The following is a 115,343-nucleotide window of genomic DNA, read 5'->3' on the forward strand; positions in this document are numbered from 1 at the left end:
AGTCTGGATTGGATAAGCGCTGAAAGCATCTAAGTGCGAAGCCAGCCGCAAGATGAGAACTCCATAGAGGGTCGTCATAGACGATGACGTTGATAGGATGCAGGTGTAAAGACAGCGATGTCAAAGCTGAGCATTACTAATTGCCCGAACACTTTCTTTAGAAAGTTCATAGTTTCAACTGTATGTTGAGTCTGAATATAGCAGGAATGTTAGATTTATCATTTCTCATGAGTCATTATTCATGTTTTGCTTGTGTGCAAATACGTCATAACCCATTATCAGGTGGTTATTGCGGTGGGGTTCCACCTCTTCCCATTCCGAACAGAGAAGTTAAGCCCACTTGCGCCGATGGTACTGCAATGCAATGCGGGAGAGTAGGTCGCCGCCTCCTTTCAATGAAGAGCCTCAGATTTCGAAAGATTTCTGAGGCTTTTTTGTTTATCTTCCCGCGGATCTTTTTCTTCTCCGCTGGTTTTTTCTTCTCGCTGAATATTAGTTTGTCACGCAGATTTCGCAGATGACGCAGATTTTTTCTCATTGATTATTTTAGTCCCACAGATTTCACAGATTTACACAGATTTTTTTTCATTGATTATTTTGTCCCACAGATTTCACGGATTTCCACAGATCTTCTTTGGCTCACTCTTTTTTCTTCTTTTCCTTTTACTTTATAATAAAAAACATTTTCTCTCGTTATTTATTTGAGTTTCAATAAGTATATAAATGATTTGGACAGATAGAATTAGACAAGTTAAGATTTTACTGGTTTCTGCAGCAATCATTATTGCTGCAGCATCTCTTGCCATCTCTCATTTTCTGGTGACTGATTTGGAGAATGAGGAAAAAAATCGTATGGCTGTTTGGGCAGAGGCTATGAGGACTCTTAATAATGCTGATGAAAAAACGGATCTTAATCTTGTACTGAAGGTTATTAATGAAAATAATACAATTCCTGTTGTCGTTCTCGACTCACAAGGAAATGCACAGGTTTTCCGTAATGTCACACTCAGTGGTGCTGATTTTAATGACAGCCTAAAGAATGCGGCTCTATTGGGTAAAAACTTTCTTCGTAAAGGAAGACACATCAAAATCATGCTCAACCAGAATAATAATGATTATATTCAGGTTTGTTATGATGAGTCTCTTATGTTGAAAAGGTTAGCTGCTTATCCTTTGGTTCAGTTGGGTATTGTTCTTATCTTTGTCGTTGTAGCCATCTTTGCTCTTCTTTCTTCTAAAAAAGCAGAACAGAATAAAGTTTGGGTAGGTTTGTCAAAAGAAACTGCTCATCAATTAGGAACTCCGATTTCCAGTCTGATGGCTTGGATAGAAATCTTGAAAGAAACTTATCCAGATGATGACTTAATTCCTGAGATGAATAAGGATGTGAAGCGGCTTCAATTGATAGCAGACCGTTTCTCTAAGATCGGTTCTCTTCCAGAACCGGTTCCTTCCAGCTTGAATGAGGTGCTTGATCATGTTATTGACTATATGGATCGCCGTACTTCCAAATCTATAAAGATGGTAAAAGAGTTTCCTCGGCATGATGTTATTGTCAAGATCAATGCTTCTCTATTCGAATGGGTCATTGAAAATTTGTCCAAAAATGCAGTTGATGCCATGGGAGGAAAAGTAGGCAGGATTACACTTCGTGTGGAAGAAACTGATAAATGTGCAGTTATTGAGGTGAGTGATACGGGAAAGGGTATCAAGCGCAAAGATCTTAATAATGTGTTTAGACCAGGTTTCACTACAAAAGAAAGAGGCTGGGGACTTGGATTGTCTTTACCAAACGCATAGTTGAAGAATACCATAACGGTAAGATATGGGTGAAAAGTTCGGAAGTAGGAAAAGGTACTACTTTCAGGATAGAATTACCTCTTCGATAAGCGAATTTAAATGGTTGGTTTCTATTAAATATATTGAAATAACTGCTTAATATGCTATATTTTAGAGTTTTTTTCACTAAAAATTATTTTATCTCAAAAATAATTTGTAACTTTGCACCCCGAAACAATATACTAATATTGTAATATGTGTAATATAGAGTCTTTTAAAATTGATCTGAAAGCGTTGCCTCAGGGAGCTTCTATCCTTGAGTTTAAACTTGATGATTCATATTTTAAGGCAATTGATGCCCCTGATATTCAGAGTGGAGAATTGTCAAGTAGTCTGTCCATTAGCCGTACAGACGATTTCTTCGAACTCAATTTTCATACAGAAGGCATTGTACACATTCCTTGCGATATCTGTCTGGATGATATGGAGCAATCCATTGAGACTGATGACCGATTACTCGTAAGATTCGGAGAAGACTACTCAGAAGAAGATGACCTCGTGATTGTGGCCGAGAACGAAGGAATACTCGATGTCGCGTGGTTTATCTATGAATTTATAGCCCTCAATATTCCTATCAAGCATGTGCATGCACCTGGAAAATGCAACCCTGCTATGATTGAAATGCTTCAAGAGCATTCTGCCGCCCGAAGCGGTGAGGAAGAAGAGGAAACTGTAGATCCGCGCTGGGCAGCCCTCTTAAAATTGAAAAAGTAAAATTAAAATTTAAACATTTAAAAAATTATGGCACATCCTAAAAGAAGACAGTCAAAGACACGTACACTTAAGAGAAGAACTCATGATAAGGCAGTAGCTCCTACATTGGCAGTTTGCCCTAACTGTGGTGCATATTATGTTTACCATACTGTTTGCCCAACTTGCGGTTACTACAGAGGCAAGGTTGCAATTGTAAAGGAAGCAGCTGAATAATGGGTAAAATTAATGCTGTAATTACTGGTGTAGGTGGATACGTGCCTGACTATATCCTTAACAATGAGGAGTTGTCTCGCATGGTGGACACAACAGATGAGTGGATTACAACTCGTGTTGGAATCAAAGAGCGCCGTATTCTTACTGAAGAAGGTCTCGGAACCAGTTACTTGGCCCGCAAGGCTGCCAAGCAGTTGATTCAGAAGACTGGTGTTGATCCTGATACAATTGATGCACTCATTGTGACAACAACTACACCAGATTATAAGTTCCCATCTACAGCATCTATTGTCTTGGGCAAGCTTGGATTGAAAAATGCTTTTGCATTTGATTTTTCTGCAGCTTGCTGCGGATTCTTGTATTCACTTGATGTTGCTGCCAGCATGATTCAAAGTGGACGCTTTAAGAAGATTATTGTTATCGGTGCTGATAAAATGTCTTCTTTGGTAGATTATACAGACCGTGCAACATGCGTACTCTTCGGTGACGGAGCAGGCGCAGTTCTTGTCGAGGCAACAGAGGAAGAAAATGTAGGTGTTCAGAACTCATACCTGCGTACTGATGGTAAAGGCTTGCCTTTCCTTCATATGAAGGCTGGTGGTTCTGTTTGTCCTCCATCTCGCTTTACAGTAGATCATCGCATGCATTACCTCTATCAGGAGGGTCGTACAGTTTTCCGCTATGCGGTAACTGATATGAGCAACGATGTGATGAAAATCATGGAGATGAACAACTTGACAGCAGACGATGTAAACTGGGTAATTCCTCACGAGGCAAACCTCCGTATTATCGAGGCGGTTACCAAGCGTGCTGGTATTCCTTTGGACAAGGTTGTTGTCAACATCGATCATTATGGTAATACAAGTGCAGCTACAATTCCTTTGGCATTGTGGGATGCTGAAAGTAAACTCAAGAAGGGTGATAATATCATCTTTACTGCTTTTGGTGCTGGATTTGTACATGGTGCATCCTTCTATAAGTGGGCTTATGATGGCTCTGCTTACGGAAAATAATAAAATAATAAAATCCACAAATAAAAAAGACGCATCTTTCTTATTTCTCATAAGAGATGCGTCTTTTTAGCTTAAATCAAGTTTGCTTATGCATAAGGCAGGTTTCGTCAATATAGTAGGTAATCCTAATGTTGGTAAGAGTACACTGATGAATCAATTGGTGGGCGAACGTATCAGTATCGCTACTTTTAAGGCTCAAACTACTCGTCATCGTATCATGGGTATTGTTAATACCGATGATATGCAGATTGTGTTTTCTGATACTCCTGGTGTCTTGAAGCCAAATTACAAGATGCAGGAGATGATGCTTGCATTCTCGGAGAGTGCATTGGCTGATGCTGATGTTCTTCTTTATGTTACCGACGTCGTGGAAAATCCTGAAAAAAATCTGGATTTTCTGGAAAAGGTACGAAAGATGACTATTCCTGTCTTGCTGTTGATTAACAAAATTGATGAGAGCGACCAAACTAAATTAGGGGATATTGTTGAGAAATGGCACTCTTTGTTGCCTGATGCTGAAATCTTACCTATTTCTGCTAAGAATAAGTTTGGTGTAGATATGCTTTTGAAGCGTATCAAAGAACTGTTGCCTGAGTCGCCTGCTTTTTTTGACAAGGATCAGTTGACAGATAAACCTGCTCGTTTCTTTGTTTCAGAGATTATCCGTGAAAAGATTCTTCTTTATTATGATAAGGAAATTCCATATTCTGTAGAGGTAAGAGTGGAGCGCTTTAAGGAAGATGAACATAAGATTCATATCAACGCTGTGATTTACGTAGAGCGTGATTCCCAGAAGGGTATTATCATTGGTCATCAAGGTATTGCGTTGAAGAAGGTAAACACGGAATCGCGCAAGGCTTTGGAAAAATTCTTCGACAAGAAAATTTTCCTGGAAACTTTCGTCAAAGTTGATAAGGATTGGCGTAGTTCTCAAAAAGAATTGGATGCTTTCGGATATAATCCGGAGTAATCTTTATAAAACATAACTCCCTGAATGTAATCGAGGGAGTTACTCTCGCTGATTGGCGAGGGCCGGAGCATGGTCAGCTTCGGCAAATTTTTAACTTGGATGCAGAGACCACATCCTTGAAGCCTCCTAAAGGAAGGAGGAAAAATGACTTTTATGGCAAATTTAGTAGCAATTGTAGGTCGCCCAAATGTGGGTAAATCTACTTTATTCAATCGTTTGACTCAATCTCGTCGTGCCATTGTTAGCGATACGGCTGGTACTACTCGTGACCGCCAATATGGTAAGTGCAGTTGGAATGGTAGAGAATTTTCTGTAGTGGACACTGGAGGTTGGGTCGTTAAATCAGATGATATTTTTGAAGATGCTATCCGTAAACAGGTTCTGGTAGCTACAGAGGAGGCTGATCTGGTTCTCTTCCTGGTGGATGTAAATACTGGTTTGACGGACTGGGATGAGGATGTTGCGCTTATTCTCCGTCGTGCAAAATTACCTGTAATCCTCGTAGCCAACAAAGTAGACAATAGTGCTGAATATTATCAGGCAGCTGAGTTCTATAAGTTAGGATTGGGTGATCCTCAGTGTATTAGTGCAGCTACAGGTGGTGGAACAGGTGACTTGCTGGATATGATTTTGGATAAACTCCAGGATAATCCGGAGGAAAGTATTGATGAAGATATTCCACGTTTTGCTGTAGTTGGTCGTCCTAATGCAGGTAAGAGCAGTATTATCAATGCATTTATTGGTGAGGATCGTAATATCGTGACTGAAATCGCAGGTACGACCCGTGATAGTATCTATACTAGATACGATAAGTTTGGCTTTGATTTCTATCTGGTAGATACTGCTGGTATTCGTCGTAAGAACAAGGTAAGCGAGGATCTGGAGTTCTATTCTGTCATGCGTTCTATCCGTGCAATAGAAAATAGTGATGTGTGTATCTTGATGCTTGATGCTACCCGTGGTATTGAGACTCAGGATATGAATATATTCCAGTTGATCCAGAAGAATAATAAGAGTCTGGTTGTTGTTGTGAATAAATGGGACTTGGTTGAGGAAAAGAATCAAAAGGTTATTGATACCTTCGAGAATGCTATCCGCAAGCGTATGGCTCCATTCGTTGACTTCCCAATCATCTTTGCTTCTGCCTTGACTAAGCAGCGTATTTTCAGAGTTTTGGAAACTGCTAAGCAGGTTTATCAGAACCGTAAGGTTCACATCGGAACTTCTAAACTGAATGAGGTGATGCTTCCTATCATTGAGGCTTTTCCTCCTCAGAGTGTTAAGGGTAAGTACATTAAGATCAAATATTGTACACAGTTGCCTAACACTACGATTCCGTCGTTTGTGTTCTATGCCAACTTGCCACAGTATGTGAAGGAGAATTATCGTAGATTCTTGGAGAACAAGATTCGCGAGAACTGGTCTTTGCATGGCTGTCCAATTAATGTTTTTATCCGTCAAAAGTAATTGGAGATAAGATGAAGAAATTCTTGTTTTTCATGATATTGAGCATAGGATTGGTATTTGCTTCGTGTAAGAAGGAAACTCCTGATCCTGGTTATTTTGCCGGGATTGCAGCCAAGGGTTATTATGACTTGCTCTTAGAGGGGAAATATAATGATTTTGTGGCTGGATACAATCAGCCGAATCGTATTCCTAAAGGTTATCATGAGCAATTGTTGCTGAATGCCCGGATGTTTATGGAGCAGCAGCAAGAAGAACATAAGGGACTGGCAGGTATTCATGTTCTGCATGCCAAGGCTGATACTGCTCGCCATGTGGCTGATGTTTTCTTACAGATGGTGTATGGTGACAGTACTAAAGAACAGGTTGTTGTGCCCATGGTACTGGTTCATGGTGATTGGAAAATGAGATGAAAATAAAAAAGCTATCAGCTCTTTGCTGGTAGCTTTTTTATTTTCTGTATTATTATGGTTTTGCTTCTTTCATTTCAACTTCCTTTACCTTGCGGAAGAGGTCTGAAGCAAATACAAGGTCGTTCAGTTTTTCGTTTGTGGATGAAATGACTTCATTCTTGTTACCTTGCCATTCTTTTTTCCCTTGGTAGATAAAACAGATATTTTCACCGATACCCATTACAGAGTTCATATCGTGGGTATTAATGATAGTTGTCATGTTGTAATCCTTAGTGATGCCTGAGAGTAATTCGTCTATGACCAATGATGTTTTTGGGTCAAGACCAGAGTTTGGCTCGTCACAGAACAAATACTTTGGATTCATGACAATAGCGCGTGCGATGGCAACACGCTTCTGCATACCTCCAGAAATCTCACCTGGAAATTTGTGTTGTGCATCAATCAGGTTTACGCGGTCAAGACATTCCTGTGCTCTTTTAACTCTTTCCTTGTAATTCATGTTGGAAAACATGTCGAGAGGAAACATCACGTTTTCTAAAACCGGCAGGGAATCGAAGAGAGCTGCACTTTGAAAAATCATACCCATTTCTCGGCGCATGAATACCTTTTCTTTCTTGGACATCTGTACGAAATTGCGCCCGTCATAGAGCACTTCACCACTTGTTGGTTCTAACAATCCAACAAGATTTTTCATCAACACAGTCTTACCTGAGCCGCTTTGGCCAATAATCAAATTGGTTTTGCCGGTCTCAAATACCATATTTATATTGTTGAGAACAGTCTTGTCACCGAAAGACTTTGTTAAGTTTTTAACTTCAATCATAATCTTATAGAATAATTTGAGGTATTTGAGTTGTTATGAAAGCACTTGTGTAAGGAATACATCAGAAAAGAGTATTAAAACACTTGAGCTGACTACAGCATCTGTGGAAGCTTTACCCACTTCTACAGAACCGCCTTCCACCGTATAACCGAAAAATGATGATACACTGGCGATGATGTATGCAAAAAACAAACTCTTGATGATACTCATCCATACAAACCATTGATTGAATGAATGCTGGAGTCCCAATGTCAGGTCATCTGGAGGCAAAATATGTCCGATGTAAGCAGTACCATAAGCACCAATAATGCCCATGCCTGAACTGAAAATTACCAGAAAAGGCATGATAGTAACCAAACCTAAGATTTTAGGTAAGATCAAGTAACAGGCAGAATTTATACCCATGATATCCAGAGCATCTATCTGTTGGGTAACTCTCATGGTTCCCAGCTCTGATGCAATATTGGAACCTACCTTTCCGGCAAGAATCAGACACATGATACTGGAAGAAAACTCCAAGAGCATGATTTCACGTGTGGTGTAACCCGATACCCATCTTGGCATCCAAGGACTTTGGATGTTTAATTTCATCTGGATACAGATCACTGCTCCAATGAAGAATGATATGAGCAGTACGATGCCAATGGAGTTGACACCCAATTGTGACATTTCTTTCACATATTGTTTCAGAAACATGCGTAATCGCTCAGGACGTGAAAAAGAACGCCCCATTAAGATAAGATATTTACCGAAGGTGGTAAGCCATTTCGTTATTAACATGCTAATAAATCTCTGTTTAATGGTGCAAAAGTAACCAAAATCCTCTAAAAAACTACTATATAATGAATAGTTTTTTGATTTTATAAGTGATATTTGCTTGTTTTTTAGTATTTTTGCACCAAAAATGCGGAGAATGAATAGTTCTTCACTCTAAAAATGCAAATTATGGACGAAATAATTAATACTCAACAGCAGTCGGATTGTGGCGAAAAACTGGTTCTCAGAACAGAGGGTTTGGTGAAGCGTTATGGTAAAAGAACTGTTGCCAATGGTGTTACCATCAATGTGAAGCAGGGAGAAATTGTAGGTTTGCTTGGACCAAATGGTGCAGGTAAGACTACCTCTTTCTATATGACTACTGGTTTGGTTGTACCTAATGAAGGTCATGTCTATCTGGGTGATCAGGATATTACCAATTATCCTGTGTATAAACGTGCCCGTGCTGGTATCGGTTATTTGCCTCAGGAGGCAAGTGTCTTTCGGAAGATGAGTGTCGAGGACAATATCTTGTCTGTACTGGAAATGACGGGTAAACCACGCAGCTATCAGTTGGAAAAGTTGGAAAGTCTGATTAATGAATTCCGTCTCAATAAGGTTCGTAAAAACAAGGGTGACCAGTTGTCTGGTGGTGAGCGTCGACGTACCGAGATTGCCCGTTGTCTGGCCATTGATCCGAAGTTCATTATGTTGGATGAGCCTTTTGCCGGTGTCGATCCTATTGCTGTGGAAGATATTCAGCACATTGTCTGGCGTCTGAAATATCGCAATATTGGAATTCTGATTACCGACCATAATGTGCAGGAGACGCTGACTATTACCGACCGTGCCTATCTTTTGTTTGAAGGAAAAATCCTGTTTCAGGGTAAACCGGAGGATTTGGCAACCAACAAGGTGGTTCGTGAGAAGTATTTAAGTAATAGTTTTGTGCTTCGTAAGAAAGACTTTCAGCTCATTGATGAGCAGAAAAGAGCCAAAGAAGCAGAGGAAGATGGTTAAAAAAACAAATTTTTCTCTTATATATTAGGTATATTCACGAATTATGCGTAATTTTGCAAGCCAATCGTGTTGACGAACTATTAAAATATTAAGAAGAAAATAATTAATAATATAAAAACAAAACATCAAGATGAAAATTTCATTTGAAAATCCTGACAAGATTAATGGTCTTTTGACCCTCGTTGTCGAAGAGGAGGATTACAAGAATGATGTCGAGAAGACATTGAAGGACTATCGTAAAAAAGCTAACGTTCCTGGTTTCCGTCCAGGTCAGGCTCCTATGGGCATGATTAAGCGTCAGTTTGGTGCATCTGTAAAAATGGAGGCTATCAACAAGCTCGTAGGCCAGCAGATTTACAAGTATGTACAGGACAATAATATCCAGATGCTCGGTGAGCCTCTCCCATCAGAGAAGCAGGAGCCAGTTGATATTGAGAAGGATGGTCCTTATACATTCATGTTTGACATCGCTGTTGCTCCAGAGTTCAAGGTTGCTCTTTCTGGTCGTGATAAGGTAGATTACTACAATATCACTGTTGATGATAAGATTCTTGATCAGCAGGTAGAAATGTACGCTTCTCGTTCTGGTAGCTATGAGAAGGCTGAGGTTTATCAGGAGAATGATATGCTGAAGGGTGACTTGCGTGAGTTGGACGAGAATGGTAATACCAAGGAAGGTGGCATTACTGTAGAGGCTGCCGTTATGATGCCAAGCTACATTAAGGTAGAAGAGCAGAAGAACCTTTTCAATGAGGCAAAGGTAGGTGATATCATCACATTCAATCCTAAGAAGGCTTATCCAGATAACGATACAGAGGTAGCTCAGCTCTTGAAGATTGAGCGTGATTCTGTGAAGGATTTGGAGTCTGAGTTCAGCTATCAGATTACAGAAATCCAGCGTTTCAAGAAGCATGAGGTAAACGAGGAGCTCTTCAAGTTGGCTCTTGGTGAGGATACAGATGTGAAGGACGAGGCTGCTTTCCGTGCTAAGATTGCTGAGGGCTTGCAGGCACAGTTGGTAGGTGACTCTGACTATAAGTTCCTCCTTGATGTTCGTGCTCATTGCGAGAAGAAGGTTGGCAAGTTGGAATTCCCAGATGCATTGTTGAAGCGTATCATGTTGGCTAACAATAAGGATAAGGGCGAGGACTTCGTAGAGAAGAACTACGAGGAGAGCCTTAAGGAGTTGACTTGGCATTTGATCAAGGAGCAGCTTATCAAGGCTCAGGATATCAAGATTAATGACGAAGATGTCAAGGAGACAGCAAAGGAAGCAGCTCGTGCACAGTTCGCTCAGTATGGTATGGCCAACATTCCTGAGGAGTATGTTGAGAACTATGCAAATGAGATTATCAAGAAGGGTAACTCTACTGAGGCATTGGTAGATCGTGCTATCGACCGTAAGTTGGCTACAACATTGAAGACTGTTGTTAAGTTGAACGAAAAGGAGATTTCTGTTGAGGATTTCAACAAGATGATGCAAGAATAATATTTTTTTAGAAAAAATATCAGATTTATTTCGAGGTTATCGACTTTTTTTATTATCTTTGTTCCACGGAACGAGATATGGAGGTCGATAACCTCGATTTTCGTATATAAATTTGAATAATAATTGATGTAATATGAATGATTTTAGAAAATATGCAACCAAGCATCTTGGTATAAATGGAATGGTGCTTGATGACGTCATCAAGTCGCAGGCTAAGTATTTGAACCCTTATATTCTGGAGGAGCGCCAGCTCAATGTGACTCAGATGGATGTTTTCTCTCGACTGATGATGGATCGTATCATCTTCTTGGGTACTGAGATTGATGACTATACTGCAAATACACTTCAGGCACAGTTGCTTTATTTGGATTCTGTAGATAGCGGCAAGGATATTTCTATTTATATTAATAGTCCTGGTGGCAGCGTGACTGCAGGTTTGGGTATTTATGACACCATGCAGTTTATTTCTTCAGATGTGGCTACTATCTGTACAGGTATGGCTGCTTCTATGGGCGCAGTTCTTCTTGTTGCAGGTCAGGAGGGTAAGCGTGCCGCTTTGCCTCATAGCCGCGTGATGATTCATCAGCCACTTGGCGGTGTTCAGGGTCAGGCTTCTGATATCGAGATTGAAGCAAAGGAAATTCAAAAATTCAAGAAAGAATTATATACGATTATTTCTAACCATTCTCATACTCCATATGAGAAAGTATGGGCAGACAGTGATAGAAATTACTGGATGACAGCAGAAGAGGCAAAGGAATATGGTATGATTGATTCTATTTTGGTGAGAAAATAATATATATATAATAAGGTATGCCGAAGAAAGTATGTAGCTTCTGTGGACGTAATGAAACTGAGGTGAAACTGCTGATTACAGGTATCAGTGGTTTTATCTGTGAGGATTGTGCGCGTCAGGCCTGGGATATAGTCCAGTCAACAGGAGTTTTAAAGGATGATAAAAATAGTTCTTTTGAACTTAAAGATGTTCCAAAGCCTATTGAAATCAAGAAGTATCTTGATGAGTATATAATAGGTCAGGATGAAGCTAAGCGCTATTTGTCAGTTTCCGTTTATAACCATTATAAGCGTTTGCAGCAGCAGAAGACTGATGATGGTGTGGAAATCGAAAAGAGTAATATTATTATGGTAGGAAGCACAGGTACAGGTAAGACGCTGCTTGCCCGAACCATAGCCAAGTTGCTGGATGTTCCTTTTACCATCGTAGATGCCACTGTATTTACAGAAGCTGGCTACGTTGGTGAGGATGTAGAGAGCATCTTGAGCCGATTGCTCCAAGTAGCCGATTATGATGTAGCTGCCGCTGAAAGGGGTATTGTCTTTATTGATGAGATAGATAAGATTGCACGTAAGAGCGATAATCCTTCTATTACCCGTGATGTAAGTGGTGAGGGTGTACAGCAGGGCTTGCTGAAACTTTTGGAAGGAACAATGGTCAACGTTCCGCCAAAGGGAGGAAGAAAGCACCCTGATCAGGATTATATCCATGTCGATACAAGAAATATCCTCTTTATCTGTGGTGGTGCTTTTGATGGCATAGAGCAGAAGATAGCCCAGCGCCTCAATACACATGTCGTTGGTTATAATTCAGTTCAGAATGTCAGAAACATCGATAAGTCTGATTTGATGAAATATATTCTGCCACAAGACTTGAAGTCTTTTGGTCTGATACCTGAAATCATTGGTCGTTTGCCAGTTCTTACCTATCTGAATCCATTGGACAGAGCGGCTTTGCGTAAGATTTTGGTAGAGCCAAAGAATTCTATTGTGAAGCAGTATATCAAGCTGATGGAGATGGATGGTATTGAATTGTCTTTCGATGAGGATGCATTGGATTGTATAGTTGATAAGGCTGTAGAATACAAATTGGGTGCACGTGGACTCCGTTCTATTGTAGAGGCAATTATGATGGATGCCATGTTTGAAATCCCATCCAAGAAAGTTAAGAAGTTTAAGGTGACTTTGGAATATGCAAAGTCGCAATTAGATAAGGCTCATTTGCAAAAATTGGAGTCAGCATAAAAGTTCAATGGGGTAATTCCCATTGGACTTATACCATAGAACATAAAAAAAGATTTTTAATTGATAAGTTGAATATGGCAGAACAGGTTAATCTTACAGGTCAGCTTAAGCGCTATTTCGGTTTTGATAAGTTTAAAGGCGAGCAGGAAGCTATCATCAGAAATCTGATGAGTGGCCATGATACATTTGTGCTTATGCCTACTGGAGGTGGAAAGAGTTTGTGTTATCAGTTGCCTTCTCTCATCATGGAGGGAACGGCCATTGTCATTTCTCCATTGATAGCATTGATGAAAAATCAGGTAGATGTCATCAATGGTCTCAGTGAAGATGATGGTGTGGCACATTATTTGAACTCTTCCCTCAACAAATCGGCAATAGAAAAGGTGAAGGAAGATATCCTGTCTGGAAAGACCAAACTCCTCTATGTGGCTCCTGAGTCTTTGACAAAAGAGGATAATGTGGATTTCTTGAAGACCGTCAAGATTTCCTTCTATGCAGTTGATGAAGCTCATTGTATTTCTGAATGGGGACATGATTTCCGTCCAGAATATAGGCGAATCCGTCCGATTATCAATGAGATTGGTAATGCGCCTGTCATTGCCCTTACTGCCACTGCTACAGATAAAGTGCGAACTGATATCAAGAAAAGTCTGGGTATTGCGGATGCCAAGGAATTTAAAAGTTCCTTTAATCGCGCCAACTTATATTATGAGGTACGCCCCAAGCTAAAGGATATTGATAGACAGATTATTATGTTCATCCGTCAGCATCCTGGCAAGAGCGGTATCATTTATTGCTTGTCTCGCAAGAAAGTGGAGGAATTGGCTGAGATATTAAAAGCCAACGAGATAAAGGCTGCTCCATATCATGCTGGTCTTGATTCTGCTACTCGTTCTCAGACTCAGGATGATTTCCTGATGGAGAAAATCGATGTAATAGTGGCCACCATTGCCTTTGGTATGGGTATTGACAAGCCGGATGTGCGTTTTGTAATCCATTACGATATTCCAAAGAGTCTGGAAGGATATTATCAGGAGACGGGGCGTGCTGGACGAGATGGTGGTGAAGGTATATGTATTGCCTTTTATGCCCGAAAAGACTTGAGAAAACTGGAGAAGTTTATGGAAAACAAACCTGTGGCTGAGCAAGACATAGGCAGACAATTACTGCAGGAAACTGCTGCTTATGCAGAGTCTTCAGTTTGCCGTCGCAAGATGCTTCTTCATTATTTCGGTGAGGAATATTCTGAGGAAAATTGCCATAACTGTGACAACTGTCTGCATCCTACAACGAAGATCGAGGCGAAGGATGCTCTCTTGGTGGTGCTTCAGGCCGTAGCTGCGGTCAAGGAGAATTTCCGTCAGGAGTATATTATCGACTTTGTGAAAGGTAGAGGTACGGATGACATTGTGTCTCATAAGCACAATGATCTGGAAGAATTCGGCGCAGGTGAAGATATGGATAATAAATTGTGGAATCCAGTTATTCGTCAGGCCTTGCTTTGTGGCTATCTCAAGAAAGACGTTGAGAATTATGGACTTCTTAAACTGACTGCTGCAGGTAAGAGATTTATCAAGAATCCTGAGTCATTCATGATAGTGGAAGACAGAGAGTTTAAGGATGATTACGAAGCAGAAACCAGTAGTGAAGGTAGTTGTGGAGCTTTGGATCCGCAATTATATTCTATGTTGAAGGATTTGCGCAAGAACTTTGCCAAGAAGCACAAACTGCCTCCTTATGTCATCTTCCAGGATGTTTCTTTGGAGCAAATGGCAACTATGTATCCTATTAATATGCAGGAACTTCAGAATGTACAAGGCGTCGGTGCAGGTAAGGCAAAACGCTTTGGTAAGGAATTCTGTGAGTTGATCAAAAAATATTGTGCGGATAATGAGATAGAGCGGCCAGAAGAACTCCGTGTGCGTACTGTTGCCAAGAAGTCTATGCTGAAAGTATCTATCATCCAGAGCATCGATCGCCAGATTGATTTGGATGACTTGGCAGAGGCAAAAGGCTTGGAGTTCGAGGAACTTCTTGACGAGATAGATGCCATTGTCTATAGCGGAACCAAGTTGAATATCGATTATTTCATAGAAGAAGTCGTAGATGATGATCACGTAGATGATATTTATGACTACTTTATGGAAAGCGAGACAGATGACTTGAATACTGCTGTAGAAGAGCTTGGAGAAGATTATTCTGAGGATGAAATTAGACTCGTCAGAATCAAGTTCTTGTCGGAACAAGCCAACTAATCACGTTAAATAGCTTTAATAAGGTAAGAAAATCGTAAAAAGTGCGTCTTATCTGAAATATTATTGCTAAATTTGCACGCAATAAATTTTTAAAAGGTTACAATATGTCATCATTTGTTGCAGATAAAATTGTAATGGACGGTCTCACTTACGACGACGTCCTTCTTATTCCTGCTTATTCAGAGGTACTGCCTAAAGAGGTAGAGTTGAAAACCAAATTTTCTCGTAACATCGAGTTGAATGTCCCATTCGTCACAGCTGCGATGGACACTGTTACTGAGGCTTCAATGGCGATTGCTATCGCCCGTGAAGGTGGTATCGGTGTGATTCACAAGAACATGACTATCGAGGAACAGGCTCGTCAGGTCGCTATCGTTAAGCGTGCTGAGAATGGTATGATTTATGACCCTGTCACTATCCGTCGTGGCAGTACAGTGAAGGACGCTCTTGATATGATGCATGATTATCATATCGGTGGTATTCCTGTAGTTGATGACGAGAATCACTTGGTTGGTATTGTTACAAACCGTGACCTTCGTTTCGAGCGTCATTTGGACAAGAAGATTGATGAGGTCATGACAAGTGAAAATCTTGTAACTACACATCTTCAGACAGACTTGATTGCAGCTGCCCAGATTCTTCAGGAAAATAAAATTGAGAAGTTGCCAGTAGTTGACAACGCTAATCATCTTGTTGGTTTGATTACCTATAAGGATATCACCAAGGCTAAGGATAAACCGATGGCTTGCAAGGATGAGAAGGGTCGTCTCCGTGTGGCTGCAGGTGTTGGTGTCACTGTAGATACTTTAGATCGTGCCAAGGCTTTGGTTGAAGCAGGTGCTGATGCTATCGTTATTGATACTGCCCATGGTCATTCTAAGGGTGTAGTTGAGAAGTTGCATCAGGTTAAGGCTGCTTTCCCTAACGTAGATGTTGTCGTTGGTAATGTTGCAACAGGTGCTGCTGCTAAGTATCTGGTTGAAAATGGTGCTGATGGCGTGAAAGTAGGTATTGGCCCAGGTTCTATCTGTACTACTCGTGTGGTTGCCGGTGTAGGTGTTCCTCAGTTGAGCGCTATCTATGATGTATATTCAGCATTGCAGGGCACTGGTGTTCCATTGATTGCTGATGGTGGTCTCCGCTATTCTGGTGATGTCGTTAAGGCATTGGCTGCCGGTGGTAGCTGCGTAATGATTGGTTCACTTGTTGCAGGTACAGAGGAAAGTCCTGGTGATACTATTATCTTCAATGGCCGTAAGTTCAAGAGCTATCGCGGTATGGGTTCTTTGGAAGCAATGGAGCAGAAGAATGGTTCTAAGGACCGTTATTTCCAGGGTGATACAAAGGATGCGAAGAAACTTGTACCAGAAGGAATCGCAGGTCGTGTTCCTTACAAAGGAACCGTTCAGGAAGTTATCTACCAGTTGATTGGTGGCTTGCGTTCAGGTATGGGCTATTGTGGTGCTGCCACTATCGGAAATCTTCACAATGCGAAGTTTACCCGTATTACTAATGCTGGTGTATTGGAGAGCCATCCACATGATATCACAATCACAAGTGAGGCTCCAAACTATAGTCGTCCAGAATAATTAATTTGATATGAAATTTTATGCGCTGATTTCTGCTATGCTTCTCTCGGGGAGCATAGCTTTTGCTCAAAATGATCCTACAGTTATGACGATTAACGGCAAGCCTGTTACTCGTTCTGAATTTGAGTACTCTTATAATAAGAACAATTCTAATGGCGTCATTGACAAGAAAACCGTAAAGGAGTATGTGGATTTGTTTGTCAACTACAAGTTGAAGGTTTTGGCGGCATTGGATGCAAAGGTTGATACCTTGTCTTCTTTTAAGAAGGAATTTGAAACTTATAGAGATCAACAGGTGAGACCTTCTTTTATTACATCAGATGATGTGGAGAAAGAGGCGCGTAAGATTTATAAAGAAACTCAAGAGCGTATAGATGGAGCAGGTGGTATGGTTAAGCCTGCTCACATCTTGATTTTACTTAACCAGAAAGCTACTCCTGCAGAACAGAATGCAGCTAAGGCAAAGGCTGATTCTATTTATAAGGTCTTGAGTCGCGGTGCAGATTTTGCAGAGATGGCTAAGAAATATTCTGATGACAAGGGAACTGCCCAGAAAGGTGGCGAGTTGCCTTGGATTACCAGAGGACAGACAGTCAAGGCTTTCGAGGATGCTGCTTATTCCATGAAGGTGGGCAAGTTGCACGCTCCTGTATTGTCTGAGTTTGGCTACCATATCATTAAATTGAATGGTAAACAGAATTTCTTTCCTTATGACTCCTTGAAGAATGATATTTATCGTTTTATTGATGCAAGGGGTATTAGAGAAAAAATTATTGATGAGAAATTAGATTCTTTAGTTAAAAACGAGCAATCTTCTTCTGCCAAGGAAACTTTATTGGAGAAGAAGGCTGAAGAGTTGTCTGCTAAGGATTCTGACTTGAAATATCTGATACAGGAATATCACGACGGTCTCTTGTTGTATGAGATCAGCAATCGTCTTGTATGGGATAAAGCGGCAAAAGATGAACAAGGATTGGCTTCCTATTTTGCCAAGAATAAGAAGAAATATAAGTGGGAACAGCCTCGCTTTAAGGGGATCGCCTATCATGTGAAGAATGAAGCCGATATCAAGGCGGTTAAAAAGAGTGTAAAGGGCAAGCCTTTTGTAGAATGGGCTGAAATCCTGCGTAATACTTTCAATAAGGATTCGGTGATCCGTATCCGTGTTGAAAAGGGTATATTTAAGCAAGGTGATCATGCATTGGTAGATAAGATGGTTTTCCATAAGGATACTACGGTGCAGGCAGTCAAGGATTATCCTTTCGATGCTACTTTCGGAAAAGTTCTGAAAAAGGGTCCAGAGGATTATACTGACGTGAAGGCTTTGGTTGTTGCCGACTATCAGGACCAGTTGGAGAAAGATTGGGTGGCAACATTAAGAAAAAAATATCCTGTATTTGTGGACGAGAAAGTCCTGGATACAGTCAATAAACATTAAAAAGGAAAATTCATGAATCTTGAAAATAAAATAGGTCTGGCATTTGTTGCTTTGTTGTTCTTGGTTGGTATTTCTGCTAATGCCAACAAAGCATTGCGTGGCTTTGCTGCGCAGGATGCAGACTCTTCTCAAGTGGATTCAACTCCTGGTGACAGTCAGGTGATTAATGAAGCCAGTATTGTAGATGAGGTGATATGGGTAGTAGGTGACGAACCTATATTGAAGTCTGAGGTTGAGGCTACCCGTTTGCAGAGTGAGGCTGAAGGAATCAAGTATGCAGGCGATCCGGATTGTTCTATCCCAGAGCAGATAGCCCTGCAGAAGTTGTTCTTGCACCAGGCGGCTATCGATAGTATTGAGGTATCGGAGTCGGAGGTTATGAATGGCATTGATGAGCAAATCAATTACTGGGTTTCGCTTGCGGGTTCTCGTGAGAAGTTGGAGGAATATAGAAAGCAGAGCATCTCACAGATGCGCCAATCCATGCATGATGATTTCAAGAATCGTCAGCTGATACAGAAGATGAAGGAAGAATTGGTCAAGGATATCAAGGTTTCTCCAGCACAGGTGAGACAGTATTTCAAGAATCTTCCTGCCGACAGCATACCTTTTGTGCCAACAGAAGTGGAGGTGGAAATATTGACCAACCAGCCTAAGATTTCCATGGAGGAAATCACTCGTGTCAAGAACGAGCTGCGTGATTTTACCGATCGTGTCAATAAGGGTGAAACTTCTTTCGCCACCTTGGCGCGTCTTTATTCAGAAGACCCGGGTTCTGCACGTATGGGTGGTGAAATGGATTATGTAGGTCGTGGTATGTTGGATCCTGCATTCGCCAATGTAGCGTTCAACTTGACTGACCCTAAGAAGATTTCCAAAATCGTAGAGTCTGAGTTCGGTTATCATATCATCCAGTTGATAGATAAGCGAGGTGATAAAATCAAGGTTCGCCACATTCTTCTGAAGCCAAATGTATCTCAGGAGGCCATTGATAAGTCTTTGTCAAGATTGGATTCGATAGCTACTGACATCAGAAACAAGAAGTTCACATTCGAGGATGCAGCAACGGTCATTTCTGATGATAAGGATACCCGTTCCAACAAGGGTTTGATGGCCAATACTACCCAGGGCGGAACTCGTACATCCCGATTCCAGTTGAAGGACCTTCCTACAGAGGTGGCTCGTGCTATTGACACGATGAAGGTAGGAGAAATCTCTGCACCTTTCACCATGATCAATTCCAGAGGAAAGACAACTTGTGCTATCGTTAAACTTCTCAATAAAGTGGAAGGACATCGTGCTACCATTACAGAGGATTTCCAGGTGATGAAGGATGTTGTCTTGGCTAAAGAACGTGAGAAAACTTTGCATGATTGGGTGGTTGATAAAATCAAGCGTACTTATGTGCGTATGAACGATCGCTACAAAAATTGTAAATTTGAATATCAAGGCTGGGTTAAATGATAAGTAAGAACTTTCTCAATAATAATAACAGGCATAGAATCAAGCTTCTGCTGATTCTATGCCTATTTGGGTTTTGTTTGGTGCAAGCCATGCAGAGTCCTAAGAAAAGAGCTCATCGTCCACATGGCGACCGTGTTTACCTTCTTCATGCGGATGAGCTGAAGTATGATATGTTTGGTAATAATCCTGATGCGCAGATTGTCAAAGGCAAGGTTTCGTTTCTTCATCAGGGAGCGCATCTTACTTGCGACAGTGCCTATTTTTATCAAAACACCAATTCGGTGAAGGCATTCGGACATGTGCATTTCCGTCAGGGTGATACTTTGTCCTTGGTTTGTGACAGGGCAGAATATGACGGTTTGATGCAGATGATGAGAGCCCGCAAAAATGTGGTTTTGCACCATCGCAGACAAGTCCTCCGTACCGACAGTTTGGATTATGACCGTTTGTATGAAATGGCCAACTTCTTCGAAGGTGGAACGCTGATTGATGGCAAGGACCGTCTTGTTTCAGATTGGGGTGAATATCATACCAAAACACGTGAAGCTAAGTTTGTCTTCAATGTGAAACTCCGTAGTGGCAAGGATCTCGTGACTACAGATACCTTATATTATGATGTGAGGAAATCAACTGCCCACATGGTAGGTCCTTCCCGAATTGTCTCCGGCTCCAGCGTGGTCAAAACTGCTGATGGATATTATAATACCAAGACAGATCGTGCCCGGTTGTATGGCCGCTCCACTTTAGTGGATAAGGACAAGACCATTACGGGTGATAGTCTTTACTATGTGAAAGACGGAAACAGTCAGGGCTTCGGTAATGTGATTTACAATGATAAGAGAAACCGCAATACCCTTCACTGCAACTATTTGCGTTATAATGAAAAGACAGGATATGGTTTTGCCACCCGCAATCCGGTAGCCATTGATTATTCACAGAAGGATACTTTGTGGGTGCATTCAGATACCATGAAGATTTATACCTTCCATATCAATACCGATTCTGTTTATCGCAAGGTGCATGCTTACAGCAAAGTGCGAGCTTACCGACAGGATGTCCAGGCAGTTTGCGATTCCATGGTATTTAATTCCCAGGACTCATGTATGACGATGTATAAAGACCCGATTGTATGGAATCTGAATCGTCAACTTCTTGGCGAGGTCATCAAGGTTTACATGAATGACTCCACGGTGCGCATGGCTCATGTCATCGGACAAGCCCTCTCTGTAGATGAAATGCCAGACAGTGTGCATTTCAATCAGGTAACTTCCAAGGAGATGAAGGCCTACTTCGAAAAAGGACAGGCGCGGATGGGCGAGTCTATAGGAAATGTGCAGACCATCTATTTCCTTACCAATGATAAGGATAGTTCACTGGTCGGCATGAACTATATGGAGACCGATACGATGAGAATGTACTTGTCTCCAGAAAGACAGTTGCAGAAGATATGGGCCAATAAGTCCGTAGGTACCTTCTATCCGATAACCCAGGTGCCGCCAGCCAAGTTGAAACTCCCTAATTTCGCTTGGTTTGACGATATCCGTCCAAAGGATAAAAATGATATTTTTGTATGGAGAGGAAAGAGGAAAGACCAGCAGTTGAAGGTGATCAAGCGCCATGCTGCGCCTTTACAGATGCTTTCCGAAAACAAAGGCGGGACGGCTCCAGGAGATTGAGCCGTCTCGATGATTCTGAAAAAGTAATATTATAAAAGATGAGCGATATCATTCAATTATTGCCTGATTCTGTCGCCAATCAAATTGCGGCGGGAGAAGTCATCCAGCGTCCTGCTTCAGTGATTAAGGAGCTGGTGGAAAACGCAGTTGATGCGGGTGCTAAAAAAATAGATGTAGCCGTTGTTGATGCCGGACGAACCAGTATTCAGGTGATCGATGATGGAAAGGGCATGTCGGAAACGGATGCCCGATTGGCTTTTGAGCGCCATGCCACTTCCAAGATTCGCCAGGCAGAAGACCTGTTTAATCTGCATACCAATGGATTCCGTGGTGAGGCCTTGGCTTCTATTGCAGCAGTAGCTCAGGTGGTTCTGAAATCTCGCCAGGAAAGCGATGAGGTCGGAACCCAGTTGTCCATCTCTGGCTCACGTTTTGAGGGACAGGAAGCTTGTTCTTGTTCCGTGGGAAGCATATTCTCAGTGAACAACCTTTTCTATAATGTCCCAGCACGCCGCAAATTTCTGAAGTCCAATTCCACGGAATTAAATAATATCCTGACTGCATTTGAACGCATCGTACTGGTCAATCCGCAGATTGCCTTTACGCTTCACAGCAACAAAACAGAACTGTTTAATCTGAAGGCAGGTAATTTCAGACAGCGTATCATCGATGTATTTGGAAAGCGTATCAATCAGGACCTCTTGCCGGTCAACGTAGAAACCACCATGTGTAAGATTTCTGGTTTTGTGGGAAAGCCAGAAGCTGCACGCAAGAAAGGTGCCCATCAGTTCTTCTTCGTAAACGGACGATATATGAAGCATCCTTATTTCAATAAGGCGGTGATGACTGCTTACGACAGATTGGTTCCACAGGGCGAACAAGTGCCTTATTTTCTGTACTTTGATGTCAATCCCAACGACATCGATGTCAACATCCATCCTACCAAGACAGAAATCAAGTTTGAAAACGAACAGGCTATCTGGCAGATTCTGATGGCAGCCGTCAAGGAATCCATTGGAATGTTCAATGATGTGCCTTCCATCGATTTTGATACAGAAGACAAACCGGATATTCCGGTGTATAATCCGGATATGATACCTTCTGCTTCTGCCCCGAAGATTAGCTTAAATCCGCATTACAATCCATTCAAGTCCTCCCCGTCATCCGGGAAACCTGCTGCAGCAAAGCCGGTGGATGAACAGTGGGAACAGTTGTATGAAGGATTGAATGATCAGGATTCGGTGGAAAGAGAAGCCGATATCTTTGAGTCGGAAAATGAAGCGGAAATCAATACATCCCAAAGTATTTTAGCCGAAAAGTCACCAGCACATTATCAATATAAAGGTAAGTATGTGATGACAGCGGTGAAGTCAGGACTGATGATCATAGACCAGCATCGGGCACATGTGAGAGTGCTTTATGAACGATATCTTGAGCAGATTCAGCAACAGACGAGTCATTCCCAAAAAGTCCTTTTCCCGGAGGTACTTCAATTCCCGGTTTCCGACGAAGTAATCTTGGAAAAACTTTTGCCAGAGATGAGCAAGATGGGATTTGAATTGGATGATCTGGGTGGAGGAAGTTATGCCGTCAATGCAATTCCTACCGGACTGGATGGCGTAAACCCGCTACATCTGGTACAGGATATGGTTTTCTCTGCCAAGGAAAAGGGAGTGAAGGCTCTGGATGAAGTACATCAGTCGTTGGCTCTGACATTGGCACGAAATGCAGCCATTCCGCAGGGACAGGTATTGAGCAATGAAGAGATGGAATCCCTTGTCAATGACCTGTTTGCATGTAGCAATGTCAACTATACTCCGGATGGCAAAAATGTGCTTTGTATTCTCAAACAGCAGGAAATTGAGCATCTTTTAGGCTAAAATGGGGTTTAAAATGGAAAAAAGACAACTTTTTTTAGAAAAAAGTGCATTTTTTTTATGAAAATAGGAAAAAATTAAAAAATAAGTAGTAATTTTGCCTCCAAAATATAAAAGGTGATTTGTTTTAATGAATTATATATTGATTGTTAAATATTAAAGTTATGAAAAAGTTATTAGCTGTACTGGCATTTGCCGGTCTTTCATTAAGTGGATTTGCTCAGGATGCAACTCCTACAGAGAAGTATAGTGTTGCTACAAACTCTTTCTGGAGTAATTGGTTTATTCAGGCTGGTGCTGAGTGGAATGCTTGGTATTCAAGCGAGGAACACGGTCAGAATTTCGCAACAAGCCCTTTCAAGAAGTTCCGTTCTAATCCTGGTGCTTCTGTAGCTATCGGTAAGTGGTTTACTCCTGGTATCGGTTTGCGTACCAAGTTGCAGGGTATCTGGGGTAAGGAAGTTTATGATCCTACAACAGGTGCACAGGGCAAGTTCAATAAGTATTGGCTTTTGAATGAGCACGTCATGTTCAACGTCAGCAACTTGATCTGGGGTTACAATGAGAACCGTGTTTGGAATGTAATTCCATTCGTCGGTGGTGGTATTGGCCGTACAATGACTAACAACTTGTATTCAATGGACCTCAGTGCAGGTGTCCAGTCAACTTGGAAGGTAGCTAAGCACCTCAATGTTTATCTTGAGGCTGGTTGGAACCGTATCGAGAGTGATATCGATGGTGGTATCGAGGACGGACACCGCGGTTGGGATACTCATGATAATAACCTCTATGCAGAGGTAGGTTTGCAGTTCAACCTTGGCAAGTCTAACTGGAAGAAGACTCCAGACGTAGATGCTATCAATGCTCTCCATCAGTCAGAGCTCGATGCACTCAATGCTAAGTTGAACGATGCTAATGCAGAGAACGATCGTTTGAAGCAGAAGCTTGCTGAGCAGAAGCCAGTAGAGACTCCAGAAGCAGTTAAGGAGTTTGTTAACACTCCAGTATCTGTATTCTTCAACATCAACAAGACCAACGTTGCTTCTCAGCAGGATTTGGTTAACGTACAGGCTATTGCTAAGTACGCTAAGCAGAATGGTTCTAAGTTGCTCGTTAATGGTTATGCTGATAACGCAACTGGTACTCCAGAGATCAACCAGAAGCTTTCTGAGGGTCGTGCAGAGGCTGTTGCTGCAGAGCTCGTTAAGATGGGTGTAGAGAAGAGCAACATCACTACTCGTGCTAACGGTGGTTCAGATGAACTTTCTCCAATCTCATTCAACCGTCGTGCTACTGTTCAGATTGCAGACTAATCTATATTAGATATATATCTTAAGGGAGGATGTGTCATAAAAGCGTGGCACATCCTCCTTTTTTTAATGAGAAATGAGAAATTACAAATGAGAAATGAGAAAGGGGGAAAAAGGGGGATTTTTAGGAGGAAATGAAGTTTTTTGAAGAAAAAGAGAAAAAAGTTGCGAAAAAATTTGGTGGAATGAAATAAAGTTCGTACCTTTGCACCCGCTTACGAAACATAAGGGCGTTTAGCTCAGCTGGTTTAGAGCATCTGCCTTACAAGCAGAGGGTCGGCGGTTCGAATCCGTCAACGCCCACTCAAAAATAACTTTACGTAACGTAAGGGCGCTTAGCTCAGCTGGTTTAGAGCATCTGCCTTACAAGCAGAGGGTCGGCGGTTCGAATCCGTCAGCGCCCACTATAGGGGTGGTTCCCTGTGGTTCATTTGAGTTGCAGGGAATATTTTTAGGGCGTTTAGCTCAGCTGGTTTAGAGCATCTGCCTTACAAGCAGAGGGTCGGCGGTTCGAATCCGTCAACGCCCACCAGGAAGGTTTCACAATATTTGTGGAACCTTTTTTGTTTTTTAAGCTAATTTATCATTATTTCTTCTGTCTTCTCAGATTATTTTTCTACCTTTGCAGCCTAATTAGATATATTAATACGTATTAGTTATGAATTTAGATTTGTTGACAGCCATATCACCTATTGATGGCCGTTATAGGGGAAAGACAGAAGCGCTTGCTAATTATTATTCAGAGTTTGCGCTGATTCGTTATCGTGTAAGAGTTGAAATAGAGTATTTCATTACTTTGTGCGAATTGCCATTGCCGCAATTAGCATCCTTTGATCATGCTCTTTTCGAGCGTTTACGTGACATCTACCGTAATTTGGATGAGAACGAAGCACAGCGTGTGAAGGATATTGAGAAAATAACCAATCACGATGTGAAGGCTGTCGAGTATTTTATCAAAGAAGAATTTGATAAGATCGGTGGCTTGGATGCTTATAAGGAGTTTATCCATTTCGGACTTACATCTCAAGATATCAACAATACCAGTGTTCCTCTCTCTGTCAAGGAATCTCTGGAACAGGTGTACTATCCTCAGGTAGAGGAACTCATTGCTCAGTTGCAGACCTATGCTGATGAGTGGAAGGATGTTCCAATGTTGGCAAAGACACACGGACAGCCAGCTTCTCCTACTCGTTTGGGTAAGGAAATCATGGTGTATGTCTATCGTCTCACAGAACAGCTCAATTCTTTGAAAGCCTGCAAGATCACTGCCAAGTTTGGTGGTGCTACTGGCAACTACAATGCCCACCACGTAGCTTATCCAGAGTTCGACTGGAAGGCATTCGGCAACAAGTTTGTCAGCGAAAAGTTGGGCTTGGAGCGTGAACAATATACTACTCAGATTAGCAATTACGACTATCTGGGCGCCATCTTTGATGCCATTCGTCGTATCAACACCATCATCATCGATTTGGATCGTGACTTCTGGATGTATATCTCTATGGAGTACTTCAAGCAGAAGATTAAGGCTGGCGAGGTAGGTTCCAGTGCGATGCCTCATAAGGTAAACCCTATCGACTTCGAGAACAGTGAGGGTAACTTGGGTATTGCCAATGCCATCCTTCAGTTTTTGGCGCAGAAGTTGCCAGTAAGCCGTTTGCAGCGCGACCTGACCGACAGTACCGTTCTTCGCAATATCGGTGTACCTATGGGTCATGGTGTGATTGCCATTCAGAGCACCTTGAAAGGCTTGCGCAAGTTGATCTTGCACGAAGAGAAGTTGCAGGAAGATTTGAACAATACATGGGCAGTAGTAGCTGAGGCTATACAGACTATCTTGCGTCGTGAGGCATATCCACATCCATACGAAGCACTGAAGGCTTTGACACGTACCAATAAGCACATGACAGAGGAAACCATTCATGAATTTATCCAAGGCTTGAACGTTAGTGATAGCGTGAAGGCGGAATTGATGGCGATTACCCCAAGTAACTATACTGGTATCTAAGGAATAGATGTGGCGTAAACTCTTAAAGAAATAATTAATTATAATATTAACAAATAAGATTTACTAACCCAGCCGTGAGGCTATTATTAAGAATTAATGACTATGGATTCAGAAATCGAAAACAAAGCTCAAGGTCAATCTACTGAGAGTGAGGGAACCCGTGAGGGAGGTTATAACCCAGCAGGTGGTTATCAGAGAAATTATCACAGTAACGGACGCCCACAGCGTCCACGTATTAACTCGCAGCGTGCTTATAGCAGCGACAGAGGCAGCAGTAATAGCGAGGGTGGTTTCCGCCCTGAAGGCTTCGGCGCTGGCTTGCAGAGCTCAAATGGTGAACATTCTCAGCAGCGTGGTGGCTATCAGTCACGTGGCGGCTATGGTCGTCCACAGGGTGGTGGCTATAATAACAATCGTGCCGGTGGTTATCAGCCACGTCAGCAGGCAGGTGGTTATCGTCCACGCTACAACAATAATAATAACGATACTGAAGGCGGTTACCAGCCACGTCAGCAGGGCGGTTATCAGGCTCGTCAGCAGGGTGGTTATCAGCCACGTCAGCAGGGCGGTTACCAGCCACGTCAGCAGGGCGGTTATCAGAATCGTCAGCAGGGCGGTGGTTACAACAACAACCGTGGTGGCTACAACAACAACCGTGGTGGTGGCTACAACAACAACCGTGGCGGTGGTTACAACAACAACCGTGGCGGCTACAACAACAACCGTGGTGGCTACAACAACAATCGTGGCGGCGGCTATCGACAGCACACTCCTGGCTATGATCCAAATGCAAAGTATAGCTTGAAGAAGCGTATTGAGTACAAGGAGGAGAACTTCGATCCAACAGAGCCATTGCGTTTGAACAAGTTCCTTGCCAATGCAGGTGTATGCTCTCGCCGTGAGGCTGATGAGTTCATCCAGGCAGGAGTTGTTACAGTCAATGGTGAGGTTGTAACAGAGTTGGGTACCAAGATTCTCCGCACCGATGAGGTGAAGTTCCATGACGCACCAGTATCATTGGAGAAGAAGGTATATGTATTGCTCAACAAGCCAAAGGATTACGTGACAACCAGCGATGATCCACAGCAGCGCAAGACTGTGATGGATCTTGTCAAGGACGTATGCCCAGAGCGTATCTATCCAGTAGGTCGTCTCGACCGCAACACCACAGGTGTCCTCCTTCTCACCAACGATGGTGATTTGGCAAGTAAGTTGACACATCCTAAGTTCCTGAAGAAGAAGGTTTATCATGTACATCTCGACAAGAACATCACTGCTCACGACTTGCAGCAGATTCGTGATGGTATCACTTTGGATGACGGCGAGATCAAGGCAGACGCAGTAGATTATGCAGACGAGCGCGACAAGGCACAGGTGGGCATCGAAATCCACAGTGGCAAGAACCGTATCGTTCGCCGTATCTTCGAGAGCCTCGGTTATCGTGTTACCAAGCTCGACCGTGTACAGTTTGCAGGTTTGACCAAGAAGAACCTTCGTCGCGGTGACTGGCGCTTCCTCACAGAGAAAGAGGTTGACATGCTCCGCATGGGTGCTTTTGAATAAGAAATAATAAAAACAATGGAAAAAGTAAAAAGAACTAAAGTCGTAGATTTGCTCAAGAGCACAGCCTACGATTCAATCGTGAATGTAAAGGGATGGGTGCGTACCCATCGTAGTAGCAAAGCAGTCGATTTTATCGCTCTTAACGATGGTTCTACTATTAATAATATTCAGATAGTAGTCGACCCATCCAAGGTCGATGAGAATCAGCTCCGTCAGATCACTACAGGTGCTTGCATCAGCGTTGTAGGTACTTTGGTAGAGAGTCAGGGTGCCGGTCAGAGCGTAGAGATCCAGTGCGAAAGCATAGAGATTTACGGACTCTGCGGCGGTGATTATCCAATGCAGAAGAAGGGCCAGAGTTTCGAGTATATGCGTCAGTATGCTCATCTCCGTCTCCGTACCAATACCTTTGGTGCAGTGATGCGTATCCGTCACAACATGGCAATGGCTATCCACACCTATTTCCATGAGCATGGATATTTCTATTTCAACACACCGCTTATCACAGCCAGCGACTGCGAGGGAGCCGGTCAGATGTTCCAGGTAACCACCAAGAACCTCTACAATCTGAAGAAGACAGAGGATGGCAAGATAGACTATTCAGATGATTTCTTCGGCAAGCAGACTTCCCTTACCGTGTCAGGTCAGTTGGAAGGCGAGTTGGGAGCCACAGCCTTGGGTGCTATCTACACATTCGGTCCAACCTTCCGTGCAGAGAACAGTAACACCCCTCGCCACTTGGCAGAGTTCTGGATGGTAGAGCCAGAGGTAGCTTTCTTGGATATGGACGGTTTGATGGAGTTGGAGGAAGATTTCATCAAGTATTGTATCCGTTGGGCGTTGGAACATTGCAAGGACGATTTGGCATTCCTGAACAAGATGATCGACAAGGGTCTGATAGCCCGTTTGGAAGGCGTCTTGAATTCCGACTTCGTACATCTCCCATATACCGAGGGAATCCGCATCCTGCAGGAGGCAATTGCCAATGGCAAGAAGTTTGAGTTCCCATGCGAGTGGGGTGATGACTTAGCATCCGAGCACGAGCGCTTCCTGGTAGAGGAGCACTTCAAGCGTCCAGTCATCATGACCAACTATCCAAAGGCTATCAAGGCATTCTATATGAAGATAGACGAGGAGGAGAGCGGTTTCGGAGGCAAGAGCGGTCAGACCGTTCAGGGCACCGATGTCCTGTTCCCACAGATTGGTGAGATCATTGGCGGTTCAGTTCGTGAGGAAAGCTATGACAAGTTGATGGGAGAGATTGAGGCACGCAACATACCAATGAAGGATATGAGTTGGTATCTCGATACCCGCAAGTACGGCTCATGCCCACACGCAGGTTTCGGACTCGGTTTCGAGCGTCTGATACTCTTCGTAACCGGTATGCAGAACATCCGTGACGTGATTCCATTCCCACGTACACCAAAGAACGCAGAGTTCTAAAAAGAATACGATAAAAAGATAGAGAGGGTGTGTCATGAGTCCATGGCGCACCCTTTTTGTATTACATTCTAAGGATTAGCGTTAATGTTGTTAAAAAGAAAGAGAAAAAATGATATAGTTTCAATAGAAATAAGTATATTTGCATATTTGAAAGTGGTTAATAGCTTTCTTGTGAAAGAAGGTTACTTAGGCAACTGAAGTTTTTACAATCTTCAGTGAATTAGTTTCGTAAATTAGTTTTAAAGAAAATTGTAGTTTAAAACCCCCAACTGTGAAGCTGGAGGTTTTTGTTTTATAAAGGGGCATTATAGCCATTTGATTCGTAATGCCTTCAATGATATTGACCAGAAATAACCATGACCAAATGACCACTGTTCTAAAGTGATTATTCCGTTCATGTCATAAAACAATGAAAGCCCCCAGCTATCTCAGCTGAGGGCTTGCTTTTGTAATACACAGCAAAAAAATGCAAAGTGCTAAAAAACATATTTATGATGGATATTTGCTTGAACGCAATATTTTTACTTTATCCCACACAACTCGTTATGCCGAGCGTGGTTGCAAGCGCCGTTAAGACGCTGATGGCGATTTGAAGAATGGTCTTCCATGTGTCTGCTTTCATCTTACTCATTTTGATTCAATTTTAAAGGTTAAACTTAAATTCTTTGTGTGTTTCACATGAGGTTAATATTCCTTCTACAGTTCGTTGTCCTCGCCGCTGCCGTCCTGTCCTGCGTCGCCCTTATTGTCGCCGCTTGGGTTGGAACCAGTGCCTTGGCTGGTGCCGCCGTTCTGTTCGGTGTTACCTCCTGCAGGAGTGCCACCGCTTGGGTTAGAGCCACCGCCATCTGAGCTGTCGCCAGGAGTAGTTGGAGTGTTGATGTCCACGTTGGCTTTGCCCTCCTTGATGGCCTTGATGACTGCAGCCTGAGCGCTACGGCTGGCTACGAGGTTGAATTCTGCATCGGCAATGAGGTTCTTGAACTCAGCGCCAGGCTCCCACTGAACCTTCACATCGGTGATGTTCTGAGCGGTGAACTTGTCGGCATCCTCAGCGCCCTTGGATGAGAGGAGGATGGAGAAATCGCCGAGATCGCCCAGACGGATTTTCTTGCCTTCGAGGAGTTGCTCTCTCATGCAATCCACGGTCATGTAGAGAATGGCAGAGATGTCTGCGCGAGAATAGACGCTGCCGTGGCTGGAGATGTGCTTGGCAAACTTCTCGATGGTCATCACATCAGAATACTGAGATACGGCGAAGGCATTCTTCTTCTCGGTCTTCACCAGGTTGAGGTCGGTCTGGTCGGGGTTCTTACCCTCTCGTTTTGCCTGGTTGATACGTGATTTAGCCTGATTGATAGCAAGGAGGTTACTGTTCACTGAGCGCATGGTAATACTGTAGTTAATCATACTTTGTGTGTTTTGATGGTTGATATTTCAATTCCCCAGAAGCCCCGTTTCTTGCCCTTATTTGGGTCGTTATTGATGTCTGGCGCCTTACATCAATCGAGATTCAAATGTGTCGTCTGTAAAGACCGACTTTCGGTACAAGAGAAGCTTTCTTTCGATTGCTGGTGCAAAGGTACAACAATTTGGAGTTGAAAACAAATTTTTCCGCTACAGATTTTTTAGGGGTGTCTGTAAGTGTCTGACTGATAGTGTTTTATAACGATATTTCGGAAATCAATTGCTGCATTTTGATAGAATTGGAAGAAAATGAAGGAAGCGGCTCAGAAATTTCAGAAAAGCGGTCATTTCCGGTCATGGTCATTTTCGGTCAAAATCATTTTCGGGGCGCTCGGTCATCCTATAATATAATATAAATAAATATTTATATTATATTATAGACCATTTTGACCGATTTCATTTTCATTTTGACCGAAAATGACCATGACCGATTTTGACCGGATTTTGTTTTCTTCATAGCAAGTGTTTAGTGTATAAGATATAGTTAGAAGTACTTGACTATCAGTGCGTTATATGATTATTGAAACCCTCTTTTTCTCTCCAGAAAAATCTTATTCTTATATGCTCCTGTCTCTCAAATTCTAAGAAAATCCATGTTCAATATCCATTTCTTGCCTATCATTTTGTTGTGTTTCTTTACTAAACAGCATTTTGGGTACTTGATTTGTGTATTTCTGCTTCATTTTTTCGCCATTTTCGAGGAGTTTAAATCGCAAAAATAGCCTCAAAAATAACTTTTTCCGTTAAAGAAAGCATTAAATGTGGTATTATATGATAGTTTGCTAATCTTTGCCCGAATAACAAAAATATAGAACATTCCTAAAGATGATAAATCTTATTGGATAATCTATGGTAAGCAAATGATTGTAGTTATAAGCTTCAACATCAAGTACTTATACAATATCTGTTTGGAAAGTAGATTCTTCTATAGATAGTTAAGTTTTTAATTTTTTTATGGACAAATCGTAAATACAGCGATGCTTACAATTAGAGACGAAGCTATTATAATAGGTATAAAGAAATCTCTATTAAAAGCGTATTTTTCAGCTTATTCTTTCACTTATAAGCTCAAAACTGCGTATTTTTTTCACTATAACCCACTTTTTTGAACACTAAAAAATAGTTTTTTAGAGCGAAATCGGTTATTCGCAACTATTCTGAAATGCTTTGCCAGACTTACAATGTAATATTCCAGTCATTTGGTCAAAGTCATTTTCGGTCATTTTCATTTTCAATTTTCTTCCTTTCACGCCACCATCCACGGTCACAACGAGTTTTCCGCTAAAGCCTGTCCTTGCTTCGACGTGAAGAAGGAGCTGGCTCCCTATTTTGAGAAAGGAGTGGAATAATCAAGTAAAAAGCGTATGCTCTCATTACGAGGGGCATACGCTTTTTCTGGTCTATATCCTATGTATTTTCTCTAATTCAATCACTTTTAGGACAATTAATTGCGGTTATATTTTGTTTTTTGACTAAATAAATGTACCTTTGCAGGCAAAAACATAAATTGTAAGTAAATGGGAAAGATTATATTGACGGGAGACCGTCCTACTGGTAAACTCCACTTGGGTCATTATATCGGTTCGCTTCAGCGACGTGTGCAGCTGCAGAATGCTGGCGACTTCGACAAAATGTTTGTGTTCATGGCTGATGTTCAGGCACTGACTGACAACGCTGATAACCCTGAGAAGATTAGACAGAATATCACTGAGGTGGCTCTCGACTACCTTTCTGCTGGTCTTGATCCACAGAAATGTACTCTCTATATCCAGAGTATGATTCCGGAATTGGCTGAGTTGACTACCTACTTGATGAACCTCATCTCTGTATCTCGCGTGCAGAGAAATCCTACCGTGAAGACGGAAATCAAGATGCGTAACTTCGAGGCGAATATCCCATTGGGCTTCTTCTGCTATCCTGTGAGCCAGGCTGCCGATATTACTGCCTTCAAGGCTACTACCGTTCCTGCTGGTGAGGACCAGGAGCCTATGCTGGAGGTGACTCGTGAACTGGTGCGCCGATTCAATCAGATCTATGCGCCTGTATTGGTGGAACCTGAGATCCTGCTCCCTGAAAATGCGGTTTGCCGTCGCCTTCCTGGTACCGATGGTAAGGAGAAGATGAGCAAGAGTTTGGGCAACTGCATCTATCTGAGCGATGATGAGAAGACTGTTTGGAAGAAGGTGAAGAAGATGTCGAATGGTGAGCCTCGCATGAGCATGGAGGAGCCTGGACATTTGGAGGGCAATGCCGTGTTCACCTACATGGAGGCTTTCTCTACTGATGAGGACTTCGCTGAGTTCTGGCCTGAATTCAAATCTCTCGATGAACTGAAGGAGCAGTATGTGAAGGGTGGTATCGGTGATGGTACTTGCAAGAAGTTCTTGAACAGTGTGCTCAACAAGATGCTCGACCCTATCCGTGCCCGCCGTCATGAGTTTGAGCAGGATATTCCTGAGGTGTTCAATATCCTGAAGAAGGGTAGTGAGGATGCGCGTGAATTTGCTGCGCAGACAATGGATGAGGTGCGCAAGGCTATGCGTATCGACTACTTCAGTGATGCTGCCTATATTGAGGAGCAGGCTGCGAAATATAGAATTAAATGAGAAATTACAAATTAGAAATGAGAAATGAAAAGGCAAAAGTTATCGTCAGCTGGTAACTTTTGTCTTTTTTATATTATTATGATATGTTTTTAACGCAAAAAACAAAATAATTTCTTTTCTTATCCTTTGTTCTCGCTTTTTTTTCTTATTTTTGCAAACAGAATAAATAAAAGAAGCAGAGTATAATGAAAATGAGAAAAATGCTCCAATACAGACTTGCAGATTTAGATAGTATGCTGGTATTGCTCTTCGCTTTTTTGCAACCCATCTCGGCTCAAAAAGCTGATGACAATGTGCATATATTGCAATGCAATGATAGATACGTCTTCAAAACAGATGACGCAGGTAAGACGATTGTTGTTAACACTACGGATTATGAGTATGGTGTAACCCAATATTCCGCTATAGTTCAACCATGTGCTTATTACGGAGAGTTTATTCGTTTGGACAAGGCACAGTGTAAGGGGTATGCACAATATAAGTCAGCCATTCCTCGTAATGTCTTTTACGATGATACCAAGATTTGCTACTTTAGCTATCAGATTCCAAAGGTTGGCAAGACTCTGAAGGCTTCTTTTACTAGAACCTATCTCAATCCTATTTATTTCACAACTATTCCTTTGTGTGAAGCTAATTATGTAGAGCATAAGAAGATAGAGGTAATCAAGCCAAAAGCCTTCCAGCAGTTTCGGATAAAAGAATATAATCTTCCTGCTGGTATAGAGAAAAGTACTACATGTAATGCAGAGGGAGATTCCGTTTTTACTTATGTGATTCATTCCTTACCTGCACAGCTGATAGAACCTAATTCTCCATCTTGGGGATATAGTGTTCCTCATCTCTTGGTGTTGGGAGCATTCCAAAGTCTGCAAGATATGTTTGTCTGGTCTCATCAGTTGGCTAATGTGGATTGCTCTATTCCTAATCAAGAAGAAATACTAAGAGAGATACAGAAAGGGGCAAAAAACGATTATGACAAGATAGCCAATACTTATGCCTGGGTACAGCAGAATATCAGATATTTGGCTTTTGAGGCAGGCATTTCTGCCCATCAACCGGCAACACCTGCTGAAACTATTCGTAAGCGTTATGGTGATTGCAAGGCTATGGCTCTTTTGCTCAAAACCTTGCTCAAGGCTCAAGGCTTTGATGCTCGTCAAACGGATATAGGGACATGGGATGTACCTTATTCTTTGCAGGAAAATCCTTCTATTGCATCTATTGATCATGCGATATGTACGGTTTTCTATCAGGGAAAGCCATATTATCTGGATGCTACGAATCCATATATTCCTTTAGGCTATGTGCCAGACAATATACAAGGAAGGATGGCTTTGGTAGAAGACGCAGATAGCTTTCGTATGAATAAGTTACCTGAGCTGGCTGCTGATTCTTGCTTTTCTTCTATAACATATCAGGCAACCTTAGAATCTGGGGATGATGGAAACTACGATATAAAGGGAAAATTGTACTCTAAATGGAAGGGCGATATGAAGTCTTGGATATTAGTGGGGAATGACGCTACGGCACAAGATGAAAAAGAGAAGGCCTTGGTGGCAGCGATGGGGATTGATGAACGATTGGATAAGATTGGGGATATAGTGATGACGGGAAATCGTCCTCAGGATGAGTCTTTGAATATCACTGCTTTTTTTATGAAAAAGGGAGCTGGGCAACTGGTTGACGGTAGTGTTTATTTAGATGTCAATCTCGATGAGAGCCTTTTTCTGACTCCAGTGGATACAACCAAACGGGTTTCCGATTACATGATAAGTATGAAAGTCAAAAATGTGCGTAAGGTCAGTCTCTCTATACCAAAAGGTATGCGTGTGCAGGAACTCCCTGCTCCTTTTGCGTCGCATTCCCATTGGGCTGACTTGTCTTGTACGTTTTCCAAACAAGGCAATCGTGTCGTCATGAAAAAGGAATATGTTATCAAGAACAGGCGAGTAGCCTTGAAGGATATTCCGGCATGGAACAAAATGGTTTCCGAATGGAATGATGCCTGCAATCAGCAAGTAGTTATATTAACAAAATAAGTAATTGATATTTTAAAAGGTTGAGATTATGAAGAATGTAAGAATGGCGGGAGTTGCTTTCTTCTTATTGATGATGCAACTCGTATGTTTGTCGGTTAAGGCCGACAACAAGGCTGATTATCTCAAGTTGGCGCAAAAAGTACGCCAGGAAGTATGGGACAATACGCCTGTTGATTTCAAGAAACGTGCTGTGCCCGAGAAATTCAAGAAGAAATCGGCGGTGATTCTATCTTATTACAAGGAACTGAGTACCGATTACTATCGCAAGGCTACGACAGAGTTGTTTATCAGTGGAAGACTGACACGCCAGATAGATTGCGAGGATATGGAGCGTATGCTGATACAAATCAACGACAAGAAAGCCCTGAAGGACTATTCAGAATTCTCTTTTCTTACAAAATCGAAGAAATGGCTGGGCGGATATCATCATACGACCAATACCATCTTGGGAATTCGTGTGTTGAAGAAAGACGGCACGGTGCAGGTGGTGGATTTCGACGATTACGTAGATGTGAAGGAAGGTAAGAAAGGCAAGGAACTCAGTCAGAAGATTGCGGTGCCAGGTTTGGAGATTGGCGACTGTATTGATGTCTTTTCGTTAGACCAGATAGACACTCAGGAACAGCAGTTGGATCCGTTTGTATTTTTCTTGCGCCAAAGTGAGCCAGTGCTCTATAGCCGTATTCATTGTGTGTTAGATCAGAGTCTTGCCACAGTTTATCGTTCCATGAATGGTGCTCCCGAGTTTAAGCAGACAACGGATAAGGACAAGAATGCCGTGCTCGACCTGACTATGGACCAGCCTGTGGATGCAGAACCTTCCGTATGGTACAATGCAACCGTTCAGTCGCCTTACATCATGATGTTTATTACTCCTACCAAGACCAAGACGGTCATCGTAGAGAAGGCCATGCGCCAGAAGGGTGTTCGTGCCAATCCGGATGTGGCACCTATTCTGCAGGATGACTGGAAACTGATGAAATCTTATGTGTCTAAGGGGGGATATTCTCCTGCAGGTCTTCCTAGTACGTATAAGAGCGTCTTCAAGTCTGCCAAAAAAGAGGGGATGTCTGCCGAGGAGAAAGCTGACCGTATTTATTCTTTTGAGTATGTTAGTAGTGGATCTTCTCAGAGGGCTTTTAATACAGTGGCTAATTATTTGCGTAAATTGGGCGTGGAAATAGAAATGGGCATTACCACTCCGTTTGGTGCATTGCCTGTTGATAAACTGATTAATTATAATTCTACATCTTGGTTCTTCCGTCTCAAGGGAACTAACTTGTATTATTTCCCTGGTACTTATCCTAAGGTTGCTTCCGAGATACCTTATATATATCAAGGAAGAAAGGCGTATATGCAAGATTCCGAGGAACAAATAACGATACCTGTGAGTCAAGCTGAAGACAATAAGTCGGTGAATGATATGGTGGTTAAACTTGATGGTACTAAACTTGATATCAGTAGGAAGGTAACTTATTCGGGTGAACAGAAAATGTACGGTCAGTCTTTGGTGAGTCCTGATAACACGCTTTTTGGTTCAAGCCAACTTGAAGCTTATTGGCGATATTTGAAATACGACGACAAAGATCCGTACTCTTGTTATACTAAGAAGGAATCTGCTGAATTAAAAGGAGCTTTCAATGAATATCAGAAAAATGCCATAGATCCGTTTAAGGCTGAAATCAGTAGTTATCACGATGGTGATCCTGTGCAAGTCGGTGGCTATGGAGTAGATTGCGTGGGAATCCGTCGAGATAGTTCTAACTTTGTTTATCATGTAGATTATGTGATGGATGGAATGGTGAAACGCGCTGGAAATAACTATTTGTTGTCGGTAGGTAAGTTAATAGGAAGTTCGATGAAAATAGAAGGCAAGGATCGAGAGCGTATCGATGATGTTTGGCGCAAGATGGCGTTTGTTGATGAATGGAATATAGAGATTCCGTTGCCGAAAGGATATAAGGTCTCTGCTGAAGCATTAAAGAAGATTGAGACTTCGGTGGCTAATGAGTGTGGAGAATTCACGGTTAAGGCTACCGCTGGAAATGAAAGTGTAAAAGTGTATGTGCGCAAATGTTTTGCTCATAGAGTGGAACCTGTCTCAAACTGGAGCAAACTGTTGGCTTTGGTTGACGCTTGTAGCGCTTTCGCTGATAAGCAGATGGTAATAGCGAAATGAATGTAAGTTTATTGAGTATATTTTTAAATTCTGAAAGAGGTGGTTACAGCTTGAAGGTCATATACCAGTAAAACTAAATGAGGTTTAAAAATTGAAAAAGGTGAATAAACGAATATTGCAATTAGCGGTACCGTCGATAATATCCAATATCACGGTGCCGCTTTTGGGTTTGGTAGATGTCGCCATCGTCGGACATATCGGCGATGCGGCTTATATCGGTGCCATTGCCGTGGGATCGATGCTCTTCAATGTCATCTACTGGCTGTTCGGCTTTCTGCGGATGGGAACCAGCGGAATGACTTCGCAGGCTTTGGGCAGGAGAGACTTGGCGGAAGTGATGAGGCTCTTGGTGCGCTCCTTAGGCATCGGTGTGGGGATAGGTCTGCTCTTCTTCGTGCTCCAGAAATGGCTCATAGGGGGTGGTCTCTGGGCAATGTCGCCAGAGGCTGATGTCGTGGAACTTGCCCGCAGATACTGCTATGTCTGCATCTGGGGTGCTCCTGCCGTATTGGGTCTGTATGGGTTTACGGGATGGTATATCGGTATGCAGAACACCCGTATTCCGATGATGGTTTCGCTGACGCAGAATGTAGTGAATATCATCGCTTCTCTGCTGCTGGTCTTCGTGGGCAAGATGACGGTGGAGGGCGTGGCGCTCGGTACGGTCATCGCCCAATGGTGGGGTTTCCTCATGGCGTGTCTGCTTTTCCGTCTTCATTATCGCCGGTTGGGCAAGTATGATTTCCGACAACATCTCTTAGCTGCGGAACCGCTCAAACGGTTTTTCTCGCTCAACAGGGACATCTTTCTCCGCACGGTGTGTCTGGTGGCTGTCAACCTCTTCTTCACGGCGGCTGGTTCCAGGGAGAGTACCTTGGTATTGGCGGTGAACACCCTGCTGATGACGCTCTTCACCATCTTTTCCTACTTCATGGATGGTTTTGCCTACGCTGCTGAAGCCCTGAGTGGCAAGTATTACGGGGCTAAGAACATGGTGGCCTTTCGGGAAGTGGTGCGCAGGACGATGGGCTTCGGGTTAGCGGTGGCTGCGGGGTTCACCTTATTATATATGATAGGAGGAGAAAACTTCCTTGCGCTCCTGACGGATGATGAGCGGGTGATAACGGCTGCGGGTGATTACTTCTGGTGGGCGGTTCTGATTCCCTTAGCTGGAATGGCGGCCTTTGTCTTCGATGGCATCTTCGTGGGCATCACTCAGTCGAAGTCGATGCTCTGTTCTACTGCCATCGCTTCGGCTTCCTTCTTTGCCCTGTTTTTCATCCTGCATCCGCTGATGGGCAATCATGCCCTGTGGCTGGCTTTCATCATTTATCTCGTTTTGCGTGGCATCGTACTGTATATAATCTACCAAAATAAAATGTAGAAATATCGGATATTATTCTTGAAAAATTGCACACTAAAAAGTAGTGTGCGCATTTTTTAAGAAAATCAACATTAATATAGTTTAAATCTTCCGCTTTTATTCTTTTTCTTAGCTGAAATTTAGTACTTTCGCAGCGTAAAACTTTAAAAATAAATAGAGTAAATGAAAGCAGAAGATTATTATCAACAAGGTAACGCCTGGCGCAAGCAAGGCGACTTTAGGCGTGCCATCGACTGTTATCTGGAGGCCATTGCGCTCGATCCGGAGAGTCCTGCCGTGGCTGCCAAGGAGATGCTGGATGATATCATGAGCTTCTATTGCAAGGACTACTACAATCCATAATAACCGACATGTGGACAACGGCAGTTTTGGTTTACTCCAAGCGTAAAGATAATTAGAACGAAAAGAATATGAGTAAGATTAAAGGGGCTATTGTAGTCGATACAGGGCGCTGCAAGGGATGTGCGCTCTGTGTAGTGGCTTGTCCTCAACATGTCATTGCATTAGCCGAGAAAAAAGTGAATGTGCATGGTTATCGCTATGTGGAAGCGGCTGTGCCGGATGCATGCGTGGGCTGTACTTCGTGCGCCATCGTATGCCCTGATGGATGTATTACCGTGTATCGTAAGAAGGAGAATGAATAATGGCTGAACAACAGAAACGTGAAATAACTTTGATGAAGGGTAATGAGGCGATTGCTCATGCCTGCATCAGATGTGGTGTGGATGGTTTCTTTGGCTATCCGATTACTCCACAGAGTGAGATTATAGAGACTTTGGCTTTGCTCAAACCTTGGGAGACTTCTGGTATGGTGGTGCTCCAGGCTGAGAGTGAGGTGGCTGCCATCAATATGGTTTATGGCGGTGCGGGTGCCGGTAAGCGTGTGCTTACTACTTCGTCGAGTCCGGGTGTGGCTTTGATGCAGGAGGGCATTTCCTATATGGCGGGTGCCGAGATTCCAGGTGTCATCGTCAACGTGCAGCGTGGCGGTCCTGGACTGGGTACTATCCAGCCTTCGCAGGGTGACTATTTCCAGGCTACTCGTGGTGGTGGTAATGGTGACTATAATGTAATTGTATTGGCTCCGGCTTCTGTACAGGAGATGGCTGACTTCGTGGACTTGGCTTTCACCTTGGCTTTCAAATACCGTAATCCGGCGATGATACTGAGTGATGGTGTCATCGGTCAGATGATGGAGAAGGTGGTGCTTCCTCCTATGAAACCTCGTCGCACTGAACAGGAGATTGCAGAGGAATGTCCTTGGGCTACCATCGGTCGTAAGAAGGACAGAAAGCCGAATATCATGACTTCCCTGGAACTGAAACCGGAAGTGATGGAGGAGCGTAATCTGATGATGCAGGAGAAATACAGGAAAATCCGTGAGACGGAGGTGCGCTACGAGATGCAGTGCTGTGAGGATGCCGACTATGTGATCGTGGCCTTCGGCAGTGCTGCCCGTATTGCGGAGAAGAGTATCGAGAGTGCCCGTGAACAGGGTATCAAGGTGGGACTTTTCCGTCCGATCACGCTCTGGCCTTTCCCTACTCAGGAAATCCATCAGTTGTCTGAGAGCAAGAAGGGCATCCTCGTGGCAGAAATCAATGCCGGACAGATGGTAGAGGATGTGCGTCTGGCTGTGAATGGTTTGGTGCCTGTAGCGCATTTCGGTCGTTTGGGTGGTATTGTGCCTGAACCAGAGGAAATCGTGGAGGCGCTCAAGCGATTAATTACTGAAAATATATAAATTATACATTATGAATGATATAATTTCACCAGAAAACTTAGTATATAAGAAACCGACACTGATGAACGATGTTCCGATGCATTATTGCCCGGGCTGTTCGCATGGTGTGGTGCATAAGCTTGTCGCCGAAGTGATAGAGGAGATGGGTATGGAGGATAAGACGGTGGGCGTTTGTCCTGTGGGCTGCGCCGTCTTCGCTTATCGTTATTTGGACATTGACTGGCAGGAAGCGGCTCATGGTCGTGCGCCTGCAGTGGCTACGGGTATCAAGCGTTTGTGGCCAGATCGTCTGGTATTTACTTACCAGGGTGATGGTGACTTGGCTTGTATCGGTACTTGTGAGACGATTCATGCCTTAAACCGTGGTGAGCATATTGCCATTATCTTCATCAATAATGCCATTTATGGTATGACGGGCGGTCAGATGGCTCCTACTACTCTGCTGGGTCAGAAGACGGCTACCTGTCCTTACGGTCGCCAGCCTGATCTTCATGGTTATCCGCTCAATATCACCGAACTTGCCAGTCATCTGACGGGTACTTGCTATGTGACCCGACAGAGCGTGGAAACTGTAGCGAGCATCAGAAAGGCTAAGAAAGCTATCCGCAAGGCCTTTGAGGCAAGTATGCAGGGCAAGGGTTCCAGTCTGGTGGAAATTGTTTCTACCTGCAACAGTGGTTGGAAACTATCTCCTGTGGAAGCTAATAAGTGGATGGAAGAGAATATGTTCAAGGAGTATCCTAAGGGAGACTTGAAGGATACGACGGGGATATAAATGAGAAATGAGAAATTAGAAATGAAGACAGAAATCATTATATCTGGGTTTGGTGGTCAGGGTGTTCTCTCTATGGGAAAAATCCTGGCTTATTCTGGACTGATGGAGGATAAAGAGGTGACTTGGATGCCTGCATACGGTCCGGAACAGCGTGGCGGTACGGCGAATGTGACGGTGATCGTGAGTGATGACCGTATCTCTTCGCCTATCTTGAGCCATTATGATGTGGCTATCGTACTGAATCAGCCTTCGCTCGATAAGTTTGAATCGAAGGTTAAGCCGGGCGGTGTGCTGATCTATGATGGGTATGGTATCATGAATCCTCCGCAGCGTAAGGACATCACCGTGTATCGTATTGATGCGATGGACAAGGCGGCTGAGATGAAAAACGCAAAGGTGTTTAATATGATTGTGCTGGGTGGTCTGCTGAAGGTTTGTCCTGTGGTGAGCACTGACGGTCTGAACAAGGCACTCTTCAAGTCGTTGCCTGAGCGCCATCATGGTTTGATTCCTCTCAATATGAAAGCGGTGGAAGAGGGCATGAAAATCATAGAAAAGATGTAAGTGTGATATAAGTCCTGTTCGTGCAAGGCGAGAACAGGCTTAAGGGTCTAAAAAAAAGTCCCACAGATTTCACAGATATCCACAGATTTATTTCTCTTCAAAAGATCTGTGTTAATTTGTGAAATCTGTGGGACTTTAATATTTCATCGGTCTATGAAAGACCTATGTAAAGTCCGTGAGATCTGTGGGGCTATATATTTTACTTATTTTCTGCATCAATAGCCTTGATCTTATTTTTTACCAGTTCGAGTTCATCCTTGAGCTTCTGCACCTTGCGGTTCATTTCCTCTACGAGACTGTTGCCCTTCTTGCTGGCAGCATTGAGGAAGCCGAGGTTGTTCTCATAGGTGGTGATATCGCTGCGCAACTGGTCGTAGCGGCGCAAGAGTCGTCCACGCTCATTGTCCAAGGCATCAGAACCCTTCTCAGCCACATTCTTCAGATTGTTCTTGAAATTGTCGAGACGGCGCTTGGCGTTGCTGATGTGCAAGTCCTTATAGATCTTGTCGAGCACTTCGTGATACTCCTTGTAGATATTGTCCTTTTCCTTGAAAGGCACATGACCGATGGAGTTATATTCCTCTGTCAGCTTCTGCAGTGCCTGCTGCACGTTCTCTACAGGGTTTTCGAGCAAGTCCTTCAGCTTAGCCACTACTTCGCGCTTCTTCGCCAAGTTGCTGTGCTCCGTGTTTCTGGTGCCCGCATTAGCCTTGTTGCGAGCCTCGAAGAATTTGTTGCAAGCATCGAGGAAGTCCTTCCAGAGCAGTTCACCCTGTTTGCGAGGCACAACGCCCACGGTCTTCCATTCTTTCTGCAGTGCGATAATCTTGTCGCCCGTCTTCTTCCAGTCTGTGCTATCAGCAAGTTCCTGTGCCTTCTTGACGAGTTCCTGCTTCTTTTCCAAATTGCTGGAATATTGCGATTTCAGTTCCTTGAAGAACGCAGCCTTCTTGCTGAAGAACACGTCATTGATGGTGCGGAAGCGTTCAAAGATCTTCACGTTCATCTTTTGAGGAGCAAAACCGATTTCACGCCATTCCTGTTGCATAGCGATCACCTCCTTGGTAGTCGTTTCCCACTGGGCTGCAGTCTTGATGGCATCCAGGTCAATCGCCTCCAACTTTTCGCAGAGCGCAGTCTTCAGTTCGAGGTTCTTCTCCTCCTTAGAGCGGATTTCCTCAAAGTACTGCTGGTGCTTCTTGTTGATCACGGTGCTTGCCGCCTTGAAACGGCTCCAGATCTGCTCGCGCAATTCCTTGGCAACAGGACCGATTTCGCGGTACTGCTGGTGCAAGTCCTGCAACTGGTGGAAGGCAGAGATGACATCCGGTTCCTCGTCGAGCTTTTCAGCAGCTTCGCAGAGTGCGGTCTTAGCCTCAAGGTTTTTCTTGAAGTCGTATTCACGTGCCTCGCTGTTAAGTTTCAGAAGGTCGTAGAACTGCTCCATGTAGAGCTGGTAGTTGCGCCACAACTCATTAGCCTTGTCGGCAGGCACGGTCTTGATTTCCTTCCATTCCTGCTGCAGGGTCTTGAAGTCATTATATGATTGGTTAGCTTCCTCAGGAGAGGTAGCCATAGCCTTGATCTTTTCTATAATCTCAAGTTTTTTTGCTAAATTTTCCTGCTTTTCCTCTTCCTGTTCAAGGAAGATCTTGGCGCGTTTTTCCTTGATGATCTGCATTTCAGCCTTGAAAGCTTCTTCTGTGTCATCAGGTAGGAGTACGAATTTTTCAGGATCACCACCTTTTTCCAGATACTCCTTGGTTTGAGCATCCCGTTCTGCGAGGTGAAGTTTGTAGAAAGTTGTCTTCAGGTGGTCGAGCTCTTCCTTATTAGGAGCTTCGGCACTGCGAGCGATTTCTTTCACTCTTTCGAGCACTTCCTGCTTGGTGGCATACGCCTTCTTGGCAGGTTCTTCCATGGTTCCCTGTAACAGGGCATTTTCTTGAGAGTCCATCATTTCACTGTATTTAGTTTATGATTCGATTTCTTGGCAGATAACGGTGTCGCTATCTGCCACATACACACACAATAATTTTGCAAACTTAAGTAAAAAAAGCGAAAAATCCTAATTTTATTTTTTATTTTTACTTTTATCTTCGCTTTTTTATGTTTTTTTATCATTATTTTTCTGACTTGTTGTGTTCTTCTTGCTCTATGCCCCTGCGCTATGCGGGGCTCGGCTCCTTCCTTAGAGCAAGCGCTTATAGCGCAGGAATCCCCACGTAAGGCCTGATACGACGATAGAGATGAGGATGGCAATGCCAAAACCGATGGAGCTGTCTTCCATGCCGTTGATGAGATTCATTCCGAAGAAGGAGGAAATCAGGGTAGGCAACATCATGACGATACTGATGGACGTCAAGGTACGCATCGTGGTATTCATGTTGTTGTTGATGATGCTGGAATAGGTGTCCATCGTGGATTCCAGAATATCTGAATAGATATTGGTGGTTTCACGCGCCTGGGTCATCTCGATGTTGACGTCCTCAATCAGGTCGGCATCCAACTCATCCACCTGGAGTTTGAACTTCAGTTTAGACAGCAGGTTTTCATTGCCTCGGATGGAGGTAATGAAATAGGTGAGGGAATCCTGCAGACGTGAGAGACCGATCAGGCTTTCATTGTTGACACCATGATCCAGATTGCGCTTGGCTTTCTCGATGAGCGAGTTGATCTGCTTGAGTCGCTTCAGATACCATACGGCAGAGGAAAGGAAGAGACGGAAAATCATATCCACATAGTCGGTGAAGCCTTCACCTCGTTTCTGCTGGAAACTCACGAAATCAATCATCATATTGGTCTCGTAATAGCAGACGGTGATGGTGACATCCCGCTTGTGGATGATACCCAATGGTACGGTAGTATAAGGCGTGCGGCTTCTGATTTCCTTGACATAAGGAATACGGAGGATGATGAGCATCCAGCCATCGTCGTATTCGTAGCGGGCACGCTCATCGGTATCACTGATGTCCGAGAGGAAATAATCAGGGATTTTGAATTCGTCTTCCAGCAAGCGCTGGTCTTCGTCGGTTGGACAAGTTACTTGTATCCAGCAGTTAGGCTGCCATTCATTGATAGCCTGCAGATGATTCTCTGTATTCCAATATGTTCTCATTGTTGCTAATCTCCACAAAATAAAAGTTTGGGGTATGGAGATTAGCTATCCCCCCAAAGCGGTGAATGGGTTTCTTTCTGCTGAATCTCCACGCCTACAATTCATTGTTGTTGTCCGCGTGATAATCGTCCATTTGTTTAATATTTAAAATTCCGGCTGCAAAGGTAATTAAAATAAACCAAAATGGCAAAAATAAAGCCGGGAATTTTCTTCCCGGCCCTATATTTTTAACCTTTTTGTAAATTATTTGGTTGGAATCTCGGCAAGCAACTGCTTCATGAGATTCCAGAATGGTGCTACGCAACTGATCTGGCAACGCTCAAACTGGGTGTGAGGGCTGCAGAGGGTAGGACCGAAGGATACGACATCGAGGTGTGGATATTTGCCCAAGATGATAGAGCACTCCAATCCGGCATGAACTGCCTGCACCTTGCCGTCTTCGCCGTTCTGCTCCTTATATACCTTGAGTACATGCTTCAGAATGTCACTGTCTGGGTTTGGATTCCAACCGCCATAGCTGCCGCTGAGTTCCACCTTCATGCCTGCCATAGAGAAGCAGCTCTCAAACATGGTGGCGATGTAAGCCTTGTAACCTTCGTGTGATGAGCGGGCGAGAATCTTGATGGCAGCCTTTCCTTCGCCAATCTCTACGATGGCAAGGTTGGATGAGGTTTCTACGATTTCTGGCATAGATGGAGCCATGCGCAATACACCGTCGTGGCAAGCATAGATGGCATCTACGAGATTGTCCTGTATCTCCTGTGGTACTTCCATCTTAGGAGTCTCTACGTTCTCTGTGAAGAATTCTATCTTCTCGATGTTCTCGATACCCTTGAATTCATCCTGGAGTTCTTCCTTCCAGTCTGCTACCAAGTCCTGGAGTGCCTCTACGTTCTCCTTTGGCAAGGTGAGTACAACCTCAGCCTCGAATGGGATGGCATTGCGCATATTACCTCCGTTCCAGGAAGCAAGACGAGCGTCGAGTTCGGCAATGGCTTCACGTACGAAACGAACCATGCATTTGTTGGCGTTGGCACGACCTTCGCAGATTTCGATACCAGAGTGACCGCCCTTCAAGCCCTTCAGGGTTACCTTGACAGCAGCATCTTCCTGGCCGGTTTCTACTTCCTTGTAGTCGAGGGTTGCTGTAATATCAATACCACCTGCGCTACCGATGACGAATTCACCCCAAACCTCTGTATCGAGATTGAGCAGGATGTCGCCGTTCAGTTCACCTTCAGGGAGTTCGTTGGCACCAAACATACCAGTCTCTTCATCGCGTGTGATGAGACCCTCTACCGGACCGTGCTGCAAGTCTTTTGCCTCCATGACAGCCATGATAGTAGCCACGCCCAGACCGTCGTCGCTACCGAGGGTAGTACGGTTGGCATGAACCCAGTCGCCATCGATGATAGTCTCGATAGGATCGGTTTCAAAATTGTGCTTGCTGTCTTTTGCTTTCTGAGGCACCATATCCATGTGCGCCTGCAGGATAACGCCCTTGCGGTTCTCCATACCAGGAGTAGCAGGTTTGCGCATCACGATGTTGCCTGCAGGATCCTGGAAAGCCTCTACACCAGCTTCCTTTGCCCAGTTGAGCAAGTAAGCCTGAATTTTCTCCAAATGTCCTGATGGACGTGGAACTTGTGTCAATTTGTCGAAGTTACGCCAGATTTCTACTGGGTTCAGATTCTTAATTTCAGCCATAATATTTTATTTAATTAGAAATGTTTTTTAATTAGAAATTAGAAATGAGAAATGGTTTTTAAAACTTTGTCATTTTTTTGTCCGTGAACGAGAGCGAAATCCATGCATAGATGCCCAGCAGGATGACGAGCAGGGTCTGGATGGAGTGGACGATCAGCACGAAGAACAAGGCATCGTTTGATGAAATGCCATAGAGAATGAGCATCGTCTTCACGGCAAAATGCCAAGGTCCTGCTCCGTTCGGGGTAGGCACAACTACGGCGATACTGCCGATGATGAAAGTCACCAGTCCGCACATCACGCTGAGATGACTGGTTGCCTCAAAGCATTGGAAGGTGAGGAAATAGTGCAGGAAATAGCAGAGCCAGATGCCCAAGGTGAAACCGATGAAAAGCGGTACGTTCCTCACGCCCTTGAGCGATGCAACTCCCTGCCAGAGTCCCTGAAGGGTGGCTTTCACCTTATTATATATAGAAAGTTTCTTGAGCAGGAAGTGCAACAGGATGAGGATGGCTATGCCGCAAATGGTAGTAACGATGTATCCCGTGGCAGTAAACTGGTGCAGAATACTTTCCATACTGGTGCCTGTCTTGTCGAAGAAATTGAGGAACACCGGTATCTGCAGGAGAAAAACGCAGCCGGCGATGAGCAAAACCAACAGAGAGTCGATGATGCGCTCAGTTACCACGGTGCCCAAGGACTTGGGGAATGAGATTCCCTCCCAGCGTTTCAGTACACCGCAGCGGGCAAACTCTCCGATGCGAGGCACCAGCAGACTCAGGGCATAACTCATGAAAATGGAGTTGACGCTGACACTACTTCGAGGGTGTTCTCCAATGGGGTCGAGTGTCTGTTTCCATCTCCAGCCACGGAAGGCCTGTGCCAGAATACCGAACGGAAAGGAAAGGAGCATCCAGGTCCAGTTCATCTTGTGCAGCAGGACGTCTTTTACCTGCTGGAAATCGAATCCACGGTACATCCAGTAGAGGATAGCGCCTCCCAAGAGGAGTGACCAACCCACCTTCAATATATTGTTTATCGTCTTCTTGATATTCATAGTTGGTGCAAAGGTACGATTTTTATCCGCAATAGCGAATGAAAAACATTACTTTTTAGCATGTAAGTGATTATTTTTAGCATAAATAAACATCAGGAGCGCTTTCCCGCTGCATGAATCTTGGCCTCCAGCACCGTCTGTTCTGGTGCTGATTTTGTGAAAAGTTGATAATTTAACAGAGTTAACTGCATGAATATCAAAAAAAAATAGTAAATTTGCAGAATTATTGGGTGATTTGTCGCATTGCATGGTCGAAAAGGGAATGAGGCGCATCACTTCTTGAAAACAACTTATAAATTAGCATGAAAGCGGTTAAACCAAAGAAAAATCTCGGTCAGCATTTCTTGACCGACCTGAATATAGCTAAGCGTATTGCCGATACGGTGGATGCTTGTCCTGATATTCCTGTGCTGGAAATAGGTCCTGGCATGGGCGTTCTTACTCAGTATCTTGTGGAGAAACCTCGTCTGGTCAAGGCTGTGGAGATCGACTCTGAATCGGTGGCTTATCTGCATGAGAATTTCCCTCAGCTCCAGGATCGTATCATCGGTGAGGATTTCCTGCGCATGGATCTCAACCGGATTTTTGACGGAGAGCAGTTTGTGCTTACCGGCAACTATCCTTATGATATTTCCTCTCAGATTTTCTTCAAAATGCTCGACTACAAGGAACTCATTCCATGCTGTACGGGTATGATTCAGCGAGAAGTGGCTTTGCGCATTGCTTCAGAACCAGGAAACAAGGCGTATGGCATCCTGAGTGTCCTGATACAGGCTTGGTATGATGTGGAGTATCTCTTCACGGTGGATGAGGGCGTGTTCAATCCGCCTCCAAAGGTGAAGAGCGCCGTCATCAGAATGACCCGCAATGATGTGAAGGAATTGGGGTGTGATGAAAAACTCTTCAAGCGCCTCGTCAAGACTGTGTTCAACCAGCGCAGGAAAATGCTCCGCGTCAGTCTGAAACAGATGTTCCCGGGAATGACTCCACGTGAGGATTTCTATACTACAGACATCATGACCAAGCGCCCTGAACAGCTCACTATCCAGCAGTTTGTGGAACTCACCAACTATGTGGATGAGGAACTGAAACGCCTGGAAAGCGCAAAATAATTAGCTGATAATTTGGCTAATTGATAAGAAATGCCTATTTTTGTGGCGGAAAAGAAGTCCTATGGGCGGAAAAGAAATAGAAACTAACAATAACAAGTAATAAAATAAAGAATTATGATAGACGTAAAAGAAACTTTGAGTTCAGCAGGTGAGCGTATGGAGATGGCAGCGATGTATCTCGCAGAGGAGCTCTCTCATATTCGTGCAGGACGTGCCAATGTGGCTATCCTCGATGGTGTAAGAGTCAACAGCTATGGCAGTATGGTACCGCTCAATCAGGTGGCTAATATTACTACTCCTGATGCCCGTACCATCGCTATCCGACCTTGGGACAAGAAGGCCATCAAGGATATCGAAAAGGCGATTATGGACAGTGGCGTGGGTATCACTCCTGAAAACAATGGTGAAATCGTGCGCCTGGGTATTCCTCAGCCAACTGGTGAGCGCCGTAAGGAACTCGTGAAGCAGTGTGGCAAGATTGCTGAGAAGGCTAAGGTGGAGGTGCGCAATGTGCGTAGCGAAATCAAGGACAAACTGAAGAAGGCTATCAAGGACGGTCTTTCTGAGGATTTGGAGAAGGACGCTGAGAACGAGTTGCAGAAATTGCACGATAAATACATCAAGCAGCTTGAAGCACTGATGGCTGATAAGGAAAAGGAAATCATGACCGTCTAGTCTTACTGACTCTTTGACAATCATTATTGCAGTGAGTAGATGAAAGGACTTGTCATCAAAAATACAGGAAGCTGGTACACCGTCAAAACTGACGATGGCCAGCTTATTGAAAGTAAAATCAAGGGTAATTTCAGATTGAAGGGCATCCGCAGTACCAATCCTGTGGCTGTGGGTGATCATGTGGAAATTATCACCAATCAGGAAGGTACGGCTTTTATTTCTGCTATTGAGGATAGGCGTAATTATATTATCCGAAAGTCGCCTAATCTCAGTAAACAGAGTCATATCCTCGCCGCCAACGTCGATCAGGCCTTGTTGGTGGTTACTGTCAACTATCCGCAGACTTCCACCACTTTTATTGATAGATTCTTGGCCAGTGCCGAGGCTTATAGCGTGCCGGTCGTCCTTGTGTTTAATAAGCACGATCTTCTCTCTGAAGAGGAATTGCATTATGAGAAGATGATGTGTACGCTCTATGAGACCGTGGGCTATAAGTGTGTTGAGATTTCTGCCGAAACGGGAGAGGGCGTAGAACAGTTGTTCCCTATCCTGAAAGACAAGATTTCTCTTCTGAGCGGCAATAGTGGTGTGGGGAAGTCAACGCTGATCAACCGCCTGATTCCTCATGCTTCCCAGCGCACTGCAGAAATCAGCGATGCGCACAATACGGGTATGCACACCACCACATTCAGTGAGATGATTGAACTGCCTGGTGGTGGTTATCTGATAGATACTCCGGGAATCAAGGGCTTCGGTACGTTTGATATTGAGAAAGAAGAACTGACCAGTTATTTCAAGGAAATCTTCCATTTCTCCAAAGATTGTCGTTTTTCCAACTGTACGCATACCCACGAACCGGGTTGTGCGGTTATCAAGGCGGTGGAAGATCACTTCATTGCCGCCAGCCGATACCAGAGTTATTTGTCCATGCTCGAAGACAAGGACGAGAACAAGTATCGTGAGGCGTTTTGAGAAAATGAGAAATGAGAAATGAGAAGTGAGAAGTGAGAAGTGAAGAACGAAGAATAAAGGAACATATTCATGGCAAAGCAAGAACAGAAGGACATCAAGCAACGTATTGAGCAGGGGGAGTTTGCTCAGAGTGCAGAGATCAGTGCAAGCTATCTGGATGAGGATATTCTCATCATTGATAATATCAAGGTACTTGCCAATCCTGATCCTGTGAGACTCCAGATGAATATGATTGCTTCTTGCCAGAAAGGAAATCTGAAGATGGAGGTAAATGGTAAAACGGTGGAAGTGGGCAAAAACGATATCTTCGTTTGTCCGCCTAATTCTGTTGTGGATATCATTGAGTTTTCATCGGATTTCACCTGTGTGGCGCTCTGTGTCACCAACCATGGTATGCAGAATATCCTGAGATCACATATCAATGTGTGGAATCGCGCCATGTATGTGGACAAGGTTTCTGTCATCAGGATGACGAGCGAGGAAATGCTGTTCTATGCCAAGTTTACAGAACTGGTGCGTCTCTGTCTGGATGAAGAGCGCATGGAGCATTCTTCCTGGAATCCTTATCGTCGCGAAATTGTGGAAACCTTATTGAAAACGGCACTTCTCGCCCTTTGTAATGCTTTCACGACCGAGGTGGCTGATGTAGCTAAAAACAATTCTTCTACTTATGATATATTCGACAGATTCCTGGTGATGCTGCAACAGAATGAGGTGAAACACAAACCAGTGGACTTCTTCGCCCAGCAGTTGTGCATTACCCCGAAATACCTTTCCATCGTCTGCAAGCGCCATAGCAATAAGACGGCTATAGAATGGATTACGGAATACACGCTTGCGGATATCACTTACTACCTGCGCTCCACCAATAAGTCTATCAAGGAAATATCAGGTATCTTAGGCTTTTCCAATACCTCGTTCTTCGGTAAGTATGTAAGGGAACATTTCAAGATGTCGCCGCTGAAATACAGGATGAGCCTGAGAGGTAATAGTAAAAATGAATAATAATTAATATAGAAATCATGGATAATAGAAAAGTAGCCCTCATTACGGGTATTACGGGTCAGGACGGCTCTTATTTGGCAGAGTTACTATTAGAGAAAGGTTACGATGTGCATGGCACCATTCGCCGTTCCTCTACTGACTACCGTGAGCGTATCGCTCATCTGGAAGGTAAACCTAATTTCCACCTTCATTATGCCGACTTGGGCGACTCTATGAGCATCATTCAGGTGATGAACAAGGTGAAACCAACCGAAGTTTATAACCTCGCCGCTCAGAGCCACGTTCAGGTAAGTTTTGACTCTCCTGAGTTTACAGCCGATGTAGATGCTACAGGTGTGCTCCGTATCTTGGAGGCTATCCGCCAGTGCGGTCTGGAGAAAACCTGCCGTATGTATCAGGCTTCCACATCCGAGCTTTATGGCAAGGTAGAGGAGGTTCCTCAGAACGAGAATACACCATTCCACCCATATTCTCCATACGCCGTAGCCAAGCAGTACGGTTTCTGGATTGTCAAGGAGTATCGTGAGGCTTACAATATGTTCTGCTGCTCTGGTATCCTCTTCAATCATGAGAGTGAGCGCCGTGGCGAGACTTTCGTTACCCGCAAGATTACTCTTGCTGCTGCCCGCATCAAACAGGGTAAGCAGGAGAAACTCTATCTCGGCAACTTGGATTCTTTGCGTGACTGGGGTTATGCGAAGGACTATGTAGAGTGTATGTGGCTTATCCTCCAGGCAGAAAAGCCAGAGGACTTTGTCATCGCTACTGGTAAGCAGCACTCTGTAAGAGAGTTTGCTCAGTTGGCTTTCCATCATGTAGGTATCGAACTGAAGTGGGAAGGCAAGGATGAGAACGAGAAGGGTATCTGCGTAGAAGGTCCTGAGAATCTGATTGGCAAGACCCTCGTAGAGGTTTCTCCTGATTTCTACCGTCCAACAGATGTTGTCAATCTCTGGGGTGATCCAACCAAGGCAAAGGCAAAGCTCAACTGGAATCCTAACACCACCTCTTTCGAGGAATTGGTGAAGATCATGGTAGAGAGCGATATGGCCAAGGTTGCTGCCGAGGATGCAGGTCAGAAGGTTCGTTGCAACCTCGTGGAATATCTTGAGAAGGGTATCGTAAAGTAATCATCTGATTTTGTAATGATATAAAGGGTGTGGCATCAGTCACACCTTTTTTTGTTCTGAAGGGTCTCATAAACTTCCCAACAAAGTTCTCATAAACTTCCCCACAAATTTGCTCCACAAACTTGCTCCATAAACTTCCCACAGATTTCACAGATTTACACAGATTTTTTTGCTTCAAAAGATCTGTGTAAATTGTGGAACTTTATAATCTCTGCGAAGTTTATCTAAGATCTGTGTAAATCTGTGAAATCTGTGGGACTTAAAAAAACAACGGTCTATATGGAAACTATGCAAATCTGTGGGACTTAAAAAAATCAACGGTCTATATGGAAACTATGCAAATCTGTGGGATTTTATGTTTTATCTGATGAAAATACAGAAATTTGTGGGGAAAAGTCAGAAAAAGGCGACAGATAAATGTAACAAATCGGTAAAAAGGTGCTAAAAATCGTTCATTTGCAGCAAATTGAATGATTTTGCTATTTTATGAACGATAAGTGCTCATGCCTTTTTGATAAAGTTACTATCTTTGCAGCGTGAAAACAACAATGTTTTAGGTTAAGATATTTAGGTTAATAGATTTTAGGTTTATTTTTGTTTAGGTAGAATTTAGCACAAAGGAAAAAACGAGAACGCTGTGACAGCGCCCTCGTTTTTTTGTTTTATCACCCTCCTTTGACAGAGGATACCTATTTTCCTTTTTCAATAAACTTAAAATGCTCTACTTGAGATGCTTTGTATAGAATAGCCTCTTATACCAAGTGAGCGATGATTTCCTCGCGAGAAGCAGGAAGCATATCGATCACAGGAATCTCTGGCATTGTGTAGCAACCTGGTTGCAGGCGCATAGAAGCACGAGCTACGTTCACCAATACCTGTGCAGTAAGAGCAGGGTTGTTGATGCTCATGTTGAACTCGAAGCGCTGGTTCTGTGTCTTACCAGAAACACCCTTGCGAATCAGGTTCACACCATGACCCATATCCTTCACGTCGTCAACAGAAGCTACTGCGAATACGTGAGTCTCATCGTTAGCGAAATAAGGGTCTGCTTTGATTTCTGCAGTAACAGCCTCAAGAGTAGCACCTTCTTCCAACTCTACATAAACCATACGACGGTGGATGCTTTCACCCAATGGGATGGTAACAGAGAGCGCATTCTTAACACCCTTCTTGCTTTTTACGCAAACAGAGTGACCCATGCTCATACCAGGACCGAAGTTGGTATAAGTCAAACCCTTTGGCGCAAGACTCTCCATGAGTACACGTACGATAGAGTCTGAACCTGGATCCCAACCGGCAGAGATAACACTTACCTTGCCGGCCTTCTTGCAGTTCTCCATCTGCTTGGTGCGGTAGTCGAGGATGCTGGTGTGGATGTCGAAGCTATCAACGGTGTTGATGCCAAGAGCAACAATCTTCTCAGCATATTCTGGGCATGAACGGGTAGGAGCAGCTAAGATGGCAACATCTACATCTTTCAACTTTGTGATGTCATCTACTACTTCATACTGAGCCAATTCAGCAGGTTTGTCCTTATCGCCCTGACGACGTACTACACCTGCAATCTCGAAGTCTGGAGCTGCCTCAAGAGCCTCTACAGAAAACTTACCAATGTTGCCGTATCCTACAACGGCTGCTCTGATTTTTTTCATTTCTTTTATTGTTGTTTATTGTTATTTATTATATTCTCAATTTTATTCTGAATCTATCCGAATTCTCTTCTGAACCGCCTCCAGACTTATCTGAATTCTCTTCTGAATCCTCATCTGGATTTATCCGAATTCTCTTTCGAATCTATTTCTTTGCAATTGTTTTTAGCATGACATTGCAATATCGTTTTGGCTTTATCTTTATTTCGGTTGCAAAATTATAGTTTTTCTTTGAGATAATGAACAAAATAACAGATTTTTAACTATCTGAATGTGCAAAAAGTAATAAAATCATATATATGGGGTGTTTATTGCTTGTAAATTGTAAGGTTGGCAACTTTCCACCTTATAGTTTGATGTTTTTGTTGAAATATATGAATATTTGTTACTTTATTTGCGTATTTGATGATTTAATGTTATATTTGCAGCCGAAGTGAGTGACGTATTTATATTTAAAGGAGAAGTAAATAGATGAAAAAAACAGTTTTAAGTTTAGGATTATTGCTCGCCGTTTCTCTTTCGGCTTTTGCACAGAATGAAACCGGACAGAAGAAGTCTGAGAATGGAATGGAGCAGAAGAAGATGGAGAATGCAATGAAGGCTGTAGAGAAAGAGCAGCAGGTTGCATTGTCTCATGCCGGTACTTTTGCCAATAGGTTTGAAACTTTTGTCAAGAGTGCTTCTACCAACAGGGAATTGTCTGATGCCCAGAAAGAAAAGTTAGACTCTACTTATCAGGCTTATCTGGATGAGTACAGTATAGTGAAAGATTCTATCAGCGATGAGGAAGTGCGCCGCGTAAGCAAAGCCAAGGTGGCTTACCAAAAACTGCAGGTGCGCAACTTTACTGACAAGACAACTGACCAGGTTGCTGATGTGGCTAATACGATAGGCGAAAAAGTCTCTAAGGTTTTCAAACGTACCAAGAAAAAAGTGCAGGGAGCCATAGAGGGTTTCAAAAAAGAATAATTAAGTAATTCCTGTTTTCTCTGACAAAAAGGTCCCACAGATTTCACAGATTTACACAGATTTTATATGGATTCTTTTGAAGAAAAAATAAATCTGTGTAAATCTGTGAAATCTGTGGGACTTTATTCTCTCAGCAGGTTCATATAAAACTCAGCGGGAGACTTTATTCTCTCAGCAGGTCCATATAAAACTCAGTGGGGACTTTTTCTGAGCTTTTCTTTATTTCTTTATGATTTTTTCCACATCTTCGATAGACCGGTTGAACGGACCATTGTGCTCCAGTTTGATGGTGCACATGGCAGCTGCAAATTTACCAGCTTCCGTAGGAGTTGCACCCTGCAGTCTCTTATACAGATAACCAGCCGAATAAGTATCTCCGCATCCTGTGGCATCTACCACCTCATGAGGAGGGTAGGCTGGAATCTCATAGAACTTATCATCTACATAGACAAGGGAACCTTCGCTGCCAAGGGTGATGATCACTTCGGTGACTCCCCAGGCATGAATCAGTTTTGCTGCCTCATGGGCATCTTTCAGACCCGTAATGGTTTCCATTTCAGTCTCGTTCACCTTCAGATAGTAGGTATGCTTCAGTACCTTCAACTTCTCTTTCCAGTCGATAGGATACACCTTTTCGTCTCTCACCTCGCGCAGATAACCCTGAACATCGATGGAAACCCTTCCCTTGCGAGACAGATATTCCACCACCTCCGTTGGGAAATCATCAGCCAACAGACTACCTAAATGGAAAACCTTGGCATCTACATGCTCCAACTGCTGGATGGTAAACGGATCGGCCTTTGCCAATACGCGCTGTTTGCGCTCATTCTGATTTTCTCCATAGATATTCTCGAAGAATACGGTATTGCGGGAGGCATTCATCGATACGTCGATGCCAGCCTTGAGCATCTTCTCTACTGGTTCCTTTTCTGTAGGATCCATGGCTGTAACCAGTGAAAAAGTTACATCCTTGGGAAGCTGGTTGATGGCATACGAGAAATAGAATGAGGTGCCGCCAGCCATATAGACGGTACGGTTTGGAGTCACAATCTTGTCTTTTGTGATGTGACCGATACAACAGATATCTTTCATTATAATCGTTTTTATTTCTGATGAACTGAGCCTTCACAGGAGGCTCACTTCTTTGTTCTTTTTGCAAAACGGTTGCAAAGTTACTAAAAAACCGGGAAAAAGAAAAAGTTTTCTTACTGTTTCTGAGAAATAAAATCGATTTTATTTTGTTTTGTCCCTGATTCTGATTACCTTTGCACTCGAAATTGAATAAAAACTCAATAAAAACAACTATTGATAGATTTAGATCATGTGGTTTGATGGATTAATCAACGTACATTCGGCGGTGCAGGGCATCGTCATCCTTTCCTTGATATGTACTTTGGGTCTTGCGCTTGGTAAGCTCCATATCAAAGGCATATCATTGGGAATCGCTTTCGTCTTTTTCGTGGGAATCGTAGCCGGACATCTCGGTCTGACTGTCGATCACAATATGCTGGAGTTTGCTGAAAGCTTTGGTCTCACCATGTTTGTCTATGTGCTCGGACTCTACGTGGGTCCTAACTTCTTTGGTTCCATGCGGCATGAGGGCATTTCGCTCAACCTCTGGAGCATGGCGGTCATCTTGGTGGGTACTCTCTTCTCGCTGCTGCTGTGCTGGGTGCTTCCTGTGAGTTTGCCGGATATGGTGGGCATCCTCTGTGGTGCTACTACCAATACACCTGCGCTCGGTGCTGCCCAGCAGGCTTTGCAACAGTTGGGCATGCCGAGTGGTGGTGCTGCCTTGGGCTGTGCGGTCACTTATCCCTTGGGTGTTGTGGGCGTCATCTTAGCGATGATGCTGTTGCGCAAACTCTTTGTGAAGCCTGAGGATCTGCAAATCAGAAGCAATGATGATGACGACCATACTTCCATCGGACAGTATCTGATTGTGAATCCGGCACTCAATGGTAATACGATTGCAGAAATCTCCATGCTCACTCACCGTAAGTTTATCATCTCTCGTGTCTGGCGTGGTGAACAGGTGATTGTGCCACAAGCTGATACCGTGCTTCATACAGGCGATAATGTGCTGGTGGTGACGAATAAGGACGAGGTGTCTGCCATGCAGATTCTCTTCGGTAAGAAAGTGGATAAGGAGTGGAATAATGATAAGGTGGACTGGAATGCCATTGATGCTAAGGTGGAAAGCCGCATCATCGTGGTTACCCGTCCGGGACTCAATGGTAAGCGACTCGGACATCTTCAGATGCGCAACAGCTATGGTGTGAATGTGAGCCGTGTGCTCCGTGGTGATATCCGACTGTTGGCTACCGATGATTTGCGACTTCAGTATGGCGATCGTCTTACGGTAGTGGGCGATCCTACCAGTATCGACCATGTGGAACAGTTCTTGGGTAATGCTGTCAAGACTCTCAACGAACCTAACTTGGGTGCTATCTTCCTCGGAATCATCTTAGGTCTTGCCGTTGGCACGATTCCGTTTAACATCCCTGGCATGTCTGCTCCGGTACGTCTCGGTATTGCCGGTGGACCTATCGTGATGGGTATTCTGATTGGTGCTTTGGGACCTCGTGTGCATTTCATTTCCTATATGACCCGCAGTGCAGGTTTGATGTTGCGCGAATTGGGTCTTGCCTTGTATTTAGCGTGCTTGGGTCTGGAGGCGGGCGGTCAGTTCTTCGAGACTGTTGTCCGTCCCGAAGGTCTGATGTGGGTAGGTATCGGCTTCCTCATCACACTGGTTCCTGTAGTCATCGTGGGTTTCATTATTCTGAAAACCAAGAAGTATGATTTCGGAAGCATCTGCGGCATTCTCTGTGGAAGTATGGCCAATCCGATGGCGCTGAACTATGCCAATGATACCTTGGATGGGGATACACCAAGCATCACTTACGCTACGGTTTATCCCCTGGGCATGTTTGTCAGAGTGATTATCGCTCAGATTCTCATCATGTTCTTTGTCTGATAGCCATCTGTGTGGCTATCAGAAAAGAGTTGATTATCTGAAGAGGGAGAAGTTGACGCTGCCGTAACTTCTGTGCTCTAAAAATCTCGGATGGTCGGAGAAATCATGGTTTTTGCCATGCTCAAAAACGAAGATACCGTCCTCGTTGAGCAGCTTGCCGTTTAATACTAAATCTGGAATCTTTGCCAGGTCTTCCAATGCATAAGGGGGATCGGCAAAGATGAAGTCGAACTTCTGGTGGCAGGACTTCAGAAAGCGGAATACATCGCCACGTACCAGAATATCCCTTTCTTCATTGAGTTTCTTGAAACATTGGCGGATGAAATTGGCATGGTCACGGTCTGCTTCTACGCTTACCACTTGCTTGCATCCGCGCGAAACGAGTTCCAAGGAGATGCTTCCTGTTCCTGCAAAAAGGTCGAGGGCAGTGGCATCTTCAAAGTCAATGTAACCCTGGAGCACATTGAAGATGTTCTCCTTGGCGAAGTCTGTAGTAGGGCGTGCCTTGAATGTACGGGGAATGTCAAAATGGCGTCCCTTATATTCTCCTGTAATGATTCTCATATTTCTTTTTGTTTATCAATCTGATTCTTTCTTTATTTGCTCAAGTATAGAGCTAACAGGTCGAATGGCATACCTTTTATCTCTGTGATAGGGGCACGGTTGAACTCTGCACAAGGATTCAGCACATTCACCTTTCTGATATAGAGTTTGATGTTGTAGAGAAGCCATTCTTTGTCTGGAATATCGCCTACGAGATGCAGTTCGTCCTGCTGCTGGTCCATTCCCAACTGTTTCCATACATACATCATGAAATAGATGGCATCCTTTGGGTGGGGTGCCTCGAATGAATTGAAGAACTTGAAACGGTTCTTTTCAAAACTGAAGATATCCACCTTCTTGTCATGGAAATAGGCAAACAACTTACGTCTGATTCCTGCGAAACTGCGCTGGTGAAGGTAGTTCCATACGGGTTGAAGGATTGGGGTGAAGCGCACATTGCTGAAATTGTCTTCTACCACCAATTTCAAGTCCTTGTTGATAGGGAAGATGGCCACAACATTCAGTGATGGCTGCACCCGATAGTGAAGAGCATCACTGCCGTGCTTCGTGAAAGCATGCTGGTAGAGGGTGGCGAGGTCTTCCTCCTTGAATTCTTCTACCGGTACGATGAGTACTGGTGTATCTATATAGACTCTTACCTTCGAATATCCTCTTTGCAGCAAGTCACTCTCCTTGAAAGCCTGACGCAGGTTTGCCGCCATGGAGACTCCACTTTTCACAGTGTAAGGTTCGTATATTACTTGATGCTCGGCTTCTCTGTCCACGACGGAAAAGCTGAGTGTATTGTTGCTCACGCGGATAGTGAGTCGGGCTTGTTGCCAATTCTTGTTGTTACCAGTTACCTGCATTGTTGTTGTCTGTTGTAATGTCACCTATCTTTAGTCCAGGATATGCTCCTGAAATCATTGCATTGTCTATGAGTTCCTGTACGGCATTCTCGTCCAGTCCGTTGAGGAAGTCTTCATAAGAGGCACCGCATTCCATCAGCGGAATCTGCTTGCCGCTCTTGCTGACGATGGTTGTGGCAGAGAGTGTGAACTTCTTGCCGTCAGAATAGGGGATATACTGTAGGGATTCCTGCAGATATTTTCCCTTGATGAGCGTCTGGAAATCTCCCGAATAGCCTCCGTGCCGTGCCTTATATCTCTCTTCTGCCGTACGTATTTTCATAAGTGTTTCCTTCACCGCCTTTTCCCGTTCTTGTTGGGCAGACTGGAAACGGAGCGGCTGAGAGATACTCAGCGTGCAGAGTACTAAAAGCACGATGACGCATGCCCCTAATATATAATTTATGTTTATTTTTCGTTTCATTTCAAAAAGTATTGTTACTTTTGCAAGTGCAAAGATACAAAATGTTTTTGAAATATGGTCAAAGAAGAGTTAAAATATCAGATATTACAACAATTTGGGTTTCAGCCTACTTCTGAACAGGCGCATGCCTTGGAGGTTTTTGCTCAATTCCTCACAGATACGACCCCTCATTGTGCGATGATTCTGCGGGGTTCTGCGGGTACGGGTAAGACTTCCCTCTCGGGTGCTATCGTTCGTACTTTGCAGGCTATCCGTCAGAAGGTCATGCTTTTAGCTCCTACGGGTAGGGCGGCTAAGGTTTTTTCGCTCAACAGCGGTTGCCCTGCCTATACCATCCACCGCCGTATCTACCGTGAGAAATCTTTTGCCGGTGTGGATGGAAAATTCAATCTGAATGATAATCTCTATACCGACACCTTGTTTATGGTGGATGAGGCTTCCATGGTTTCTAATCTTGGATTGGGCGATGGCAATTTCGGAAGTGGCTTTTTGCTGGACGACCTGGTGCATTTTGTTTATCAGGGGCGCAACGACCGTCTGATGGTCATTGGCGACAAGGCTCAGTTGCCGCCGGTGGGGGAGGAGGAATCTCCTGCTCTTCAGGCGATGATGCTGGAGGGGTATGGACTGAAAGTGTACGAGTGCGACCTCAATGAGGTGCTCCGTCAGAGTCAGGAGTCCGGTATCTTGTATAATGCTACGGTCATTCGCAAGATGATTACCCATGATGATATCACCCAGTTGCCTCTCATCCGCTTCCAGGGCTTTGCCGACATTGTGATGATGCTGGGCAATGAACTCGTAGAGAGTCTTGCCAACAGTTATTACCAGGTAGGACAGGATGAGACGATGGTGATTACGCGCAGCAACAAGAGGGCGAATATCTATAATAATGGCATCCGCAATATGGTACTCGACCGGGAGGAAGAACTCTCCGGCGGTGATATGCTCATGATTGTGAAGAACAATTATTATTGGACAGAAAATGAGCGGAAGCAGACGAAGGCTTCGGGCGATACACCTGAAGTGAGGAAGGAACTGCAGTCAATTCCTTCTTTCTTGGCGAATGGTGACCGGGCGAAAGTATTGCGGGTGCGCCGCCATCTGGATCTTTATGGTTTTCATTTTGCTACACTTCTGCTCCAGTTTCCCGACTATGATAATTATGAAATCAGCGTAACGGCATTGTTGGATACCTTGCAGAGTGAGGCTTCAGCCCTTACCCGTGAGCAACAAGAACAGCTTTTCCGTGGGGTAGAGGAAGACTATCAGGATATTCCGCTGAAGGCAGACCGCATGAAGGCTATCCGGGAAGACCAGTACTTCAATGCCGTGCAGGTGAAGTATGCCTATGCCATCACTTGCCACAAGGCACAGGGTGGACAGTGGGAACATGTCTATGTAGATCAGGGATATATGACGGATGATATGTTGACACCTGATTATATTCATTGGCTTTATACCGCCTTTACCCGTGCCAAGAGTAAACTCTTCTTAGTGAATTGGCCCAAAACACAGACGCAGGTCTGAAGAGTTCCCTGCGCTGGAAATCAATTTCGGATATAAAGTTACTAATATTTCTTTTTTTCGCTATTTTTTATACGTTATTAAAAAATAATCCTTATCTTTGCATCCGTAAACCTTGCTGAAAGCCTCCATTGGGCTGAGGTCGGGGATGCATATATATATTAAGGCGTAACTGAACGCTTTGGTTTTGACGATTCGTGAACTTCGCAAATTCAACAACTTGTCAAGAACAAAAGCAACGGGGACGCCCTATGGGGTGTATATTATACAGCCCTCATTGGCTTTGGACTCATACGTTCAGAGTTAGATGGGGTATCTATATAGTTACATCGGCGTGGGGCTTTCAGCGTTGTACACTGAAAGATGATAATTCTTATTTGTTACCTACTTGATTATCAGCAGGTACAGGAAAACTCAAACGTAAGCATCATTTTATTGGGTGACAAGAAAGAACCAACAAAATGAAAAACAAATCTTGTGCAACAAATTTTGCTACTCAACAACCATTTTCCCTGTTACTTCTACTTCAAGAACCATTTTTACTGGCGGAAAGAAAAAAGATGTGTTACTTGTCTATGGCAGCCAACCAAAGCCAATACACAAATATAAATTCATTCATCTTAGGATATATATACTAATGGATTGGATGAACTGAACGAATTGCGGAGCGATAGCCCAACCGTGCCATGTGCAGTATTGGGTTATCGCTCTCTTTCTTTCCGCCAGTAAGAACTCTTGTATGATTTCTGTTACTTTCCACTTGTAACTGCTTGTTTCAAGTCATTCTTAGCTCTTTTATTCTCATTTCTCAACTATTCTAATTGTTACTCCGTTACCTGAATCTTCATCACCATTTCTGGGCTTTGATAAATTTGGTTGCAAAGGTAATGTCTGTACCCATATTCCTTGCAAGGTCAGTGCCTATGGTCTCTTGCTAAAATCTCCACCTTGCAGGTCGTATTTGAGCAGAGAACCTTGCAGGAAAAGCACAGACACCTTTTGAGGCAACAAAATTTTAATCAATCCCGAAATTGCAGATGCAAAATTAGGGAATAAAAATGAAGACTTATGGCAAACATTTGTGACACTCAGTACAAGGTGATGGGCGAACGCAAGGCGGTAGCCGACCTTTGGAACACGCTCCAAACAATGGAGGTGAACACCAAGAACGTATATCTCTACAAGTTGGCGGAACACTATGGCATCGACTATGAGAATATGGGCATATCGGTAAGAGGACATATCTATTGGGCAGAGTTTGAGGCAGACGAGGACATCTGCTTGTTGTCCTTTGACACCGAAAGTGCATGGTCTGCCTGTGAGGAGTTCTTTGATGAACTGAACAAAGTTCTTGGTGGAGAACTTTCCGTCAGTTATCGTGAGATAGAATGTGGATGCGACATTTTCTATGTCCATGACGAGCAAGGCTTCTTCCCAGAGGAATGCTGTGTGAGTTCTTCGGGCGAGCCTTTCGAGGATGCTTGTGAGGACATCTTTGACACTTGCAAAGATGCTATTGCCAAGTGGTGTGAGAAGATGGCTATCTCGCAAGGTGACAGAACCGATGATGAAATGATGGATTTCATCAACGGCTATAAGTATGAGAACGAGAACACCTATTATTATATAAACAAGTTCATGTTTAGCTGATGGAAAGATTTGAGACGATAGAGAAAATCCCCACTTGGGCATTATGCTATATCATCAATGGCGACCCTACGGGATTGAGTGATGAAGACATCAAGATGGTTGATGGCTTCATGCAGAAATGGCAAGTGGAGATTGTTTCTCCACTCAGCCAAGACGGAAACGCATCATTCTCGCACTATCCTGCCTTTGGACTACCTGCCGAGGTTGAGGAGTGCAAGGTGATTTATCATTCGGAGAACCCACAAACTTTATAGAGCTATGTTTGAATACGAAGAATTGACCGACATTATCGGTTGCAGTTGCACACTGCTGATACCCTACAGAGGACGCACAGAAGGTTTCGTTGTTGCAGACTATGGTGAGGACATCGTAGTGAAATTGCGCAATGGCAAGGAAATTGTAGAAAGACGTGATGACGTTCTTGTCTATGACTGACGAAAAGGATGCTTGGTGAAGGTTATACTCGCCAGGCATCTTTTTTCTTTCCGCCAGTAAAAGCCCTTTTGTATGAAACGGCAAACTCCCTTCATCGTTTGCCGATAAACTTTTATATGGCTATACTTTGATGGTTGTATTCGCCAAATGGCGACCTGCCTCTTTGTATGAGATAAAATCTGCGACTACGCCTTTCTTTGAGCTTTTCGTGCAATGAAGCCTTTTGTCTGAGGATGGATCTTGTTTGCAGCATTGCGATTGTAGTTGGTTGCTCATGCTTACCTTCCTCTACAAATAGGAGTAGCCTTCGAAGCAGGTTCTCCTTCTGCTTGTCTTGGTCAATATGCTCATGCGACCACCCTCCATGCGGAAAAGTATATTGCCTGTTGGTTAACCATTGTTGCTGACGGCAAAACGCCATGGAAACGTGCTTTGCATTGATGATGGTTGCTGCAAATGATTGTACCATACGATGCTGCTACGGTGTTCTTGCGTCCTTTTCTGAATTACCGATTTTTTGAAGCCACTATTTTTCCTATGCAAAGGTAGCGTGATGCTTCGACAGATGGAATCCGTCTTGTGCGGTCGCTTCGCTGTGACCAATAAAATAGCCAATAATCTTCCTTTTTCTCCTCACCGCCAACAGAAAACGAGTATTATAGTCGATTTTCATGGTGCTGCCCTCATGTGCCACATCCCTGCTCTTGGATTGCATGTAAAAATTAAGTTTCACTTCAAAAAGTAATTCAATATGAAAAAGATCGAGAACACTTTCGTAGTAACAGGATTCGTAGGCAACAACGCAGAAATCCGTCAGTTCACCAACGCTTCAGTAGCACGTTTCTCATTGGCAGTCAGCCGTCAGGAGAAGAATGGTGAGGAAACCAACAGGGTATCAGCTTTCATGAACATGGAGGCATGGCGCAAGAACGAGCATGTAGACTCTTTCGACAAGCTGCAGAAGGGAACCATGCTCACCGTCGAGGGCTACTTCAAACCAGACGAGTGGGTTGATCAGCAAGGCACCAAGCACAACCGCATCGTCTTCATCGCAAACAAGTTCTATCCTACACCAGACAAGGAGGAAACTCCAGCAGCAGAGCCTGAAAAGCCTACCAAGAAAGGCAAGAAATAGGATTTCTTCATTCTCTCCAATAAACAAAGCGGCTTCGGTCGCTTTTGTTTTGCTCATACAACCATGTTTACTTTTATACCCACTATTAGCAAGTTTACTCTTATAACCACATGCGTACTGCTATTATAAGCGTCAAGCCGTCTTCCCTTTTTATTACTTTGTCCCACCCATATGCGAAACCGCACCAACAGTTCGTCAAAGCGACATTCTTTATTTATCGGGAGTAAGATCCCGAAAGATGAAGAATGACCATTTGCCGAAGGACAAGCACGAACAGAATGGCATTGGCTAACGGCATCCGTGACGCAACCGTCACTTACATGCTGTCTACCAATGCCACCCCTTTCGTTAAGTTGCTTGTCTGGCTGTTGCGCAGTTTCACTCCCACCCATATCTTTTATATTCACTTCTCGTCTTCCTTTTATAATCCATGGTTTACCCTTTTTATAGCCGTCACAAAGATTTCATGCCAAAAGGCTCCTTGACTGTGGCGACCAACTGTCGCTACTGCAATAAGCCACATGGCATGAAGGCTGGAGCGGAAACACACTCGGCATGGATGCCAAGAGAGTTTCCCAATTACTCCTGCCGCATCTTTGTTCCGTCCTTCTATTATAATCGGCAAGCCATTCTCTCTTTATAGCACTTCGTCCCTCCCTTGCGGAATTGCACCAATGGCGCAGTTCCACACCCACCCTTTTCTTGTTGTAATCTTATGTAGTAGCACTTATAGCCATTTCATTTCGTCCATCGTCTTTGCCGCTTCGGATATTTTCCGCAAAGGTACCAGTTGCATGGCAAATGCCAAATTGGGCATCATGGATGCTTTTCAAAAAATCTTCCTCTATGTGCCTTGCATATAGAGCGTATTTTTCGCTTCCGATTTGTCTTTTTGCCTTCCAACTCCTTTGCGTGGCGGAAAAATATCCCTTGGGCAAGCCGAAAGGCTTCCGAAAATAGGGAAAATAAATAATCGAGTTTAACGCAAATAATTTTTCCGACTATGGCAAGAATGATAGACGACAACATCAAGAGACAGCTGAGCAAGAGGATGGATTTCTTCTTGAAGTATTTTCCTGTGAGGGTTCGCAATGTGGGCGAGGACGCAGTGGCTGCACGCCAACTGACTTGGGCGTTCAAGGATGCAAGGGACAACGCTTTTGAGAAGGTGGCGCAAATGACCGCAGCACATCTTATCAAAGTTTGTGGTGAGAAGATAAAGGACATCGTGTTTGTATGTGTGCCAGCCAGCACCCAAGCCAAGAACGAGAGTCGATACATGGCTTTCTGTAATCGTGTGAGCGAGCTTTGCGGCATCATCAACGGCTATTCGCACATATCCGTTTCAGGCGACCGCTTGGCAGTACACGAGCACCGCCATGACAAGGAAAAGAGCATCACTAAGACACAAGTGATTGAGTTTGATGAAGCCTACTTCAAAGGCAAGGACATCTATGTTTTTGATGATGTGGTAACGACCGGCGCAAGCTATGCCATTTTTGCCAATCAGTTGGAAATGTTTGGCGGAAACGTATTGGGAGGTCTTTTCTTGGGACGCACACACTATAAATATGCAAAGTGATATGGATAAGACAAAGTACATCAAAGCCAATTCCGTGGCTTTTTCGGGACATCGCACGATAGCGGAAGACCGCAAGGACGAGATAAAGAAGAAATTGAGGGGCAAGATAAGGCTGCTCTATGCTATGGGCATCACCAATTTCTATTGTGGCATGGCACTCGGTTTCGATATGTTGGCAGCCGAGGAGGTGATTTCATTGAAAGTGGAACTTCCCAATCTGAAACTTATTGCCGTCATTCCCTATGACGGTCAGAACGAGAGGTGGAGCGCTAGGGAGCAAGACCGCTATTGGGATATTCTTGACAAGGCGGACGATGCTATCCTTTTGAGTAAGTACTATTTCAATGGATGCTTGCTCAGACGAAATGATTATATGCTTTCTCATTCGTGCGGACTGATTGCTTTCTTCGACGGCAAGCCCAAGGGCGGCACGTTCTACACTTGCCGAAAAGCCAAGTCGATGGGGATGGACATCATCAATCTGTACAAGTCACAAGTATAACAAACGAAAACTATAGAGTATGGACGACATCGTATCTTTGTTCGTGGTATTCTTCGTGTTCAAGGCTTTAGGCGGAACGCTCAAAAGCCTTTTCCACGGAGACAAGCGAAATGATTTCAGAAGAGACAGATAAGGAATTGCCTTATCTGCCAAGTATTATGGGCAAGCCATACTGCAAGCATCAGTTGCAGTATGGCTCACCATTTATCTATATTGCACAAAAATCTAATTCGTTCAATAAGGATTTGTATGTTTTGCGAAACTTACTAATGGCAATATTTTTGATATTGCCTGGCTTGTTGCTTGTTATCAATTCATTCAGTAAAGCCGTGTCAGCTATGGCTGATTTCATTGCATCTACGCTCTTCTTATATCCGCATACCAATTTTGCGCCTGTAATAGACTTGAAGTGCTCAACTTCAGAGGTGTTGGCGAGTGTTTTACAGCAACTAAAGTGAACTATTTTATCACGGAAGAAATCCCCGGCTATATCTGCCAATTCTTGTAAATCAACATTTCCATTCTCTCCCTCTAAACTTATAGAATGAAACCAACCATGACAAGCTATATAAACAATGTCTATTTTATTCCATTCACGTTTGTTCCTGTTGAAATACTCTATGTAGAGTTTCAAATCCTCTTTTGTCAAAATGTGCCTATAAATAGCATCGCATTTATGATATTCTTTCAACATTCTAAGAATAGGCTCGCTATTCAAATCAAAGCGTTCAGGCTTTTTGTGGGTATTGAATTTCCATTCTCCCTCAAAACAAAGTATATTCTTCATAAAATCACCTTTTATATTTCACTTTCATCCTTTGGCTTCCTCTTGCCGAGCGGCCCGCTGAACTTTCCACGGTTCAGCTTCACCCCATACTTGTTGAGTATGCGGAACACCGAGCTGCGACTCCTGAAGCCGCTGACCTTCCAGATGTCATCGATAGTGTAGTTGTTGTTATACATATTGACGATATTCCTCTCACGGTCGATGCCTTTCTTTGGAGTTGAACTCTTGGCAGGTTTAATACCCGACTTGATATATTCCACATGGGCAGTAGCCTTGCGCAAGGCAACGACCTCTTCTGACAACGAACCGAACATGAAAAGCACATCGGCTATTGATGTACTTGGGAATAGCTCACCCTTGGAGTCGATCTTGTCTTGTATGGAAATGACCCTTATCACCTTCACCCTGCAAAACTCCAGGAACATCGCCAACTCCCGAATGCCACGTAGCGCATTGCTGAACTTCGAGATGACCAGTTCGTCACCTCGTTCCAGACAATCCATGAGTTGCTTCCATTCTGGGCGTGTCTTCTCTTGGCTTGCATTATCTTCTATGATACGGCAGCAGCCATACTTCTCCATCCAAGCCCGGTCAAAGGTGAATGTGTCATACTGCTCCGAGTTAAATATGTAACCTACTTTTGCCATAGCTATTATACACTGATTTGTAATTTGCCGACAAAGATACTTATATTTCATCAAAGTATAATCATACTCTGATAATTATTATAGTTAATTAAAGATTGATGTACTGCACTTTCTTGGATATATTATCATTTCATATCATGCTATAAAGTATGAATTAGAATAAAATATAAAGTTTGATTTAGTTTGAATGAATACCAGATAAATAGTTGTAAATTCGCACCGCAAATTTCAAACAAAGTCCGAAATGGAAAGTATAAACATTATCATATCTGCGGCAAAAAGCCGATTGAGGGTGAAGTGCAAACAATCTTGCACTTCAAGTTTTCGCATATCATACTTTGAAGGTAGAAAGCATATGTCCATGTTGTCTGCCATCATACTTGCCATTCTTTTGCTGGCATCCTGTTCAAAAAATGCCAGTGAATCATCTTTCCATGATGCAAGGGAGGCATTGGATGCGCAAAAGGTGTTCCTTTCAAGGATGAAATCAGACAAGGATTTGTCTATGGAACACCTTGCCGACAAAATATCCAAATGGCGTACTTTAGAAGACTCGGTTTCTGCTTGTCTGATGCGAGACACCATCAAAAAGGCACATTCGTTTCCTCTGGAAGAATTTTCCAATGTCCATGACTCCATCCGTGACGAGTTTATGCGCATAGCAACCGCCAAGCGAAGGACATTCAAGGATGTACTTCTGTTGAAGATGAACGCCACACCTTATAAAGGTAATAAGGAAACGGACGGCCTTTCCTTGGTGGCTTCAAAGTTTTTTGAGAGTATGGACACCATACCATTGTATAAAGGTGACAATACAAGGATCTTGACCACCTATCATTTCTTCTTAGAGAAGGTGAAGAAGGAAGGCATAGCCAACCAATCACAGTTTCTTGCCTTCTTGAAAACGGAAGACAGACTGTTCAGAACATTTCTATCTCATCTATACGAGATGAGCGACGTGTCGGTTTCGTATATAACAAGTGGAACAGAAGATGTGTGCAAGATGATTGCTCAATCTTCAAGGAAAGGAAACTTACCGGCAAGGGATGCCGTGGCATATATGGCGGTTCGTACCAATCGAAGAATCATCGCCAATGCGCAGACTTGCGTTGCTGATATTAAGAGTGGAAAGGTTACTTCCGCCGAACAACGGACTGCCTATTTTTGGATGATACTGCAACCATTCCTGTCCATTGATGACTTCGGAATGGCAATGCTTTCAGAGAGGCAGCGAAAAGATTTGGTACAACTCTCAATAGATGCCTTAGGCACAATAGCAAGTCTTAGCCGTTCCTTGCAGATGGACAAGAATATGACAGGCGGATTACCAGATATGTTCATCAAGCTATACATTTCTTCATTATAAACACAATAGTTATGCTGCATAAATTTCTCAACGACTTTCTGGCACTTGCACCATTGCAGTTGCCAGAGCTTATCAATCAGGAGCGCATGGAACAGCCAGTCTATGAAGACGGCTATGTCCTGCTTGACTTCAAGTTGGAAAAGCCTTGTCCTCTCGAAGAGGTGATGAACCTGTTCGAAGACCAGATGGAACTGGTCATCCTTTACCACAAGGTGACTTCCGTACATACAGAGTTCGGACAGTTCTGTTGTGCCTTCTCCAACCCTAATTTCGGGCGGATGTACAAGATGAATGCCAGTACGGATGCCAATGGAAATGTCCACTCCGTCATGGTGACAATCTATGAGTCCTTGGAGTTCATGTACGGTGACTTGTGCCACGACATGGAACTGCAAGCGAGGACAGGCTTCTTCAAGTACAAGCGTGACAAGGCGGACATGCTGATGTGTTTCATGTGACATTACGTTCCATTTATGAGCGACATGCAGCTTCAGAACATCGTGGACATCATCCACAAATGCCACACATGGATAGACGTTGGCAGTTCGTTCCATTGGAAAGACACCGCAGTTTCACAGCATGGCATGGTACAGACCGTCTGCTGTCGGTGTATTACCCTTCGGGTCTGTCATTCCAACAATGATTATGTCCGTGGGCAGGAGTGGCATATTCCTCTGCTTGACATTGACCGAAGTGCCAAGATTCTTATGAGAAAGGATGCTGGTTTCAAGAAACGCCTTGCTTCAAATGCTTTGACAATGGCGGATGTCGAGCGACTTTTCATGGAAGTCACCTATGGAATTATTGAGTTGGAGCTATTCGAAGGTTATTGACCGTTTTACATTACAATTTGATCTATGATATTCAAGATTATCTTTCTTTTCTTCCCTATGTTTCTTTTCTTGGCATCAACGATGTGCTACAGAAAGAACAATCGGATGATGCAGAGATTTTATCTCCGCATGGTGTTTTCGCATAATTTTCGAAAACTGTACACATTGCTGTTGCTGATGGCAATATTGGTGTTCAGTTTCGTGGCATATCAAGTACAGCCCAACGAGATTGGTGCTCATGTAATGGCACTGTTGGCATTGTTGCTGTTCAAGTTCTCCTATGCAGACAATCTGCTGCATAGGTTGCATGACAACAGGAAATCATGTGCTATCGCTTTTACAGCCTCATTGGTGTTCATGTTCACTCCCCATTTGTACACATTGGGGATGATGGTAGGCTTGCTCTTGGTGGCATCCATCTACTATCCGTCCTCAAAGGTCATCTTCAAGGCACAATGTCCTGACAGTGGCAGACACTTGGCGCAATGTCCTGAGGACATCGTAAACTTCTACTTTTAGTCCATTCTTGGAATATGCCACTTGGTACTTGGCACATTCCACAACACTCAGTCTAAAATGAGAATCATTATTTCACAACATCAACAAGACATTTTCAATGAAACATATACCAAAGGAAAATATAAAGGTAAGTCTCTCTGTCGGCTTTCTGGCATCTCTCCAGGACCGACATAACGAGCGGTATTCCAAACACGAAGCGTTCTGCTATCTGCTGGACAAGGCTTGTGAACACTATATGCCGAAAGCCGTAAGCAAGGAAGTGGCAGACGAATTGAAAGATTTTCAGTTTGTTACAACCAAAACTCAACTTGCGGAGGACTGGCATTGGCATCGTGCCACCGTGCGTCAGTTCCTCGAAAAATTAACGGAACATGGGCTGATACTCTGCAAGGAGTTTGAAACGAAATACACCATCATCACGATGATTGGCATGAAGGACGGTAACGTTCCGACAATGCGAAATAGCATATTGGAACCAATCATCCGTTTCACAATGGACAGTTGGTTCAATGGCACTTCCACCACAGAAGAGACTGCCGTTGTCTGTGGTCAGATTGTAAAGGGTGCAGTAGCATTATCGCAAGAAAACAACTCTGCTTCTACATCATCTGACAACCAACTTTCATCTGATGATATTGCCACTTGCATGATTGGCAGACTTGTGGATTGTATGCCTCTTGTAGATGAGGAAGAACATAACAGACTTCAGCTGCGTAACGCAATCTTCAAGTTCTTCACTCGTGTTCTCAATCGAGACTGGCTCCAGTTGCTCCTTCTGATAAAGGAACTGCCCGACATCGCCAGTCATGGAAAGTCTGCTTCCGTCAAATTGAACACAGCTGAAGACATGAGCCTTTTCCAATCCCTGTGTTCCGCTTATAAGGCTTGCTGTCCTAACTCAACAGTTGAGACAGCTGCCAAGCCAGTTGTAACCGCCAAGGCGGACAACCATAAGTAGAGTTCATTCTGTTCCATTATAGCTGCCTTACGGACATTCTCCTTTTAAGACCTCACGGTTCGGTACTGGCATACCGCACTCGTCGTGGCTTGCCTTTTTTAGCGCATCGGGCTTGCCCGCTGTTCACGAATTTAGGGAGTGTGGTAACTCATTACCCCTACGACCTATCAGTCTTCGGGAGAGTGTCCGCCAAGACAGCAAGCTGGGACACTGTTTTTACTGACACATATAAGCATATCAGAGATATGGAAAGAATAGCAAAGCAGGTTTTGAACGTCAGGGGACGTAAGGGATGCGCCGCCGCTCTCAGCCGTGAATACCAACGCAACTGGAGCGACAGGGCATGGCAGGTGGCTATTGCAAAAGGCAACTATGACCTCGGTAGACAGCATCTGAACTTCCAGATTTCCAAGGGAGGAAAGATAGCACCTATCGACAAGAGTAAGTCTATTCCACAGTTGATGGCTGAGAACTTGGCAGCTCGTGGCATCAAAGACAAGAATGAGGGGTTGGCAGAGCCACGCTTCAGAACTGTAGCGGATTTCATTTTTAGCGGTTCACAGTGGAAGATGCGAGAACTTGCCTTCGGTGAACAAAAGGTTGTATTCAAGCCTGGTGACAACAAGGAAAATTATGCAGTCAAGCGTATGCCTGAGATTGAGCAATGGGCGACGGACATTTATAATTTTGTCGCAGGAAAGTATGGTGAGGAGAATATCGTTGCCTTCTATGTACACTTGGACGAGACTTCACCACACATCCATTGCGTTCTTCTGCCAATCAAGGACGGCAAGTTTGCCTTCAAAGAAATCTTCGCAGGTGCCAACAATCGGGAATATAGTCAACGTACATCGAAACTTCATGACGAGTTGGCGATGGTCAATGAACCTTGGGGACTGGTGCGTGGAACGAGCCAAACGGAGACTCGGCAACGACACAGACCTACGGAGGAATACCGCAAGCACCTGTCCGAGGAATGTTCTTCAAAGGAAGAGGAACTGGACAACCTTAACAAGGCTGTAAGTGATCTTCGGGTGGAAATAGCACTGGCAGAACGTCGTGTGAAAGGTCTCTCTTCTATGGTAGAACATCTGGAAGAAGAGAAACATCAGAAGATGTTGGAGATAGACAAGTTGAAGGTGCAGATTGCTAACAAGGAAGGTGACAGTTCCATCTTGTCGCAGAAGTTGGAAAAATTGCAAAATGAGTTGGATTCCGTTGATGAGAAACTGGCTGACAAGAAAGACAAGCTCGCTGTAGCTGACCAGCAGTTGGATGAGTTGAACAAGGACATGGAGTTTGTCAAGGAACGGACAGAGACGCTTCGACAGGATGCCATGCAGTTCTCTCGTGAGGCTCAGACTGGTGCTGGCACACTTATCAAGACTGCTATGTTGGAAAGCATGGTCACTGACTACCGTTCCAAGATGGCATCGTTGCCACCTGAAATCAAAGTCGCATTTGACGGTTCGCCATTGGAAACCATAGCCGAGCACACTGCCGAAGTTCTTCATTGTGCCACATTGTTGTATCTTGGCTACATCGACCAAGCTACAACTTTTGCCGAAGGGCAAGGTGGCGGAGGCGGTGGCAGCAATGACATGAAATGGGGACGCAACGATGACGAGGATGACAGGCGTTGGGCGCACCGTTGCCTTGCGATGGCAAACAGGATGATGCGATCGAAAGGCAGCAAGAGTAGAAAGCGTTAATAGAAAAAATAATCGACAAATTGAAATCTATGATTAGAAAAGCAATATTTATGATGGCATTGTGCGTATGCGGACAATTACACGCCAATGCAGAGACAATAGATGATGGCACGAATGATTGGGTACCGTCTGGCATAAACGAGGATATGCTTCGACAGATTGAGCCGACATATCTCAAGGAGGTGACTGTACCCTCCGCATGGTCTTCCAACTGGTTCGTTGGTATGTCTGGTGGCATATCTACCTTTGTAGGAAAGCCGCATGGTAAAGGAAACTTGTTCGACAGGATGAAACCTTCCTTGGCAATAGAGGCAGGAAAGTGGTTCACGCCAGAGATTGGGGGGCGGTTGAGTTTCCAAGGTTTTCAGTTCAAGGATGCCAGCAAGAATGTCCGTGATTACAAGATGGTTCATGCGGATTTTCTTTGGAATGTGACCAACAGTTTTGTCAAAGACCATGCCACCACACAAAGATGGGGATTCATTCCGTATGCTGGTTGCGGTATTATCCATAACGAGGATAACGGCAAGAGTCCGTTCGTCATCAACTATGGTGTGATTGGACAATATCATTTAACAAAGCGTTTGGCGGTCAACATGGAATTGGGTGGCGCAACCACATTCCGTGACTTTGATGGTGTAGGCGCATCCAATAAGTTTGGTGACAATTTGTTCACCTTGTCTGCCGGACTGACTTTCAACATCGGAAAGGTTGGTTGGAAGAAGGTTGTAGATGCCGCTCCTTATATCAACCAGAACAAATGGCTGGCAGATTACACCAATGAATTGTTGGCTCGCAACCAAAAGTTAAGCAAAGCTCATGCGGAGGATGCCAATGTCATAGCTGAGATGAGAAAAATCTTGGAGATTGAAGGATTGCTGAAAGCCTATGCCGACCGCCTGACATATTATGCGGATAGTACGGAGTATCGCATATACCCGAAAAATAATTACAGCGGTTTGAACTCGCTCCGTGCAAGATTGGCTCACAAGGATTGGAATGGCATGGGAAAACCAAAAACAAGCCACTCTCTGGAGTATAGTTTCTCCGTTTCGGATCCTGTTTCTTGGAACAAATACGTTGCAGAAATGGCAGGTGGAATCAGGTGCATCGGTTCGCCAGTATTCTTCTTTTTCAAGATTAGAACCACACAGTTGGTTGACGTTTCACAGATGGTAAACTTGGATGAGCTTGCTCGTGTAGCAAAGGCTTATCATCTCAAAATTTCCGTAGTTGGTGCTGCCGACAGTGCCACAGGAAACGATGGCATCAACAATCCTCTCAGCAAGTCAAGAGCGGATTATATCACGCAACAGCTTGTGGCAAGAGGCATTGACAAGTCCATGATAATATCAAAAAGCGAGGGCGGTATTGATGAGTATTCACCAATAGCAGCCAACCGACATACGACGGTCAGACTATTTGCACAGTAAATGTGTTTTACTGTCATTCATACGATAAGCGGTAATCTGCAAAACAATGATTATCAAAAGAAAGAGTCCGTTCGTGATGAATGGGCTCTTTCTGCTATTTGTTATTCTGTTCGTTCTCCAGTCGCAATATCTTGTTTATGACAGCAATGACTTGCTCTTGAATGTAAGCTTTGAACATCGTATCGTCCTTTATGGCAAAGTCCAACTGTTCATATACTACAGTATTGACAGAACTTCTGAGTTGTTTTAGTTTGTCGTTTACTGGTATCTGTCGATGGGCTTGCCAATAGAACGTAACTTCATCTTGCACTATCGCTTTCAACACCATTTTCTGTTCACGGCTGAGTTTTTTGAAGGTCTTGGTTTCTCGTTCTTCGTTGTTGTCATATAAAATAGTATCGATATATTCATCAGTATCAACGATCTCAAACTCATTGTCCCCGAAAGGCAAGTTCAAAATCTTCTTGTTTCCTTTCTTCATCTCACCCATGCACTCCTTACAGATGTGTTGGGCATGACCTTTCCCAGGAAATGACTCGTTCGACTTGTATTCACCACAAATCTTACAGTAATGTCCTTTATGCTTCTTTGCCATAACCGTTTATTTTGTCAAATACGAAATCAACTGCTCCATGCTATTTTCGATACTCTCAATAGTCGGTATATCTTTGTAGGCAAGGTCAGGAAGTTCTTTTGTATAGACGCTGCTTAACGCTGACCATACATTATGTAGGTCACTGATGATTGGAGAATCCATGATGTCTTTGTTTTGCCATCCTTCGGGCTTGTCAAATCTCTGTTGGTCTTGTGCAAACAAGTTGTTGAAGTCCGATTTGAAAGCATCGCTTTTCAGATATTTCTGTGTCTCTACATCATTCAATAGAAAATGCAAATCATAGAAATGGCGTATCTTAGCTGTCAATTCCGGCATGTAGTTGTCGGCTAAAGAACAGCGAAGCAATGATACCAATTTCTCTGTCAATGTTCTGCGCCTGTCGAGAACATTCACCTCGAAAGGTTGCATATCATATTCCTCTATCAAGTTCTCGTTGCCTGTCTTTTGCAAGAACTCGGTCAAGAAGCTTTGCAATCTGCATTTCAGGAAAGGATATGGATTGGCAAAGGAGTTAATTTCGACAAGCAACTGTCCAGCCTTGATGGCACCTACTTGTAATGTATCAATAGCTCTTGGATAAGAATAGTATGCCTTGTGATAGTGAGAACCTTTGCTGGTAAAACCAGGCATATCCATTTCCTGCAGACCTTCCGTCATGCTTTTGGCAGTTCTCTTGATCAGCATCTTCAGTTGGTTGCCGCTGAGCGTCCATGCCTCAGAGATAGCAATATCTATGTCTTCTGAGAATCTACTACCGATACCGTATGCTTTTGTAAGACTTGTTCCTCCTTTGAAAATGGCACGATTCTCCTTGTCGTTCGCAGCCATCAAAGACAACGAGCGACAAATCCAATAGTCCTTCTCGATGAAGATGCTCTTGATGCCAAGTCCTCCATCTTCTACAGGTTGTGATGCTGCTTGCAATGCATCAGAGAACAACTCCCAGTTTTCATGTAATCTCATATGATGTTCCAGTTTCTTTTGTTTGATAATACTTTATTGGAGATTGGCAACTTGTAACTGGTCACTCCATTCAATGTTTTGCTGATGGTTTCCGTTTCCAGTTCCATGTTCTCGTAGATGGCTCCAAGCAAAGCTCTTACATAAGGTGTGTATGCCAAGGATAGTTCTGCCAATTCTCGCTTCTGTTCCATTGAAAGAACATTGATTGCTTTGCAAATGTTCATCACACAGTCATCAGGTGAAGTGGCAGGAATGTCCTTTATAAGACGCAGCGCATCCAATATTCTAAGTAGTGGAATATTGCTTGATGTTATGGCGTTCTCTTGTAACAAGAAAGATATTTTCACGCCATTTCTTGTGATGGGTCTCCGATATTTATTTGTGCCGACAAGGATGGATGAACTTATCTGTGTTGTCAGACCCATAGCTGCAAATGCGGCAGTTCCTGTAATGTAACCCACAATCTTGCCATTTTGCTCCAGAAAGTCTTTTACAAGTTCAGAATCTGCAGGTTTCAGATTTCCAAAAATGGTCTTCTTCGGAATATAGTATTTCCCCTTTGCTATCTTTTGCAGCTCGCCTTGGAGCACAAGACGGTTGAGAGCTTTGGCGAGTGCTGGCTGATAGCGCATCTCCACCCCAAAGTCTCTTGTTGTCAACACGACCCCAGCAGGGGTTGATGACAATTTTTCCTTTATCAGTCTTGCTATAACCATGTTTATCTCCTTTTTTCGAGTGCAAAGTTAATAAAAGTCTTGTTTTTTACGCAATAAACTTGACTTTTATATATTTCTTTAACCATTTTCATGCTATAATCCATCCCATACCCCTTCATCCTCCCTTGTTTTTCCTTTGCAAATTTAGTTCAGCCCACCAGACCGTCAAGTATCGCCTTGCTATTGTGAGGTTATTTCATCAGCAGCCTTCCACCAATCAAAGATTGGGGTATTCCGAAGAAATGACCTCCCAATTCCTTGCCTTGTCTGCCTCCATGCCCGAACTCTTGATTGCACGTAAAATCAATTCCCTCGATGAAGTCGTAAAGGCTTCTAGAATAGGGAAGAAAAAGAAGTTTCACCATTTAATCCGAACAGATATGAACGATATGATTAACGAAAGAGACAAGGAGTTTGCCAATGAGTTTTCACACTTCGTGAACGGCAAGATGTGTTCCGCATCCAAGGTGGGTACAGAGTTTGCCAATGACCACCGCTTTCTTGTAAACGAGAAGTTCAAGGTGATGATGGCTTTCATGGAGCAGTTGGCAATAAACTATCAGAAGGGCTATTATGACCTTCGCAATGAATGGGCTTGCACTTTGGCACATGCAGCCATTGAAGCCTTGCGTGAGCAGCAGCTCTACTATCCATCTTCATCAGAGTATTCACCCAATAAATAATGCAGTTATGACAAGCAGATTGATTACACCACAGTTGGCGGAGCAGTTCAAGCAATATCCGCTTTATTCACAGGACGGCAAGAAGAAGGATGCCATTTGCCAATGCGTCTTCTTCATCGGCAAAGTCCGTTGGTATGTATTGGAAGGTCAGCCGGAAGGCAATGACTTCACGCTGTTCTCTATCGTTGTCGGTCTTGCCGATACAGAATATGGTTATGCTTCCATCAAGGAAATGGAAAGTATCAGCGTGGATGTCGGACATAACCTTCCCAAGATACCGATATTGCAGGACAAGAGCTTCAAGCCTTGCCCAATCGGAAACATTCCCGACGAGAGATTGCAGTCGTTTCTGTCTGACATGTATGACAGGGAAGAAGTTTAAACCAAACATCAGCCGTAGGCTTCTTGCCTATGGCTGCTAAAAATCAAACGATATGATACAGCAAAAGATAACGGAGATAGCCGAGATATTAGGATGGAGCGTTGATTTCTCCGAGCCACAAAATGGCAAGACAGATGTAAACTTCGCCAAATATACTTCCTATGGTCAAGATTTCAATTTCAGCGTGGAACTTGAAGACGATGATATGGAAGCCTTCATCGACAATATCCATAAGTATTACGAGGACTTTGATGTTGACGAGGAAGCGTACATTTGGATTGGCTCAGACGGTCACGGCAAAAATGGTGCACCTTACCACATTGCCGATATAGTCAAAGACATGGAGGAAGCCGAAGTAATGATGGCTGACCTTTACGAGGCATTCAAACAATATTATTCACAGTTAGAACTTCAAGCCGTATGACAATAGAACAATATCTTTACCGCTTATGTCGAAACATTCTCAAAGAGCGTTTCGACTGGCGCAAATACCTTACCACCCAAAGCTATTTCGGCAGAGACCTTTGCGTCACTCCGCTCCATGTCTCCTATGGACAAATCGGCTATACCATCCATTTCCCTTACTCTCGTGACCCAATGCCCGAACTCGCATATGATTGGGAAATGGACGACCTCACCATCGATGAGAAAGATTGGCAGAAATGGCTATCACCCGAAGAAGATGATGAGGAGGAAGAATAAAACTCCCAAAACGAAAAATCCAAGATGCCTACACATTATTATATATGTGTGCATCTTGGATTTTTGCATGTTTGCCACAGATTGACTCGTTACCGACGGAACGCAGACCGTGCGACTTTTTCCTCTTCTACCTCAGTCTGCTCATTATCATTTGATGATGCAGATTGCTTCATGTCCTTCGCATCCTTGTTTTCTTCCGATACTGAAGCTGCGACATCCTCACTCTGTTGCTCCTTCATTTCCAAAGACACTTCGTCTATTCTCTGCGTGAGAATGGACGTTGCCTTTTTCACATCCATCAAGGTGGTCTTGATGAAACTTGGCGTCTCCTTCAGACTGCCGAGCCACGATTTCAGATAGGCGGCACTGTCTTCCTTCAGATTCTTGGTCATGCCATACTTCTGGCACACCAACGCACTGCCCAACTCTGCAACAAGTTCCTCCCTTGCATATTCATCTGAGCCAAAGCCCGATTGAGGATGCAAACGGTTCAACTGATTTTCCGCTCCTGTCGAGTGAACCATCTCATGAAACGCTGTTCCATACCACGACTCACCGTCTTTAAACTGTGCCTTCTCAGGAATGGTTATCTGGTTGCGGGAAATGGAGTAGAACGCATTGTCCTGGTGTTCGATATTGATGGGGCAAATCCATTTCTGCTCCTTGAACATCTGGTCAACAGCAGGAAATGAATACATGTCACCTTCCTTCACCAATGCCTTTTCTGGCTTGTTCTCCGCTTCCAACTTGGCATACAATTCAGGTCGTGCCTCCTTCAGATTGGTCTGTGCCACATTGAACACCTGATACACATTCAACTTCGGATAGACATTATACTCCTTCTGCTCCTCAGCACTCATTCGCTTGTAGTCGTCATAGGGTATCTTTTCTTTTGTCTCCTTGTGTACAATGGTAAAACTTGTCAGCATCACGGGAAAACTCTTCTCTCCCTTATTGATGCCAACCTTAGGCAATGGTTCGCCATTAGCATCCACCATCTGCTTCTTGTTACCTTGCTTGTCCGTCTGATAGTTCAAACCCACTGCACGGTTAAAGGTGCAAAACACTGGTAGTTCATAGCCTTTCTTCTCACACAGCATGGTGAGCAGCAAGGCATTCATGCCGTTATACTCCCTGCCAGACAGGTTCTTCGGCCAGCTCAATGTACCTTCCGTAAACCAAGGCTTTTGCCATCCGTCCTTGCTTCCCAATGACTCGATCTTCTCTATCATCATGTTTGCGAAGGTGTCCAAGGCTCTGTCCTCAGCATTTTTTCCATCGCCATTATTCTTTGGACTCTTATTGTAATATGCCATACTTGCTAATTGTTAGGGTGATACGGCTTCTTTTCCCACTGGCTCAACTCCGCCACCTTGCAGCCCAGGTTGAGCCTGTCGTTATACACCGAGATTTCCAGCTCGCCCTTTGCCTCGATGGTGGCTTTTGGCTGCAACCATTCCTCTCTTTCTTCCGAGAAACGGACAAAGCGCACCCATGTAAAGGCGAAATCTTCACCAATCTTCTCTGCACTGAAAGCCGAAAACATCAGGAAAGTCTTTCCTTTTTTGTCATTCTTCATGTCAATGTCCTTACCGACTTTGCCCTTGAACTCCATATCTCCCACGATGCCATCCTTGCTTTCTGTAGCAGGCTGGCTCACTTCGACTCCTTTCAAGTTAAAAAACAGGTTGTCGTCTTTCTTCTTGAAGGTAAGCCCACCTTTCACATCGATGCGATTGCCCACAACGATAGCTTCGGCACAATCTCCATCCATGATGCAGCTTACCATCACCGTCTTGTTGATACCTTTCTTGGCTGGCACCACCACATCTACGGAATATGTAGTAAACGGCATCCCGTCCTTTCCATTGCGAACCACTGCAGCCTTGCTGACGGTTCCGCACACACTTACGTTACATTTAATCATAGCTCAAATACTTTTTTATTTGTTTTCAATCGACCAAGATGTGGAACTTCCAAGTATCTTACTTTCTTTGCATTGTCTGACTTTGACCTTCTTGCTGTTCCAGGACTTGCTCATAGTTTTGTGATGCCTGTTGCGTCAGCACGATAGTATTCACCATTCCAGCGATGCGCATTTTCTTGGCATCATTGCTCAGGTTGGTATCACCCAACACTTGCGACAATCTACAGAACTCCGCATTGGTCAGCTCTCTCGTCACTTTGGTAGTGCCATTGTCCGCTTGCAACACAGCCTTTCCATTATCGCCAACACTCAACACGCACTCCTTCATAGTCGGCATCAACGGTTTCAAGTCCACCTGCCTTTTGCTTACAGCTTCTGAGATTTGCGTTCTTTGCTCTTCCTCGCTTTTACTGTCTATTTGCACAGCGAGGGCAAGCAGACTGCTATACATGGTAGTCACCAATCCCATTATCGGGTCTGCACTTGACAATCCTGTGCTTGCGTCCTCAGATGAAAGCAGTTTCTTCATCCAATCGTCAGGTGACAGACTCGTGTCCACAGCCGAACTATTTTCCTTGTATTTTGCCAACAGGTCATTGCCGTTATACAATGCCTGTTGCTTCAGATTACCTTTCTGCGCTATCTCCGCCAAGTATGATGCAGGATCCACGTCCCTTGTCTTGCCGTCTGCCGATATGTTTTTCACTCCGAAATGCAGATGCTCACCTGTGGTTCGCGTTCCAGTATTGCCAGATACACCCAACTTCTGTCCTGCTTTTACCTCGTCACCCACCTTCACGACGATACTGTCCAAGTGCATATAGGTGGTTTGCACCTTGCTTCCATCCGATCTTGCGTATTCCACTGTCACAGACTTGCCCCCGCCAGTATTGGCATTGTGGTTCATAGCTACCACCTTGCCACCATTCTCGGTTGCCAACACATCATCATGCTTGGCTCTGATGTCAATGCCCTTGTGCATCTGCTGTTTGCTTTTGTCCATAGGGTCTTGACGCATACCGAATGGAGAAGTGACAAACAAGAACTCGTCCCTTTTCACAGGGAATGAGTATTTGTCGTTGGTTGTTTGAGATGCTGTTTGCTTCTTTTCGTCATTATTGGATGTCGATACCGAAGACGATACCGTTGCTGAAGTTCTTGCATTCTGTTCTACGCCGAACTTCTTGCCCTCAGCCCTCATCTCTCGCATCACCTGTTGGTCATACTTCTGTAATCCATTGATCTCGATAATCTTTTGCAAACTGGCTGCATATCCTCCACTGGTGGCATAACCGCCTCGCTCAATGCCGTTTGTCCATCCCTTGTAATCATCGGGAGAGAGTTTGAAGCATTGGCTGTAGCGGTTGCTGTTCTTCAATATCTTGGAATGGTGCTCGTATGAGTCACCCACCGTGGCATACTTGCAGAACTTCTCATTAGGCTTGTCATCGGTATAGACAAGATAATCGCCACCGTTCTTCAACCAACTTTTCGAAGCCTTCACGCCAAAGTGGTTGTTGCCCAACTGCGACAGTTCACTCTGTCCATTACGGCTTTCTAAGATGCCTTGCGCCAAGGTGACGGAAGCAGGGATGCCATATCGCTTCATTTGTTCCATCGCCTCGACAGCATATCTTTCTGCATATTGCTGATTCTTGCTCATGTCTTTATCCTCATTATTATCGTTTCATACCGCCAGAACGCTGCTGTTCCTCAGTATTTTGCTCCTCTTGCTTCTGCTTGGGTGCCTCCAACTGGTCACAGATAGCCACTCGTTCTCCTGCTCGGATAAGTTTGGGCAGATAGGTGTCCAAGGCATGATGTGGAAAGCCAGCCATGTAGATACCAGCTTGGGTGTTTCTCTTTGTCAATGTAATCCCCAACACTTCCGCTCCTCGCTTGGCATCCTGTTCATACATCTCATAAAAATCACCTACACGAAACAGCAGCAAAGCATCTGGATGCTTGGCTTTCAACTCCTTCCATTGCTTCATGATGGGAGAGTCCTTGGTCTCTTCCTTCTGCTTACCCTTTGTTTCTTCCTTCTTTTCCACAGTAGCGTTATTATCTCTTTGAACAGTCGCATCCTTCTCTTCCCTAATATCTGTCTTTTCCTCAGAAGATGCTTGCTTATTCTCTTCCTCGTGATACTCTCGATGTTCTTCCTCATTCTTATCGGTGGAGACTTGCGTTTCTTGCTTCACCTCGGTTTCCTCAACTTGCTTTTCTGATGCAGTCTGCTCCTGCGTCTGTCCTTTCTGCAGGATGTCAGCAAACAGGGTAGCAGCAAGATGCTTTTTGTACTCGTTCTTGTCTTCGGCAATCCACATTCGTTGCCATTGGCTTGGCGATACCACACGAGGCTGCAACTTGTCTGCGCCATCAATGGTGACTGCACACAGAATGACATCGTTCTTTGCCTTGAACACGTTCACTTTCTGTATGCGGTTCATGTCCACCTCGTTGTGCTGACCGCTGCCAAACAAGTCCACCTTCAGGTCAGGCTTTGTCTCTGCCATCGCATAGTATTTCTGTGCCAGTTCCACTCTCAGACTGTCCATCGTGTCCTGCGCCTGTTTCAGTGTGGTGAAGAAGCGGTTTAAGTCCGCCTTGTCGGGATAGATGGAAAAAGCCTTCTGTCCTTCGGGCTTGATATACATCGCCCAACGCTTGTTGTCATCCTGCACCATCTGTATGCGGTCGAAGCCCACCTGCTTGCTCTGGCTCACGGCATCACTCACGTCTATCTTGGATATGTCTTCCATTTGCCAGTTCTTCAATCTTGCCACAGTGATGTCCTTTCCTGCAAAATAGCTGTCATCAGGATGGTAGCCCAAAGCGCCATCGGGATTATAGAACTTGACAGACTGAAAACCTTCTTTCTGTAAGGCATGTTCGATGCGCTGCTTGCTCATGCCCGACACCTCGTTGTTCACTTCCAATGATGCTCCTGCTGGCAACACCACATCAGCACTCTTGTTTTCCTTGTCTCTTACAATCACCACAAACTTCTGCTCGCTGTCAGGATGCTTGGCTATCTCGTCTGCCACGAAGTAATGCTTGGGCATCTTCAATTGCATCTCGGTGGTCTGCTGCTCGTTCTTCAAGGATGAATATTCTATTTTCTCGCCACGCTCTGCCTTGCGGATAACGTCCAAGGCATTGTTCACATCACTCTCTATGGCATCTATCAGACATGGATTTTCCTTCAATTCACGGTTCCAGTAGTCCACCAATCCCATGTTCTCCTTGGAAATCTTGGCTGGCATACCCATTTCCATCATCTTGATGCCCGAAGCCAGTTCTACCACCAGTTTCTCTTGCTTCACGGCATCCTCAGATGGTGCAATGCCATTCTTCATCACCATGCCCTCCCTTGCCAGTCGCTGTTGATGTCCTGTAGCACTCACCACTTGACGCAGCATCTCCTGCACATAATCGCTATATTGCTCAACATTTTCTTGCTTTGGCATATACACGGCGTCCTTCTCCGTGTCATAATGTGCCACTCCGCTTCCGTCTTTGCGCACCGCCATCAGGTTGTCCTTCATCTTCTGGATGAAGTCATTCACTTGGCTACGCAATGCCTTGTCTTCATTCGCACCGACATTCGCCTTCACCACCTCTTCATATTTTTCTTTGTCTTTCAATAGCAACATGGTCTGGTCGATGTTGAACAGCACTCGTATCTCCCGATTATGGATGCCCTTGTACTGTGTCTGATCGGTAGCCGACAATTCCTGGTAGTCCTTTCTACTGATGATGTCCTCTGGATTATGTCGGTTCACATACTTGTTCCACGCATACCAGTTGAACGGCACACCTCTCTCATGCGCCATCACAGACTCGTCTCGCTTCTTGGCTTCACTAAATAACGTGTAAAGATTTGTAGAAAATCCGTTCTTGTCGGAGTTCAATCCCATAACGAGGGCATTGAACGGACTCACTGCCGCTCCCTTTGGGTAAAACCGTGGATATTGCTTTCCTTGCTCGTTCAGCCAAACACCCTTGTTGTCGGCTGCTTTCGACAGGGCTTCGGTAATCAGTGACACTTGACGCTCTGCCGCATTCTTCTCTTGTGGACTTTTCTCTTTCATTGTATGATTGTTTTACGTTTTATCTTATCTTGAACGTTGGATGACTTCTCGCTGCTCTGCGTTTTCCATCGCCTCGTTTCTCACATTTCTCACTTCTTGCTCGCCATAGTTGCGTTCTGCCATCTGTCTCATCTGGTCACTCTTGGCAAGCACGGCATTGGCAAGGGTGTTGAGTGGTAAGGCTCCTGCTTGATATGCTCCAACCACATGCTCTGGCAGTTGGATGGTGTATGGCACTCGGTCGATGGTTGCCACCAAGCAATTGCCTTGCAGCACAGGGTTGGCTATTCGGGGATTCAACGGTTCGTCTGGATAGGACTTATATTGCACTGCTTGTGCTGTTGTATTACCGTATGATACAGCATTTCCATCATTGCCTTCCTGTTTGTTTGCCAATGCTTCATGTCCTGCCTTGTTCAGCAGATTGGCACCGCCCATACCGATGAGTGTCATCTTCAATAGCGGATTCTTCACGAACATTCCTGCAAGGATGGCGGCTATCGGCATCATATTGTCCTTCAAGCCTAATGATTGCGTCTTGCCAGTGAACAGTCCAACAAGGATGTCGGGCAACATAGCTATCACATAGCCGAGGTTATTGCCGATGTCGCTGAAACCGTCCAGTCCGAAGTTCTTCAACAGTCCTTCCCAACCGTTGCTGTTATCATTTTCAGGTTGTTCTTGCTGTTCTTCTTCTGATTGCGCTTGCTGTTGTTCATCAGTTTCTGTTTGTTGCGCCTCTGCATCTTTCTTTTCCTGGATGATGCGCTCTGCCTCTGCAACCTTGGCTGCGTCGTGCTTGGCTTTCTCTTCCAGATAGGCATCTTCCTTGCCGGGTGCCACTATCAGCGGTACATTCTTGTATTTCGGATCGTTCCGTTTCTCTTGCTCTTTTTGGAAAGGAAACTTAATACTGTTATCTGTCCATGCCATAGGTGTAAATGCTTTTTGTGGGATATGTATCTTGTTATGGAGTTTGCTGTTGAGCGTCTTGACATAGCCATTGTCGGTGGCATTCACTTTCTTGGCTTGTGAGCGAAAACCAGTGAAGGCATTGCCGTTCTGTCCGAATACGCCCTTGCTGATGCTCAATTCCATGGCTTGCTCTTTCCGCTGTTCTCCGTTTCCCTTCTTGGAATCGAGGACATAGCCCAATGCCATGTCGCTCCCCACCAAGGTTGCCAATGACTTCCAACTACCGATACCGCCCATAGTCACGGCATCCACTACCGAGGCGGTAGCCCTTCCAGCAAACTTCTCCGTCTTGCTTGGCTTATAGGCTTTCTCGCCACGAGCTTCTATCTCAGCCGTCAATGGTGACTTCATCAGTTCTTCTTGCAGTCCCCAGATGCTGTTTTGTGCTGCCTTTCGCAAGATGTACTCCATCGTTGATTTGGGTGTATTGTCCTTGACGAGTTTCCCAATCATCAGGTCTTCCATCCTTTGTGCAACGTATGCGTATGCCAAATCCTCGCCACAGGCTTTCGACAAAGCGTCGTATTTGCTTCGTCCAATTTCCTTCACCACGGCATTGCGCCACTCGCCAGCAAGAAGAGCCAAATCCTTCACGATGTTTTTGTCCTTCCATATTTTCTGGTTGCACATCGCCAGATAGTCCTCCGTGGTTTTGCTGTTCCATTTGCCTGTTTGCTTTAGAACAAACTCGGTGTTGTCGGCATACGGATTGGCAGAAGCAAGCACTCCTGCCAAACTGCTCTGGTATCTGCCTCTTTCCTCCAGTTGCTTGTGAGTCAAGTCATCTCGCACCTGTTTCATCACAGGTGCCAGCTTGCCGTCAAAATATCCTTGAAGGCAATACTCCAGTTCTGCAAAGCGTGTCGGGTTCTTGATAGTACTCATTATAGCGTTACGTTTAGTTGACCTAATATCTGTTCTCTTGTCTGCTCGATGGCTTGGTGATACACTTCCATCTGCTTTGGAAAGTATTCCTCCAGCCAAGAGTCCTTCTCTATTCTGTCATGGATGAAGAGGATGGCTTGCTGCAGTTCTATCTCCACGGAGCATTCTCCTTCCTCTCTGTTGTTGAACCACGCCTTTGTCCACCATCTCACTCCTGCACGGTCGGGATAGACGCTCACCAACCTTGGAATATCAAAGCTCTGCACATCGATGTCCAGTTCAGCAAGCGGGTCGATGATGCCACTCGTCCTTATGGCTTCGTCATGGAGTTTTTTTTTAGAACTTCGCTCAGTGTGGACAGATAGATGCCATGCCGCAATGCCAGATAGTTCAAAAAGTCCGCAATCAGCAGGTTCTGCACCTTGCAAACCAAGGGCATGGCTCTCTGCCCGATGCCTAACGGATTGCTGATGGATGGCATAGCTTCATAGAAATAGTGTTTCGCCGCGGACAAGGTAAAGATGTTCCTTAGCGACTGCTCTGCATGTTGCGGTGTCACATACATACCTTTATACAGGTCTTCCATATACGATGGCATGAAGCGCAGCATCAATTCTTCTATCTCTTTCTGGTCTTTGTCATACTGTGTGGCTATATTCATGTCGTAGGTCTCAAACTCAGGAAAACCTGTCTTACCGGTCTGTTCCATTGCCTTCACATTGCCATATAGCATGGTCAGAAAATCAATCGGATTGATTTCCTTGCCGTCAAACTTCACCTCGAAATGCAGTCTGTCACCGCTCAATGCCACGATGTTTCCTGCCTTCACGGTTTGTCCGAAGTTCACGAACACGTTGGCAAGGTGGGCGTAGGTCACTTCATATTTGCCGTAGCGTATCACTTGGTAGATGCCGTGTGTCGCATCATTGCCAATGCCCGATACCGTTCCGCTTGCCAAGGCTGACAGCAGATAGTGGTTTGCCTCAAAGTCCAGTCCGTGGTGGAAGAATGGCTCTCCAGTTACAGGATGCTTCTGTTTTCCATATCCAAGTGTCAGTTCCACGTCCTTGCCTCGCTCCTCAAAGGGCATGCAAAAGCCGCTTTTTGATTGCAGCATCATCTCTTCTGTATATCTCATGTTGTTGTCGTTTTATGTTTTTATCGTTTCATGCCGCCACTGCGTGCGGTCGTTTCTGCTTCGTTCACATTTCTTCCTTGACCGCCATCACCACTGACGATGTTCTTGATGTTGGAATTGTTGCCGATGAGCATCATGCCGAGCATGGCTCCTGCTATCTTGCCAAGCCATCCGAAACGTCCGAAAGTGAGGAACGCTGCTGTTACCAGTCCTGCAAGGCTCAGTCCCGACACATTTCCTTTCCCTAAGTTCTTGAAGAAGTTGCCGAACATCTCCAGTCCGTTGCCTCCGAAGATGCCACGGAAGAAGTTGCTCATTCCGCTCCACTTGCTGTTGATGTCGCCCATGGCACCATTCACAGCATCCACAGCTTCTCCAGCCTTGTTCTTCAGTCCTTTCACGTCTTCCACAGCTTCGGATATTTTCTCCGTGGTGTCTTTTCCTACCACCACATCACTGGCTATCTCCACCATGCTCTTGTCGTTGACAAGGTTCTGCCATGCCACATATCCTGCTGCGCTGCCCACAGCGGCTGTTTTCATCGCACTTCCTGCGCCTTTTAGTGCTTGGGTGGGATGCACAGCCGTATTGCTTGCAGATTTCAGTCCTTGCTTGGCGACACTACCTGCACCTTTCAAGGCACTGCCGCCATACTTTGCTATTTTTGCCCATATACTCATAGTCGTATCTTTTTGTTGTTATTTGATATTTCTGTTCCGCTTCCATCTGTTCATGCAGTCCTTCACGATGGTTTTCTTGTCAGCCTTGTCGTGGCTGCCTTCCTCTATCTCTGCCCAGATGTCCGCCATCGAGGTGTACTTCACCGCCTTGGTCAGCCGTTGCAGCTTTTTGTTCATTACCTTCAGCTTGGGGCGGATGCCGAAAACGATTTCCACTCGTTCTTTCTCGGTCATCTTGTTGCCCGACAAGCATACAAGCCTGATGTCATTTACTATCTCCACGCTGCCCATAATCAACTCCCGATAGATCTTGTTGCGCTTGGCTGACAGTGCCACAGCAAGGGCATTGTTCGTATGTTTATCCAGTTGTTTGGTGAATCCTCCCAAGTTATCCACCAGTCGGTCTATCTCGTGATAGAAGCCATATACCTGTGCAGCATACACCACGATGGAACGGAACGAGTTCAAGTAGTTGTTGAACTCTCGTTGCAGATTGGTGGTTCCTTCCACTTCCTCTTTCAACCATATATGACCAGTGGTCTGCATCAGCATCACCTTCTCCTGGTTCTTCAACTCCTTTTCAGCCTTGTCTGTATATGCGTATATCATTCCTGCCAACACAGGGTCGTTCTGGGCTTGCACCTTGCAGACGGAAAGCAACATTATGCCAAAGCAAAATATCCATGTTCTCATACTCAAATGTTTTTATATTATTATGGTGTACTGACTTTGGCAGCTCTCCGCCACCGCCCCAATGCTTGCGTAGCAATCTCACCATTACTTCTGTCTATCATCCCTGCCGTGACATTGTTCCACACATCACTCATTGTATAGTAGCGGATGCTCAGATACAGTTTGTTGAGCTTCTTTTGGAAAGCAGATAGTTTGTCGTTTAATGCCCACAAGGTCTTGGAGCGGTCTGCTCCTGTCAGCATATTCTCTGTGCCCCCATTCGCCACGGCATCGTTCAATAGATTGAAAACCGATACCAGTTCCGTTGCCGTCTCGATATACAGGTTGTTCATGCTCATACTTGCCACAATGCCCTGCGGATTGCCCTTAATGGCTGTCTTCAACTTGGCGAGCGTGATGAAAATTTTCACGCCATCATCATACAGATGGGTACATGCTTTCAGCGAAGAGGCATAGCCGTTCACTGATTTCAAGTAGCTGTTGTACTTCTTCTCCCATTTGTGTATCTGGTTAAACTCAGCAGCCATTGTATTCTGCAACAACGCCGTCTTGGTCTGTCCGTTGATTTGCTTTTCAATCTCACTGTTGATAAGTTCATTGCCTTCTGCCAGTGCCATCCATTCCAAGGGATTGGATGACACCAATTGTGCCTTGGCTTTCGATGCCGTTGCTATGCCGATAATTGCTATCAACCATATCTTACCTATTTGTAATCTCATAGATGCTCCTCCTGCGTTTGCTGGTTTCTACTCGTTCTCTGATGGTTGTCACCAGTTCTTCTTTCATCGGTACTCCAATAATGTCAAGTCTTGGTGTCGTTCTGTCTCCAGAATATATGCTCACGGTTTTCAATCGGAATAGTTGCTGCATGAATGTCTGACTTTCATTGAAATCCACCACACGATACAGTTCCTGATAATCTACTTCCCGATGAAACACGCCATGCTCAAACACTAATTGTTCGTTACTGATGATGTACCGCATCCTGCATAGATAGACCATTCGATATGCCAAACATAGGGAAAGCAAGAGCGAGAGGACAAACACAAAAGTGGAGAGGACGGCATCATCAATACCTGCATATACAAAACCTACACTTATAAGCACAAGCAAGTGCAGCTCGTTGATGACGAACTGCATACAATGGGGCTTGATGATGATGTTTCTATACCGATATGTCTGCTGCATAGTTCTCCTTTTTGATAATGACACCGTGCTTCATCTGCGAAAGCCCGATGTCTGTTCCTCTTTTTCCTTCTGTTTGGCTTGCTCTTGTTGCCTCTCAGCCTCTTGCGCCTTGGCGAACTCGAAATAGTCGAAGTCTATCTCTCCTTGGTCTATCAACCGTTGGTCTCGTTTGCCAAGCAAGGCATCGTTCCAATCCTTGTATTGTCCTAAAGGATGAAAGGCTTGCACCGTGAAGTCTGCAAATCCCATTTCCTTGGCGATTGCTTTGAAGTTCTTCACAAAGCCACGTCCTGCCTCGTCTTTGTCAAAGCCCAAATAATGGTTCGCTTGTCGGGTCTCTTCCAGCATTCCCTTTATTTGCCCCTTTGTCGGTGTACCTCCTGTCGAGACATACACGCTCTTCACCGGGTTGATTTGGTACTCTGCCATGGCATCGTATGCACTCTCAAACCATAGAATATTTGTGGTTTCTTTCAATGGCTTACCTGTCAGGTTGGCTATCCACAATCCTTCACTGCTGTTGCTTCCTTCCGCCTTGCCCTTGTATGCCTTGCCGTCCTCTCGTCTCGGTCTGCCTCGCTCTTCCAATCCAACGATGCTGTCCGGCTTGGACGGCAAGGATAGTGGAAAGGCGAGATTGGCAAAGCTCAATCCGTCATTTCGACGCTTGGTCGCCAAGAAGAAATGCTTGTGAAAGGCGAACTGGGTCCCAATGTTGATGCCTCTTTCCTTGAAATAAGGATAGTGTTTCCGTTGGGCGTCCTTTTCCCTTGGATTGAAACGCAAGATGTCATAGTCTGACAGGTTGAAGGGCTTGGCATCTCGCTTGGGTTCTGCCACTCTGCTTTCACGCACGTCAATGGGATTGTTCAACAGTCTGTTGCATACCACATTCACCAGTCTGTCCAATGACATCCCTGGCTTATAGTCATCAAACAGCATCGGATGCTCCTTGATGAAACCTATCACGTTGTAGTTCTTCTGCTCTGGTGGCTGAAAACAGCACTTGCCATTGCCTGTGACAATAAACTTGTCGCCTCTCACTCGCTGTCCATGACTGTCCACCTTTACATACGACGGATAGCGCAAGCCATCTCGTTTGTTCAACTGATAGCCTGCGTCCACCAGCAGCTCCTGTATGTTCAGACGCTGTAAGAAATCATTATATGTCAGTTCGTTGTTTGCCATAAGCGTATTCCGTTATAGTCCTTTCCCCATGTGAGGATGCAATACTTCTTGGTTCATGGCAGCCTCAAAGTTTCTCGCCGCCACATCCATCGGTGTATCTACTCCTGGTTTGAAATAGGGGCGAGGCGGTGGAGGTGCTGCACCATGATGGTGGTCAACAATCACCACCGGACTACCATGTGGTCGGTGTAGTTCACTGCCGACTTCGGCAGCAACACCCAATCCTGCTAACAGTGCAGCTCCTATCTTGGTTCCCAAACTGGTACGGTCTTTCATATCCACCTCACCGAATATCTTGGAAAAAAGTTTCATGCGATGGTAGTCATCCACTGCCATGAACTTGTCATACTGCTTCTGCGTTATCTCGTGGCTTACTCGCTCACCGTTGATGATGGCTGTCATGCGGAACTTGCCTTCCTGCTCCGCTGGCTCCACTCGTATTTCACCGACAGTGACCTCTCTTCCGTGCTTGCCTTCACGAAACCAACCTTTGCTTTCATCCAAGTCCTGTCCATCCACGATGCCCACCTTATTGTTCATCGGTTCTTGCTGTACTTGCAATGGTTCTACTGTTGACTGCATCAGCATCCTGCCATCCAACTCCTGCTGCACCTCTGGACGCAAACCGATATGGATGCGCTCCTTGCTGTTGAGCATGTCCATCGTTATCTTGTCAGCGAAATCATCCTTGATGACATTGTTCAGTATCTCCAGTCGTTTGGCTACCGACACTTGCTTGACAGAATTATTGGTCAAAGCCTTCAACTCATCGTCGGTCAAGTCATACACCATATCACTCTTGGTGCTTTCTGATTGGATGGTGAGTGTCTTTGCCTTCTCATCGATGATGATACCGTGTGAAGACAGACATTCCTGCCATTGATCGTTGGAGAAATATACGGGTGAGCTTATCAATTCCTTGTAGGGTTTGGCTGGCTCTTGACTTCTTGGACGTGTTTCTACAGGTGTCATCACGGCTTGCAGGTTTTGTAATACATCTGCTTGTGATGCTACTTGTTGCTGTCCTTTATAGTAAAAGCCATAACCTCCAGAGGTTAACTCACCAGGTTTCAGCCTTCTGTCTGGTCTTTCCGCTACCATTGGTGCTCCTGCATAGAACATCTGTCCTCCGACTCTGCGTAGATGATAGCCGTCCTGCATTCTCGGTGTCCAACCCAAAAACTCTGGACTCCATCCTAACCGTCCGTACTCTCCTGCACCAATCCTATATCCATGCAGTCCCATTGCCACTCTTCCGTTGGCATTCCTCGCATGGACAAGGTTTCTCGGCATATAGAAGTCTTTGCCTATAATGCTGGTAAAGACATTGTAGGCCTTCTTGTTGGCAGAGTTGGTTCCCCAATCGGTCAATGCCAACATCTGTTTCTCGGTGAGGTTATAGGTCAGCAGTGGGGAGTCATGTCCCTGTACCGCTAACTGATAACCGTCACCATTGGCAATGATATGGGCTTGCATACCATTACGCATCAAGATGTCACGCATCTCTGGCTGCAAGTCCATCTGTCTTGGATTCAAGTTCTTTCTTATCGCCATAGCATGATTTTATTAAGCGTTCTCTTTTTCCATTCCTTGCTCTAACAGTTCGTCTTTGTACTTCACAAACTGTTCCGCACTCTTGTTGCCGATGCACAGGGCGTGTTCCTTGCAGTATTCTTGATACTCGTTCTGCCATTCCTCACTGAAATGGTTCACATAATCAAGCCAACCGTATTCACCGCTCTGTATCTTCTCTATGAGAATGTCTTCTGTATAATAAGGTCCTTTTCTCATTTCTTCCCAAAGTTTGATGTTTCACTTTACTTTCTTGCAACGGCAGAAGCATGTCTTCCAGCTGCTTTTTTCTGCTCATTCCACAGTTCTTCGGTATATTCTTCCTCTGGAACATAGTCAAGATTACCGTCATCATCCATTACCCAACAGCCATAGATGCCGAAAGTGTATTTGTCCCACTCTCGCTTGCCTTCCTTGCGCCACTGCTCACCATCGCCGTTGGCGAAGCGGATGCCTGTGTCGCTCTTCAGGTCGATGCCTACGGTCACAGGTTCGTCTTCTACGGCAAATGTCAGTGCCTCGCCATTTTGGATGCTCTTTAGCTCCGTTCCTCCAAGACAGAGTTCGTCAGATAGTACCTGCAAGTTTCTACCAATCACAGGTGTCGGCACAGCCATCACTTGGTTGGTCTCTCCGTCAATCTGTACAAATGCCTTGACATGTGCACCATCTGGCATATCCACATCTGCCACCACAGCCTTGCCCTGCTTCAACAGTTCCTGCTGCTCCTTGGTGAAATTGTTCAGTGGGGCATATTTCAACACTGGATAGAACATCACATCCACGTTACCGTCTGCCATTCTTACCAAGGTGAATCGGGTTCTGCTCTTGATACTGTAACCCTCGTTTACCTCCATGCTAACAGGCAGTACTGGCGATGGTCGACCATTGCTGATGTCTTCCAATGCATGCATCGGAAGGTCTTCTATCATCTCGTGGGTGAGTCCAAACTTTGCAAGTGTCTGATACGGCACTTCGCTTTCTTCAAATGAGTTTCTTTTCATATTCTGATTATATTTTGAATGATACTTTGCATATAGCCATGCAAAGACAATGCAAACGAGCGCAATGAAAGTTTACTTTCTTATTGCCGAGTGCAGTTTGTCTTATGCAAAGATAGCCCAAGAGTAATGAATACAAGAAAGCCTACGTTCTTCTGCCCAATCTTTTCCATTTTATTATGATTATATCATTGTTTCATACTCTCAATCATACTTTAATCTTATTTTATGTTATACTTTTACAGCATCGTGTATCACTCTTGATTTCTTTCCCTAACTTTGCACCATGAAAAGGAAAATAGTGGCATTATGGGTAATAGGTTGTCTGGCGGTATCGAGTGCAAAGGCGCAGTTCAACACCGTCAGCAATAACGTATGCCGTTACAAAGTCAGGAAAGTGGAGGAGAAGTTTCTACTTCCTGCCAATCAACCTGTAGATTCTATACAAGCAAATCTACTTCAACAGGAAACAGACTCTGTGGATAGCAAACAAAAACAGTGGATAAGCGGCTATCCAAGCATCACTTATCCACTGAAATCAATCAAAGTCACCAGTCCTTACGGCTATCGTCGTGACCCTATCACAGGAAAACAATCATGGCACAATGGTTTGGATCTTCGTGCGAAGAATGAACCTGCCTATTCCATGATGGAGGGTATTGTTGAAAAGATAGGGTATGACAGTCGTTCTGGCAATTATGTTACGTTGAAACATGGCAATTATCGTGTCAGCTATTGCCATTTGTCTTCAATCATAGTCCGTAAAGGAGAATATGTTTATCCCGGTATCATTGTTGGTGTCACTGGCAATACTGGTCGAAGCACAGGTAACCATCTCCACCTTACATGCAAAAAGGATGGCAAGAGTTTCAATCCCGCCATCCTTTTGAATCTTATTGAAAAGTCTTTTGCGTTGTCAGCTTTATCAATGAGTAAATGAGAGAGTCGTTTACCTAACTCTTACACCTTTACCATTCAGAACCTCACCTCTAATATCATCAGTTTTGCATAAATACAAGTCGTAGCCAATGGCTGTAATATCGCAATATCTTGGAGGAGTAATGATTTTTCCACTTGGTGACATCAATCCATACCAACCAAGTTCTGCTTCATATTTTTTGCAACTTGCAGTCTTTTGATAAGGTGTTGGTTCTGCTTCTGCCGTTTCACCTGTTAAATTACCCTCATCATCATAGTTCTTTGCCGTAGTATATCGTATTTCATCGGTATCATACAATAATCTGTCAACATTACTAATCAAGAAATCGTCAATCAATTCACCTTGCAAATTATATTTGCGAAGAGTGTGGTCTTTCATTGTTGCAGTAATGCTATTACCAGAGATCCAGAGGTCTGCTTTCATAAAAGGCAATATAGGTTTCAGATTTTCTGTAAGAACACTCTGCATACCTCCTTTGCTTACGACAAAGAAAGAATCCTTGGGCGAAATAGCATCATATTCAGCTTTCAACATCCAATTTCCTTTTTTGTCTATCAAACCAAATTTGTCACGTTTGTTGTTATGTATTACGCAATGCCCATTGTGAAATACATACCCTTCTGCACCAGTGATGTATGGAATATTCAAGTCAATAACGACATTTCCTTTGGAGTCGATGAATTTTATCATTCCGTTGTCATCTACTGAAGCCAAGCCATCAGAAAATACCCATGCGTGCTTGTACTGAGGCTTGATGGCTATTTCACCTGTCAGCATATTGAAGTAGCCACGAGCATCGCCGTTACTATAACAGACAAGCGAGTCGTCCCCCAATGGTTTTGAAATCCAATGTATGCCCTTGACAGTCTTCTTGCCATCACGAGTCTCCACATATCCATCCGTCTCATAGGCCCGGCTATAGTAAGTGGCATTTCTTGACAGGTACTGCGAGTCATAGTAGGATTCATCCAAATATTTCGCAGCATTCACTTTCTTGTAAACAAACTCGTATAACGCATTACCTCCAGCACATGCAAACACAAACATGATGAACGCAAAACAGCCTCCAACAACACGTCGAATAAACTTGCCATACTCAGATTCATCCTTCATTCCAAGTATCACGGTGAACCATTCTGCTGTTGCAGCAATGATACCTGTTAAACCTTTCCAAAATAAAACAATCGTTCTTTTTAGGGTTCTCTTTCTTTTTTCCATATTTATATGATATTTTGTGTTTCAATTATTTATCTGTTGATGAAAATAAAGTAGAAGAAGTAACCTGTCTCATCGTCAAAATATTGCTATTTGATGAATCTTTGCCACTTTGGTTTCAAGTCCTCGTGCTTGGAATAGTCGAACATCAAACATTTATTAGCTTCCTTGAAAGGTATAACTGCATGGTATTCGCCTGCAGCAAAGCAATCAATCTGATAAGGATGATATGTCAAGACAATGCCTTCTGGCAGTACGGCAAAGTGAGTCAAAGGAAAATCCTTCTCGGTAAATACCTTTTCGTTGTAACCATTCCATCCAGCCCAATCATCGCAAGAATAATTATGTACAAGAAATGACCGCATTACATCGTCCATACCGCTTGTATCAATCATTGGACAATGGAAAGAGAAAATGCTATGCGTGAAATCCTCCCATGAATTTTCACGTTCATAACAGAAATCGTATTCTGTCTTCAAGCTCTCCAATGCTAAATGCCGAAACTGTTGTACCATCGCAGGTTTTACAGAATTGTTGACATCAAGCAATCCGCCTCTTCGCTTGTCATATGTGATGTAATACTCACGAGGCAAATCATGAAGTCCTCCATTGTAAAGGCTTGCCCAATAATAGTATGTGGTATAGTCATCACAGTCTGCCACTTTCCTCACTCTTATATTGCAAGTCATTCTAAGCTCCAACGTATCTTCTATTTGATACTCTGCCAGACAAAGTTTCTCCCACAGCACACCATATTCATTCAAAGAAAGCTGTAAATCCTTTAACGATGCACACTTTCCAACAGGAATGCCCCGATTGTTTTCCAACTGATAAAACGCATCGTCTCTAATAGCAGCCATCATCCATTCCCGAATAGCCTTGTCAGACTCAGCATCACCTTTCGGTATATCCAAATCAACACTAAATCCAGCTTCCATCCGTTCGTACTTACTCCTTGGCTTGATATAATAGTTCTTTGCCAATCTTTCTGTTGTCGTATCGGGGGCATCACTCTTTTTCTTTGCGTTGTATAAGTCGCCGAATGAAACATCTTTTGTTTGTGCCCCTGCCACCAAAGTTACCATACCTTCTTTCTTAGGTTTGCGACAAAACACATCATCTTGGAGTCCAACACATTTTCCATCAGAGAAGCAAATCGTATCAGAACTTGTGAAAAGGTGTAAGTTTTTCCACTGACCAAGATAATAAAGTCCAGACGCACTGCATGGAGATGAGAACAATATCTTTCTATCCTTGATGTCATAAACATCATTGTCGTCAATGCTCACATAGTTGATGGTATTGTCAATATTGTGAAGTGATATATTAGAATGAAAGTAAATACCAATTAAGTGTAGTGTAAGTAGCTGTATATCAGTATATACAGGTGGTTTTATTATTCTGCTGTTGTTTCTTGTCTCTGCACTTGATTATTCTTTGTTTGTGCGTATTTTGTTTCTTGTTTGTTTCTCGTTTTGGGGGATTTTTAGTACCTTTGCAATACAAAATCAATAAGAAGAAACGGCTATGGCAAGAAACAAGAAAACATCAAAGCTTAAAGAGCCAATCCGTCTTAGGATGAAAGACCTGAGCAACGGAAATAAGAGCCTGTATCTGGACATATACAGAGACGGCAAACGTTCGTATGAGTACTTGAAGATGTACATCATTCCTGAAACGGACGATGAAGCACGCAAGCGGAACCAAGCTACGCTGATTGCCGCCAATGCCATCAAGTCGCAACGCATCATTGCTATGACGAATGGTGAAGCTGGAATTAAGAAAGCTGACGACAAGCCAAAAGTGCTTCTTGCAGATTGGTTGCAGACATACAAGGAAAGACAGAAAAAGCGTGGACGAAAGGACGAAGCGCAAATAAACACATCCATCCGTATTCTCACAGAAATGGGATGCGAGAATATGACAATGGATGATGTGGATAAGAAATTCTGTCAGGACTTCATTGATTACTTGCGTGACGGATATAAAACCAGGAAAGGTGAAAAAATCTGCACCAACACAGCATGTAACTATTATCGAGGAATGAATGGTGCGCTTAATGCTGCTGTAAGAGAAGAGTTGCTAAAAATAAATCCATTTACAAGACTTGGCAGCTCGGACAAACTGAAAGTTCCTGAAAGCAAACGTGAATACATGACCATCGATGAAGTAAAGAAACTGATAGCAACACCTATGGAGAACGAAAACATAAAGGATGCGTATTTGTTTTCTTGTTTCTGCGGACTGCGTTTCAGTGACATAAAAGGATTGAAATGGGAAAATATTTTCTGTGATAGCGGACAATACCGCCTACAAGTCGTAATGCAGAAGACCAAAGCTCCTATATATCTTCCGTTGTCATCAGAAGCATTGAAATGGTTACCTGTTCGTAATGGCAAAGGTGCGGACGAAAAAGTATTCTCGTTACCAAGTAACAATATGGTTAACCTTTTGATAAAGCCGTGGGCGGAGGCAGCTGGTATAACCAAGCATTTCACTTTTCACACCGCCAGACACACGTTCGCTACGATGATGCTGACGCTTGGTGCGGATTTGTACACAACGTCCAAGTTGTTAGGGCATGTAGACGTGAGAATGACGCAGGTATACGCCAAAATCGTTAACAAGAAGAAGGACGAGGCTGTTAATTTAGTTAACGGTCTATTCGATTAGGTAACTATGAGACACGACATAATACGAAATTTTACAATCAAACGCAAGACTCTGGCTACATCAGTGGTCAGAGTTTTTTGCGTTATTACATCACATCATAATTAATTGAACAATGACCACAAAAATTGGCGGTCATCTCTCTTTTTGAGAAATGGCAAACAGTACACAGACATTTCGTGAACGACAAGGACGAATTGCACGGATTATGGACTATTCTTCTGGCAGCAAGATTTGGCTATCGGAATGAAGTAACAAATGGCGTAAAGACACACCAACGCTTTGTAGAGGACTTTGCTTGCAGCCACAAGCATGTGAACTGCAACAAGGTGGGTTGCAAGAATGTGCACAGGAGAAATCACAACATTGCCAAGCGCATTCTAATGGAACGCCATGACCTTGCACAACATCTATTCAACAGTGACGCATTCACATTGGAGGACTGCATAAAAATGAAAAACGTCTTTGATACGACAGATGCCCCTCCACCAAACATCATTTCTCATGAGGACGTTTCAGAAACGAAGCGTCCGCTATCTTTCGATTGTCACCTGACCAAAGAACAGATGGTTCGCATTGCCCACTGCGCAAATACGAATCATCTGTTTTGTGTATCAGAGGTATCGATTGACGACATGCAGTCCTTGTTGGAATGTAAAAGCAATTTCAGCCTTAAAGTAGAGAACACCCGTAATGTAGCTGTGCTATTCAATGCCCTACTGGAAGGCAACCTCATTGGTTGGAACTGGAAGAAAGCAATGGAGAACGGTGGACATCTGTTGTCAAGGAAGACCGGCAAGCCAATAAGTGCAACAACCCTGTCGAGTGCGCTATCAGATATAAAAAGGAAACCAACACCAACAAGTAAGCGCATTGAGGATGAGATAAGGGCAATAACAACGCTACGCCCCTCAATATAATAAGGTGTAAGTATGTATAGGACTTTCTGTGACAAAGAAAGGGTGTCCGTAGTTGGGTATACGTGTCATATTTATGAGAACGATCATAGCCAAACAGATGAAAAACGGCAGTAACGTATAGTAAGTGAAAGGAAGACCATGACAGGTACCATTACAATTGGCACTTGTCATGGTCTTTTTCTTTCATCGTCCTCTTAGCCACTATACCTTTGCACCCCGAAAGCATGCAGCTAACGGAAGGACGCTTCCACATTTACGAACAAACAAAATAAGAGCACAACGATGTTGAACAACCGAACAACTTTTATGGAACGACTCAATGACAGAGTGACCGCCATAGAAACATTGCTCCAAAAGTTGGAGCCTATAGAGGGACTATTGGAACGTCTGACACTATTAGAGGAGAATATCTACACAACCAAGAACGTATTGACCTTTATGGAGGCGTGTGTTTATCTCGGCATTTCGGAAAGCCTGCTGTATAAACTGACATCAAGTAAGGAAATACCGCACTACAAGCCACGAGGCAAGATGCTGTACTTTGACAAGACGGAACTGGATGCCTGGCTCAAACAGAACAACGTGCCTACATTGGGAAATATCATTGGTGATGAAGGCTGTGGCATGGGACGTGAAGAAGCCAATGCAGCATCAGAAGAAGAACAGAAGAAGAACAAGCGTGTGCCTTATTTTGCGAGGGTACGCTACTCCAAACGAAACAAGCAGTAAAGAGAACAGCTACATGATAATCAACGAAGAGCTACAGAATGTGCGTCTGTCACAGATTTTGAAGGACGCACTGATAAAGGCGACCGATACCTATAGTACGCCGCCGCAGATAATATGGATAGACAACTCAACAATAGCGACTTTGGGTAATTTCAGTGCTTCGACAGGTAAGGCGAAAGCGAAGAAGACTTTTAACGTCTCAGCATTGGTTGCAGCATCATTGGCAAATGGTCAGGTTTTGAACTATCATGCCAGTCTGCCAGAGGGCAAACGACGTATCCTCTATGTAGATACGGAACAGAGCCGCTATCATTGCCACAATGTATTGGAACGTATTCTGAAATTGGCAGGACTCTCAACAGCTACGGACAACGAGAACCTTGACTTCATCTGTCTGAGAGAGTACACACCTGCCGTAAGGATTGATGTTATTGACTATGCACTGAGCCATAACGAAGGATATGGACTGGTAATCATTGATGGAATCAGAGACTTGCTCCTTGACATCAACAATGCAGCTGAATCGGTAGAAGTAATCAACAAGATGATGGAATGGTCATCCAAATACAATATCCATATCCACTGTGTGCTCCACCTGAACAAGGGGGACAATAATGTGCGTGGTCATATTGGAACCGAAATGAACAACAAAGCAGAAACAGTGCTTGTTATCAGCAAGAATACCAATAACCCAAACATCAGTGAGGTAAAGGCACTGCACATCAGAGAGAAAGAGTTCAAGCCGTTTGCATTCACTGTAAATGAACAGGGATTGCCAGAACTGGCAACCAATTATGATAGTTCTGAGGACGAACATAGCAAAAGCGCACCGCTTAAATATACCGACCTAACCATAGAACAGCATGAAGAGGCTTTGGTATCAGCCTTTGCAGGTAAGCCTATCAAGGGCTTTGAGAAAACCATTCAGGCAATGATACCTGCATACGAGGCTATAGGGTTCAAGCGAGGTCGAAGTGTGATGGTGAAAGTGTTGCAGTACTTAATGAACGACTTGAAGTTGGTGAAGCTATACGACAAGATGTTCTATTATGGAGAAATTCCAACAAACGTGCAACTGTTTGAGGAGGACAAATAAAACACTTTAGCAAACACTTTACTTTACGGGTGTGCCTATAGAGGATGAAGTAAATGAAGTGTTTTTGAAGTCCCCAAAAAGACCATATGTGACAAGACGCAGCGGGCTTAAAAAGACTTCAGATTTTGGTTTACTTTATGGGTGTGCCTATAGAGGATAAAGCAAATAAAGTGAATTTGGAATATGAAGTTCATAAACTGGGGTTACAGAAAAATCTATCTGAAAACACTTCAGAATTTCGTTTACTTTATGGGCATGCCTATAGTAAGTGAAGCAAACAAAGTGATTGACAAGTAGTAAAAATGGAATAAAAAGCAAGTAATAGTAATGGATATTTCAGAAGCTAAGAAAATAAGCATAGTGGATTATCTTGAAAAAAAAGGATATACCCATGTCAAAATGCGAAGAGGGCAATATTGGTACCGCTCACCATTGCGTGAAGAGAAAACACCCTCGTTTGTAGTGAATAACAATCTCCATGAATGGTATGACTTTGGAATTGCAGAAGGCGGTGATTTGATAGAGCTGGGCAAACGTATGTATAACACAAATGACATACATATCGTTCTGACTATGATAGAACGTGATAGCAATGGTCTGGTAAAAGAGAAAAAGACAGAGCTGCGTCCATCGTATACAAGCGTAGAAGTAGAAGATGATATGATTGATTTGCGAGTGATGCCACTAAGGAACTATGCCCTAACATCCTATCTCCAATCAAGAGGTGTTGATATTGGAATCGCCACAACTTTCTGCAAGGAGATTCACTATACATTGAGAAATAAGAAATATTTTGCTATCGCATTTCCAAATAAATCTGGTGGTTTTGAGGTACGCAATCCCTATTACAAGGGATGTATTAAGAACAAGGATGTTTCTGTCTTTTATCATACCAACGGAATGACTCAGGAACATATATGTGTTTTTGAAGGCTTTATGGATTTTCTGTCGTATATGACATTGCGCAAGCAAGGCAATACGGAAATATGTGTAGACGGTATAGTTGATGTGTTAGTGATGAACTCTGTTGCCAACCTGAGAAAGTCTATGGATTTTCTGGACCCATACAAAGAAATCCACTGTTATCTCGACAACGACATTGCCGGACAAAAGACAGTGGAGACATTTGTCGGACTGTTCGGGGAAAAGGTAAAGGATGAGTCGGCAAGGTATCGTGAGTATAAGGATCTAAATGATTTGCTGCGAGGGAAAAAGCGGTAAGAACATTTGGTGGTTATTCAATGAAGGGTCTTTGTTCAGTGGTATTGAACATTGATCCCTCATTGAACATCCATTCCCTATAAGCAGAACCATAACGAATTAAGTTATTGACTAATGATTTCCATGACCAAAGGACATAGCTGGATTTGGTGTGTTACCTCAAATCCGCAACTATGCGCATCATATTATGAACTGGTGGTCGAAGTCAACGTCATACCCCTCGCCCTCTTTCAGCTGCCCTGTGGACAACAGGCAATTGGGGAACAATGTATTCAGCTTGTCTGCCGTGTTGAAGTCATAGGTCTTGCCCGTGTCTGATGTGTAGGAAATGTTATCCTGGGTCAGTTCCTTTATGGCTCTGAGAATAGTGTCGGCACTGCATGTGCGAAGTGTCGGATAAAGCGAGAGGTGGTACATCAGATGAGTGGTGACATCTTCTATGAATGAGCCGCCACAGAAATAAACGCTCATAAGCGAACGGATGATTTCGCTGTATTGATAACCATACAGCTTGCATCTCATACCAAGGGTTGAGTCTATAACAGATGAGAGCTTGGAGTCAAATTGCTCCATTATTGAAAATATTCCTCCAAAAGGAGTGAGTTCCTCAGATTTAATTTGTATTTTTGCCATGTCATATCAGAGTTTTGCTTGTTTATTTTTGCAACACTAAGATAAGTGAATTCTTCGACATGGCAAAATCCTGGGCAACTTTTTGTTGCTCAGGTACTTAAAAAGTTATATTTGTAATAGTGTTGCGGAATTAAGGGAAGAAATACCCTCCACACTCCTTTTTTTTATCCATGGTCTTCAAAGAGTTTGGCGGTGTCGGAGTTTTTCCATTCAGCGAATACGTTGCCCTTGGCTAAACGTATGCTGTTCACGATGTCGATGATGCTTGGTATCGGGTATTCACCGATGCGGAGGATAGAGAACTCAATGGCAGAGATGCGTTGGTAGAGGCGTATGTAGGAATGATTTAAGGAAGTCAAGGGCGGTGATGGCACAGACGAACTGGCGCAAGGTCAGCGTGGCTTGCTGCTTGTCGTGTTGGACGAGGTAAACGCTGCCGTACAAACGGCAACGCACGAGAATGTTTGCCCAATGACACAGGCATAGTGTTTGGATTTCCGCCATGGGCTTGTCGGTGGCAAGTTGGCGGAAGAAAAAGAGGAGATGTGGGTCGGACAAGTCCGCCCACGACTTGGGGAGAGATAAATTAAAAATGCTTCCATACTGCGAAAGTACGGAAGCATTTGGGTTGGGGAAAAGACAAGGGGTTATGAATGACAAATATCGTCATAATGGTATTTTGCATACAATTTGTCGAAATGGGATATATATTATATTTAGTGACATCGATCTCACTCAGTGAATATTTTTCTTTTATTTTGGGATGTAACGCGAATGTATTAACATAGATTTTTATGTATCTATCACGACTGCTTATTTTGGTCGTAACAAATTCCAAAAGATTGCATTGGCGTAAACGACACATATCATAAATATAAGTACCATTGTTGCCAGTCCTGCCAAAACAAGATGTATAGAATGGTGATTTAATAAAACCCTTTTTAGCAAGGATTGGAACAACATCCTTTATAAAAATGTCGTTGCGTATTTTAAGAGATTCTTTATCTGTAATTTGTTTGTAGAACATAGCCGCTAATTGTATGATTTTCTATCACGTTACACTACTTAAAGATAGTTGAATATAGGTAAAAGCTATCCATAACTATCGGTCAGACTATTCTTGTTGCCGGTCCAAAAACTTTGTATAATTTTCATTTTCTTATTTCTTTATATCAGGCAAGCGATTAGTTTCATTGTTGCTGATGTTTATATCTGCCTTTTTAGCTTTTTGCTTGCCGAAATTATAAGTCAATCCCACACGGAATGAGGTATTGTCATTGTTAATTCTGTTTCTAAAGACATAATCTTTATATTCAGTTCTGTTATTGCTCTTAGTACCACTAAAGATGTCTTGGGCTTGTATATTCAAAAGAAGTTTGTTCTTAATAATATCAATCTTGCATCCTAAGCCGACACAATCGATGTTTCCAGTGTGAAAGGATTCTTCTATTCCTGGAAGCACATGATAATAGTTCGCATAAAAGTTCAAAACTTTGTAACGGTAACTTAAATTGGCAGAAAAAGATGTATTCAGACTTCGCAAATCTTTGTCATCCAGCTCGTCAACGTAAGATTTTGCTTTAACGTAGAACATAGATACACTTGAATACAAATTGAATTTTCCAAATGAGAAATTATAACTAACATCTGTACCAAAAGTATTAATGGTAAGACAATTCTTTGGAGAATACTTGGTGAACAAGTCATCCACTACCTGAGTCAGATTCTGTATGGCATCAGATGTGTGATAATAATACAGGTTAAAAGAGAAATTTCCTTTAAACACATAGTTAAACTCCAAATTGTCCATGACCGATGGTGTAAGTCTATCGTTACCTTCGGTGTATGTGTAGGTGTTACGAAAAACACGTGTAGGATTCATATCATTCATAGAAGGTCTGTCAATACGTTTGCTGTAGCTTAAGGCAAAGGAATGATTATCTGAAGGATTGTATGAGATTTCTGCAAATGGGAACCAGTGATCATATTTATTAGAAACGGACAGCCCTTCTAATGTTATTCCATCATCATTGGTGTGTTCATATCGTAAACCAGCTTTGGCGTAAAAAGAACCAAACATTCGATTGACATCTGCATAGAAGGCTGTTACCGTTTCTTTATATAAAAAACCATTTCTACTTCCAAACTCAGAGACGTTATTGGTCCTGAAATGGGAATATTTTCCACCTAACTCAAAATTTAGCCAAGTAAACGGAAGGTTTAAATCTGCGCTCAGGGTATTGACGATATAGCTATAATCATTATTGCTGTTCGAGAAGTTGTGTGCTGTACTCGAATCAAAATTCTGATTAATTTTGTCAATGACATGGATATAGTTGTAATTTACCGTTACTTTTTTGCCTAAGCTATCAAGTTTCCAGTCCACATAGGGGGAGATTGTCTCCAAACGGTATTTATCGTGATTCGACTCGGAATAAGAATTCGATGGACATGCGTCTGCATTGAAAGTCATCTGCCCCATTTGGTGAGCTTTACTGCGAGAATTATTTAATGTTGCAAAAAATCCCAAATTCAAATCGCCTAATTGGTAATTGCTATTTAGATTCTGACCTAGTATGTCATACCTATTTAAAGTATTGTCGGTCGTAAAGCGCATATAGTCAGGATAAGAATAAGTATTCTGTACTATTTGGCGGCGCTTTTCATTGGAATTATTTATTTTGTATTCAACAGAAAAATTGCCTGAGGAAAAAGACAGTCCAATTCCTTCTTCTGCGCTAAAGTGAGAGCGTTGTGTTAACACCGTGTGGACATTCCCATCAAACCCCACAGGCTTACTCTTTAGAATAATATTGATTACTCCGCAATTGCCTTCTGCATCAAATTCGGCAGAAGGATTGGTTACAAGTTCTATTTTGCTTACATTTTCAGATGGTAAGGTGCGTAGGTACATATCCAAATCTTTACCATCTAAGTTAATGCTATGACCATTAACCAAAACAACTACACCGTTTTTGCCAATAATCTTTATTTCATCACTTGTCGGATCTATACGAGGAATATTATGGAGCATATCTCGCATATTGAAACCACTGGCAAAGGGACTGTTTGGAACAAGATAAACAAGTTTGCCAGCTTTCTGGCTAAATAGTCTGCGCTGAGAGGTAATCATCACCTCATTCAGTGTGTGCTCCTTCACAGTCAACATGATATCGCCCAAATCAACATTGTTGTGTACGTCAATGGTGTCAGCTTTTAATATATCACCTAATTGTCTGTATCTGACGACAAACTTTCCTGACGGTAGAGAGAATGTAAACTTTCCTTGATTATCAGAAAAACCACTGGAGATAGTTTCTCCATCAAGATGACTTACTATTATTTCCGTGGCTTCCAACGGTAAAGAGCCTGCAGCTTTATCAAATAGTCTTCCTGTTAAATTCCATTCTTGAGCAAATGCCATATTATTCGAAATGGATAATGCTATAATAATTATAAACTTTAGTTTCATAATAATGCAATGAGTCCGCTTGAGAAAATTTTCTGCTATCCTTGCATGACTTGGTAACTATAGTTTTTAAAGCCTTAGCCATAGGAAAGAAAAACTCAAGTTTTCTCCTTTTTTAAATGTTATACATATTGCGGAGGTATACAGCCTCTTTCTTTCCATTTGCAAAAGTACTAAAAATGCAGATACGAAGAACTTTTATGTTGATATTTTAAACTGAATTAAACTTAATAACTGAAAACATTATTGCAATTCCTGTTATAGACGCTAATATTCCCCAAAGACAAATATAGTTCATATTGTTTTGCTTTTATGTTATAACTAAAGAACGATTGGCTATTGAATTTATTGCGTTGATTTGCAGCATAATCAGAAAACGCACAATAATATGTCTAACATTTTTTCCATGTCTCACCAAGCAGAGATAACTTGGCGACACGCATATTCAAGTCATATATACTTTTCCGCCAAAGGAGCGTCTCTGAATTCCTGTTCTCCATCCAGCTTCTGTCGCACCATTCAAATAGGCCGATTACACTGGTACATCCTACGACGACGGTGACAATCGTGATGCCAAAAGCCATCCATCGGCAGACATGCCCGGTCTGTTTCTTGTGTTCCATTTTGTTGCTGATTTTTTATAATTCTACTACATTTTGATATGATTTAATTTGTTTGAACTGGCAAAGTTACGGTTGGAATGTCACAATCAAGAATTTTCGCAGCATTTATAACAACTTTTATGGAATAAAGACCTTTATGGGAATGCGATGAAGATGGAGAGGGTTGCAATCATACAATTGGGCATACAAAGACCTTTGTATAATATCTTATAAAAAGGGACTGTGCCATTTCACACAATCCCTTTTTGAAAGAATTTTAATTAGTCTATATTGACTTCAGCTTTATAGCTCTGATAAATTTCTCCTCTATTATTGTATTTAAATAGAAAAGCCGAAATAACAGGCGATCCATAAATGCCAACCATTTTATCTTTTGGTAGGATGTCGCATCTTATCATTCCTTTATATGGCTCCGAAAAATTTGCTATATACATACAAGAATCACAAGTTTCAGGACCGAATATAGATAATAAAGCTTCAGAATATGTTGGAGCGTTCCAAATAAATTTTTTCTCTATTCGATAAGACCAGAGAATTTGTTTGGTCTGAGTATCAACCATATCTGAAAAAATATCCCAATCAAGATCATAAATCGAATCTGAAACACACAGTTCTTTTGAATGGTAATAAACTTGCAGAATATCAAATGCCATATTTATAGCTCTCTGCTCATTTTTATTACCATAAATGATATTCTGAGCTGCTATCGTCAAAGAAGCCCCCAAAATGCACATCAAAAAGAATATTCTCATAATGATTCTCATTTTGTTTTAATATAATGAGCCTTTTTCCCCATGGAACTATTGTACTTCAACGAAGTTAAAGCCGATTCATTAAAAGGAATAATATTACCTTCTTTTGTATGGATCGCTTTATAATTTAACCTTTCTCCATAATTAAACCCTTGTTTGTTGAGTTCATTGCGGATTATATTCATGTTATCAACAACTGGTCCAGTTCCAAAAAGTTCTGTAGAATCATGATAGTCTCCACCTATTGTTGTATGATGAAGTTCATGTATGAAGGTCATGCCAAAACCAAGCGTATTGCCATCTACACCAACAGCACCTTTAACCATGTTACTGATTTGCTCAAAACTGAGACCTATTTGAGTTCCAGATGTAACAGTACGTTTAGCATGATAGGATACTTCTATCTCGGTTTTGTTGTCAATCATTTTTATCAAGAAATTCCTTGCAGTTTTACTTCCTGCATCTATTTCTTTTCCTTTTTTGTTGGTAATCTTATTAACAATAGGTTTTCCTTCATCATTTTTAGCATATTGCAACTTGTTATCCTTGTCCAAACTGAGTTGTAATCCCGTTTGAGAAGCCAAATCTTTTATTACAGACTGAGTTGTTGACAATTTAAGTTGTTCATCAGCCAAACGAACTTTTGTCATATCAATTTCCATACCTGTAGGATCTGTATATTTCAGCGGATTAGAAATAACATAACAATACGTTGACACATTGGAATATTTTTCCTCTTTGGGATCTATAGAAAGCCAAAGACTCAACCTCGGATCATAGTACCTCGCTCCATAGTAATACAATCCTGTCTCCTCATCGAATTCCTTCGCATTGAAAAGATAAGGTGTATTCCAAATGTTGTTGCGTTCCTCAACAAAGACTTCACCGAAAGGCACATACTCAATATGCTGCACCACCTCGCCGTCAAGGTTGGTGATGTAACTACTGCTACCCAAATGGTCTGGGTGGTAGTAGAACTGCATCTTCTCGTATGCGTCGCCTTCTTGGAAGTTATTCTTTGCAGCTCTCACCAAAGCTCGTGTCTGAGCAGCCTCCAAGCTGCCGTCATTGCAGCAGAAGCCCTTGCCATCGACATAATCGTTGTTGTCCTCGCCATTGTACGGCACTGCAAAGGTTGCCTCCTTTTTTTCTATTTTATCTGTCATATTTATATTCATTTTTCCAATATCACAAATTGTGACTTTGAACATTACCATATTTAACAGCATTCAAAGGTAGTGCTTTTAGCCTATAAGCCACTATTGCACAAACCCTTTCTTTGAAAAGAACGTAAAATCAATAGTATTATTGCGGTGATTGCACTTTTAGTAATCGCTTCATTCGTTGTACGGTACTTACCCCTTAACCACTCAACTTTGCCACATCCTGAACGGAATATCCCTTGCGGAGTAAACTTATTACTTCTCTATATTCGGCTTTCACCTGTTCTTCCCTATTTTCCAAGAGACTTGAACATCTTGTTGATGCACTTTTTCTTCTGTTCCATGTTCGGGTGAACATAGAGATTAAGGGTTGTTGTAATATTGGCATGACCGAGCAGTACGCTTACGGTCTTGTAGTCGCACAATGTTCATTACATCGAAAAGAACTTTTCTGTATGCCCAAATAAAGAAGTTATTGAGAATGTGAGAACTCGTGTAAATATTTACGAGGACTCAATTCGCTATCATAACGAAATGATACAGATGGCAGCAATTAAAGATAGCATTGCTAATAGCCTATTTAAAGAGGTGAATGAAATTAAAAAGAAAATTAATCAGAAATAATAGACAACGACCATCTGGTACAAGCGCATTCTTCGCTTCGAATCGGGTAGGAGGTAAATACTAATCATAAAAGGCAGTTGCTCCCTATTTTCACATTTACCGACCTCCCACACCAGGCTTATTAGGGACTTGCCCCATTAGATAAGCTCATGCCGAGTATACCAACAAAAAAACGTGGGTAATCATAGGCTTATCCACGGATTTTTATGTAAATGGAGAAAATAGTATAAATCTTCATTATTGGGAAAACTATACTGAACAAAATGCAAATAAACTGCATTAAACTATAACAGTGATAGCATGACACAGTTTAGCTTACACTCTCGTTAACACACTAATTCTTGTAGAACCATAATAAAAAACTCCCCATAGAGTTTACTTTTGAATAGAATTTACGTAAATGACAAGATTTTTTGCCTGATTAACAAATATAGAATCTCCTTTTGCTTCATAAGAAAATAATGTATTATTATCCAAAAGTTTATCCTTACTAATCACAACAATTCTAACCAAAGGAATCCCTAAATAGTTTGCGAGTTTTTTATCAGATTCTACTTCACTTTTAGTATAGGATATTATACCATCACTCCTATACACATCTACATTTTGCAGTTTATTTTTAACATAATAAACACTCTTTTTTATAGTATATTTCTCCCCTTTATATTCTATCGTTCCACAAGAATTATTATATTGTAATCCTGAGGAAACTTCTTTACAATATATTATATTGAAAGAATTATACTCTTGCGCCATAGAGCAAGAGTATAAAATATAGGTAAAAGCGTAAAGCGTAATTAAACAAATGTGATTTCTCATTTTATTGTTACATTTACAGTTTGAGGTCTTTCATTCACATTTCACCCATGTCGTAAGTAGAGGTCGTTACATTGCCCTCCGTGTCGGTGACACGGACAAAACGCTGTATGGCGTAGTATGGAAAATGTTTCGAAGATGCTAACGGAATTATCCTCAGATAAGCCCAACTGAATTTTAAGGCGGTTTATAACCTTGTTTTGTTGATACTTTCATGTTGCTCGTCTTTTATGTTATAGCTAAAGAACGATAGGAATTTGAGAATATTGTATGGAATTGTTGAATTAATCAAAAAAGTGCTGTAATATTGGTATAGATTCCGTTATTGGAATATATTGCGGTGTATTACCGTCTGATGTTGAGACAATACTCACATTAAATGCTGATGGTACCTATTTGTTGATACAGTCATACAATGAAAGTAGAACAAACAGGAAAGGTTAAGAGGTACTTTCCAAGTGCTTGACGGCAACATCTTGATGCTTGTGCATCCTTCGAGCGGGGACAATCTATTTTATAAGAGTGAGGGATACAAACTTCATTATTCTTATAGACTCGTTTGGCAATGAAACTAAAAAAGAGGACGGAAAGAACTGTATTCTGAATAAGAAAGTATGGAGAGTGTAAAATAAACTGTATTGGACTATAATTGTTATAGCTTGGCACTGTTTTACACTCTCTTCCATTTAGACATTTCTAATATGATGAAATGCTCTATTTGGGCGACTTTTCTCCACTATTTATATCAGTTGAGGATATATTTTTGCAAATATGACCTACAATATACTCTATCGGAGTAAAAAGCTCAATATCATTATTCTCAACTAAATCTTCTATTGAAGATTTTACAAATTCCCAAAGCCTGGATGCCTCATATTCTTCATAGGGAGGTTTCAATTTCTAATTATTTCATTTTCTGTTTCAATGACGATATTGACCTATCAAATAAGGCGACATTTATTTTCGACACATTATAATAGCCTACACTTATATCTTTCAATAGAATATCCTTCCACATTAATTGATTTTCTTGAATTCCCTTCAATTTAATAGTATCTGGTTTTATAGGAATTTTGTTCTTTGTAAGAAGCTCGTTAATTTCTTTAATTAGTTTCGAGTTTTGAAAACGAAGATTATATATACTATCCCCTAAAAGACTTATATTTCGTTCATTTTTACAATAAAAGAAACCACTTAAATAGATACATGAAGAATCTTGATATCTAAACAAATATTCAATTTCTTCTGTTGTATAGTTGATTGACAACATGTATCCTTTAGGTACACAGAGTTCGAAAGTTTTATTATTTAATTGTAACTTGACTTTTTTGAGTTTCTCCTTAGGCAAATTATAATTTGCAATTGCAGAAAATGTTACTAATAATAAAAAAAATAATAATGTAAACTTTATTTTCATCTGTTCTATATTTTTAATAACAACATGTTCGTACGATGAAATATGTAAGCAATTTTATCGTACGAATTATTTTACTTTTTATACCAATATAGCGAAATTGGAATATTTTTGTCTGCTAAAATAGAAGGACCATCGCCCCCTACATAATTACCTGACGGGGCTTTTGTTGTTATATAATAAGTTCTTAAAGGTCGGTTTAGTTGACCACGCGAAATATTCTCACTATATACAGCCTGCCATTCACTACGTTCCAAACCGTTGTGTGAACGATTATCTTTGATGATTTTCTTTAACTCCTTTTCTATATTTTTTTTACATCTATATATTTTTCTTTTGTCATCTTTTATATAATCATCACATATGAAAAAAGTCTGATGATAATTTGTTCCTTTTATAGTTAATACTAATCTTGGAGGCAATTTGATTATGTCACAGAGAGTTGCATTCTGTAAGAGTTCATACAGTTCTTGGATTGAAATATCATCATTAATAATATATTCATTATCATCAAAATAATTTTTTACCAATATTTGCTTACAAACTTTTTTGTTTATAAGATTAGGATGTATGCTATTTTTACAACAATTCCATAAGCAAAACAACCCACAAAAACAAAATATTTTTAATAACTTATTCATGAAGATAGTGTATTTTAAATTATAAAACTCATCCAGCAAGATAGTAGAACCTTTTACTTGTGGAAATTCGCTTAGGTGTAATTAATTGAAGTTTCGCAAGTGAAAATTCAATAACCTTATAATCAACAGAAAAGCCATCAGTCTCGCTACCAGCATACTGGATGCGGCGTGGGTCTGAACCGTAAGAGTCGAAATATCTATTCATTCTACCTCCGTTTTTAAAGTGTTCTATTTTGGATCAAATAACAAAGGACGTTTACTGGCGATGCGCTTTAATACTATATATCTCCATCTTGGATAAACCAAACCACTTTTTACCTGAGTCCTTAATGGATGCACCTATGTGATATACACAGTTCGCTGCTCTCCTTTTTTTTCTATTTTATCTGTCATATTTATATTCATTTTTCCAAAATCACAAATTGTGACTTTGAACATTACCATATTTAACAGCATCCAAAGGTAATGCTTTTAGCCTTTAAACTACTATCACACAACCCCTTTCTTTGAAAAGAACGTAAAATTAAGTATTTTAACTCGCTCTAAATAGGACTTTGATTGAATATCAAGAACTTGGGCGTTTGCCTATATTATATAGGTAACAATATGGAAACGAGCGGACTTCTGCTCGTTTCTGTATTTTGCAATATACAAAGAACACCTTAATTCGGGGACAAAGATACGATAATTTTCTAAATATCCAATGAATTACGATGAGATTTTTATGGCAATTAGAACTTTTTGTGTAAAATCCCATGCATGAAATGCAGTTTTCTAAGAAAATATTTGGAGATTCCGACAAAAAAGCGTATTTTTGCAGCAACAAATCCCACCACGCCTCTCAACGATGCGTACCACGGTGGGACTTCGCTTTTTATATGGGTATATGAACTACGACAAACAACCGATAAATATAGATGAACAATTAGCCTTGCTCCAAAACAGAGGACTAATGATAGAGGATGTAGCTACAGCCAAATTACAGCTTTGCAATATCAGCTATTTCCGTATCGCTAGTTATCTTCGATACATGGAGCAAGACCGACAACATCATCTTTACAAATCCGGCAGTACATTCGAGCAAGCCATCAACCTTTATCTCTTTGATAAAGAACTACGCCAACTTATATTCACGGCTATCCAAGATATTGAGATTTCTCTCCGAACCAAGATGATTCAAGTGTTCTCAATGGAACATGGGGCATTTTGGTTTATGGATTCGTCATTGTTCAAGAATGCAGAGTTTTATGAAGGTTGTCTTGACAATATAAAGAAAGAGGTGTCTCGCTCAAATGAAGATTTTATCAAGGAACATTCCGAGAAATATAATTATCCAGCTCTTCCACCCGTGTGGAAGACCTTGGAGGTTGTTTCATTTGGTACTCTTTCCAAGTTGTTTTGCCTGTTTAAGGACAATCGATTAAAGAAGCAAGTGGCAAGAGAGTTTGGACTTCCTCAATACACTTATTTGGAAAGTTGGATAAGGTGCATTACCGTACTTCGTAATTGCTGTGCTCATCATGCACGTATATGGAATAGGCGTT

General features: G+C 43.2%; 103 protein-coding genes, 3 tRNA genes, 2 rRNA genes and 8 pseudogenes (1 of these 116 running past the window's edge). 69 read left to right on the plus strand and 47 right to left on the minus strand.

Annotation, left to right across the window (positions count from 1 at the left end):
• The 9 genes and pseudogenes from EXN75_RS03855 to EXN75_RS03895 form a co-directional block, all read left to right on the plus strand.
• Positions 1–160 (plus strand): 23S ribosomal RNA (locus EXN75_RS03855); the annotation flags it as partial.
• 118 nt (positions 161–278) lie between these two features.
• Positions 279–391 (plus strand): 5S ribosomal RNA (gene rrf, locus EXN75_RS03860).
• Positions 392–1,620: 1,229 nt separating this feature from the next.
• Positions 1,621–1,889, plus strand: a pseudogene (locus tag EXN75_RS18605) (sensor histidine kinase).
• Between the two features lie 145 nt (positions 1,890–2,034).
• Entirely contained in the window at positions 2,035–2,553 is a 519-nt protein-coding gene (locus EXN75_RS03870) for a YceD family protein (RefSeq protein ID WP_134842847.1), read from the plus strand.
• A 27-nt stretch (positions 2,554–2,580) separates the two neighbouring features.
• Positions 2,581–2,766 carry a 50S ribosomal protein L32 gene (rpmF, locus tag EXN75_RS03875; protein ID WP_006848356.1) on the plus strand — a complete coding sequence of 62 codons (186 nt, stop codon included), beginning with the start codon at positions 2,581–2,583 and terminating at the stop codon, positions 2,764–2,766.
• Entirely contained in the window at positions 2,766–3,779 is a 1,014-nt protein-coding gene (locus EXN75_RS03880; RefSeq protein WP_118119046.1) for a beta-ketoacyl-ACP synthase III, read from the plus strand. The genes rpmF and EXN75_RS03880 overlap by 1 nt, the downstream gene beginning before the upstream one ends.
• 88 nt (positions 3,780–3,867) lie before the next feature.
• Positions 3,868–4,749, plus strand: a complete 882-nt coding sequence (gene era / locus EXN75_RS03885) for a GTPase Era (protein ID WP_022110950.1) — start codon at positions 3,868–3,870, stop codon at positions 4,747–4,749.
• 153 nt (positions 4,750–4,902) lie between these two features.
• Positions 4,903–6,216 carry a ribosome biogenesis GTPase Der gene (gene der, locus EXN75_RS03890; RefSeq protein ID WP_118119053.1) on the plus strand — a complete coding sequence of 438 codons (1,314 nt, stop codon included), beginning with the start codon at positions 4,903–4,905 and terminating at the stop codon, positions 6,214–6,216.
• Positions 6,217–6,227: 11 nt separating this feature from the next.
• The gene (locus tag EXN75_RS03895) at positions 6,228–6,626 is read left to right on the plus strand and encodes a hypothetical protein (protein WP_134842848.1); all 399 of its coding nucleotides are present in this window, start codon (positions 6,228–6,230) and stop codon (positions 6,624–6,626) included.
• 52 nt (positions 6,627–6,678) lie between these two features.
• On the opposite strand, the gene EXN75_RS03900 is transcribed toward EXN75_RS03895, so the two are convergent.
• Positions 6,679–7,449 (minus strand): ABC transporter ATP-binding protein, encoded by a 771-nt coding sequence (locus EXN75_RS03900; protein WP_134842849.1) that lies wholly within the window; start codon positions 7,447–7,449, stop codon positions 6,679–6,681.
• A 33-nt stretch (positions 7,450–7,482) separates the two neighbouring features.
• Entirely contained in the window at positions 7,483–8,229 is a 747-nt protein-coding gene (locus EXN75_RS03905) for an MlaE family ABC transporter permease (protein WP_134842850.1), read from the minus strand.
• A gap of 165 nt (positions 8,230–8,394) precedes the next feature.
• Here EXN75_RS03905 and lptB point away from each other — a divergent pair, with 165 nt between their 5' ends.
• The 17 genes from lptB (at position 8,395) to asnS (ending at position 29,374) form a co-directional block, all read left to right on the plus strand.
• The gene (gene lptB, locus EXN75_RS03910; RefSeq protein ID WP_118119032.1) at positions 8,395–9,225 is read left to right on the plus strand and encodes an LPS export ABC transporter ATP-binding protein; all 831 of its coding nucleotides are present in this window, start codon (positions 8,395–8,397) and stop codon (positions 9,223–9,225) included.
• 130 nt (positions 9,226–9,355) lie between these two features.
• Positions 9,356–10,714, plus strand: coding sequence for a trigger factor (tig, locus tag EXN75_RS03915; protein WP_134842851.1), 1,359 nt, complete (start codon positions 9,356–9,358; stop codon positions 10,712–10,714).
• Positions 10,715–10,847: 133 nt separating this feature from the next.
• Positions 10,848–11,510: an ATP-dependent Clp endopeptidase proteolytic subunit ClpP gene (gene clpP, locus EXN75_RS03920; protein ID WP_118119027.1), complete on the plus strand. Its 663-nt coding sequence runs from the start codon at positions 10,848–10,850 to the stop codon at positions 11,508–11,510.
• Positions 11,511–11,527: 17 nt separating this feature from the next.
• Entirely contained in the window at positions 11,528–12,754 is a 1,227-nt protein-coding gene (gene clpX, locus EXN75_RS03925; protein ID WP_118119025.1) for an ATP-dependent Clp protease ATP-binding subunit ClpX, read from the plus strand.
• Positions 12,755–12,828: 74 nt separating this feature from the next.
• Complete coding sequence (recQ, locus tag EXN75_RS03930) at positions 12,829–15,009, plus strand: DNA helicase RecQ (RefSeq protein ID WP_134842852.1); 2,181 nt, start codon at positions 12,829–12,831, stop codon at positions 15,007–15,009.
• A 104-nt stretch (positions 15,010–15,113) separates the two neighbouring features.
• The gene (gene guaB, locus EXN75_RS03935) at positions 15,114–16,598 is read left to right on the plus strand and encodes an IMP dehydrogenase (protein WP_134842853.1); all 1,485 of its coding nucleotides are present in this window, start codon (positions 15,114–15,116) and stop codon (positions 16,596–16,598) included.
• Between the two features lie 10 nt (positions 16,599–16,608).
• Positions 16,609–18,036 (plus strand): peptidylprolyl isomerase, encoded by a 1,428-nt coding sequence (locus EXN75_RS03940; RefSeq protein ID WP_118119019.1) that lies wholly within the window; start codon positions 16,609–16,611, stop codon positions 18,034–18,036.
• Positions 18,037–18,048: 12 nt separating this feature from the next.
• Positions 18,049–19,500, plus strand: a complete 1,452-nt coding sequence (locus tag EXN75_RS03945) for a peptidylprolyl isomerase (RefSeq protein WP_134842854.1) — start codon at positions 18,049–18,051, stop codon at positions 19,498–19,500.
• Positions 19,497–21,176, plus strand: coding sequence for an OstA-like protein (locus EXN75_RS03950; protein WP_134842855.1), 1,680 nt, complete (start codon positions 19,497–19,499; stop codon positions 21,174–21,176). Before EXN75_RS03945 ends, EXN75_RS03950 begins: the two co-directional genes overlap by 4 nt.
• Positions 21,177–21,214: 38 nt before the next feature.
• The gene (gene mutL / locus EXN75_RS03955) at positions 21,215–23,056 is read left to right on the plus strand and encodes a DNA mismatch repair endonuclease MutL (protein WP_134842856.1); all 1,842 of its coding nucleotides are present in this window, start codon (positions 21,215–21,217) and stop codon (positions 23,054–23,056) included.
• Positions 23,057–23,217: 161 nt separating this feature from the next.
• Complete coding sequence (locus EXN75_RS03960; protein ID WP_134842857.1) at positions 23,218–24,366, plus strand: OmpA family protein; 1,149 nt, start codon at positions 23,218–23,220, stop codon at positions 24,364–24,366.
• Positions 24,367–24,591: 225 nt separating this feature from the next.
• Positions 24,592–24,666, plus strand: a tRNA-Val gene (locus EXN75_RS03965).
• Between the two features lie 26 nt (positions 24,667–24,692).
• A tRNA-Val gene (locus EXN75_RS03970) sits at positions 24,693–24,767 on the plus strand.
• 50 nt (positions 24,768–24,817) lie between these two features.
• Positions 24,818–24,895: transfer RNA gene (locus EXN75_RS03975), tRNA-Val, on the plus strand.
• A 126-nt stretch (positions 24,896–25,021) separates the two neighbouring features.
• Positions 25,022–26,368, plus strand: a complete 1,347-nt coding sequence (purB, locus tag EXN75_RS03980) for an adenylosuccinate lyase (RefSeq protein ID WP_118119009.1) — start codon at positions 25,022–25,024, stop codon at positions 26,366–26,368.
• A 102-nt stretch (positions 26,369–26,470) separates the two neighbouring features.
• Positions 26,471–27,931, plus strand: coding sequence for a pseudouridine synthase (locus tag EXN75_RS03985; RefSeq protein ID WP_134842858.1), 1,461 nt, complete (start codon positions 26,471–26,473; stop codon positions 27,929–27,931).
• 15 nt (positions 27,932–27,946) lie between these two features.
• Positions 27,947–29,374 carry an asparagine--tRNA ligase gene (gene asnS, locus EXN75_RS03990; RefSeq protein WP_134842859.1) on the plus strand — a complete coding sequence of 476 codons (1,428 nt, stop codon included), beginning with the start codon at positions 27,947–27,949 and terminating at the stop codon, positions 29,372–29,374.
• Positions 29,375–29,900: 526 nt separating this feature from the next.
• Here the strand turns inward: asnS and EXN75_RS17590 are convergent.
• Positions 29,901–30,005, minus strand: coding sequence for a smalltalk protein (locus EXN75_RS17590; RefSeq protein ID WP_342776596.1), 105 nt, complete (start codon positions 30,003–30,005; stop codon positions 29,901–29,903).
• A 188-nt stretch (positions 30,006–30,193) separates the two neighbouring features.
• Positions 30,194–30,784 (minus strand): annotated as a pseudogene (locus tag EXN75_RS18115) (HU family DNA-binding protein); the annotation flags it as partial.
• A 1,574-nt stretch (positions 30,785–32,358) separates the two neighbouring features.
• Between EXN75_RS18115 and trpS the strand changes: the two are divergent.
• From trpS to EXN75_RS04040, 9 genes are all read left to right on the plus strand, one after another.
• The gene (gene trpS, locus EXN75_RS04000) at positions 32,359–33,447 is read left to right on the plus strand and encodes a tryptophan--tRNA ligase (RefSeq protein WP_118118573.1); all 1,089 of its coding nucleotides are present in this window, start codon (positions 32,359–32,361) and stop codon (positions 33,445–33,447) included.
• Positions 33,448–33,632: 185 nt separating this feature from the next.
• Positions 33,633–35,486, plus strand: a complete 1,854-nt coding sequence (locus EXN75_RS04005) for a transglutaminase domain-containing protein (RefSeq protein WP_134842861.1) — start codon at positions 33,633–33,635, stop codon at positions 35,484–35,486.
• A gap of 28 nt (positions 35,487–35,514) precedes the next feature.
• Entirely contained in the window at positions 35,515–37,665 is a 2,151-nt protein-coding gene (locus EXN75_RS04010; RefSeq protein WP_134842862.1) for a DUF3857 domain-containing protein, read from the plus strand.
• A 91-nt stretch (positions 37,666–37,756) separates the two neighbouring features.
• Positions 37,757–39,049: an MATE family efflux transporter gene (locus EXN75_RS04015; protein WP_134842863.1), complete on the plus strand. Its 1,293-nt coding sequence runs from the start codon at positions 37,757–37,759 to the stop codon at positions 39,047–39,049.
• A 162-nt stretch (positions 39,050–39,211) separates the two neighbouring features.
• Positions 39,212–39,391 carry a tetratricopeptide repeat protein gene (locus EXN75_RS04020; protein WP_134842864.1) on the plus strand — a complete coding sequence of 60 codons (180 nt, stop codon included), beginning with the start codon at positions 39,212–39,214 and terminating at the stop codon, positions 39,389–39,391.
• A gap of 68 nt (positions 39,392–39,459) precedes the next feature.
• The gene (locus EXN75_RS04025) at positions 39,460–39,693 is read left to right on the plus strand and encodes a 4Fe-4S binding protein (protein ID WP_022110402.1); all 234 of its coding nucleotides are present in this window, start codon (positions 39,460–39,462) and stop codon (positions 39,691–39,693) included.
• A complete protein-coding gene (locus EXN75_RS04030; protein WP_134842865.1) occupies positions 39,693–40,793 on the plus strand; it encodes a 3-methyl-2-oxobutanoate dehydrogenase subunit VorB in 1,101 nt (366 codons plus the stop codon). The genes EXN75_RS04025 and EXN75_RS04030 overlap by 1 nt, the downstream gene beginning before the upstream one ends.
• A gap of 7 nt (positions 40,794–40,800) precedes the next feature.
• Positions 40,801–41,568, plus strand: coding sequence for a thiamine pyrophosphate-dependent enzyme (locus EXN75_RS04035; protein ID WP_134842866.1), 768 nt, complete (start codon positions 40,801–40,803; stop codon positions 41,566–41,568).
• Positions 41,569–41,589: 21 nt separating this feature from the next.
• Entirely contained in the window at positions 41,590–42,132 is a 543-nt protein-coding gene (locus EXN75_RS04040) for a 2-oxoacid:acceptor oxidoreductase family protein (RefSeq protein ID WP_022110399.1), read from the plus strand.
• Between the two features lie 199 nt (positions 42,133–42,331).
• Here the strand turns inward: EXN75_RS04040 and EXN75_RS04045 are convergent, their stop codons facing one another.
• The 4 genes from EXN75_RS04045 to EXN75_RS04060 all read right to left on the minus strand — a co-directional run bounded on the left by EXN75_RS04045 (position 42,332) and on the right by EXN75_RS04060 (position 48,014).
• Positions 42,332–44,092: a DUF349 domain-containing protein gene (locus EXN75_RS04045; protein WP_134842867.1), complete on the minus strand. Its 1,761-nt coding sequence runs from the start codon at positions 44,090–44,092 to the stop codon at positions 42,332–42,334.
• Positions 44,093–44,323: 231 nt separating this feature from the next.
• Complete coding sequence (locus EXN75_RS04050) at positions 44,324–45,250, minus strand: magnesium transporter CorA family protein (protein WP_118118587.1); 927 nt, start codon at positions 45,248–45,250, stop codon at positions 44,324–44,326.
• Between the two features lie 243 nt (positions 45,251–45,493).
• Positions 45,494–46,957: an aminoacyl-histidine dipeptidase gene (locus EXN75_RS04055; protein ID WP_134842868.1), complete on the minus strand. Its 1,464-nt coding sequence runs from the start codon at positions 46,955–46,957 to the stop codon at positions 45,494–45,496.
• Positions 46,958–47,015: 58 nt separating this feature from the next.
• Positions 47,016–48,014, minus strand: coding sequence for a lysylphosphatidylglycerol synthase transmembrane domain-containing protein (locus tag EXN75_RS04060; protein WP_134842869.1), 999 nt, complete (start codon positions 48,012–48,014; stop codon positions 47,016–47,018).
• Between the two features lie 302 nt (positions 48,015–48,316).
• On the opposite strand from EXN75_RS04060, the gene rsmA reads away from it, so the two are divergent.
• The 5 genes from rsmA (at position 48,317) to gmd (ending at position 52,908) form a co-directional block, all read left to right on the plus strand.
• On the plus strand, positions 48,317–49,126 hold the full coding sequence (rsmA, locus tag EXN75_RS04065; RefSeq protein ID WP_134842870.1) for a 16S rRNA (adenine(1518)-N(6)/adenine(1519)-N(6))-dimethyltransferase RsmA: 810 nt from the start codon (positions 48,317–48,319) through the stop codon (positions 49,124–49,126).
• 114 nt (positions 49,127–49,240) lie between these two features.
• Entirely contained in the window at positions 49,241–49,801 is a 561-nt protein-coding gene (frr, locus tag EXN75_RS04070; protein WP_118118597.1) for a ribosome recycling factor, read from the plus strand.
• Positions 49,802–49,840: 39 nt separating this feature from the next.
• Complete coding sequence (rsgA, locus tag EXN75_RS04075) at positions 49,841–50,773, plus strand: ribosome small subunit-dependent GTPase A (RefSeq protein WP_118118599.1); 933 nt, start codon at positions 49,841–49,843, stop codon at positions 50,771–50,773.
• Positions 50,774–50,842: 69 nt separating this feature from the next.
• Positions 50,843–51,778 carry a helix-turn-helix domain-containing protein gene (locus tag EXN75_RS04080; protein WP_134842871.1) on the plus strand — a complete coding sequence of 312 codons (936 nt, stop codon included), beginning with the start codon at positions 50,843–50,845 and terminating at the stop codon, positions 51,776–51,778.
• A gap of 17 nt (positions 51,779–51,795) precedes the next feature.
• Positions 51,796–52,908 (plus strand): GDP-mannose 4,6-dehydratase, encoded by a 1,113-nt coding sequence (gene gmd / locus EXN75_RS04085; RefSeq protein ID WP_022110389.1) that lies wholly within the window; start codon positions 51,796–51,798, stop codon positions 52,906–52,908.
• Between the two features lie 752 nt (positions 52,909–53,660).
• Here the strand turns inward: gmd and EXN75_RS04090 are convergent.
• Entirely contained in the window at positions 53,661–54,560 is a 900-nt protein-coding gene (locus tag EXN75_RS04090; RefSeq protein ID WP_022110388.1) for a diaminopimelate dehydrogenase, read from the minus strand.
• Positions 54,561–55,028: 468 nt separating this feature from the next.
• Here EXN75_RS04090 and EXN75_RS04095 point away from each other — a divergent pair, with 468 nt between their 5' ends.
• Complete coding sequence (locus EXN75_RS04095; protein ID WP_134842872.1) at positions 55,029–55,526, plus strand: hypothetical protein; 498 nt, start codon at positions 55,029–55,031, stop codon at positions 55,524–55,526.
• Between the two features lie 219 nt (positions 55,527–55,745).
• On the opposite strand, the gene EXN75_RS04100 is transcribed toward EXN75_RS04095, so the two are convergent.
• A complete protein-coding gene (locus EXN75_RS04100; RefSeq protein ID WP_134842873.1) occupies positions 55,746–56,618 on the minus strand; it encodes a PfkB family carbohydrate kinase in 873 nt (290 codons plus the stop codon).
• Between the two features lie 226 nt (positions 56,619–56,844).
• On the opposite strand from EXN75_RS04100, the gene EXN75_RS04105 reads away from it, so the two are divergent.
• A complete protein-coding gene (locus tag EXN75_RS04105) occupies positions 56,845–58,506 on the plus strand; it encodes a putative transporter (protein ID WP_408005920.1) in 1,662 nt (553 codons plus the stop codon).
• A gap of 33 nt (positions 58,507–58,539) precedes the next feature.
• Here the strand turns inward: EXN75_RS04105 and rsmD are convergent, their stop codons facing one another.
• Genes rsmD through EXN75_RS04120 form a run of 3 tightly spaced genes read right to left on the minus strand, consistent with a single transcriptional unit; the run spans position 58,540 to position 60,381 of the window.
• The gene (gene rsmD / locus EXN75_RS04110; protein ID WP_134842875.1) at positions 58,540–59,070 is read right to left on the minus strand and encodes a 16S rRNA (guanine(966)-N(2))-methyltransferase RsmD; all 531 of its coding nucleotides are present in this window, start codon (positions 59,068–59,070) and stop codon (positions 58,540–58,542) included.
• Between the two features lie 32 nt (positions 59,071–59,102).
• On the minus strand, positions 59,103–59,918 hold the full coding sequence (locus EXN75_RS04115; protein WP_118118616.1) for a DUF3822 family protein: 816 nt from the start codon (positions 59,916–59,918) through the stop codon (positions 59,103–59,105).
• Positions 59,902–60,381: a hypothetical protein gene (locus EXN75_RS04120; RefSeq protein WP_134842876.1), complete on the minus strand. Its 480-nt coding sequence runs from the start codon at positions 60,379–60,381 to the stop codon at positions 59,902–59,904. The genes EXN75_RS04115 and EXN75_RS04120 overlap by 17 nt, the downstream gene beginning before the upstream one ends.
• 54 nt (positions 60,382–60,435) lie before the next feature.
• Here EXN75_RS04120 and EXN75_RS04125 point away from each other — a divergent pair, with 54 nt between their 5' ends.
• From EXN75_RS04125 to EXN75_RS04140, 4 genes are all read left to right on the plus strand, one after another.
• Entirely contained in the window at positions 60,436–61,911 is a 1,476-nt protein-coding gene (locus EXN75_RS04125; RefSeq protein WP_134842877.1) for an ATP-dependent DNA helicase, read from the plus strand.
• A 1,065-nt stretch (positions 61,912–62,976) separates the two neighbouring features.
• Positions 62,977–63,558: a hypothetical protein gene (locus EXN75_RS04130; RefSeq protein WP_134842878.1), complete on the plus strand. Its 582-nt coding sequence runs from the start codon at positions 62,977–62,979 to the stop codon at positions 63,556–63,558.
• The gene (locus EXN75_RS04135) at positions 63,558–63,812 is read left to right on the plus strand and encodes a DUF6926 domain-containing protein (protein WP_134842879.1); all 255 of its coding nucleotides are present in this window, start codon (positions 63,558–63,560) and stop codon (positions 63,810–63,812) included. The genes EXN75_RS04130 and EXN75_RS04135 overlap by 1 nt, the downstream gene beginning before the upstream one ends.
• 4 nt (positions 63,813–63,816) lie before the next feature.
• Positions 63,817–63,993: a hypothetical protein gene (locus EXN75_RS04140; protein ID WP_010537206.1), complete on the plus strand. Its 177-nt coding sequence runs from the start codon at positions 63,817–63,819 to the stop codon at positions 63,991–63,993.
• A gap of 112 nt (positions 63,994–64,105) precedes the next feature.
• On the opposite strand, the gene EXN75_RS04145 is transcribed toward EXN75_RS04140, so the two are convergent.
• Positions 64,106–64,462 carry a hypothetical protein gene (locus tag EXN75_RS04145; protein ID WP_134842880.1) on the minus strand — a complete coding sequence of 119 codons (357 nt, stop codon included), beginning with the start codon at positions 64,460–64,462 and terminating at the stop codon, positions 64,106–64,108.
• A 282-nt stretch (positions 64,463–64,744) separates the two neighbouring features.
• On the opposite strand from EXN75_RS04145, the gene EXN75_RS04150 reads away from it, so the two are divergent.
• From EXN75_RS04150 to EXN75_RS04165, 4 genes are all read left to right on the plus strand, one after another.
• A complete protein-coding gene (locus tag EXN75_RS04150; protein ID WP_010537205.1) occupies positions 64,745–65,128 on the plus strand; it encodes a single-stranded DNA-binding protein in 384 nt (127 codons plus the stop codon).
• A gap of 278 nt (positions 65,129–65,406) precedes the next feature.
• The gene (locus tag EXN75_RS04155; protein ID WP_117701451.1) at positions 65,407–65,613 is read left to right on the plus strand and encodes a hypothetical protein; all 207 of its coding nucleotides are present in this window, start codon (positions 65,407–65,409) and stop codon (positions 65,611–65,613) included.
• Positions 65,614–66,131: 518 nt separating this feature from the next.
• A complete protein-coding gene (locus EXN75_RS04160) occupies positions 66,132–66,710 on the plus strand; it encodes a type I phosphoribosyltransferase (protein WP_134842881.1) in 579 nt (192 codons plus the stop codon).
• Position 66,711: 1 nt separating this feature from the next.
• A complete protein-coding gene (locus tag EXN75_RS04165; protein ID WP_167639443.1) occupies positions 66,712–67,212 on the plus strand; it encodes an SLOG family protein in 501 nt (166 codons plus the stop codon).
• 208 nt (positions 67,213–67,420) lie between these two features.
• Here the strand turns inward: EXN75_RS04165 and EXN75_RS04170 are convergent, their stop codons facing one another.
• A complete protein-coding gene (locus EXN75_RS04170) occupies positions 67,421–67,999 on the minus strand; it encodes a DUF6642 family protein (RefSeq protein ID WP_106813514.1) in 579 nt (192 codons plus the stop codon).
• A gap of 11 nt (positions 68,000–68,010) precedes the next feature.
• Entirely contained in the window at positions 68,011–68,646 is a 636-nt protein-coding gene (locus tag EXN75_RS04175; protein ID WP_134842883.1) for a recombinase family protein, read from the minus strand.
• A 355-nt stretch (positions 68,647–69,001) separates the two neighbouring features.
• On the opposite strand from EXN75_RS04175, the gene EXN75_RS04180 reads away from it, so the two are divergent.
• The 7 genes from EXN75_RS04180 to EXN75_RS04210 all read left to right on the plus strand — a co-directional run bounded on the left by EXN75_RS04180 (position 69,002) and on the right by EXN75_RS04210 (position 75,467).
• Positions 69,002–70,012, plus strand: a complete 1,011-nt coding sequence (locus EXN75_RS04180; RefSeq protein WP_134842884.1) for a hypothetical protein — start codon at positions 69,002–69,004, stop codon at positions 70,010–70,012.
• 11 nt (positions 70,013–70,023) lie between these two features.
• Positions 70,024–70,470, plus strand: coding sequence for a hypothetical protein (locus tag EXN75_RS04185; RefSeq protein ID WP_043610617.1), 447 nt, complete (start codon positions 70,024–70,026; stop codon positions 70,468–70,470).
• Between the two features lie 15 nt (positions 70,471–70,485).
• Positions 70,486–70,845 (plus strand): hypothetical protein, encoded by a 360-nt coding sequence (locus EXN75_RS04190; protein ID WP_134842885.1) that lies wholly within the window; start codon positions 70,486–70,488, stop codon positions 70,843–70,845.
• A gap of 105 nt (positions 70,846–70,950) precedes the next feature.
• The gene (locus EXN75_RS04195) at positions 70,951–71,364 is read left to right on the plus strand and encodes a hypothetical protein (RefSeq protein ID WP_134842886.1); all 414 of its coding nucleotides are present in this window, start codon (positions 70,951–70,953) and stop codon (positions 71,362–71,364) included.
• Between the two features lie 97 nt (positions 71,365–71,461).
• Entirely contained in the window at positions 71,462–72,322 is an 861-nt protein-coding gene (locus EXN75_RS04200; RefSeq protein ID WP_134842887.1) for a hypothetical protein, read from the plus strand.
• Between the two features lie 245 nt (positions 72,323–72,567).
• A complete protein-coding gene (mobV, locus tag EXN75_RS04205; protein ID WP_134842888.1) occupies positions 72,568–74,034 on the plus strand; it encodes a MobV family relaxase in 1,467 nt (488 codons plus the stop codon).
• A 29-nt stretch (positions 74,035–74,063) separates the two neighbouring features.
• The gene (locus tag EXN75_RS04210; protein ID WP_134842889.1) at positions 74,064–75,467 is read left to right on the plus strand and encodes an OmpA family protein; all 1,404 of its coding nucleotides are present in this window, start codon (positions 74,064–74,066) and stop codon (positions 75,465–75,467) included.
• Between the two features lie 94 nt (positions 75,468–75,561).
• Here the strand turns inward: EXN75_RS04210 and EXN75_RS04215 are convergent, their stop codons facing one another.
• The 3 genes from EXN75_RS04215 to EXN75_RS04225 are packed head-to-tail and all read right to left on the minus strand — an operon-like array spanning position 75,562 to position 77,762.
• On the minus strand, positions 75,562–76,062 hold the full coding sequence (locus EXN75_RS04215; protein WP_134842890.1) for a hypothetical protein: 501 nt from the start codon (positions 76,060–76,062) through the stop codon (positions 75,562–75,564).
• A 6-nt stretch (positions 76,063–76,068) separates the two neighbouring features.
• Positions 76,069–77,046 (minus strand): nucleotidyl transferase AbiEii/AbiGii toxin family protein, encoded by a 978-nt coding sequence (locus tag EXN75_RS04220; protein WP_134842891.1) that lies wholly within the window; start codon positions 77,044–77,046, stop codon positions 76,069–76,071.
• The gene (locus EXN75_RS04225; protein WP_134842892.1) at positions 77,043–77,762 is read right to left on the minus strand and encodes a DUF6088 family protein; all 720 of its coding nucleotides are present in this window, start codon (positions 77,760–77,762) and stop codon (positions 77,043–77,045) included. Before EXN75_RS04225 ends, EXN75_RS04220 begins: the two co-directional genes overlap by 4 nt.
• A gap of 185 nt (positions 77,763–77,947) precedes the next feature.
• On the opposite strand from EXN75_RS04225, the gene EXN75_RS18120 reads away from it, so the two are divergent.
• The 4 genes from EXN75_RS18120 to EXN75_RS04245 are packed head-to-tail and all read left to right on the plus strand — an operon-like array spanning position 77,948 to position 79,529.
• On the plus strand, positions 77,948–78,445 hold the full coding sequence (locus EXN75_RS18120) for a hypothetical protein (RefSeq protein ID WP_246031284.1): 498 nt from the start codon (positions 77,948–77,950) through the stop codon (positions 78,443–78,445).
• Positions 78,446–78,452: 7 nt separating this feature from the next.
• Positions 78,453–78,827 carry a DUF2958 domain-containing protein gene (locus EXN75_RS04235; protein ID WP_010537185.1) on the plus strand — a complete coding sequence of 125 codons (375 nt, stop codon included), beginning with the start codon at positions 78,453–78,455 and terminating at the stop codon, positions 78,825–78,827.
• Positions 78,828–78,879: 52 nt separating this feature from the next.
• Entirely contained in the window at positions 78,880–79,251 is a 372-nt protein-coding gene (locus tag EXN75_RS04240) for a hypothetical protein (RefSeq protein WP_134842893.1), read from the plus strand.
• A complete protein-coding gene (locus tag EXN75_RS04245; protein WP_134842894.1) occupies positions 79,248–79,529 on the plus strand; it encodes a hypothetical protein in 282 nt (93 codons plus the stop codon). The genes EXN75_RS04240 and EXN75_RS04245 overlap by 4 nt, the downstream gene beginning before the upstream one ends.
• Positions 79,530–79,645: 116 nt before the next feature.
• On the opposite strand, the pseudogene EXN75_RS04250 reads toward EXN75_RS04245, so the two are convergent.
• The 15 genes and pseudogenes from EXN75_RS04250 to EXN75_RS04320 form a co-directional block, all read right to left on the minus strand.
• Positions 79,646–80,845: pseudogene (locus tag EXN75_RS04250) on the minus strand (ArdC family protein); the annotation flags it as partial.
• Between the two features lie 5 nt (positions 80,846–80,850).
• Positions 80,851–81,456, minus strand: coding sequence for a hypothetical protein (locus EXN75_RS04255; protein ID WP_134842896.1), 606 nt, complete (start codon positions 81,454–81,456; stop codon positions 80,851–80,853).
• A gap of 58 nt (positions 81,457–81,514) precedes the next feature.
• Positions 81,515–83,119 (minus strand): glucosaminidase domain-containing protein, encoded by a 1,605-nt coding sequence (locus EXN75_RS04260; protein WP_134842897.1) that lies wholly within the window; start codon positions 83,117–83,119, stop codon positions 81,515–81,517.
• A 16-nt stretch (positions 83,120–83,135) separates the two neighbouring features.
• Positions 83,136–85,553: a MutS N-terminal domain-containing protein gene (locus tag EXN75_RS04265; RefSeq protein ID WP_134842898.1), complete on the minus strand. Its 2,418-nt coding sequence runs from the start codon at positions 85,551–85,553 to the stop codon at positions 83,136–83,138.
• Between the two features lie 24 nt (positions 85,554–85,577).
• A complete protein-coding gene (locus EXN75_RS04270; protein ID WP_134842899.1) occupies positions 85,578–87,413 on the minus strand; it encodes a hypothetical protein in 1,836 nt (611 codons plus the stop codon).
• A complete protein-coding gene (locus EXN75_RS04275) occupies positions 87,413–87,712 on the minus strand; it encodes a hypothetical protein (RefSeq protein ID WP_074027658.1) in 300 nt (99 codons plus the stop codon). The genes EXN75_RS04270 and EXN75_RS04275 overlap by 1 nt, the downstream gene beginning before the upstream one ends.
• An 11-nt stretch (positions 87,713–87,723) precedes the next feature.
• On the minus strand, positions 87,724–88,551 hold the full coding sequence (locus EXN75_RS04280) for a M23 family metallopeptidase (protein ID WP_134842900.1): 828 nt from the start codon (positions 88,549–88,551) through the stop codon (positions 87,724–87,726).
• A 20-nt stretch (positions 88,552–88,571) separates the two neighbouring features.
• Entirely contained in the window at positions 88,572–89,231 is a 660-nt protein-coding gene (locus tag EXN75_RS04285; RefSeq protein WP_118416628.1) for a hypothetical protein, read from the minus strand.
• An 18-nt stretch (positions 89,232–89,249) separates the two neighbouring features.
• A complete protein-coding gene (locus tag EXN75_RS04290) occupies positions 89,250–89,924 on the minus strand; it encodes a hypothetical protein (RefSeq protein ID WP_134842901.1) in 675 nt (224 codons plus the stop codon).
• Between the two features lie 20 nt (positions 89,925–89,944).
• The gene (locus tag EXN75_RS04295; RefSeq protein ID WP_134842902.1) at positions 89,945–90,643 is read right to left on the minus strand and encodes a hypothetical protein; all 699 of its coding nucleotides are present in this window, start codon (positions 90,641–90,643) and stop codon (positions 89,945–89,947) included.
• A complete protein-coding gene (locus tag EXN75_RS04300) occupies positions 90,624–91,112 on the minus strand; it encodes a PH domain-containing protein (protein WP_134842903.1) in 489 nt (162 codons plus the stop codon). The genes EXN75_RS04295 and EXN75_RS04300 overlap by 20 nt, the downstream gene beginning before the upstream one ends.
• 30 nt (positions 91,113–91,142) lie before the next feature.
• A complete protein-coding gene (locus EXN75_RS04305) occupies positions 91,143–92,300 on the minus strand; it encodes a toprim domain-containing protein (protein ID WP_134842904.1) in 1,158 nt (385 codons plus the stop codon).
• Positions 92,301–92,312: 12 nt separating this feature from the next.
• Positions 92,313–93,854: a hypothetical protein gene (locus EXN75_RS04310; protein ID WP_134842905.1), complete on the minus strand. Its 1,542-nt coding sequence runs from the start codon at positions 93,852–93,854 to the stop codon at positions 92,313–92,315.
• Between the two features lie 12 nt (positions 93,855–93,866).
• Positions 93,867–94,091, minus strand: a complete 225-nt coding sequence (locus EXN75_RS04315; RefSeq protein WP_134842906.1) for a hypothetical protein — start codon at positions 94,089–94,091, stop codon at positions 93,867–93,869.
• Between the two features lie 26 nt (positions 94,092–94,117).
• Positions 94,118–94,876 carry a DUF4099 domain-containing protein gene (locus EXN75_RS04320; RefSeq protein ID WP_134842907.1) on the minus strand — a complete coding sequence of 253 codons (759 nt, stop codon included), beginning with the start codon at positions 94,874–94,876 and terminating at the stop codon, positions 94,118–94,120.
• Positions 94,877–95,159: 283 nt separating this feature from the next.
• Here EXN75_RS04320 and EXN75_RS04325 point away from each other — a divergent pair, with 283 nt between their 5' ends.
• Positions 95,160–95,813, plus strand: coding sequence for a M23 family metallopeptidase (locus EXN75_RS04325; protein WP_187349070.1), 654 nt, complete (start codon positions 95,160–95,162; stop codon positions 95,811–95,813).
• Between the two features lie 9 nt (positions 95,814–95,822).
• On the opposite strand, the gene EXN75_RS04330 is transcribed toward EXN75_RS04325, so the two are convergent.
• Entirely contained in the window at positions 95,823–97,031 is a 1,209-nt protein-coding gene (locus EXN75_RS04330) for a WG repeat-containing protein (RefSeq protein ID WP_134842908.1), read from the minus strand.
• An 86-nt stretch (positions 97,032–97,117) separates the two neighbouring features.
• Complete coding sequence (locus EXN75_RS04335) at positions 97,118–98,317, minus strand: RsiV family protein (RefSeq protein WP_134842909.1); 1,200 nt, start codon at positions 98,315–98,317, stop codon at positions 97,118–97,120.
• Between the two features lie 238 nt (positions 98,318–98,555).
• Here EXN75_RS04335 and EXN75_RS04340 point away from each other — a divergent pair, with 238 nt between their 5' ends.
• The 5 genes from EXN75_RS04340 (at position 98,556) to EXN75_RS04360 (ending at position 103,664) form a co-directional block, all read left to right on the plus strand.
• A complete protein-coding gene (locus EXN75_RS04340) occupies positions 98,556–99,701 on the plus strand; it encodes a site-specific integrase (RefSeq protein ID WP_134842910.1) in 1,146 nt (381 codons plus the stop codon).
• Between the two features lie 176 nt (positions 99,702–99,877).
• Entirely contained in the window at positions 99,878–100,618 is a 741-nt protein-coding gene (locus EXN75_RS04345) for a hypothetical protein (protein ID WP_134842911.1), read from the plus strand.
• 282 nt (positions 100,619–100,900) lie between these two features.
• The gene (locus EXN75_RS04350) at positions 100,901–101,347 is read left to right on the plus strand and encodes a helix-turn-helix domain-containing protein (RefSeq protein ID WP_134842912.1); all 447 of its coding nucleotides are present in this window, start codon (positions 100,901–100,903) and stop codon (positions 101,345–101,347) included.
• A gap of 13 nt (positions 101,348–101,360) precedes the next feature.
• Entirely contained in the window at positions 101,361–102,443 is a 1,083-nt protein-coding gene (locus EXN75_RS04355; RefSeq protein WP_134842913.1) for an AAA family ATPase, read from the plus strand.
• Between the two features lie 327 nt (positions 102,444–102,770).
• Positions 102,771–103,664, plus strand: a complete 894-nt coding sequence (locus EXN75_RS04360) for a toprim domain-containing protein (RefSeq protein WP_134842914.1) — start codon at positions 102,771–102,773, stop codon at positions 103,662–103,664.
• 186 nt (positions 103,665–103,850) lie between these two features.
• On the opposite strand, the pseudogene EXN75_RS04365 reads toward EXN75_RS04360, so the two are convergent.
• The 8 genes and pseudogenes from EXN75_RS04365 to EXN75_RS17595 form a co-directional block, all read right to left on the minus strand.
• A pseudogene (locus EXN75_RS04365) lies at positions 103,851–104,297 on the minus strand (IS1380 family transposase); the annotation flags it as partial.
• Positions 104,298–104,461: 164 nt separating this feature from the next.
• A complete protein-coding gene (locus EXN75_RS04370; protein ID WP_134842915.1) occupies positions 104,462–104,656 on the minus strand; it encodes a DUF6712 family protein in 195 nt (64 codons plus the stop codon).
• An 800-nt stretch (positions 104,657–105,456) separates the two neighbouring features.
• A complete protein-coding gene (locus tag EXN75_RS04375) occupies positions 105,457–107,721 on the minus strand; it encodes an outer membrane beta-barrel family protein (RefSeq protein ID WP_246031285.1) in 2,265 nt (754 codons plus the stop codon).
• 437 nt (positions 107,722–108,158) lie between these two features.
• Positions 108,159–108,389 (minus strand): hypothetical protein, encoded by a 231-nt coding sequence (locus tag EXN75_RS04380; RefSeq protein ID WP_134842917.1) that lies wholly within the window; start codon positions 108,387–108,389, stop codon positions 108,159–108,161.
• Between the two features lie 260 nt (positions 108,390–108,649).
• Positions 108,650–109,153, minus strand: a complete 504-nt coding sequence (locus EXN75_RS04385; protein ID WP_089542656.1) for a hypothetical protein — start codon at positions 109,151–109,153, stop codon at positions 108,650–108,652.
• A gap of 647 nt (positions 109,154–109,800) precedes the next feature.
• Positions 109,801–110,295: pseudogene (locus EXN75_RS04390) on the minus strand (RHS repeat domain-containing protein); the annotation flags it as partial.
• A gap of 208 nt (positions 110,296–110,503) precedes the next feature.
• A pseudogene (locus tag EXN75_RS18125) lies at positions 110,504–110,590 on the minus strand (recombinase family protein); the annotation flags it as partial.
• Positions 110,591–110,594: 4 nt separating this feature from the next.
• Positions 110,595–110,726: pseudogene (locus EXN75_RS17595) on the minus strand (tyrosine-type recombinase/integrase); the annotation flags it as partial.
• A gap of 1 nt (position 110,727) precedes the next feature.
• Between EXN75_RS17595 and EXN75_RS18610 the strand changes: the two are divergent.
• Positions 110,728–110,928: pseudogene (locus EXN75_RS18610) on the plus strand (hypothetical protein); the annotation flags it as partial.
• Between the two features lie 375 nt (positions 110,929–111,303).
• Here the strand turns inward: EXN75_RS18610 and EXN75_RS04405 are convergent.
• The 3 genes from EXN75_RS04405 to EXN75_RS04415 all read right to left on the minus strand — a co-directional run bounded on the left by EXN75_RS04405 (position 111,304) and on the right by EXN75_RS04415 (position 113,799).
• On the minus strand, positions 111,304–111,747 hold the full coding sequence (locus tag EXN75_RS04405; protein ID WP_134842918.1) for a hypothetical protein: 444 nt from the start codon (positions 111,745–111,747) through the stop codon (positions 111,304–111,306).
• 901 nt (positions 111,748–112,648) lie between these two features.
• Positions 112,649–113,161: a hypothetical protein gene (locus EXN75_RS04410; protein ID WP_118120231.1), complete on the minus strand. Its 513-nt coding sequence runs from the start codon at positions 113,159–113,161 to the stop codon at positions 112,649–112,651.
• A gap of 71 nt (positions 113,162–113,232) precedes the next feature.
• A complete protein-coding gene (locus tag EXN75_RS04415) occupies positions 113,233–113,799 on the minus strand; it encodes a hypothetical protein (protein ID WP_118120233.1) in 567 nt (188 codons plus the stop codon).
• Positions 113,800–114,613: 814 nt separating this feature from the next.
• Between EXN75_RS04415 and EXN75_RS04420 the strand changes: the two genes are divergently transcribed.
• A protein-coding gene (locus tag EXN75_RS04420; RefSeq protein ID WP_233524784.1) for an Abi family protein crosses the window boundary here: on the plus strand, positions 114,614–115,343 show its 5' portion. Its footprint extends 233 nt past the window's final position; 730 of the gene's 963 nt are visible here — the first part of the coding sequence; its start codon is at positions 114,614–114,616; its stop codon lies beyond the right edge, outside the window.

The sequence above is a fragment of the Segatella hominis genome, assembly GCF_004535825.1.
Lineage (GTDB): Bacteria > Bacteroidota > Bacteroidia > Bacteroidales > Bacteroidaceae > Prevotella > Prevotella hominis.

What these genes read in the sequence shown, in the direction of transcription:
- rpmF (WP_006848356.1), top strand. Translation starts at nt 2,581, where the DNA reads ATGGCACATCCTAAAAGAAGACAGTCAAAGACACGTACACTTAAGAGA.
- EXN75_RS04040 (WP_022110399.1), top strand. Translation starts at nt 41,590, where the DNA reads ATGAAGACAGAAATCATTATATCTGGGTTTGGTGGTCAGGGTGTTCTC.
- EXN75_RS04165 (WP_167639443.1), top strand. Translation starts at nt 66,712, where the DNA reads ATGGATAAGACAAAGTACATCAAAGCCAATTCCGTGGCTTTTTCGGGA.
- EXN75_RS04355 (WP_134842913.1), top strand. Translation starts at nt 101,361, where the DNA reads ATGATAATCAACGAAGAGCTACAGAATGTGCGTCTGTCACAGATTTTG.
- EXN75_RS04055 (WP_134842868.1), bottom strand. Translation starts at nt 46,957, where the DNA reads ATGGCTGAAATTAAGAATCTGAACCCAGTAGAAATCTGGCGTAACTTC.
- EXN75_RS04375 (WP_246031285.1), bottom strand. Translation starts at nt 107,721, where the DNA reads ATGGCATTTGCTCAAGAATGGAATTTAACAGGAAGACTATTTGATAAA.
- EXN75_RS04005 (WP_134842861.1), top strand. Translation starts at nt 33,633, where the DNA reads ATGAAAATGAGAAAAATGCTCCAATACAGACTTGCAGATTTAGATAGT.
- EXN75_RS04220 (WP_134842891.1), bottom strand. Translation starts at nt 77,046, where the DNA reads ATGAGATTACATGAAAACTGGGAGTTGTTCTCTGATGCATTGCAAGCA.
- clpP (WP_118119027.1), top strand. Translation starts at nt 10,848, where the DNA reads ATGAATGATTTTAGAAAATATGCAACCAAGCATCTTGGTATAAATGGA.
- EXN75_RS04290 (WP_134842901.1), bottom strand. Translation starts at nt 89,924, where the DNA reads ATGAGAACATGGATATTTTGCTTTGGCATAATGTTGCTTTCCGTCTGC.
- EXN75_RS04320 (WP_134842907.1), bottom strand. Translation starts at nt 94,876, where the DNA reads ATGAAAAGAAACTCATTTGAAGAAAGCGAAGTGCCGTATCAGACACTT.
- rsmA (WP_134842870.1), top strand. Translation starts at nt 48,317, where the DNA reads ATGAAAGCGGTTAAACCAAAGAAAAATCTCGGTCAGCATTTCTTGACC.
- EXN75_RS04030 (WP_134842865.1), top strand. Translation starts at nt 39,693, where the DNA reads ATGGCTGAACAACAGAAACGTGAAATAACTTTGATGAAGGGTAATGAG.
- EXN75_RS04155 (WP_117701451.1), top strand. Translation starts at nt 65,407, where the DNA reads ATGGCATTGGCTAACGGCATCCGTGACGCAACCGTCACTTACATGCTG.
- lptB (WP_118119032.1), top strand. Translation starts at nt 8,395, where the DNA reads ATGGACGAAATAATTAATACTCAACAGCAGTCGGATTGTGGCGAAAAA.
- rsmD (WP_134842875.1), bottom strand. Translation starts at nt 59,070, where the DNA reads ATGAGAATCATTACAGGAGAATATAAGGGACGCCATTTTGACATTCCC.
- EXN75_RS04235 (WP_010537185.1), top strand. Translation starts at nt 78,453, where the DNA reads ATGACAAGCAGATTGATTACACCACAGTTGGCGGAGCAGTTCAAGCAA.
- EXN75_RS04190 (WP_134842885.1), top strand. Translation starts at nt 70,486, where the DNA reads ATGAGCGACATGCAGCTTCAGAACATCGTGGACATCATCCACAAATGC.
- EXN75_RS04255 (WP_134842896.1), bottom strand. Translation starts at nt 81,456, where the DNA reads ATGATTAAATGTAACGTAAGTGTGTGCGGAACCGTCAGCAAGGCTGCA.
- EXN75_RS04010 (WP_134842862.1), top strand. Translation starts at nt 35,515, where the DNA reads ATGAAGAATGTAAGAATGGCGGGAGTTGCTTTCTTCTTATTGATGATG.
- EXN75_RS04325 (WP_187349070.1), top strand. Translation starts at nt 95,160, where the DNA reads ATGAAAAGGAAAATAGTGGCATTATGGGTAATAGGTTGTCTGGCGGTA.
- EXN75_RS04100 (WP_134842873.1), bottom strand. Translation starts at nt 56,618, where the DNA reads ATGAAAGATATCTGTTGTATCGGTCACATCACAAAAGACAAGATTGTG.
- EXN75_RS04025 (WP_022110402.1), top strand. Translation starts at nt 39,460, where the DNA reads ATGAGTAAGATTAAAGGGGCTATTGTAGTCGATACAGGGCGCTGCAAG.
- EXN75_RS03905 (WP_134842850.1), bottom strand. Translation starts at nt 8,229, where the DNA reads ATGTTAATAACGAAATGGCTTACCACCTTCGGTAAATATCTTATCTTA.
- EXN75_RS04245 (WP_134842894.1), top strand. Translation starts at nt 79,248, where the DNA reads ATGACAATAGAACAATATCTTTACCGCTTATGTCGAAACATTCTCAAA.
- EXN75_RS04340 (WP_134842910.1), top strand. Translation starts at nt 98,556, where the DNA reads ATGGCAAGAAACAAGAAAACATCAAAGCTTAAAGAGCCAATCCGTCTT.
- EXN75_RS04045 (WP_134842867.1), bottom strand. Translation starts at nt 44,092, where the DNA reads ATGATGGACTCTCAAGAAAATGCCCTGTTACAGGGAACCATGGAAGAA.
- tig (WP_134842851.1), top strand. Translation starts at nt 9,356, where the DNA reads ATGAAAATTTCATTTGAAAATCCTGACAAGATTAATGGTCTTTTGACC.
- der (WP_118119053.1), top strand. Translation starts at nt 4,903, where the DNA reads ATGGCAAATTTAGTAGCAATTGTAGGTCGCCCAAATGTGGGTAAATCT.
- EXN75_RS04240 (WP_134842893.1), top strand. Translation starts at nt 78,880, where the DNA reads ATGATACAGCAAAAGATAACGGAGATAGCCGAGATATTAGGATGGAGC.
- frr (WP_118118597.1), top strand. Translation starts at nt 49,241, where the DNA reads ATGATAGACGTAAAAGAAACTTTGAGTTCAGCAGGTGAGCGTATGGAG.
- EXN75_RS03940 (WP_118119019.1), top strand. Translation starts at nt 16,609, where the DNA reads ATGAAATTTTATGCGCTGATTTCTGCTATGCTTCTCTCGGGGAGCATA.
- guaB (WP_134842853.1), top strand. Translation starts at nt 15,114, where the DNA reads ATGTCATCATTTGTTGCAGATAAAATTGTAATGGACGGTCTCACTTAC.
- EXN75_RS04020 (WP_134842864.1), top strand. Translation starts at nt 39,212, where the DNA reads ATGAAAGCAGAAGATTATTATCAACAAGGTAACGCCTGGCGCAAGCAA.
- mutL (WP_134842856.1), top strand. Translation starts at nt 21,215, where the DNA reads ATGAGCGATATCATTCAATTATTGCCTGATTCTGTCGCCAATCAAATT.
- EXN75_RS04410 (WP_118120231.1), bottom strand. Translation starts at nt 113,161, where the DNA reads ATGAAAATAAAGTTTACATTATTATTTTTTTTATTATTAGTAACATTT.
- rsgA (WP_118118599.1), top strand. Translation starts at nt 49,841, where the DNA reads ATGAAAGGACTTGTCATCAAAAATACAGGAAGCTGGTACACCGTCAAA.
- EXN75_RS03900 (WP_134842849.1), bottom strand. Translation starts at nt 7,449, where the DNA reads ATGATTGAAGTTAAAAACTTAACAAAGTCTTTCGGTGACAAGACTGTT.
- EXN75_RS04095 (WP_134842872.1), top strand. Translation starts at nt 55,029, where the DNA reads ATGAAAAAAACAGTTTTAAGTTTAGGATTATTGCTCGCCGTTTCTCTT.
- EXN75_RS03945 (WP_134842854.1), top strand. Translation starts at nt 18,049, where the DNA reads ATGAATCTTGAAAATAAAATAGGTCTGGCATTTGTTGCTTTGTTGTTC.
- EXN75_RS04130 (WP_134842878.1), top strand. Translation starts at nt 62,977, where the DNA reads ATGGCAAACATTTGTGACACTCAGTACAAGGTGATGGGCGAACGCAAG.
- EXN75_RS04225 (WP_134842892.1), bottom strand. Translation starts at nt 77,762, where the DNA reads ATGGTTATAGCAAGACTGATAAAGGAAAAATTGTCATCAACCCCTGCT.
- EXN75_RS04385 (WP_089542656.1), bottom strand. Translation starts at nt 109,153, where the DNA reads ATGAGAATCATTATGAGAATATTCTTTTTGATGTGCATTTTGGGGGCT.
- EXN75_RS04315 (WP_134842906.1), bottom strand. Translation starts at nt 94,091, where the DNA reads ATGAGAAAAGGACCTTATTATACAGAAGACATTCTCATAGAGAAGATA.
- EXN75_RS04145 (WP_134842880.1), bottom strand. Translation starts at nt 64,462, where the DNA reads ATGGTACAATCATTTGCAGCAACCATCATCAATGCAAAGCACGTTTCC.
- EXN75_RS04090 (WP_022110388.1), bottom strand. Translation starts at nt 54,560, where the DNA reads ATGAAAAAAATCAGAGCAGCCGTTGTAGGATACGGCAACATTGGTAAG.
- EXN75_RS04380 (WP_134842917.1), bottom strand. Translation starts at nt 108,389, where the DNA reads ATGGAACACAAGAAACAGACCGGGCATGTCTGCCGATGGATGGCTTTT.
- EXN75_RS03985 (WP_134842858.1), top strand. Translation starts at nt 26,471, where the DNA reads ATGGATTCAGAAATCGAAAACAAAGCTCAAGGTCAATCTACTGAGAGT.
- asnS (WP_134842859.1), top strand. Translation starts at nt 27,947, where the DNA reads ATGGAAAAAGTAAAAAGAACTAAAGTCGTAGATTTGCTCAAGAGCACA.
- EXN75_RS04405 (WP_134842918.1), bottom strand. Translation starts at nt 111,747, where the DNA reads ATGAGAAATCACATTTGTTTAATTACGCTTTACGCTTTTACCTATATT.
- EXN75_RS04260 (WP_134842897.1), bottom strand. Translation starts at nt 83,119, where the DNA reads ATGAGCAAGAATCAGCAATATGCAGAAAGATATGCTGTCGAGGCGATG.
- clpX (WP_118119025.1), top strand. Translation starts at nt 11,528, where the DNA reads ATGCCGAAGAAAGTATGTAGCTTCTGTGGACGTAATGAAACTGAGGTG.
- gmd (WP_022110389.1), top strand. Translation starts at nt 51,796, where the DNA reads ATGGATAATAGAAAAGTAGCCCTCATTACGGGTATTACGGGTCAGGAC.
- EXN75_RS04300 (WP_134842903.1), bottom strand. Translation starts at nt 91,112, where the DNA reads ATGCAGCAGACATATCGGTATAGAAACATCATCATCAAGCCCCATTGT.
- EXN75_RS04160 (WP_134842881.1), top strand. Translation starts at nt 66,132, where the DNA reads ATGGCAAGAATGATAGACGACAACATCAAGAGACAGCTGAGCAAGAGG.
- EXN75_RS04285 (WP_118416628.1), bottom strand. Translation starts at nt 89,231, where the DNA reads ATGAGTATATGGGCAAAAATAGCAAAGTATGGCGGCAGTGCCTTGAAA.
- mobV (WP_134842888.1), top strand. Translation starts at nt 72,568, where the DNA reads ATGGAAAGAATAGCAAAGCAGGTTTTGAACGTCAGGGGACGTAAGGGA.
- trpS (WP_118118573.1), top strand. Translation starts at nt 32,359, where the DNA reads ATGGGAAAGATTATATTGACGGGAGACCGTCCTACTGGTAAACTCCAC.
- recQ (WP_134842852.1), top strand. Translation starts at nt 12,829, where the DNA reads ATGGCAGAACAGGTTAATCTTACAGGTCAGCTTAAGCGCTATTTCGGT.
- EXN75_RS04210 (WP_134842889.1), top strand. Translation starts at nt 74,064, where the DNA reads ATGATTAGAAAAGCAATATTTATGATGGCATTGTGCGTATGCGGACAA.
- EXN75_RS04185 (WP_043610617.1), top strand. Translation starts at nt 70,024, where the DNA reads ATGCTGCATAAATTTCTCAACGACTTTCTGGCACTTGCACCATTGCAG.
- EXN75_RS17590 (WP_342776596.1), bottom strand. Translation starts at nt 30,005, where the DNA reads ATGAGTAAGATGAAAGCAGACACATGGAAGACCATTCTTCAAATCGCC.
- EXN75_RS04310 (WP_134842905.1), bottom strand. Translation starts at nt 93,854, where the DNA reads ATGGCGATAAGAAAGAACTTGAATCCAAGACAGATGGACTTGCAGCCA.
- EXN75_RS04050 (WP_118118587.1), bottom strand. Translation starts at nt 45,250, where the DNA reads ATGAGAACATATTGGAATACAGAGAATCATCTGCAGGCTATCAATGAA.
- EXN75_RS04305 (WP_134842904.1), bottom strand. Translation starts at nt 92,300, where the DNA reads ATGGCAAACAACGAACTGACATATAATGATTTCTTACAGCGTCTGAAC.
- EXN75_RS04360 (WP_134842914.1), top strand. Translation starts at nt 102,771, where the DNA reads ATGGATATTTCAGAAGCTAAGAAAATAAGCATAGTGGATTATCTTGAA.
- EXN75_RS03950 (WP_134842855.1), top strand. Translation starts at nt 19,497, where the DNA reads ATGATAAGTAAGAACTTTCTCAATAATAATAACAGGCATAGAATCAAG.
- EXN75_RS04150 (WP_010537205.1), top strand. Translation starts at nt 64,745, where the DNA reads ATGAAAAAGATCGAGAACACTTTCGTAGTAACAGGATTCGTAGGCAAC.
- EXN75_RS04265 (WP_134842898.1), bottom strand. Translation starts at nt 85,553, where the DNA reads ATGAAAGAGAAAAGTCCACAAGAGAAGAATGCGGCAGAGCGTCAAGTG.
- EXN75_RS04140 (WP_010537206.1), top strand. Translation starts at nt 63,817, where the DNA reads ATGTTTGAATACGAAGAATTGACCGACATTATCGGTTGCAGTTGCACA.
- EXN75_RS04120 (WP_134842876.1), bottom strand. Translation starts at nt 60,381, where the DNA reads ATGAAACGAAAAATAAACATAAATTATATATTAGGGGCATGCGTCATC.
- EXN75_RS04180 (WP_134842884.1), top strand. Translation starts at nt 69,002, where the DNA reads ATGTCCATGTTGTCTGCCATCATACTTGCCATTCTTTTGCTGGCATCC.
- EXN75_RS04270 (WP_134842899.1), bottom strand. Translation starts at nt 87,413, where the DNA reads ATGAGTACTATCAAGAACCCGACACGCTTTGCAGAACTGGAGTATTGC.
- EXN75_RS04280 (WP_134842900.1), bottom strand. Translation starts at nt 88,551, where the DNA reads ATGAGATATACAGAAGAGATGATGCTGCAATCAAAAAGCGGCTTTTGC.
- EXN75_RS03960 (WP_134842857.1), top strand. Translation starts at nt 23,218, where the DNA reads ATGAAAAAGTTATTAGCTGTACTGGCATTTGCCGGTCTTTCATTAAGT.
- EXN75_RS04200 (WP_134842887.1), top strand. Translation starts at nt 71,462, where the DNA reads ATGAAACATATACCAAAGGAAAATATAAAGGTAAGTCTCTCTGTCGGC.
- EXN75_RS04350 (WP_134842912.1), top strand. Translation starts at nt 100,901, where the DNA reads ATGTTGAACAACCGAACAACTTTTATGGAACGACTCAATGACAGAGTG.
- EXN75_RS04170 (WP_106813514.1), bottom strand. Translation starts at nt 67,999, where the DNA reads ATGAAGAATATACTTTGTTTTGAGGGAGAATGGAAATTCAATACCCAC.
- EXN75_RS04195 (WP_134842886.1), top strand. Translation starts at nt 70,951, where the DNA reads ATGATGCAGAGATTTTATCTCCGCATGGTGTTTTCGCATAATTTTCGA.
- EXN75_RS04115 (WP_118118616.1), bottom strand. Translation starts at nt 59,918, where the DNA reads ATGCAGGTAACTGGTAACAACAAGAATTGGCAACAAGCCCGACTCACT.
- EXN75_RS03895 (WP_134842848.1), top strand. Translation starts at nt 6,228, where the DNA reads ATGAAGAAATTCTTGTTTTTCATGATATTGAGCATAGGATTGGTATTT.
- EXN75_RS04080 (WP_134842871.1), top strand. Translation starts at nt 50,843, where the DNA reads ATGGCAAAGCAAGAACAGAAGGACATCAAGCAACGTATTGAGCAGGGG.
- era (WP_022110950.1), top strand. Translation starts at nt 3,868, where the DNA reads ATGCATAAGGCAGGTTTCGTCAATATAGTAGGTAATCCTAATGTTGGT.
- purB (WP_118119009.1), top strand. Translation starts at nt 25,022, where the DNA reads ATGAATTTAGATTTGTTGACAGCCATATCACCTATTGATGGCCGTTAT.
- EXN75_RS04135 (WP_134842879.1), top strand. Translation starts at nt 63,558, where the DNA reads ATGGAAAGATTTGAGACGATAGAGAAAATCCCCACTTGGGCATTATGC.
- EXN75_RS03870 (WP_134842847.1), top strand. Translation starts at nt 2,035, where the DNA reads ATGTGTAATATAGAGTCTTTTAAAATTGATCTGAAAGCGTTGCCTCAG.
- EXN75_RS04125 (WP_134842877.1), top strand. Translation starts at nt 60,436, where the DNA reads ATGGTCAAAGAAGAGTTAAAATATCAGATATTACAACAATTTGGGTTT.
- EXN75_RS04295 (WP_134842902.1), bottom strand. Translation starts at nt 90,643, where the DNA reads ATGAGATTACAAATAGGTAAGATATGGTTGATAGCAATTATCGGCATA.
- EXN75_RS04215 (WP_134842890.1), bottom strand. Translation starts at nt 76,062, where the DNA reads ATGGCAAAGAAGCATAAAGGACATTACTGTAAGATTTGTGGTGAATAC.
- EXN75_RS03880 (WP_118119046.1), top strand. Translation starts at nt 2,766, where the DNA reads ATGGGTAAAATTAATGCTGTAATTACTGGTGTAGGTGGATACGTGCCT.
- EXN75_RS04175 (WP_134842883.1), bottom strand. Translation starts at nt 68,646, where the DNA reads ATGGCAAAAGTAGGTTACATATTTAACTCGGAGCAGTATGACACATTC.
- EXN75_RS04060 (WP_134842869.1), bottom strand. Translation starts at nt 48,014, where the DNA reads ATGAATATCAAGAAGACGATAAACAATATATTGAAGGTGGGTTGGTCA.
- EXN75_RS04415 (WP_118120233.1), bottom strand. Translation starts at nt 113,799, where the DNA reads ATGAATAAGTTATTAAAAATATTTTGTTTTTGTGGGTTGTTTTGCTTA.
- EXN75_RS04330 (WP_134842908.1), bottom strand. Translation starts at nt 97,031, where the DNA reads ATGGAAAAAAGAAAGAGAACCCTAAAAAGAACGATTGTTTTATTTTGG.